General features: G+C 65.1%; 100 protein-coding genes and 3 tRNA genes (1 of these 103 only partly in view). 69 read left to right on the top strand and 34 right to left on the bottom strand.

Going from position 1 to position 115,343, the window contains the following annotated elements; translation table 11 throughout:
* Nucleotides 1-103: 103 nt before the first annotated feature.
* The 3 genes from CIHUM_RS04520 to CIHUM_RS04530 are packed head-to-tail and all read left to right on the top strand — an operon-like array spanning nt 104 to nt 2,759.
* Complete coding sequence (locus tag CIHUM_RS04520; protein WP_051106469.1) at nt 104-892, top strand: hypothetical protein; 789 nt, start codon at nt 104-106, stop codon at nt 890-892.
* Nucleotides 893-897: 5 nt separating this feature from the next.
* On the top strand, nt 898-1,596 hold the full coding sequence (locus tag CIHUM_RS04525) for an energy-coupling factor transporter transmembrane component T family protein (RefSeq protein WP_243427171.1): 699 nt from the start codon (nt 898-900) through the stop codon (nt 1,594-1,596).
* Nucleotides 1,587-2,759 carry an ATP-binding cassette domain-containing protein gene (locus tag CIHUM_RS04530; RefSeq protein ID WP_273680242.1) on the top strand — a complete coding sequence of 391 codons (1,173 nt, stop codon included), beginning with the start codon at nt 1,587-1,589 and terminating at the stop codon, nt 2,757-2,759. The genes CIHUM_RS04525 and CIHUM_RS04530 overlap by 10 nt, the downstream gene beginning before the upstream one ends.
* A 208-nt stretch (nt 2,760-2,967) precedes the next feature.
* Here CIHUM_RS04530 and CIHUM_RS04535 read toward each other — a convergent pair whose 3' ends face one another.
* The 6 genes from CIHUM_RS04535 to CIHUM_RS04560 form a co-directional block, all read right to left on the bottom strand.
* Nucleotides 2,968-5,985, bottom strand: a complete 3,018-nt coding sequence (locus CIHUM_RS04535; RefSeq protein WP_074432043.1) for a DEAD/DEAH box helicase — start codon at nt 5,983-5,985, stop codon at nt 2,968-2,970.
* Nucleotides 5,985-6,374, bottom strand: a complete 390-nt coding sequence (locus tag CIHUM_RS04540) for a (deoxy)nucleoside triphosphate pyrophosphohydrolase (RefSeq protein WP_074432044.1) — start codon at nt 6,372-6,374, stop codon at nt 5,985-5,987. Before CIHUM_RS04540 ends, CIHUM_RS04535 begins: the two co-directional genes overlap by 1 nt.
* A 53-nt stretch (nt 6,375-6,427) precedes the next feature.
* Complete coding sequence (locus CIHUM_RS04545) at nt 6,428-7,387, bottom strand: L-lactate dehydrogenase (RefSeq protein ID WP_034999759.1); 960 nt, start codon at nt 7,385-7,387, stop codon at nt 6,428-6,430.
* Between the two features lie 117 nt (nt 7,388-7,504).
* On the bottom strand, nt 7,505-8,917 hold the full coding sequence (locus tag CIHUM_RS04550; protein WP_034999761.1) for an amino acid permease: 1,413 nt from the start codon (nt 8,915-8,917) through the stop codon (nt 7,505-7,507).
* A gap of 415 nt (nt 8,918-9,332) precedes the next feature.
* The gene (locus CIHUM_RS04555) at nt 9,333-10,682 is read right to left on the bottom strand and encodes a CitMHS family transporter (RefSeq protein ID WP_034999763.1); all 1,350 of its coding nucleotides are present in this window, start codon (nt 10,680-10,682) and stop codon (nt 9,333-9,335) included.
* A 14-nt stretch (nt 10,683-10,696) separates the two neighbouring features.
* Nucleotides 10,697-11,632, bottom strand: coding sequence for a hypothetical protein (locus CIHUM_RS04560; RefSeq protein WP_034999765.1), 936 nt, complete (start codon nt 11,630-11,632; stop codon nt 10,697-10,699).
* 148 nt (nt 11,633-11,780) lie between these two features.
* On the opposite strand from CIHUM_RS04560, the gene CIHUM_RS04565 reads away from it, so the two are divergent.
* Nucleotides 11,781-13,925 carry a DEAD/DEAH box helicase gene (locus CIHUM_RS04565; protein WP_034999987.1) on the top strand — a complete coding sequence of 715 codons (2,145 nt, stop codon included), beginning with the start codon at nt 11,781-11,783 and terminating at the stop codon, nt 13,923-13,925.
* A gap of 43 nt (nt 13,926-13,968) precedes the next feature.
* A complete protein-coding gene (locus tag CIHUM_RS04570; protein ID WP_148363854.1) occupies nt 13,969-14,745 on the top strand; it encodes a chymotrypsin family serine protease in 777 nt (258 codons plus the stop codon).
* A gap of 126 nt (nt 14,746-14,871) precedes the next feature.
* On the opposite strand, the gene CIHUM_RS04575 is transcribed toward CIHUM_RS04570, so the two are convergent.
* Genes CIHUM_RS04575 through putP form a run of 3 tightly spaced genes read right to left on the bottom strand, consistent with a single transcriptional unit; the run spans nt 14,872 to nt 17,562 of the window.
* The gene (locus CIHUM_RS04575; RefSeq protein WP_034999767.1) at nt 14,872-15,354 is read right to left on the bottom strand and encodes a hypothetical protein; all 483 of its coding nucleotides are present in this window, start codon (nt 15,352-15,354) and stop codon (nt 14,872-14,874) included.
* A 33-nt stretch (nt 15,355-15,387) separates the two neighbouring features.
* Nucleotides 15,388-15,987 carry an HNH endonuclease family protein gene (locus CIHUM_RS04580; RefSeq protein ID WP_034999769.1) on the bottom strand — a complete coding sequence of 200 codons (600 nt, stop codon included), beginning with the start codon at nt 15,985-15,987 and terminating at the stop codon, nt 15,388-15,390.
* A 6-nt stretch (nt 15,988-15,993) separates the two neighbouring features.
* Nucleotides 15,994-17,562, bottom strand: a complete 1,569-nt coding sequence (gene putP / locus CIHUM_RS04585; RefSeq protein WP_034999771.1) for a sodium/proline symporter PutP — start codon at nt 17,560-17,562, stop codon at nt 15,994-15,996.
* 166 nt (nt 17,563-17,728) lie between these two features.
* Here putP and CIHUM_RS04590 point away from each other — a divergent pair, with 166 nt between their 5' ends.
* The 6 genes from CIHUM_RS04590 to CIHUM_RS04615 all read left to right on the top strand — a co-directional run bounded on the left by CIHUM_RS04590 (nt 17,729) and on the right by CIHUM_RS04615 (nt 26,310).
* Entirely contained in the window at nt 17,729-20,833 is a 3,105-nt protein-coding gene (locus tag CIHUM_RS04590) for a DEAD/DEAH box helicase (protein WP_034999773.1), read from the top strand.
* Nucleotides 20,826-21,644: an SWIM zinc finger family protein gene (locus CIHUM_RS04595; RefSeq protein ID WP_034999775.1), complete on the top strand. Its 819-nt coding sequence runs from the start codon at nt 20,826-20,828 to the stop codon at nt 21,642-21,644. The genes CIHUM_RS04590 and CIHUM_RS04595 overlap by 8 nt, the downstream gene beginning before the upstream one ends.
* Nucleotides 21,645-21,701: 57 nt before the next feature.
* Nucleotides 21,702-22,853, top strand: a complete 1,152-nt coding sequence (locus tag CIHUM_RS04600; RefSeq protein WP_034999777.1) for a metallophosphoesterase family protein — start codon at nt 21,702-21,704, stop codon at nt 22,851-22,853.
* A gap of 3 nt (nt 22,854-22,856) precedes the next feature.
* Complete coding sequence (locus CIHUM_RS04605; RefSeq protein WP_034999779.1) at nt 22,857-25,505, top strand: AAA family ATPase; 2,649 nt, start codon at nt 22,857-22,859, stop codon at nt 25,503-25,505.
* Between the two features lie 11 nt (nt 25,506-25,516).
* Nucleotides 25,517-25,990 carry a MarR family winged helix-turn-helix transcriptional regulator gene (locus tag CIHUM_RS04610; protein ID WP_034999781.1) on the top strand — a complete coding sequence of 158 codons (474 nt, stop codon included), beginning with the start codon at nt 25,517-25,519 and terminating at the stop codon, nt 25,988-25,990.
* Nucleotides 25,991-26,079: 89 nt separating this feature from the next.
* Nucleotides 26,080-26,310 carry a PspC domain-containing protein gene (locus CIHUM_RS04615; RefSeq protein ID WP_051106471.1) on the top strand — a complete coding sequence of 77 codons (231 nt, stop codon included), beginning with the start codon at nt 26,080-26,082 and terminating at the stop codon, nt 26,308-26,310.
* Here the strand turns inward: CIHUM_RS04615 and CIHUM_RS04620 are convergent.
* The 6 genes from CIHUM_RS04620 to CIHUM_RS04645 form a co-directional block, all read right to left on the bottom strand.
* Entirely contained in the window at nt 26,307-27,137 is an 831-nt protein-coding gene (locus CIHUM_RS04620) for a polysaccharide deacetylase family protein (protein ID WP_243427172.1), read from the bottom strand. The two genes, CIHUM_RS04615 and CIHUM_RS04620, sit on opposite strands and share 4 nt — an antisense overlap.
* An 87-nt stretch (nt 27,138-27,224) precedes the next feature.
* Nucleotides 27,225-27,301: transfer RNA gene (locus CIHUM_RS04625), tRNA-Arg, on the bottom strand.
* Between the two features lie 207 nt (nt 27,302-27,508).
* On the bottom strand, nt 27,509-28,183 hold the full coding sequence (locus tag CIHUM_RS04630) for a LutC/YkgG family protein (RefSeq protein ID WP_051106473.1): 675 nt from the start codon (nt 28,181-28,183) through the stop codon (nt 27,509-27,511).
* Nucleotides 28,184-29,737 carry a LutB/LldF family L-lactate oxidation iron-sulfur protein gene (locus tag CIHUM_RS04635; protein WP_051106474.1) on the bottom strand — a complete coding sequence of 518 codons (1,554 nt, stop codon included), beginning with the start codon at nt 29,735-29,737 and terminating at the stop codon, nt 28,184-28,186. It abuts the gene before it with no gap.
* The gene (locus CIHUM_RS04640; protein WP_034999785.1) at nt 29,734-30,519 is read right to left on the bottom strand and encodes a (Fe-S)-binding protein; all 786 of its coding nucleotides are present in this window, start codon (nt 30,517-30,519) and stop codon (nt 29,734-29,736) included. The genes CIHUM_RS04635 and CIHUM_RS04640 overlap by 4 nt, the downstream gene beginning before the upstream one ends.
* A gap of 91 nt (nt 30,520-30,610) precedes the next feature.
* Entirely contained in the window at nt 30,611-32,293 is a 1,683-nt protein-coding gene (locus CIHUM_RS04645) for an L-lactate permease (protein ID WP_034999787.1), read from the bottom strand.
* Between the two features lie 164 nt (nt 32,294-32,457).
* Between CIHUM_RS04645 and argS the strand changes: the two genes are divergently transcribed.
* The 4 genes from argS (at nt 32,458) to thrB (ending at nt 37,856) form a co-directional block, all read left to right on the top strand.
* On the top strand, nt 32,458-34,110 hold the full coding sequence (gene argS / locus CIHUM_RS04650) for an arginine--tRNA ligase (RefSeq protein ID WP_034999789.1): 1,653 nt from the start codon (nt 32,458-32,460) through the stop codon (nt 34,108-34,110).
* Nucleotides 34,111-35,475 (top strand): diaminopimelate decarboxylase, encoded by a 1,365-nt coding sequence (gene lysA, locus CIHUM_RS04655; RefSeq protein WP_051106475.1) that lies wholly within the window; start codon nt 34,111-34,113, stop codon nt 35,473-35,475.
* 86 nt (nt 35,476-35,561) lie between these two features.
* Nucleotides 35,562-36,914: a homoserine dehydrogenase gene (locus CIHUM_RS04660; protein ID WP_034999791.1), complete on the top strand. Its 1,353-nt coding sequence runs from the start codon at nt 35,562-35,564 to the stop codon at nt 36,912-36,914.
* Nucleotides 36,915-36,926: 12 nt separating this feature from the next.
* On the top strand, nt 36,927-37,856 hold the full coding sequence (gene thrB, locus CIHUM_RS04665) for a homoserine kinase (protein ID WP_034999793.1): 930 nt from the start codon (nt 36,927-36,929) through the stop codon (nt 37,854-37,856).
* Here thrB and CIHUM_RS04670 read toward each other — a convergent pair.
* Nucleotides 37,853-39,109, bottom strand: coding sequence for an HNH endonuclease signature motif containing protein (locus CIHUM_RS04670; protein WP_148363855.1), 1,257 nt, complete (start codon nt 39,107-39,109; stop codon nt 37,853-37,855). The two genes, thrB and CIHUM_RS04670, sit on opposite strands and share 4 nt — an antisense overlap.
* Before the next feature lie 431 nt (nt 39,110-39,540).
* On the opposite strand from CIHUM_RS04670, the gene CIHUM_RS04675 reads away from it, so the two are divergent.
* Nucleotides 39,541-41,544, top strand: coding sequence for a vWA domain-containing protein (locus CIHUM_RS04675; protein WP_074432045.1), 2,004 nt, complete (start codon nt 39,541-39,543; stop codon nt 41,542-41,544).
* Between the two features lie 12 nt (nt 41,545-41,556).
* Here the strand turns inward: CIHUM_RS04675 and CIHUM_RS04680 are convergent, their stop codons facing one another.
* Nucleotides 41,557-43,287 (bottom strand): long-chain fatty-acid--CoA ligase, encoded by a 1,731-nt coding sequence (locus CIHUM_RS04680; protein ID WP_034999993.1) that lies wholly within the window; start codon nt 43,285-43,287, stop codon nt 41,557-41,559.
* 240 nt (nt 43,288-43,527) lie between these two features.
* Between CIHUM_RS04680 and rho the strand changes: the two genes are divergently transcribed.
* The 19 genes from rho to CIHUM_RS04775 all read left to right on the top strand — a co-directional run bounded on the left by rho (nt 43,528) and on the right by CIHUM_RS04775 (nt 59,797).
* Complete coding sequence (rho, locus tag CIHUM_RS04685; protein ID WP_034999797.1) at nt 43,528-45,306, top strand: transcription termination factor Rho; 1,779 nt, start codon at nt 43,528-43,530, stop codon at nt 45,304-45,306.
* Nucleotides 45,306-46,385: a peptide chain release factor 1 gene (gene prfA, locus CIHUM_RS04690; protein WP_034999799.1), complete on the top strand. Its 1,080-nt coding sequence runs from the start codon at nt 45,306-45,308 to the stop codon at nt 46,383-46,385. The genes rho and prfA overlap by 1 nt, the downstream gene beginning before the upstream one ends.
* Nucleotides 46,372-47,217, top strand: a complete 846-nt coding sequence (gene prmC / locus CIHUM_RS04695; RefSeq protein ID WP_034999801.1) for a peptide chain release factor N(5)-glutamine methyltransferase — start codon at nt 46,372-46,374, stop codon at nt 47,215-47,217. Before prfA ends, prmC begins: the two co-directional genes overlap by 14 nt.
* Nucleotides 47,218-47,242: 25 nt before the next feature.
* Nucleotides 47,243-47,899, top strand: coding sequence for an L-threonylcarbamoyladenylate synthase (locus CIHUM_RS04700; RefSeq protein ID WP_034999803.1), 657 nt, complete (start codon nt 47,243-47,245; stop codon nt 47,897-47,899).
* Between the two features lie 6 nt (nt 47,900-47,905).
* Nucleotides 47,906-49,069 carry an MraY family glycosyltransferase gene (locus CIHUM_RS04705; protein ID WP_034999805.1) on the top strand — a complete coding sequence of 388 codons (1,164 nt, stop codon included), beginning with the start codon at nt 47,906-47,908 and terminating at the stop codon, nt 49,067-49,069.
* Nucleotides 49,070-49,088: 19 nt separating this feature from the next.
* A complete protein-coding gene (locus CIHUM_RS04710; protein ID WP_051106494.1) occupies nt 49,089-49,487 on the top strand; it encodes a Cg1360 family ATP-synthase-associated protein in 399 nt (132 codons plus the stop codon).
* 355 nt (nt 49,488-49,842) lie between these two features.
* Nucleotides 49,843-50,637: a F0F1 ATP synthase subunit A gene (gene atpB, locus CIHUM_RS04715; protein WP_034999809.1), complete on the top strand. Its 795-nt coding sequence runs from the start codon at nt 49,843-49,845 to the stop codon at nt 50,635-50,637.
* Nucleotides 50,638-50,734: 97 nt separating this feature from the next.
* On the top strand, nt 50,735-50,980 hold the full coding sequence (locus CIHUM_RS04720; protein WP_034999811.1) for an ATP synthase F0 subunit C: 246 nt from the start codon (nt 50,735-50,737) through the stop codon (nt 50,978-50,980).
* 47 nt (nt 50,981-51,027) lie between these two features.
* Nucleotides 51,028-51,600, top strand: coding sequence for a F0F1 ATP synthase subunit B (locus CIHUM_RS04725; RefSeq protein ID WP_034999813.1), 573 nt, complete (start codon nt 51,028-51,030; stop codon nt 51,598-51,600).
* Between the two features lie 5 nt (nt 51,601-51,605).
* Complete coding sequence (locus CIHUM_RS04730; RefSeq protein ID WP_034999815.1) at nt 51,606-52,439, top strand: F0F1 ATP synthase subunit delta; 834 nt, start codon at nt 51,606-51,608, stop codon at nt 52,437-52,439.
* 9 nt (nt 52,440-52,448) lie between these two features.
* Complete coding sequence (atpA, locus tag CIHUM_RS04735) at nt 52,449-54,113, top strand: F0F1 ATP synthase subunit alpha (RefSeq protein ID WP_034999817.1); 1,665 nt, start codon at nt 52,449-52,451, stop codon at nt 54,111-54,113.
* 51 nt (nt 54,114-54,164) lie between these two features.
* Nucleotides 54,165-55,133 carry a F0F1 ATP synthase subunit gamma gene (locus CIHUM_RS04740; RefSeq protein ID WP_034999819.1) on the top strand — a complete coding sequence of 323 codons (969 nt, stop codon included), beginning with the start codon at nt 54,165-54,167 and terminating at the stop codon, nt 55,131-55,133.
* 3 nt (nt 55,134-55,136) lie between these two features.
* The gene (gene atpD, locus CIHUM_RS04745) at nt 55,137-56,648 is read left to right on the top strand and encodes a F0F1 ATP synthase subunit beta (RefSeq protein WP_034999821.1); all 1,512 of its coding nucleotides are present in this window, start codon (nt 55,137-55,139) and stop codon (nt 56,646-56,648) included.
* 11 nt (nt 56,649-56,659) lie between these two features.
* The gene (locus CIHUM_RS04750; protein WP_034999823.1) at nt 56,660-57,028 is read left to right on the top strand and encodes a F0F1 ATP synthase subunit epsilon; all 369 of its coding nucleotides are present in this window, start codon (nt 56,660-56,662) and stop codon (nt 57,026-57,028) included.
* 134 nt (nt 57,029-57,162) lie between these two features.
* The gene (locus tag CIHUM_RS04755; protein ID WP_034999833.1) at nt 57,163-57,642 is read left to right on the top strand and encodes a DUF2550 domain-containing protein; all 480 of its coding nucleotides are present in this window, start codon (nt 57,163-57,165) and stop codon (nt 57,640-57,642) included.
* A 22-nt stretch (nt 57,643-57,664) separates the two neighbouring features.
* The gene (nucS, locus tag CIHUM_RS04760) at nt 57,665-58,357 is read left to right on the top strand and encodes an endonuclease NucS (RefSeq protein ID WP_034999834.1); all 693 of its coding nucleotides are present in this window, start codon (nt 57,665-57,667) and stop codon (nt 58,355-58,357) included.
* Complete coding sequence (locus tag CIHUM_RS04765; protein WP_034999835.1) at nt 58,357-58,644, top strand: hypothetical protein; 288 nt, start codon at nt 58,357-58,359, stop codon at nt 58,642-58,644. Before nucS ends, CIHUM_RS04765 begins: the two co-directional genes overlap by 1 nt.
* A 10-nt stretch (nt 58,645-58,654) precedes the next feature.
* Nucleotides 58,655-58,957: an MTH1187 family thiamine-binding protein gene (locus tag CIHUM_RS04770; protein ID WP_034999836.1), complete on the top strand. Its 303-nt coding sequence runs from the start codon at nt 58,655-58,657 to the stop codon at nt 58,955-58,957.
* 6 nt (nt 58,958-58,963) lie between these two features.
* Entirely contained in the window at nt 58,964-59,797 is an 834-nt protein-coding gene (locus tag CIHUM_RS04775) for a tetratricopeptide repeat protein (protein WP_273680243.1), read from the top strand.
* On the opposite strand, the gene glgB is transcribed toward CIHUM_RS04775, so the two are convergent.
* On the bottom strand, nt 59,794-61,983 hold the full coding sequence (glgB, locus tag CIHUM_RS04780) for a 1,4-alpha-glucan branching protein GlgB (RefSeq protein WP_187370394.1): 2,190 nt from the start codon (nt 61,981-61,983) through the stop codon (nt 59,794-59,796). The two genes, CIHUM_RS04775 and glgB, sit on opposite strands and share 4 nt — an antisense overlap.
* 8 nt (nt 61,984-61,991) lie before the next feature.
* Nucleotides 61,992-64,019: a maltotransferase domain-containing protein gene (locus tag CIHUM_RS04785; RefSeq protein WP_034999838.1), complete on the bottom strand. Its 2,028-nt coding sequence runs from the start codon at nt 64,017-64,019 to the stop codon at nt 61,992-61,994.
* Between the two features lie 141 nt (nt 64,020-64,160).
* On the opposite strand from CIHUM_RS04785, the gene CIHUM_RS04790 reads away from it, so the two are divergent.
* From CIHUM_RS04790 to CIHUM_RS04810, 5 genes are read left to right on the top strand one after another with little or no spacing between them, the layout of a single operon-like run.
* Nucleotides 64,161-64,955, top strand: coding sequence for an ABC transporter ATP-binding protein (locus CIHUM_RS04790; RefSeq protein WP_051106496.1), 795 nt, complete (start codon nt 64,161-64,163; stop codon nt 64,953-64,955).
* A 19-nt stretch (nt 64,956-64,974) separates the two neighbouring features.
* Nucleotides 64,975-65,850 carry an NUDIX hydrolase gene (locus tag CIHUM_RS04795; RefSeq protein ID WP_034999840.1) on the top strand — a complete coding sequence of 292 codons (876 nt, stop codon included), beginning with the start codon at nt 64,975-64,977 and terminating at the stop codon, nt 65,848-65,850.
* Entirely contained in the window at nt 65,840-66,979 is a 1,140-nt protein-coding gene (locus CIHUM_RS04800) for a THUMP-like domain-containing protein (protein WP_034999841.1), read from the top strand. The genes CIHUM_RS04795 and CIHUM_RS04800 overlap by 11 nt, the downstream gene beginning before the upstream one ends.
* Before the next feature lie 10 nt (nt 66,980-66,989).
* Nucleotides 66,990-68,099, top strand: coding sequence for a cysteine desulfurase family protein (locus tag CIHUM_RS04805; RefSeq protein ID WP_273680244.1), 1,110 nt, complete (start codon nt 66,990-66,992; stop codon nt 68,097-68,099).
* Between the two features lie 51 nt (nt 68,100-68,150).
* Nucleotides 68,151-69,206 (top strand): glycoside hydrolase family 25 protein, encoded by a 1,056-nt coding sequence (locus CIHUM_RS04810; protein WP_034999843.1) that lies wholly within the window; start codon nt 68,151-68,153, stop codon nt 69,204-69,206.
* Here CIHUM_RS04810 and CIHUM_RS04815 read toward each other — a convergent pair.
* Genes CIHUM_RS04815 through CIHUM_RS04825 form a run of 3 tightly spaced genes read right to left on the bottom strand, consistent with a single transcriptional unit; the run spans nt 69,203 to nt 72,473 of the window.
* Nucleotides 69,203-69,991, bottom strand: coding sequence for a spermidine synthase (locus CIHUM_RS04815; protein WP_034999844.1), 789 nt, complete (start codon nt 69,989-69,991; stop codon nt 69,203-69,205). The genes CIHUM_RS04810 and CIHUM_RS04815 overlap by 4 nt on opposite strands.
* A gap of 21 nt (nt 69,992-70,012) precedes the next feature.
* Entirely contained in the window at nt 70,013-70,300 is a 288-nt protein-coding gene (locus CIHUM_RS04820; RefSeq protein WP_034999845.1) for a metal-sensitive transcriptional regulator, read from the bottom strand.
* Nucleotides 70,301-70,331: 31 nt separating this feature from the next.
* The gene (locus CIHUM_RS04825) at nt 70,332-72,473 is read right to left on the bottom strand and encodes a heavy metal translocating P-type ATPase (protein WP_074432047.1); all 2,142 of its coding nucleotides are present in this window, start codon (nt 72,471-72,473) and stop codon (nt 70,332-70,334) included.
* 173 nt (nt 72,474-72,646) lie between these two features.
* Between CIHUM_RS04825 and mnmA the strand changes: the two genes are divergently transcribed.
* From mnmA to CIHUM_RS04840, 3 genes are read left to right on the top strand one after another with little or no spacing between them, the layout of a single operon-like run.
* Nucleotides 72,647-73,726: a tRNA 2-thiouridine(34) synthase MnmA gene (mnmA, locus tag CIHUM_RS04830; RefSeq protein WP_034999847.1), complete on the top strand. Its 1,080-nt coding sequence runs from the start codon at nt 72,647-72,649 to the stop codon at nt 73,724-73,726.
* Nucleotides 73,727-73,736: 10 nt separating this feature from the next.
* Entirely contained in the window at nt 73,737-74,594 is an 858-nt protein-coding gene (locus CIHUM_RS04835; RefSeq protein ID WP_034999848.1) for a uroporphyrinogen decarboxylase/cobalamine-independent methonine synthase family protein, read from the top strand.
* Nucleotides 74,591-74,974: a hypothetical protein gene (locus tag CIHUM_RS04840; RefSeq protein ID WP_034999849.1), complete on the top strand. Its 384-nt coding sequence runs from the start codon at nt 74,591-74,593 to the stop codon at nt 74,972-74,974. The genes CIHUM_RS04835 and CIHUM_RS04840 overlap by 4 nt, the downstream gene beginning before the upstream one ends.
* Before the next feature lie 7 nt (nt 74,975-74,981).
* Here CIHUM_RS04840 and CIHUM_RS04845 read toward each other — a convergent pair whose 3' ends face one another.
* Nucleotides 74,982-75,656 (bottom strand): 3'-5' exonuclease, encoded by a 675-nt coding sequence (locus CIHUM_RS04845; RefSeq protein ID WP_034999850.1) that lies wholly within the window; start codon nt 75,654-75,656, stop codon nt 74,982-74,984.
* Nucleotides 75,657-75,726: 70 nt separating this feature from the next.
* Between CIHUM_RS04845 and ligA the strand changes: the two genes are divergently transcribed.
* Entirely contained in the window at nt 75,727-77,754 is a 2,028-nt protein-coding gene (ligA, locus tag CIHUM_RS04850) for an NAD-dependent DNA ligase LigA (protein WP_034999851.1), read from the top strand.
* Nucleotides 77,755-77,973: 219 nt separating this feature from the next.
* Here ligA and CIHUM_RS04855 read toward each other — a convergent pair whose 3' ends face one another.
* From CIHUM_RS04855 to CIHUM_RS04865, 3 genes are read right to left on the bottom strand one after another with little or no spacing between them, the layout of a single operon-like run.
* Nucleotides 77,974-78,981, bottom strand: a complete 1,008-nt coding sequence (locus tag CIHUM_RS04855) for a serine hydrolase domain-containing protein (RefSeq protein WP_034999852.1) — start codon at nt 78,979-78,981, stop codon at nt 77,974-77,976.
* Nucleotides 78,981-79,439, bottom strand: coding sequence for an ArsR/SmtB family transcription factor (locus CIHUM_RS04860; protein ID WP_034999853.1), 459 nt, complete (start codon nt 79,437-79,439; stop codon nt 78,981-78,983). The genes CIHUM_RS04855 and CIHUM_RS04860 overlap by 1 nt, the downstream gene beginning before the upstream one ends.
* Before the next feature lie 48 nt (nt 79,440-79,487).
* The gene (locus tag CIHUM_RS04865) at nt 79,488-80,153 is read right to left on the bottom strand and encodes an ACT domain-containing protein (RefSeq protein ID WP_034999854.1); all 666 of its coding nucleotides are present in this window, start codon (nt 80,151-80,153) and stop codon (nt 79,488-79,490) included.
* An 82-nt stretch (nt 80,154-80,235) separates the two neighbouring features.
* Here CIHUM_RS04865 and CIHUM_RS04870 point away from each other — a divergent pair, with 82 nt between their 5' ends.
* The 6 genes from CIHUM_RS04870 to CIHUM_RS04895 all read left to right on the top strand — a co-directional run bounded on the left by CIHUM_RS04870 (nt 80,236) and on the right by CIHUM_RS04895 (nt 86,099).
* Nucleotides 80,236-81,375, top strand: a complete 1,140-nt coding sequence (locus CIHUM_RS04870; protein ID WP_034999855.1) for a cytochrome P450 — start codon at nt 80,236-80,238, stop codon at nt 81,373-81,375.
* A 68-nt stretch (nt 81,376-81,443) separates the two neighbouring features.
* Complete coding sequence (gene gatC, locus CIHUM_RS04875) at nt 81,444-81,743, top strand: Asp-tRNA(Asn)/Glu-tRNA(Gln) amidotransferase subunit GatC (RefSeq protein WP_034999856.1); 300 nt, start codon at nt 81,444-81,446, stop codon at nt 81,741-81,743.
* Between the two features lie 6 nt (nt 81,744-81,749).
* The gene (gene gatA / locus CIHUM_RS04880; RefSeq protein WP_034999857.1) at nt 81,750-83,231 is read left to right on the top strand and encodes an Asp-tRNA(Asn)/Glu-tRNA(Gln) amidotransferase subunit GatA; all 1,482 of its coding nucleotides are present in this window, start codon (nt 81,750-81,752) and stop codon (nt 83,229-83,231) included.
* On the top strand, nt 83,206-84,516 hold the full coding sequence (locus CIHUM_RS04885) for an MFS transporter (RefSeq protein WP_074432048.1): 1,311 nt from the start codon (nt 83,206-83,208) through the stop codon (nt 84,514-84,516). Before gatA ends, CIHUM_RS04885 begins: the two co-directional genes overlap by 26 nt.
* Before the next feature lie 10 nt (nt 84,517-84,526).
* Nucleotides 84,527-85,558, top strand: coding sequence for an ATP-dependent 6-phosphofructokinase (locus CIHUM_RS04890; protein WP_034999858.1), 1,032 nt, complete (start codon nt 84,527-84,529; stop codon nt 85,556-85,558).
* A gap of 16 nt (nt 85,559-85,574) precedes the next feature.
* A complete protein-coding gene (locus CIHUM_RS04895) occupies nt 85,575-86,099 on the top strand; it encodes a mismatch-specific DNA-glycosylase (protein WP_034999859.1) in 525 nt (174 codons plus the stop codon).
* On the opposite strand, the gene CIHUM_RS04900 is transcribed toward CIHUM_RS04895, so the two are convergent.
* Complete coding sequence (locus tag CIHUM_RS04900) at nt 86,057-86,860, bottom strand: PrsW family glutamic-type intramembrane protease (RefSeq protein WP_034999860.1); 804 nt, start codon at nt 86,858-86,860, stop codon at nt 86,057-86,059. The genes CIHUM_RS04895 and CIHUM_RS04900 overlap by 43 nt on opposite strands.
* Nucleotides 86,860-87,384, bottom strand: a complete 525-nt coding sequence (locus tag CIHUM_RS04905; protein WP_034999861.1) for a hypothetical protein — start codon at nt 87,382-87,384, stop codon at nt 86,860-86,862. Before CIHUM_RS04905 ends, CIHUM_RS04900 begins: the two co-directional genes overlap by 1 nt.
* Nucleotides 87,385-87,462: 78 nt before the next feature.
* On the opposite strand from CIHUM_RS04905, the gene CIHUM_RS04910 reads away from it, so the two are divergent.
* Together CIHUM_RS04910 and gatB are read left to right on the top strand one after the other, a co-directional pair.
* Nucleotides 87,463-87,930, top strand: a complete 468-nt coding sequence (locus tag CIHUM_RS04910) for a hypothetical protein (protein WP_034999862.1) — start codon at nt 87,463-87,465, stop codon at nt 87,928-87,930.
* A gap of 344 nt (nt 87,931-88,274) precedes the next feature.
* On the top strand, nt 88,275-89,777 hold the full coding sequence (gatB, locus tag CIHUM_RS04915) for an Asp-tRNA(Asn)/Glu-tRNA(Gln) amidotransferase subunit GatB (RefSeq protein ID WP_034999996.1): 1,503 nt from the start codon (nt 88,275-88,277) through the stop codon (nt 89,775-89,777).
* A gap of 555 nt (nt 89,778-90,332) precedes the next feature.
* Here gatB and CIHUM_RS04920 read toward each other — a convergent pair.
* Complete coding sequence (locus CIHUM_RS04920; protein ID WP_034999863.1) at nt 90,333-91,748, bottom strand: YkvI family membrane protein; 1,416 nt, start codon at nt 91,746-91,748, stop codon at nt 90,333-90,335.
* A gap of 183 nt (nt 91,749-91,931) precedes the next feature.
* On the opposite strand from CIHUM_RS04920, the gene CIHUM_RS04925 reads away from it, so the two are divergent.
* On the top strand, nt 91,932-92,756 hold the full coding sequence (locus CIHUM_RS04925; RefSeq protein ID WP_034999864.1) for a DoxX family protein: 825 nt from the start codon (nt 91,932-91,934) through the stop codon (nt 92,754-92,756).
* Here the strand turns inward: CIHUM_RS04925 and ilvD are convergent.
* The gene (ilvD, locus tag CIHUM_RS04930) at nt 92,753-94,591 is read right to left on the bottom strand and encodes a dihydroxy-acid dehydratase (protein ID WP_273680245.1); all 1,839 of its coding nucleotides are present in this window, start codon (nt 94,589-94,591) and stop codon (nt 92,753-92,755) included. The genes CIHUM_RS04925 and ilvD overlap by 4 nt on opposite strands.
* A gap of 5 nt (nt 94,592-94,596) precedes the next feature.
* Entirely contained in the window at nt 94,597-95,133 is a 537-nt protein-coding gene (locus tag CIHUM_RS04935) for a PH domain-containing protein (protein WP_034999865.1), read from the bottom strand.
* A 312-nt stretch (nt 95,134-95,445) separates the two neighbouring features.
* On the opposite strand from CIHUM_RS04935, the gene CIHUM_RS04940 reads away from it, so the two are divergent.
* The 3 genes from CIHUM_RS04940 (at nt 95,446) to ilvC (ending at nt 98,847) form a co-directional block, all read left to right on the top strand.
* On the top strand, nt 95,446-97,236 hold the full coding sequence (locus CIHUM_RS04940) for an acetolactate synthase large subunit (RefSeq protein ID WP_034999866.1): 1,791 nt from the start codon (nt 95,446-95,448) through the stop codon (nt 97,234-97,236).
* A 2-nt stretch (nt 97,237-97,238) separates the two neighbouring features.
* On the top strand, nt 97,239-97,757 hold the full coding sequence (ilvN, locus tag CIHUM_RS04945; protein WP_034999867.1) for an acetolactate synthase small subunit: 519 nt from the start codon (nt 97,239-97,241) through the stop codon (nt 97,755-97,757).
* A 73-nt stretch (nt 97,758-97,830) separates the two neighbouring features.
* Entirely contained in the window at nt 97,831-98,847 is a 1,017-nt protein-coding gene (gene ilvC, locus CIHUM_RS04950) for a ketol-acid reductoisomerase (RefSeq protein ID WP_034999868.1), read from the top strand.
* 68 nt (nt 98,848-98,915) lie between these two features.
* Here the strand turns inward: ilvC and CIHUM_RS04955 are convergent, their stop codons facing one another.
* Nucleotides 98,916-99,533 (bottom strand): hypothetical protein, encoded by a 618-nt coding sequence (locus tag CIHUM_RS04955; protein ID WP_034999869.1) that lies wholly within the window; start codon nt 99,531-99,533, stop codon nt 98,916-98,918.
* A 279-nt stretch (nt 99,534-99,812) separates the two neighbouring features.
* Between CIHUM_RS04955 and CIHUM_RS04960 the strand changes: the two genes are divergently transcribed.
* The 8 genes from CIHUM_RS04960 to CIHUM_RS04995 are packed head-to-tail and all read left to right on the top strand — an operon-like array spanning nt 99,813 to nt 109,221.
* Nucleotides 99,813-100,718, top strand: coding sequence for a cation diffusion facilitator family transporter (locus CIHUM_RS04960; RefSeq protein ID WP_034999870.1), 906 nt, complete (start codon nt 99,813-99,815; stop codon nt 100,716-100,718).
* Between the two features lie 22 nt (nt 100,719-100,740).
* Nucleotides 100,741-102,525 (top strand): DUF262 domain-containing protein, encoded by a 1,785-nt coding sequence (locus CIHUM_RS04965; RefSeq protein WP_034999871.1) that lies wholly within the window; start codon nt 100,741-100,743, stop codon nt 102,523-102,525.
* A gap of 27 nt (nt 102,526-102,552) precedes the next feature.
* Nucleotides 102,553-103,383, top strand: coding sequence for a hypothetical protein (locus CIHUM_RS04970; RefSeq protein ID WP_243427175.1), 831 nt, complete (start codon nt 102,553-102,555; stop codon nt 103,381-103,383).
* 60 nt (nt 103,384-103,443) lie between these two features.
* Complete coding sequence (locus tag CIHUM_RS04975) at nt 103,444-104,460, top strand: 3-isopropylmalate dehydrogenase (RefSeq protein ID WP_034999872.1); 1,017 nt, start codon at nt 103,444-103,446, stop codon at nt 104,458-104,460.
* 10 nt (nt 104,461-104,470) lie between these two features.
* Nucleotides 104,471-105,919 (top strand): hypothetical protein, encoded by a 1,449-nt coding sequence (locus CIHUM_RS04980; RefSeq protein WP_034999873.1) that lies wholly within the window; start codon nt 104,471-104,473, stop codon nt 105,917-105,919.
* 42 nt (nt 105,920-105,961) lie between these two features.
* Nucleotides 105,962-107,827: a DUF294 nucleotidyltransferase-like domain-containing protein gene (locus tag CIHUM_RS04985; protein ID WP_034999874.1), complete on the top strand. Its 1,866-nt coding sequence runs from the start codon at nt 105,962-105,964 to the stop codon at nt 107,825-107,827.
* A 1-nt stretch (nt 107,828) separates the two neighbouring features.
* Nucleotides 107,829-108,395 carry an exonuclease domain-containing protein gene (locus CIHUM_RS04990; RefSeq protein WP_034999875.1) on the top strand — a complete coding sequence of 189 codons (567 nt, stop codon included), beginning with the start codon at nt 107,829-107,831 and terminating at the stop codon, nt 108,393-108,395.
* Between the two features lie 34 nt (nt 108,396-108,429).
* Nucleotides 108,430-109,221: a fumarylacetoacetate hydrolase family protein gene (locus tag CIHUM_RS04995; RefSeq protein WP_074432049.1), complete on the top strand. Its 792-nt coding sequence runs from the start codon at nt 108,430-108,432 to the stop codon at nt 109,219-109,221.
* A gap of 5 nt (nt 109,222-109,226) precedes the next feature.
* On the opposite strand, the gene CIHUM_RS05000 is transcribed toward CIHUM_RS04995, so the two are convergent.
* Nucleotides 109,227-110,342, bottom strand: coding sequence for an isochorismate synthase (locus CIHUM_RS05000; protein WP_034999877.1), 1,116 nt, complete (start codon nt 110,340-110,342; stop codon nt 109,227-109,229).
* 85 nt (nt 110,343-110,427) lie between these two features.
* Between CIHUM_RS05000 and CIHUM_RS05005 the strand changes: the two genes are divergently transcribed.
* From CIHUM_RS05005 to CIHUM_RS05020, 4 genes are all read left to right on the top strand, one after another.
* Nucleotides 110,428-111,480 carry a CE1 family esterase gene (locus CIHUM_RS05005; RefSeq protein WP_158293377.1) on the top strand — a complete coding sequence of 351 codons (1,053 nt, stop codon included), beginning with the start codon at nt 110,428-110,430 and terminating at the stop codon, nt 111,478-111,480.
* A 235-nt stretch (nt 111,481-111,715) separates the two neighbouring features.
* The gene (gltX, locus tag CIHUM_RS05010) at nt 111,716-113,203 is read left to right on the top strand and encodes a glutamate--tRNA ligase (protein ID WP_074432050.1); all 1,488 of its coding nucleotides are present in this window, start codon (nt 111,716-111,718) and stop codon (nt 113,201-113,203) included.
* Nucleotides 113,204-113,361: 158 nt separating this feature from the next.
* Nucleotides 113,362-113,433, top strand: a tRNA-Gln gene (locus CIHUM_RS05015).
* Between the two features lie 29 nt (nt 113,434-113,462).
* Nucleotides 113,463-113,535: transfer RNA gene (locus CIHUM_RS05020), tRNA-Glu, on the top strand.
* An 88-nt stretch (nt 113,536-113,623) separates the two neighbouring features.
* On the opposite strand, the gene CIHUM_RS05025 is transcribed toward CIHUM_RS05020, so the two are convergent.
* A complete protein-coding gene (locus CIHUM_RS05025) occupies nt 113,624-114,802 on the bottom strand; it encodes an IS1249 family transposase (RefSeq protein ID WP_273680246.1) in 1,179 nt (392 codons plus the stop codon).
* 189 nt (nt 114,803-114,991) lie between these two features.
* Here CIHUM_RS05025 and CIHUM_RS05030 point away from each other — a divergent pair, with 189 nt between their 5' ends.
* A protein-coding gene (locus CIHUM_RS05030; protein ID WP_081634470.1) for an alpha/beta hydrolase crosses the window boundary here: on the top strand, nt 114,992-115,343 show its 5' portion. The gene runs 881 nt beyond the window's last position; only the first 352 of its 1,233 coding nucleotides appear in the window; the start codon lies at nt 114,992-114,994; the stop codon falls past the right edge of the window.

The raw sequence follows: 115,343 nt of genomic DNA on the forward strand, positions 1-115,343 counted from the left end.
GAAAACTCCCCCTGCTACACTCCCGAACCGATAGCCCAGCCGAGGTGACATAGGCGAAACAGGGCTGCACCTTCCCGTTTTCCGCGCACCACTCGGAGCACCCATGTCACACGCAACCACCCCGGCCGCGCAGGCCGCGCAGAAGGCCGAATGGACCCCCGCCCGCCGCGCCCTCGCCGTCGCAGGCGCGCTGTTTATCGCCGCCACCTGGCTGTACTTCGTCCTCGTCCACCCGGCGGATTGGGGCCAGGTCACCGGCTCCGGCCAGGGCATCGCGTTGCTGGCCGGCTACGGCATCGGCACTATCCTGCTGCTGGCCGCGGTGATCCCCTTGCTGCCAGCGCGCACGCTGGGTCTGATCCCGATCGCGATCATCATCAACTCCGTCGTCGGCGAGATTGTCGGCTCTATCGGCCTGCCGCTGTACCTGGACTCCGTGGGCACCGTGCTCGTCGCGGCCTTGGCCGGCCCGGTCGCGGGCATGGCCACCGGCGCGCTGAACAACGTCGTGTGGGGCCTGCTCAACCCGGCGGCGCTGCCGTTCGCGGCGGGTGCGGCGCTCGTCGGTTGGCTGGCCGGTGTGTTCATCCACCGCTTCAACGCGCTGCGCAACCTTGCCACCGTGATCGGTTTCGGCCTGGTGCTCGGCATCGTCGGCGGCATGGTCGCAGCCCCTGTGGCCGCATACGTCTACGGCGGCACCGCCGGTGTGGGCACCGGCGCGCTGGTCAGCCTGTTCCGCGAGATGGGTGGCTCGCTCATCGCATCCGTGACCACACAGGCGTTCATCTCGGACCCGGTGGACAAGGTCATTGTCATGCTGGTGGCGTACTTCACGGTCAAGGCGCTGCCGAAGCGCACCGTCGCCGCGTTCGCCCCGCAGAGCAAGTAGTTCGCGTGCCCCAAACCCAGTCCCGCCTGAACCCGCTGACCGCCTTAGCCGTCGGCGCGTCCGGCTGGATCCTTGCGCTGGGGCTGAACACTCCGCAGGCATCGCTCGCCATCATCGCCGCGGCCCTCGTTGCCGGCACGTGGCGCACCCGCAACCCATCCGTCGTGGCGGCCACCGCAATCCTCGCCGCGCCCGTCGCCGCGTCGATGGTGCTCATCCACGCCCCCTACGGAGAGCGCAAAATCGCCCCGCTGCTCACCTCCGACGGGCTCGCCGACGCCGTCCACCTCACCGCCCGCTTCACCGCGCTCGTCGCGTGCCTGCTCGCCGCCGTGGCGTGGACGCGCACGCCGGATCTGGCCAAGGCCCTGCAAAGCACAAAGGGCGGCAACCGCATCGGCTACATCGCCGGCACCACGCTGCAGCTCGGCCCCCAGGGCGCGCACCGCGCACGCATCACGCGCGACGCCAACCGCCTCAAGCAGCGACCGATCAAAGCCAAAACCGTCGTCCCGCACCTGATCATGCCCGTACTCACGGAGCTGCTCACCCAGGCCGGCGCTCGCGGCCAGGCGCTGGAGACCGCAGGCTACGACCTCACAGGCCCCCGCACCGTCCTGCGCCCCGTGCACGACAGCACTCTCCAGCGCGCCGCCCGCATCCTTGTCCCGCTTACCTGCGTGGCGGTGGTCCTATGGATCTAACGCCGCTGACCCAAGCGCTCGACCAGCACCGCACCGTCGAGGTCATCGGCAACTCCGGCGCGGGCCTGACCACCCTCGCGGCCCGGGCGCACAACGAGTGGGACGGCGCCGCCGTGGTCCAGCAGGACGCCACCGCGCACGTGTCCTATCTGCGCGACACGGTCATCGAGGAAGTCGCGCTCGGACTGGAGCAGCGCGGCACACCCATCCCGGAGATGCGGCGCCGCTGCGAGCGCGTCCTCAGCGCCGCGGGCCTGACCGAGCTCGCCGAGCACCACCCCGCACAACTCTCCGGCGGCCAAACACGCCGCCTGGCCATCGCGACGGTCGCGGTCCTCGAGCCGGAGCTTTTGCTTCTCGACGCCCCCTTCGCCGGCCTCGACCCCACCTCCGCCACCCACATCATCCGCCTACTCGAAGCCTTGCCGTCTCGCATCGTGGTGCTAGGCAACCGCCCCCGCCTCAATGCAGCAAAGCTCTCGCTTATCGACGGCATCCTGTCTCCCACATCTCTTCCCACCCACGAAACCAGCTTGCCCCCACGCGTGGAGCCCACCGGTGATCCGATCCACCTCGGCGAGATCACCGCCACCCGCGGCGGAGCACCCCGCAAGTGGTGGCAGTTCCGTGCCATCGAGCAGCCCACCTTCACCGCCGGCCCGATCCACCTGACCGTGCGCCCGGGCCAGGCGCTGTGGCTGCGCGGCGACAACGGCGCCGGCAAGACCACGCTGCTGCGCGCGATGGCCGGCCTCGACGGCAACCCCAGCCTCGAGCAGACCCACGGCCTCGGCGTCTCACTCGCGTTGCAGCGCGCCGCCGACCAGCTCGCCGAGTCCACGGTGGGGGAGTTCGTCGGCGATCCGGACGTCGTTGTCGCGCTCGGCCTCGACCCGGAGACCCACCCGCTCGACCTTCCGGCCGCCCACCTGCGCCTGGCCCAGCTCGCCCAGGTCTTCGCCCAACATCGCCCGCTCGTGCTCCTCGACGAGCCCGACGTCGGCCTCGACGCCCCCTCCCGCGACCGCGCCCACGCCCTCATCGCCCAAGGTCTGCGCCGCGGACAGGCCGTGATCTTCACCTGCCACGACGAGAGCTTCGCCGCGGAGGCGGGGGAGTACGCGGCGGCGGAGAACATTTTTCTTCCGAGGGCAGAGCAGTAACCGCAGTACCCTGCGTTTCGAGGTCGTTAGTGCCCGGCCAATGGGACCCAAAAACGGAGGCTGCTGACGGCGGAGATGCTGTGACATGGACCAGCACGCCGTCTCCTCAACCTTCCGGGCGACCCGCAATAACCCGAGGAACCTCAGCAGAAGAAAAGCCGCGAACCGGCCTGATTCTTCAAGGAGAATCTGGCTTTGAGGGGGAGACTTACTGCTCTAAATGACGTTTGCCTTCCGAATCTTCTCTGACCATGTGGCCAGGGTTTCGGTGGCGTTCCGCCTTCATGCCGTCATCAAACGGATCCTGGATGCTCGAGCGCTTGTTTGTGGTGAGTGCCTTGTACAGCGGGGCAGGGACAGGTTCGTCTAATCCCAACCTCATGACCACCACGGCGAGCAATTCATCTTTGTTTCCAGTCATGTGCCGCTCTTCGGCGCGCCTGACTTCAGCTTGCCCGAGGTAGTAAAACTCCAAGCCGTCTGCGTCTTCTCGCTTCACAAAGAGGTGGAGGTCGGCGGAGCCATCCAAGATTGGCTGGAGTTCGTTGCTCTTCAGCGTCCGATTGTTCTTGGAGAACCATTGCATTGTGGATTGGTCAATGAATGTGTCGTCGTATCGGTGGCTCGCCAGGACATCGGCGTCCTTGTGGTAGGTGACGAAGATCGGGCAAGTGTTGGTGTTTGAATCCACCGCGTACCCGTAGATCGTGGACTCCCTATTGTGATGCCAGTTGAGGAGTCTTGCTGCGTCTTTTCGGGTGTACGTTTTCCCTCGGACGAACATGTCGCTCTGGCGGTACTGGCGCCGGTTGACGAGGAGGCCAGTTTCGATGAGGTCATCAATGTGGGAGCGGAAACTGACTTCCGGGTTCGGGTGTTGCTCGTCGTAGGAGAAGTACAACTCTGAGAACCGCTCACCGAGCTGAAAACCGCTGCTTGTGCGGACAGCGAGTGGATTACCCCCATAGCGTTGGGCAGCAGCCTTCGTGAACCAGTCCAGGTTCAAAACGAGCTCTACCGACTGCATGAGGTTAGCCGAGGAATCAAGCTCCGGTGAGTACTGCTCAATTGCGGTCTTGAAGTCGTGTGCGGAAAGCGTCCCTTTAGGTCCGCGGCGCACAAGTTCGGAGAGAAGAAGAAGTTCCTGCGGTCGTTTTCCGTTGAGCAGCTCCGCGGCGATGAGGGAGAGGAAGCCGTCTTCTTCGCGGGAGGGCGCAGAGTTAACTTCCTTCAATTTGTACAAAAGCGACCAGTAGTTTCGGGTGTGTTGATCGGTTGCGCACAGCACAGACGGATCCATGGACTCGTGGTAAAGGAAATCGACGAGCCTCGGAATCCGGCCGAGCCGGTACTTTAACTCGGCGATGGCTTCGCGCTTCGCTTTAACTCCGGTGATACGGGCCTTTTGCAGAGACTCGATTACTCGAGCGGCGGAGACCTTGTCGAAGCTCACCGTGGAAGACCCGGCTTTTGGGCGGGGGTCGTTGACGTCGTCGAGAATCTTTGGCTTGCGGCCAGTCTTGTTTCCGGTGAGAGCAATAGCAATGAGGTAGTTGTTCGCGTAGTTACCAATAAAATCGATGACGCGCAGCGAGTGCTTGTCGGCGGACTTTCGCAACCCGCGTCCTAGTTGTTGCGTGAAAATAATTGAGGATTCAGTGCTTCGGAGCAGGACGATCACATTCACCGAGGGGATGTCGATTCCCTCGTTGAAAATGTCCACCGTGAAGATGTAATCGAGCTCGCCATTTTCCAGCTTCGAAACGACCGACTCTCGCTGTTCAATCGTGTCCGCTCCCGAGAGACTCCTCGTTCTCAACGGACGGCCGTGAGCGGTGCGCGAGGAGAGTGCTTCCGCGAGGATGCGGGATTCTTCGTTACTACTGCAGAACACTAGGCCTTTCGTACCTTCTGCGAACGAGTATTTCTGCAGTGCATCAACGATGTGCTCGACGCGACTTTCCGCAACCAGATCTTTGAGCTTTGACTTGTCTCCGATTGAACCCTGCGCCGATTCGTAGTCGGCAATGCCGTAGTAGTCGAAGGGGACGAGCATCCGGTTTTCAAGGGCGCCTTCAAGACGAATCTCGTACGGAACGTTGTATCCAAAGAGTTCGAAGACGTTAAACCCATCCGTACGCTCCGGGGTGGCGGTCAAACCTAGCGTGAAGTTGGGGCGGAAGTGGTTCAGGATCGACTGGTACGACTTGGCCCCGGAACGGTGAACTTCGTCGATGATGACCAGATCGAACTGGAGCGGCGAGATTGACGCCAGATTCTCTTTCCGTGAAAGAGACTGAACCGTTGCAAACACCAAATCTTTGTCTAACTCTCGCCGCGCTCCCACGAAGAAACCGATTTGTGAGTCGTCGACTTCCAACACCTTGGCAAACTCTTGAGCTGCCTTTTTCAAGATCTGCTCACGGTGCACGATGAAAAGCGTTTTTGAAGGCTTCATCTGGCGCGTAGCCAACGCTGCCAAAATGGTCTTTCCCGTGCCGGTTGCTGAGATGATCAATGCGCGTTTTTCGCCGGAGTCGACCACACTCTGCAGCTGCTCAAGCGCCTCCACCTGCATCAGGTTTGGAAGAATCTTCTCGCCTTCCGGAGAAACCTCCATCGGTTGAGTTTCCGTGAAAACGATTGTGCGGTTGGCCCTCTTCTGCTCGTACTCGCTGATCCATTCCTCGGTCAGTGGTACTGCCTTTTCGAGGTGCTTGTCGACCCCACTTTGAAGCTGTGACGCAATGTTGCCGTTTCGGTGCGAGGAAACTCGGATGTTCCACTCGTGGTTTTCCATCAGGGCGTAGCGCGTGAGGTTTGAGCTGCCGACGAGCGCGGTGACATGATCGCCGTGATTGAAGATGTAGCCCTTGGCATGGTGGGCGTATTCAGACATAACGTAGACATCGACGTTTTCCAGAGTTAGTAGCTCGCGCAATGCAGCTGGCTCGTTGAAGTCCTGGTACGAGGACGTGATGATCGTGCCCTTGCCTTGAAACTCAACGAGTTGCTGTTTGAGCGCGCCGATACCGCCGACCGTCACGAATGCAACGGAGAACACGTAACTATCAGCGAACTCAAGTTCGTTCTTGAGCGTCTCGTACATGGTGTTTGAGTCACCGTTGGTGATGAGCTCCGGGTTTTCTTGCTTGTTGGCAAGAACGGCTTCGTCGATGAAGCCGTACTCAAGGTCGCGTTGCAGCGAGGAAAGCAAAGGATCCATTATTGCTGCTGTACTCGTTCAACAGTCTCGATGTCGGCTGGTGCCCATTCAAGTTGGTGCAGCTCAGCTTTAGGCACCCAGCGGATTTCCTGGTGCTCGGAAAGCTTCGGGGTGCCGGAGCGAAGCGTGCAGTAGTACGTGGTGAGGTTGATGACTACAGAGTTGGTTTCGTGCCGGCTCGTCACGATCCGATCCAATACATCAACCTCAACACTGAGTTCCTCGAAAAGCTCACGCTGCAGGGCCTGTTCCGGAGTCTCGCCGGGTTCAATCTTTCCGCCGGGAAACTCCCACAATCCGCTCATCGATCGGCCCAATCCTCGCTGTGCAGCAAACACAAGTTCGCCGTCGAGGATCACTGCTCCAACCACATCGATGTTTTTGGCCATGGTGACATCCTAGACGTCAGCCGGGCGAAGCTGACGTCGATAAGCAAAGGCCCCTAGAACTCGGCGTGGTCGATGACCTCGCGCAAGGCTTTGGCGGAGTAGCGGAACTTCTCCAGCTCGTCGGAGTCGAGGCGCAGCTCGACGACGTTGCGTACGCCGCTGCGGTTGAGGACGGTGGGGGTGCCGATGTAGAGGTCCTCGAGCCCGTACTCGCCTTCGAGTAGCGCGGAGACGGGCAGGACCACGTCCTCGTTGCGCAAGATCGCACGCGTGATGCGGGCGAGCGCGTTGCCGATGCCGAAGGCGGTGTTGCCCTTGCGTTTGATGATGTCGTAGGCGGCGTCGCGGGTGCGGATGAACATCTCGTCCATCTGGGTGTAGATGTCCGGGTTGGTCTCCGCCTCGGTCTCCAGCATGGCGCGCAGCGGCACACCGCCGACGGAGCCGGAGGAGAACACGGGCAGTTCGGTGTCGCCGTGCTCGCCGATGATGTGGGTGTGCACGGCGGATGGGGCGATGTCGAAGTGCAGGCCGAGGTTGTGGCGCCAGCGGGCAGTGTCCAGCACGGTGCCGGAGCCGATGACCTGGTTGGACGGCAGGCCGGTCTGCTTCCAGGTGATGTAGGACAGCACATCCACGGGGTTGGTGGCCACGACGTAGATGCCGTTGAAGCCGTTGGCCATGACCTCGGAGTTGATGGACTGGAAAATCTTGGCGTTGCGGGCGATCAGGTCGATGCGGGTCTCGCCGTCGCGCTGCGCCACGCCCGCGCAGTTGACCACCATGGCGGCGTCGCGGCAGTCCTCGTAGGTGCCCACCGTGACGTCCATGTGGTGGCCCGAGAACGGGATGGCGTGGTTGAGGTCCTCAACCTGGGCCCAGACGAGGTCCTCGTTGAGGTCGATGATGGCCAGGTGGTCCGCCAGGCCCTGGTTGACAATTGCGTATGCGTAGGCGGTGCCGACAGCGCCGGCGCCGATAAGGACGATCTTGTTGCCATGAGTCACGGTCATACGACCAAGTGTGGCAGAGCCGCCGGGATCGCGCGCGGTGGGGGTTGGGCGCAAAAACACAGCCGCCGCAGCGAGCGGGCTGCGGCGGCTGTGCGGGGGAGGGGAGGTTGCGCGGGATTATGCCTTCGCGTACTCCTCCTGGGACTGTGCAACCACCTGTGGGCGTCCAGTGGCGAAGTACAGCACCGTCATGATCACCGTGAACGCCACGCCGATGCCGAGCGCGAGGCGGAAGTCCGGCAACCAGGCCATGATGCCGAAAGTGAACAGAATGAACGCGATGGCGAAGTACTGCCCGTACGGCCAAAACGGCACGGCGAACTTCAGGGCGCGCTGCTCCTCGACGGTCATCTGCTTGCGCATGGCCACCTGCGCGAACAGGATCATCAGCCAGACAAACACGGTGGCGAAGGTGGCCAGTGCCGCGATGGTCTCGAAGACGTTGGGGTAACGCGCATTGAGGAACACACCGATGACCAGCACGGCGAGCAGGGAGACAATCGTCATCACAGGCACACCGCGGTAGGTCTTTGCCATGCGGCGCGGCGCCAAGTTCTCCTTGGCCAGGCCGGTGAGCACCCGGCCAGTGCCGAACAGGTCGGCGTTGATGGCGGACAGCGCCGCGGTGATGACCACGAAGTTCAGCAGGCCGGCAGCCCAGTTCACACCGAGGGTGTTGAAGATCTGCACGAACGGCGACTCCTCGCCGGTGATTGTGCGCCACGGGTTGAGCACCAGGATGATCGAGATTGCCAGCACGTAGAAGAGCAGGATGCGCGCCGGGACGGTGTTCACGGCCTTCGGGATGGAGCGCTCCGGGTCATCTGCCTCCGCACCTGCCACACCGATGATCTCGGTGCCGCCGAACGCGAACAGCACGAGGATGAAGGAGGCGACCATGCCCGAGACACCGTTGGGGAAGAAGCCGCCATCGTTCCACAGGTTGCTAATCTGAGACACCTCCGGCTGCTGGCCCAGGTTGAACACAAGAATCGCCGCACCGCCGACAATCATGGCCACCACGGCCGTGACCTTGACGATGGTGAAGACGAACTCCAGCTCACCAAACCAGCGCACGGTGGCCAGGTTGGCCGCGCCGATGATCAGCAGCGTCACGGCGATCCACACCCACGCAGCTGTGTCCGGGAACCACAGCTTCATGTAAATGCCAATGGCGGTTAAGTCCGCGAGGCAGACGATCATCATCTCGAAGGCGAACATCCAGCCGGTGATGTAGCCACCCCAGCCACCCAGGTACTTGCGACAGTAGACCGCGAAGGAACCGGTGATCGGGTTGCGCACGCTCATCTCGCCAAGCGCGCGGAGCATGAAGTACACCACCGCGCCGCCGAGCAGGTACACCAGCAGCACGGACGGGCCCGCAGCCTGGATGGCGCCTGCGGAGCCGTAGAACAGGCCGGTGCCGATGGCGGAGCCGAGCGCGATGAAGTGGATGTGGCGTGCGTTCAGGCCGGGGCGTTTCGGTTTGGGCTTCGAGGCGGATTCTGATTGGGCAGTCATAACAGACATAACTGTGCTCTTTCGGGAAGCAATGCGCGAATCGGGGCGCGGGGAATGGGATTCAGGTGTGCCCGATGCTGGGCGGCGTCTTCCCGGTTTGGCCGTCGATAGGAGAGTGCAGCCGTGTGCCTCGCGGACGGGTCCGGGGGCGCGGCGCGAACGACATAAGCCTTTGAGTGTTGCCCGTGCTAACAAGAAACCCCTGCGCTTTGAGCAGCAGAGGCTGTTAGCGCAGGGGGCTGGAGTCGGCCGACACCGCGCTACAGATGATGATGCAGGCGGGTCGGCTGGGTATTCAGCATCGCAGAACGCTCGGCCGGTGCGGCCGAGGTTGCTAATGCGGTGCTGTTGATCATGCGGACGAATCTAACACGTTGTTTCATCGTTTGGGACGAAATGGCGATAAAGATTCGCTTTTTGGGGGTTAGGCGAAGATCCCGAACGTCCAGGATCCAAGAACCAGCAGGACCGAGAACGCCCAACACACCGGAAACGCGAGGCGGATGTATTTGCCCATTTCTCCTCGGGCAAGGCCAAGTGCCAGCCAGAGAGCTGGGGAGAATGGGCTGACAAACGTGCCGATGACGTTTCCGACGATCATCGCGGATGCTGCGCCCATGCCAGTGACACCGAAAGCCTCAGCGGTCTGTTGCACGATCGGCAGTACAGAGAAGTAGTAGGCATCGGTGGACGTCGCCAGGTCCAGCGGCACACCTAAAAGGCCGACGATGATGTGGATGTACGGGCCGACAGCCTCCGGCAGAACAGCGATGAGCGACAGCGCGATCTGCTCCAGCATGCCCGTGCCGTCAAGGATGCCTAGGAACATCGCAGCGGCGAGGATGACACCGGCCATGGACAACGCAGTGGGAGCATGACGGCGCAACACATCGCTCTGGTCCTCAAGCTCGGCAAAGTTGATGACAAGGAGTAGTGCAGTGCCCACAAGAAACGCCGGAGCCGGGGATGCAAGGCCTGATACGAGAACGCCGATAAGAGCGACGGTGATGAGCGCGTTCGCCCACGTCACCCATGAATTCTTTCGTTGGGTGAAATCCAACTTGGCGCGTTCCTCCTGCTGACGTCGAGCGAAGTCTTCGGCGACTGCATCGACGTCAACTGTCCCCTCAGTCTGGCCCGAAGTGGAAGCCCGGCGTCCCTCAACCAGGCCGAAGATCGCGGCGACTATGAAAACGAGCACGATGGCGACGCCCTGCACCGGGAGCAGGTGAGCCCAAATCTCGTTCGGCGAGGGACCGACGACAGAGCTGGCGCGGCCGACAGGTCCACCCCACGGCAGCATGTTCATCACGGAGGCGGAAAGCGCCACGATGGTCAGCAGTACGTACCGCGACATGCGCATTGCCTCATACAACGGGAGCAATGCAGGGATGGTGAGCAGAAAGGTCGTGGAGCCAGAACCGTCCAGGTGGGCGACAATCGCGATGGCCGCCGTGCCCAGCGTTACTAATAGCGGCGTGCCGCGCGTTGCCTTGATCAGTGCCTTGATCACAGGTTCAAACAGCCCCACGTCGGAGAGAATGCCGAAGTAGATGATGGCGAAGATAAACATCACCACAACGTTCATCACTCGATCCAGGCCGTCCGTATAGAAGTCCGAGATCTCGGCGACGCCGGCGCCAGTGAATACAGCACCAACAATGGGGATGAGCGTCATTGCGACGATCGGGTGGGTCTTGCCTTTAAGCAAAAGCCCGACCGTGACCGCGATGATGGCCAGGCCGAGCAGTGTCAACGCGAAGGGAGAAGCCATGAAAGAACTCTAAATCACATGCTTCTCACTGCTGTGGTTTGGGTCATGTCAATGGCTTCAGCGTCAATCCTTTCGCAACGAATGTGGAGCACGTGTCGGGCGCCTTGGGGGTGGGGGTACTTAACTCGGCATCGGGCCCTGACCAGGGTTGGCACCGCGGGGCGGCAGGTCAACCACAACGGCACGGCCCGAGCACTGGCGGTAGCAGTTCGGGTACGAGTCCGCTCCGAATTCCTGGTGGGGCATGGGGAAAACGAGATGTCGCAGCGCCAGCCGTCGGGGGAGTTCCGGGCCACGGGAGAGTGCTCGTCGCCAAGCGTTGCGCGGTCTTGCTGGAAGTACTGCGAGATGGCCGTAAGCGCAGCGTCGCAGTCGGTGTTGTTGGCCAGCGCCACTGGGACGGACACGCCGCCGTCGGCAAGCGGCTTGAACCCACATAGGAACCCTTCCGGCGCCGCGTCGTAGTCGTACCGGTCCGGGGTACGCCCGCCGATAATGGTGTTGGGGCGCTGTTCGCCGTAGCGCTGGAAGCTGACTATCGGACTGAAGTTGAACACGGCTCCGGCGACGATCGCTGCGGCGTGCGCTCCGCGCTCGATCACCGCGACATCGTGGTCCGGCCGGCCGACAGTGAAACCGCCGGCGGGGACTTTCTGCCCCGGTAGAAGCTCCGCGTAATTGTCGCCGAACCGCAGCATTCGTGTCGCGTTGGCCTTAAAACCGACAATCGGGTCGTACTCCAGGGTGAAGTGTTCACCATCGGAGTAGGCGGCGTCGATGCCGAATGGGAACGGTGCGTCAGCGGCTGCGGGGATTGCGCACCCGTTGCTTCCCGTGCCGGGTAGCGCGATCGCGAGTGTCTTCCCCTGGAGGAACGTCTCTGCGGGGACTGCTTGTAAGGAATCGATGTCGATGTCGTGGGCCTTGCGTGCTGCGGAGTTGGGGTCCATCGACGGGGCTCCTTCGAGGGGTGGGGCAGGGGTGACGTGGATAGGCAATATGACGTGAATTACACATCATAGATTGATGTAAAACAGATCGCAGAGTGGAAACGGTAAATCACTGCAACGGCGCACAATGGCGTACGCTGAGCCAACGATGAGCATTTCCGAAAACGCCACCGGCGGCGAGAATGGGCCGGACATGAATGAGTCGGAAAATCAGAACAACCCGCAGGATGTCGCGGCCGAAATCGTTGAGGCCGTAGTAGAGGACACCAGGGATGCGGGGGTTTCTGAGGAGACCGGCGCCACGGATGCCGTGGCCATTGAAAACGAAGACAATGTGCTGAAGCTTAACGACGAGCCTTCGGCCGAACCCGCCACAGAGTCGGCTGAGAACGCTGAGGCCGCTGAGGCCGCGGAGGCAGAAAAACCGGCCGAACCCGCCGCCGAGCCCAAAAAGCCCGAGAATGGCTTCAAAACCCTCGGCCTGCCCGAGAAGGTCATCGAGGCAGTCAAGCGCGTCGGCTTTGAGCAGCCGTCGCCGATCCAGGCGCAGACCATCCCGCTGCTCATGCAGGGCCGCGACGTGGTCGGCCTCGCGCAGACGGGCACGGGCAAGACCGCGGCGTTCGCGCTGCCGGTGCTGTCCCAGATCGATCCGGACAAGCGCTACCCGCAGGCGCTTGTGCTCGCGCCGACGCGTGAGCTGGCGCTGCAGGTGTCCGACTCTTTCCAGTCGTTCGCAGACCACATCGGCGGCGTGAGCATCCTGCCGATCTACGGTGGCCAGGCGTACGGCATCCAGCTGTCCGGGCTGCGCCGCGGTGCCCAGGTCATCGTGGGTACCCCGGGACGAGTGATCGACCACTTGGAGAAGGGCTCCCTGGACATTTCCAACCTGAGTTTCCTGGTGTTGGACGAGGCCGACGAGATGCTCAACATGGGCTTCCAGGAAGACGTTGAGCGCATCCTGGAAGACACCCCGGACTCCAAGCAGGTGGCGCTGTTCTCGGCGACGATGCCGAACGCGATCCGCCGCATCTCCCGCGACTACTTGAACGACCCGGAAGAGGTCACCGTCAAGTCGGAGACGCGCACCAACACCAACATCACGCAGCGCTACTTGTTCACGGCGCACCGCAACAAGCTCGACGCGATCACCCGCATCCTCGAGGTGACCGAGTTCGAGGCGATGATCGTGTTCGTGCGCACCAAGAATGAGACCGAGGAACTGGCTGAAAAGCTGCGCGCCCGCGGGTTCTCCGCCGCCGCCATCAACGGCGACATCGCCCAGCAGCAGCGCGAGCGCACCGTGGACCAGCTGCGCGACGGCCGCCTGGACATCCTCGTGGCCACCGACGTCGCCGCCCGCGGCCTGGACGTCGAGCGCATCTCGCACGTGCTCAACTACGACATCCCGAACGACACGGAGTCCTACGTCCACCGTATCGGCCGCACGGGTCGCGCGGGCCGTTCCGGCGAGGCCATCCTGTTTGTCACCCCGCGCGAGCGCCGTATGCTGCGCTCCATCGAGCGCGTAACCAACGCGACCATCGAGGAGATGGACCTGCCCACCGTGGACGAGGTCAACGAGTCGCGCAAGGCCAAGTTCATGGATTCCATCACCGAGTCGCTCGAGGCCACCGACCTGCAGATCTTCAAGACCATGGTGCGCGAGTACTCCGCGGCGAACAACGTGCCTATGGACGACATCGCCGCCGCCCTGGCCACCCAGGCCCTGGCCGGCGACGAATTCCTAATGAAGGAGCCGCCGCGCGACAAACGCGACAAACGCGACCGCCGCGACCGCGACCGTTTCGACCGCGACGACCGGCGCGGACGCGGACGCGACCGCTTTGACCGCGATGATCGCGGGGACCGGGGCCGTGGGCGCCGCTTCGACGACAGCGGCAACTTCGACACCTACCGCCTGGACGTGGGCAAGCGCCAGCACGTCCGCCCGGGCGCGATCGTCGGCGCCCTGGCCAATGAGGGCGGCCTGAACTCCAAGGACTTCGGCCGCATCACCATCGGCGGCGACTTCACCCTGGTGGAGCTGCCGAAGAACCTGGACCAGGCCGTGCTGGACCGCCTGGTAGACACCCGCATCTCCGGCCAGCTGATCAACATCCAACGCGACCACGGCGCACCACCGCGTGATCGCGGCGGGCGTGGCCGTGGACGCGGCGGCCGAGGAGGCTACCGCGGCGGACGCGGACGCGACGGCCGTGGCGACCGTGGCGGTTACCGCGGCGGACGCGGCCGGGGCCGCGACGACAAAGGCGGCCGCTGGGATTAACCCCCAGGGGGCGCCGCTAGGCGGTAGTGCTAGGTTATTGCGCATGTCCTCCCAGCGCACGCACCGTATCTCCCGAGCACTTCTGACAGCGGGCGTCGCGCTGGGGATGCAGGCCGCACCCGCCGACGCCCAGCAGCGTGTGGAACAAGGCTCGCCCGTGCGCGTCGACGGCACCGGCACCTGCACCATCGGCTTCAACGACCCCGCCCGCCACCGCAGCCTCGTCGCCGCGCATTGCGGAGCCGAAGGCGCCCGAGTCACAGCCGGCGGAGCCACCGGCACACTGTTTCGCTCCAAGGCATACGACGGCTACCTGAGCAACGACTGGGCCGCCATCCAATGGGACCCGGGCGTTATCGTCGGCGGCAACCGGTTTACCGGCGACGCGTGGGTCCACCCAGGTGACGTGCGCCTCGGCGAGACCGTCTGCTACTTCTCCCGCACCCGCGGTGCACAGACCTGCGGGCGCTTCTCCGGCTCCGCCGACGGCACGTTCTTCGCCGCAGCGCCACTGAGCCATCCCGGTGACTCTGGCGGGCCAATGTGGGTTTCCGGCCGCGGCTTCATTGGCGTGGTCTCTAGCATGTGGACCTCCAACCCGCTGCCGTTTCTGCGCGGCGGGGATTACGTCATCGGCATCGTGCCCCACGACGGGCCCGCCGTCCCCGAAGCCCGCCTCGTCGGCGTGTGGGGGCAAAACGCGCTGTTTACCGGTCTGACTGGGCCGGTGGCGGAGGTGCTGCGCAAGGCGGTGGACGGCATCTTCCGCGTCCTTGCCGGGCTGGGCCTCGGCGGCACCCCCGCGCTGCGGTACACGTAGGGCGCAGCTGGGGCCGGCGCCAGCTCAGACCTAGATCCAGCTAGTAAGGCCCAGCTATTCCCGATTTTTCGGCGAATAGCTGGGCCTTACTAGCTGGATCCAGCCGAACGAGCGCCGGAGCGCCCCTTACACCGGGGTGGGCAGGAACATCAGGATCAGGGTGAGCATCCACAGCAGGTTGAAGATGCCGGCGCCGGCGGTTGCCTTCGCCTTGGACTTTTCAAAGTTGTTGGTCACATCGGACGGGTCAGCGTCAGCGGCCGGCAGCGCGCCGATGGTGCCCATCATCTTGCGCTGCTGCGGGATGACCATGGCCAGCAGGATGGCCCAGGCGATCACGGAGAGCACGATGGCGGTGTGGAACCAGTAGTTGGACTTGTAGGCCTCCCAGTCGAAGGCGAGCACGGCGCCGCCGAGCAGCGGGACGAGCAGGGAGAGCATGCCGTAGGTCTTGGTGATGCGGTAGAGCACCGACGCGCGGCCGGTGGCCTCTTCGCCGCCGGCGCGGGATTCCACGGCCTGGCGCGGGAACATGGAGGTCGACACAACAACGGGGCCGAGCAGCAGGATGGCTGCGGCAACGTGCAGGAAGATGAGGAATGTAGTCATGTGGGAACACCTTACGGCATGGTGGGAAAATCCTCACAGCTCCCCGCGCGAGAGCAGCCCGGCGACGCCGGAGCATGCGCGCCGCACCGCCCGCAGGTCAGCTCGGGGTAGCGGCAGGGCATAGTGCTTTGCGACGTCCACCATCCGGCGCCCATACGCACAGCGCGAGCGTCTATCCGTGGGCATCCATTCGGACGGCAGTTTGTCCCCTTTGGCCTGGTTAGCCTTAGACGACACGGCGACGAGGTTGCGCGGGTCGTTGTAGTAGCGCTCCCGTGTAGCACTGTCCCAGCGGTGGGCGCCTAAGTCCCACGCGGCGGAGACAGGCAGGATGTGGTCGACTTCCACGTCGTGTGGCAGAAGAAAATCCCCGGTGTAGGGGTCTACAACTCGGGGATCATCCCACTGCTGCCAGGGCTGGGCGCAATCGGCGTCAAAGGCGGCGGCCATCACCGCGGCGCGGGTGTCGCAGCCGCGGGTGCCGGCGGCCCAGCCAGGGCCGAACTCGGCTCTGTCGTAGCCGAGGATGGTGGTGCGGTGGGGCACCGTTGGGACGTCGATAGGCAATTGCCCCGTGGGAAACGGCACCACCAGAGCAGTGAGAGCAGACAGGATAAGAAGGTATTGGCGCATACCTTCTTAGACCGCAGTGGAGCCCTCCCGGTTCCGCAGTGCTGCGGAGAAGTCCTCGTCCGGGTGGGCGAGGGCGTAGTCGGTGGCCGCTGCGGCGGACTCGAACTCTTCTGCCACACCCTCCTTCGGGCGGGTGGCCAGGGAGACGATGACCATGGCCAGGGTGGCCAGGATGACGCCCGGGACGATCTCGTAGATGATGCCGGACAGCGAGTCCACGGAACCCCAGACAAACGAGGTCACGGCGCCGACGATCATGCCGGCGATCGCGCCCTGCGAGGTGAGGCGCTTCCAGTACAGCGACGCCACCACCACGGGGCCGAACGCGGAGCCGAAGCCGGCCCACGCGAAGCCGACGAGGCCGAGGATGGTGTCGGACGGGTTCAGCGCCAGCAGCATGCCAATCAGGGCCACGCCGATGACCATGGCGCGGGAGAGCACGAGCAGGGTGGTGTTGTTCGGGTTCTTCTTGAAGATGCGGTAGATGTCCTCGATGAGCGCCGACGAGGTGACCAGCAGCTGGGAGGACATGGTGGACATGATCGCGGCGAGCACGGCGGTGAGCACGATGCCGGCGATCAGCGGGTGGAACATGATGCGCGCCAGATCCAGGAAGACGGTCTCGTAACCCGACTGGTCGGTCACGGACGCGGACTTCTGGGCGAAGTAGACCGTTGCCACTAGCGCGGTGAAGATGCCGCCGAGGTAGCAGATGGCCACCCAGATGGTGCCGGTGCGGCGGGCTGCCTTCGCCTCAGACGGGGAGCGCAGCGCCATAAAGCGGGTGATGATGTGGGGCTGGCCGAAATAGCCCAGGCCCCAGGCGATGTTGCCGATGATGGTGCCCGCGGACACGCCGGCGACGATGTTGAAGTAGTCCGGGTTGCCGTCTTCCCAAGGGCCGTAGGGGTTGGAGGTGGCCCAGGAGAAGATGTCGGACGGGTTGTCCAAGGACATCAGCGCCATGATGGGGATGATGATCAGGGCGAGGAACATCAGGCCGCCCTGCACCACGTCGGTGTAGCTCACGGCGAGGAAGCCGCCGATGAAGGTGTAGAGCACCGTGATGGAGCCGACGATGAGCACGCCGTGAATGTATTCGCCGCCGAAGGTGGATTCGTAGTAGCGGCCGCCGGAGACCATGCCGGAGGAGACGTAGAAGGTGAAGAAGAAGATGATGATCAAGGCGGCGGTGAAGCGCAGCACTCGCGAAGTGTCGTGCGTGCGGTTTTCGAAGAAGCTGGGCAGCGTGATCGAGTTCTTGGCCACTTCGGTGTAGCCGCGCAGCCTCGGCGCGATCCACTTCCAGTTGGCCCAGGTGCCGAGGAACAAGCCGATGATGATCCACAGCTCACTCATGCCGGCGACGAACAGTGCACCGGGCAGGCCCATGAGCAGCCAGCCGGACATGTCCGATGCGCCTGCGGAGATGCCGGCGACGAGTGGGCCGAGGCCGCGGTCGCCGAGGACGTAGTCGTCGTACTTTGTTGTCTTGCGCCACGAGTAGAACCCGATGGCGACCATCACCCCGAAATACAGGACGATGGCAAGCACTAGCCAGAAACTATCGGACATGTGCACTCCCTTGCATCTATGTAGGTATCGGTCACAGTTCCGCAACACTGTAACGCATCCTCTCGCGTTTCTGACTTAATCTGAAAAATTTCCTAAATCGGCGCTGAAGAAATGCGTTCGAATGCTCGGCGCGGGCGATGTCGGTGTCGGTGGTATAAGGGTGGGTATGCCTGAATACCTTCTCCATGGCCTGTGGCTCCCCGAGTCCGGGCTTTCGGTGTGGGTTGAGCGCGTACAGGGCCACCGGATTGTGACCATGGAAGACGTGCCGCCCGGCACGTTTCCGCCGATCGTGCATTCGCTTTTGGACGGCCAAAGGTTCCACCACTTCCATACCCTCATCCTGCAAACCCCGAAGGGCCGCCACGTCCGGTTGAAAGCGCCCTTGGCTCAGTTTGCACCCGAGGACGCGGTGCGCTTTTTGGACAGCCTTGCGCACCTGGACGAGGAGTCGCCGGCGGCCACACCTGCCCAGCGCGAGGCGGTGGCGCCGGACATGTACTGGATCCTGCGCATGTATCGGGGCCTGACACAGTTCGTGCGCGCGGGGCGTGTGAGCATCAACGTGCCATACCACGACGGGCTGTGGTACGCGCAGTGGCAGCTGGGCACCGGTTTAGAGGAGCGCAGCTGGCTGGCGGAGATGATCGCCGCCTCGCCGGGCGTGCTCACGGTGAACAATGCGAACTTGAGCGAGGATTGCGCGCAGACGTTCACGCACTGGATCGCGTCGGCGCGCCTGCAGGGCGCGGCGGCGAAGGCGCCGACCAGGCCGTACCCGTGGCACGATTTTGTGAAGTCGCTGCTCTACAGCATGCCGTTGCGCCGCGGCGGGGCGGTGCTGGCCCGGCAGATAGGGGATTGGAACGGCACGATCACGGCGGTGAACCTGCAGCTGGTGTTCATCGTGGAGTCGCCGAGCGAGGCGGAGGAGTCGGGCCCGGACACGCTGTGGCCGGTGCGCGTGCAGGTGCGCTCGAGCTCGGACTCGCCGCGGCCGGTGCGGCTGGGGGATTACGACTCAAAAACGGCGGACGTCCTGCGCGGTCAGCTCGACCACGCAATCGAGTTGACCTCGCTTGTGGACCCAGCGAAGCACGGCCGGTTCCGTTCCGCGGTGGACCACGGATTCGACCCGAACGCGGGCGACTGGGACCTGTATTTAAACGGCGACGAAATTGTGAAGTTCGTCCGCGAGAGCGCCTCGTACCTTCGGGCCCACGGCTTTGTGGTGCTCCTGCCTCGCGCGTGGACGACTGCGGAGACGGCCTCGAAGCTGAAGGTCAGCGAACACCAGGACCCGCACGATTCCTCCACCGTGACCATGATGGGCTTCGACACCCTGGTCAAGTACGACTGGCGGCTGTCCGTCGGCGGCGTGGAGCTTTCGGACGAAGAGATGGCGCAGCTGGTCAAATCCAAGTCCGGCCTGATTAAGCTCCGCGGCGAGTGGGTCCTGGCGGATAGCCGCGAGGTGGCCAAGACCGCGAAGTACCTGGAGAAGCTGCACGATACCTCCCTGGAAACCGCCATGCGTGAGGCGGAGGCTGCCATTAAGCGCGCCCGAATCGCCCAGGCTGCCGGTTCCGATGACGCCGAGGAGCTGCAGCGCATCGCCGATGAGGCGCAGGCGGAGTACGAGCGGCTCAAGGCCGCCGAGGGCGAGGGCGTGGTCTCCGCCGCGGAGCTGCGCCAGCTCGCGCTGGAGGCGGGCGCGGACAACCCGATCGAGTTCACCGGCTCGCGCTGGTTTACCTCGCTGGTCGGCGGCACGGACCGCCCGGCGCCGGAGCGGGTGGACATCCCCGACACCGTCAACGCCGAGCTGCGCGAGTACCAGCGCCGAGGCGTGGACTGGCTGTACTTTATGTCCCGAAACAACTTAGGGGCGGTGCTTGCGGACGACATGGGGCTGGGCAAGACCCTGCAAATGCTCACCCTGCTCGCGGTGGAACAGGCGGAGGGCACGAGGCGCGGCCCGTCGCTGATCGTCGCCCCGACGTCGGTGGTGAACAACTGGGCGCGCGAGGCGGCCCGCTTCGTGCCGGGCATGCGCGTGCGCGTCCACCACGGCGCGGGCAGGCTCAAGGGCGACGATCTGTTTGAGGCAGCTGACAACTCCGACATTGTCATCACGTCCTACGGCACCGCCGCGCGCGACGCCAAGGATCTGGCGGCGGTGCAGTGGGATCACGTGGTGTTGGATGAGGCGCAGGCGATCAAGAACGCGGGCACGCAGTCGTCGAAAAGTGTGCGCGCAATTCCCGCACGCCACCGCATCGCCTTAACCGGCACGCCGATTGAAAATAAGCTCTCTGAGCTGCGCAGCATCCTGGATTTTGTCAACCCGGGCATGCTGGGCTCGCAGAGTTTCTTCCGTAACCACTTCGCCAAAGCCATCGAGTCGCGCAGGGACCCGGAGATGGCGGACGAGATGGGGGAGCGGCTGCAGCGTCTCACCGCCCCGTTTATCTTGCGCCGCCTGAAAACGGACACGGCGATCATTTCGGACCTGCCGGACAAGGCCGAGCACGTCATCGCCGTGGACATGACCCCGGAGCAGGCCGCGCTGTACAAGGCGCTGGTGGATAGTACGCAGGCAGAGCTTCAGGAGCGCAAGGGCATGGCGCGCAAGGGGCTCGTGCTGGCCACGATCACCCGCATCAAGCAGGTGTGCAACCACCCGGCGCACTTTCTTGGCGACGGCTCCGCGGTCACCGACAAAGGCCACCACCGCTCCGGCAAGGTGGAAAAACTCATGCAGCTTTTAGAGGAAGCCGCCGCGTCCGAGCAGCGTGTGCTGATTTTCACGCAGTACAAGGCGTTCGGCGACATCTTGCAGCCCTATCTTTCGGAGCGCCTGGGCGAGGACGTGCCGTTCCTCCACGGCGGCGTGGGTAAATCCGCGCGCGACGCGATGGTGGAGCGCTTCCAGCAGCCGGACGGGCCCCGCGCGATGATCCTCAGCTTGAAAGCTGGCGGCACCGGTTTGAATCTGACCGCGGCATCCATGGTCATCCACCTGGATCGCTGGTGGAACCCGGCCGTGGAAAACCAGGCCACGGACCGCGCGTTCCGCATCGGGCAGGAGAAGAACGTCACGGTGTACAAGATCATCACCCGCGGCACGATGGAGGAGTCCATCCAGGACATTCTGGATGGCAAGACCGAGCTCGCGGGCGCCGTTGTGGGGCAGGGCGAGGGTTGGATCACCGAGCTGGGCACTGAGGAGCTTGCCCAATTGATCAGCTACAGGGGGCAAAATGACTGAGAAGAAGCGTCCGCGGGAAGACAACGTCATCTACGCCAACTTCGGCGCCCGCAAACGAGTCTCCAGCGCGGCCGAGACCGGGCGCGCGGACATCACCGCGTTCCGTCCACAGTCGCTCTCGCCTGCGGCAATGCTCATCTTCAACGCCGCGGTGCGCCAGACCGACGTGGGCCGGGCGAAGCGCGGCGCGGAGTATGCCGCCCGGGGCCACGTGGTGGAGCTGCACCCGGTGCCCTACGGCGTGCGCGCGGAGGTGGTGGGTAGCCAGAACGACCCGTTTCGCGTGGCCATGTACTTGCCGCAGCGCCAAACCGACGAGATCCGCCGCGCCACCGGCGCGATCGTGCGCGCGCCGGGCTCTATCGCCGCGGCGAAAGCCGGCACGTTGGACGAGGAAGTGCTTGAGATCCTGCTGTGCAAAACGCCGCAGGAGGTCACCTTCTACTGTGACTGCCCGGATAGCGCGGCCGTGTGCAAGCACGCCGTCGCCGTGGCGCAGCGCACCGCGGAGCTCATTGACAAAGACCCGAGCGTCATCTTCACCATGCGCGGGCTGCGTCTGGAGGAGCTGGAGAACCGCAAGCGCAATCAGGCGGAGGACTTGGCCCGGGAAAACGCCGAGCCCGGCTCCGAGTACTTCTGGTCCGGCCGTCAGCTGCCTGAGCTGCCGCGTCCGAAGGTGGCGCCGATGATCGAGGATTCGGACGTCGACCTGCTCCACCGCGCGATGCAGACTGTGTCGTTTACCAACATCGACCAGTTGCGCGCGGTGGCGGACATTGAAGATCTTTACGACGAGCTCACCCGTTAGCTCATGTGTTCGAATGTTCGTGCTGGGGTGTCGGACGCAGTGGTAGGTGTATAAGACATGACGCACACCACCTTCATCCACACCTCCGACCTGCAGTTAGGCATGCGCAGAAAATTCTTGTCGCCCGAGGCGCAGTCGCGTTTCGACGACGCACGGCTCCGCGCCGTCACCCGCCTGGGGGAAATAGCAACGGAGCACGACGCCGAGTTCATCGTGGTCGCCGGCGACGTCTTCGAGCACAACTCGCTCGAGCCCACCACACTTGGCCGCGCGCTCGAGGCGCTGCGCAAACTGCCCGTGCCGGTGTATTTGTTGCCCGGCAACCACGATCCGCTCGTGGCGGACAGTATCTTCCAGCGCACAGAGGGCATCGATGGTGTCACGGTGCTCGTCGATTCTGAGCCGGTGGTCGTGCGCGAGGGCGTCGAGGTGGTGGGCGCCCCGCTGCTGACTAAGCACGCCTCGGAGGACCTGTGCGCCAAGGCCGTGCGCGGCCTGGCACCGACGGAGGCGGTCCGCATCCTCGTCGGCCACGGCGCCGTGGAGGGCTTCGGAGATGAAGATGCGCATTCGCTTATCGACGTTGCTTCGCTCGACAACGCCATCGACCAGGGCACTATCGATTACGTCGCCCTGGGGGATACTCACTCCACCGCGGCGCTGACCGCTTCGGAGCGGATCTGGTACTCCGGCGCGCCGGAAACCACGGATTACTTCGACCGCACCCCTGGCGTAGCCGGCGGCGAGGTGGATTCCGGCAACGCGCTGGTAGTCACCGTGGACAAGGACGCCGGGCGCGCTGACGTCTCGGTGGAAAAGGTCGCTGTGGGCACGTGGACGTTCGAGGCCCGCTTCTGGGAGGTGGCCAGCAGTGAGGATGTGGCCGAGGTGATCGAGGAGCTGAAGGCATACCCGGAGAAGGACCGCACCGTGATCAAGTACGCGTTATCCGGCACTCTCGGCTTGGAGGACACGCGCACCCTCGAGCGCGAACTTGCCGAGTTAGAGCCGGTCTTCGCGGCGTTGTACCCGCGCGAGCGGCTGATGAGCCTGCACCTCGAGCCCAACGACGAAGAGATGGAAAACCTGCCATTGACCGGTTTCGCCGAAGGCGCCATGCGTGAGCTGATCGGCCAGGCGGCCGGGGACAACGCCACCGCCCGCGACGCTGTGAACCTACTTTTCCGCCTGTCCAAGGAGGTGGGCTAGACCATGCGCATCCACGACCTAGTCATAGACAACTTCCGCGCCGTCGAGCACCTGGAGTTGCGCGACCTGCCGGAGACCGGCGTGATTGTCATCCACGGCCCAAACGAGGCCGGCAAGTCCACCATCCTGGACGCCATCGGAACCGTGCTGCAGGAGCGCCATTCCGCCGGCGGCAAGAAGATCAAAATCTTCGCCCCAGTCGGCCGCGACGCCTCACCCGAGGTGACCATGACCGCGACGGTGGGGCAGACGACCTTTACAATCCACAAGCGCTGGTTGAAGGGCAAGCTCTCAGAGCTGGAGATCCTCTCGCCGATGCACAAGAACTTCACCGGGCGCCAGGCGGACGACGAGCTCGCGCGCATCATCGCCGAGCAGATGGACACCAGCCTGGCCAAGACTTTGTTCCTCCGCCAGGGAGAGCTGGATCCAGGCATCGCCGCGGCCGGCATCCCGTCCATCTCGCAGGCGCTCGACACAGAAGACGGCTCGGAGTGCTCGGGCGAGGAAGACACCGAGCTCATGGCCGCCATCGAGGCGGAGTACGCCCGCTACTGGACGGCCGCGACCCCGCCGAAGCCCAAAGCCTCCTTCACTGCGAAAACTGACGCGGTGGACGCCGCCCGCGAAACCCTGCGCGCCGCCGAGGCCGAGGTGCAGCAACTTGCCACATTTGTCGACGAGGTGGCCCGCCGCGAGGACGAAATCCGCGCGGTGGACACGGAGCTGCCGCAGGCCCACGACGAGCTCGCCGAGCGCGAGGCCGACTTCGCCCAGGCCAGCCAGCTCGCCTTGCAGGCCAAGACCGCGGCTGAGCAGTTCGAGCGCGCCACCGTCTCTAGGAAGCGCGCCGAGCAGGACCTCGCCGAGCGCACCGCGCTTATCAAGCGCGTCGCCGCGCTGCGCGAGGAGGAGAAGGAATTGCAGTCCGCGCTCGCCCCGGCCCAGGAGGCGCGCGACGCCGAGCGCGAGAAGGTCACGGAGCTAACCCAGCAGGTCGAGGATGCGAAAACCCGCCTCGCGGCCGCCCGCACCACCCTGCGCGGCGCGGAGAACGTCCGCGATCACGTGCGTGCTTGTCGACGCCTCACGGTCGTCACCGACCAACTTTCCCTCATCGGGGACGCTGAGAAGGCATACGCAACCTTGCTCAAGAACGCCCCCGCCCTGCAGGTCACGGATGCGGACGTGCGCAAGCTGGAAAAAGCAGAGAGCGAACTGACTCTGCAGCGCCGCCTGCGCGAGGCTGCCTCCGCGAAACTGGAGATCACCGCCGAGGGCAAAACTATCCAGGTCGACGGCGAGAGCGTGGACGTGGACGGCACCGAGTCCGTCGCCGTCTACGAGGGCACGCGCCTCACCCTCGACGACTTCGACGTTGTCTTCCGAGCTGCGCAAGGCGCAGAAGACCCCCGCCGTGCTGTGGAGAAGGCCGAGGACGGCCTTGCCAGCTTGCTGTCCAAGCTCGGCTGCGCAGATGTCGACGAGGCTCGGGCCGCCCGCGACGCGTGTAAGGCGCACGACGCGGAGGTGAAGTCTGCACGCCAGCGCCGCGACGACGCGCTTGCCGGCACCGGCGCCGACGAGCTCGCTGCGGAGCGCGACCGCCTGTCCACCCAGATCGAAGAGCTCACCGAGGCGGTCGACACCGCCGAGCTGCCCGACTCCGAGCAGGCCACAGAGCTGGCGGTGAAGGACGCCCAAAAGGCGCTGGACAAGGCAGAAAAAGATGTCGACGCCGCCGACGCCGCACTCAAACCTTACGCGGACCGCACCGCCGCCAGCGAGCTGACCGTCGTGCAGACCAAGCTCGAGGCGAAGCAGGCCGAGGCCAGCCACGCCGCCGACGAGCTGGAGCGGGCGGAGACCGCCGCACCGAAAACCGCGCTCGAGGACGCGCTTGAATCCGCCCGCGAGCAGGAAAGCGAGGCCAAGGAGGCGCACGACGTGCTCTCCGCTGAACTCGCGGCCGCCGACCCGGAGATCGCCCAGCAGATGCTCGAGGGTGCGAAGGCGCGCCTGCAGAACCTGGAAAAACGACAGGCGGAGGCCAACAACCGCATCACTGAGCTGACCGGCCGCATCGAGATCGCCGCCGGCGCCGCAGAGAAGGCCGACCGCGCGGCCGCGGAGCTCGACGCCGCAGAGACCGAACTGGCCCGCACCACCCGCCGCGCCGACGCAGTGCGATTACTACGCGAGACGCTGCACGCCCACCGCGACGCCGCCCGCGCCCGTTACACCGCGCCGTTCAACGACGCGATCCGTAACCGCGCCCGCGTGCTGTTCGGCCCGACCGTGGACTTCAACTTCGGCGAGGACCTCACCGTCACCGAGCGCACCGTCGACGGGGTGAGCGTGCCGCTTGACCAACTCTCCGGCGGCACGAAGGAGCAGCTGGCCATCCTCACCCGGTTCGCCATCGCGGACCTGGTCACCGCCTCCGGCGAGACAACCCCGGTGCCCGTGGTGGTCGACGACGCCCTCGGAGCCACCGACCCGGAACGTCTCGCCCGCATGAACTCGCTGTTTTCCCAGGTGGGCAAGACCTCGCAGGTGCTAGTACTGACCTGTTTCCCGCAGCGCTTCGACCGTGTCGCCGCGACGCGCACGTACTCCATGGACGAGCTGAAGACCGCGCCCATCGGCTAGGATCTGCCCGTATGAATGCACAACCGCGGTGGCTCGACGACGAAGAACAGCAACTGTGGCGGCTGATGCTCGCGGGGTTTACCAAGATCTCGCGCACGATTGACGATCGCCTCCAAGCAGGCGGGGACATCTCCTCGCCGGAGTTTTCCGTGCTCGTCGCGTTGTCGGAGGCGCAAGATCACACACTGCGCCTGCGCGAGTTGTGCGAAGAACTCGACTGGGACCGCTCGCGCGCCTCCCACCAGGTCACGCGCATGAAAAAGCGCGGCCTGCTCACCAAAAAGAAGTGCCCCGGCGACGCCCGCGGCGTGCTGGTGATCCTGACCGACCAAGGCATGTCCCACCTCGAGGAGGCGGTGCCGGACCACGTGGAGACCGTGCGGCGCCTCATCTTCGACCACTTGGACGCGGACCGCGCCGACAAAATCAGCGAGTTCTTCACCGACGTGCTCGCCGCCGAGGATTTACCCGCCAACCAGCTGTAACAGCTGCTTCCGGGACAGATGTCCTTGCGCACTAACACCGGCAAGGGTTGGATGGGTTGCACCGAATCCACGGACGAAAGGACCCCGCAATGTCCAGCCCCTACAACCCGCAGAACATCAACCCAGGCAACTCCCCGAAGCGCCTCGAGCGCTCCATGACCGACAAGTACATCGCCGGCGTCTGCGGCGGCATCGCCCAGTACCTTGGCGTCGACCCGACCGTCGTGCGCATCATCTTCATCGTGCTAGCACTTGCCGGCGTGTTCCCGGGCCTGCTGGCATACGGCGTGGCCTGGCTGATCATGCCGGCCGAGTTCTAGGGCCTGCTTCCGTCAAGGAACGTAAACCGCACAGCGTCGTCGCGTAGCTGTTCCAGCGCGCGTCGCACCCCCGGCCCTGTGCCCGAGGCGGGTTGGTTCATGTGCGCCAGCACGATCGCCCCGTCAGGGGCCTTCATGATTGCCGACGTCACATGGCCCGCCGTGGCCGTCGCTCCAACGTCAGCGTTGACGCTGAAGCCCGCGATTTTTACCCCGCGATCGCGCGCGATGTCCACGGCAACGTCGTCGTAGTGGGCCGTGCCTGAGCGGAACCACCTCGAGTCCATCCCGTACTCCGCCAGCAGCGTGCGGTTGCCGTCGATTTCCGCGATGGCCTCCGCCGGTGTCGCGGTGCCCGCGATGCCGTAGGCGGCCTGGCCATTGACGCTTAGCGGCAGGTGCCGAGTGCCGTGGTTTTCCAGGCGGAACAGGGGATCGGCCGCGAGCTTCCGCGTCGCCTCCGGGTTCACCTCGATCCAGGTGGCGCTCAAAAACAGCGTCGCGGGTACCGCGAACTCGCGCAGCGCGTCTATCAACCCTTGGTCTACGGCCGAGCCACTGGGCCCGCCGCAGGCATCGAACGTCAGCGCAATCGTGCGCTTGCCCGGCGTCACAGGCACCGTTTCCACAATGCCGCGCATAGAGGTCCCAAACGTTTGTGGCACCCGGCCCGCGTAGCGCTCTGCGCCGGGATACGCCGTCACCGTTTCGCGGACGGTGGAGGTGGCCGTCTCGGTCACCGTTGTGCCCTGCGGGCCGGCACACCCCACCAACGAAGAAAAGCCCGCCACTGCCGTGGCGGACATGAACGTTCTTCTGCTCAGCACAGGCTGAGAGTGTAGTAGCAGGGGGAGCGGAGTGTTCGTCGACCCCGCATGGGGCGGGTTAGTTTAGGGGTAAACCCCCTGCTTAAGTGGTGTCCCCGACAGGATTCGAACCTGCGACCTTCGGTACCGGAAACCGATGCTCTAATCCACTGAGCTACGGAGACAATGCCGTCTAGATTAGCACCCGGCATCACAGCCAACGAAATTGGAACGAACCCTAGGGTGACTCCCAGCTTCACCCCATGGTTTTGCAACACCCATACCGCATAATCATTGGTGCGCGCCGCGGGAACGGCGTGACACGGGAAACAATGACAGCGAAACGGCCGGCCCCGAAAGGGACCGGCCGTTTCGTTACGCCAGATCGGCGGCTACTTCACAACCATCACGATGAGGTCGCGCGGGCCGTGCACGCCCTCGACGCGCACGAGCTCGATATCGGAGGTCGCGGACGGACCAGAGATCATGGTCGCCGGGCGCTCCGGATTGATGCGGGAGATCATCTCCGGCACGCCGAAGACGACGGTCTCAGGACGCACGATGCAGATGTGGCGGTCCGGCACCAGGGACAGGGCGCGGCGGCCGCACACGTCGCCGGACTCCAGCACGATGGAGCCGGTCTGCGCGGAGGTGACTTGAGAGTCGGTGATCACGGCGTCGACGTCGGAAAGCTCGCGCGGATCGGTGTCGTTGGAATCCGGGCGGGCGGTGCCAGCGAAGCCGTCGAAAAGCGAGGCGTCGAGGCCGGGGGCGTAGACGACCTCGTTGCACTTGCGGTCCGCAAGCACCTTGACGATGTCCTCGGCGAGGGTCGCCTCAGTGGTCTCCACAACGTCCGCCTTGTAGTCCACGAGGCGGTCGATGAGGATCTCGCGCAGCTCGTCGGTGCCGAGGTCGGAAGAGGTGTTGTAGTTGCGAACCACTTCCACCTGCTCCGGCGTGTTGGACAGCTGCTGCGCGTCGCGGATGCGCTTGAGGATCTCGCGCTTCGCGTCCTCGTTGCGGGTGTCGCGCGGGGCAGAATTACCGGTTACTCGAGTAGTCATTTACTTGTCCTCTTCCTCGAAACGCTCACCGGTGACCTTCTGGCCATCCGGGATGCCCTGCTCGCGGGCCTCGGCCAGCAGGCGCTCGGCTTCCTCGGAGCCCCACCACTGGCGGAAGGACTTCTTCGGCGGCACCGCGACGTCGCGGTACTCGGTCCAGCCGGAAATCGGCGGCGGCATGAGGTCGATCTTGCCGTTGAAGCCGCCGAGCACGCGGCCCAGTGCCACCATGCGCACCAGCTTGTCCCACACGCCGCTGCGGCCCCAGACCTGGGCCAGGGAAGCGAACGCCGCGCGCTCGATGTGGCTCGGCTCGTTCTTCGCCTTCTGGTAGCGCAGCTCCAGCAGAATGTCCGTGATCGGAATCTTCACCGGGCAGACCTCGTTGCAGCGACCGCACAGGGAAGACGCGTACGGCAGGGAGCCGTTCGGGTCGTCCGAGGAGTCGATGCCGGTCAGCTGCGGGGTAATGATCGCGCCGATCGGGCCCGGGTAGGTGGAGCCGTAGGAGTGGCCGCCGGCACGCTCGTAGACCGGGCAGACGTTCAGGCAGGCGGAGCAGCGGATGCACTTCAGGGCCTCGCGGCCGATCTCGCTGGACAGGGCGGCGGTGCGGCCGTTGTCCAGGAGGACGATGTGGAAGTTCTGCGGACCGTCGCCCTCGGTCACGCCGGACCACAGGGAGGTGTACGGGTTCATGCGCTCGCCGGTGGAGGAGCGCGGCAGCAGCTGCAGGAACACGCCGAGGTCCTCGAAGTTCGGCAGCAGCTTCTCAATGCCCATGACGGTGATCAGGGTCTCCGGCATGGTCAGGCACATACGGCCGTTACCCTCGGACTCCACAATGGAGACGGTGCCGGTATCCGCGCAGCCGAAGTTGGCGCCGGAGATGGCCACCTTGGCCTCCATGAACTGCTGGCGCAGGTACTTGCGGGCAGCCTCAGCCAGCTCCGCCGGATCCTGGGTCAGGGTCTCGTCCGTGTTCGGCATCTTCGCGGCGAAGATGTCGCGGATCTCCGCGCGGTTGCGGTGGATCGCCGGGACGAGGATGTGGGAGGGGAAGTCCTCGCCGAGCTGCACGATGAGCTCTGCCAGGTCGGTCTCCTGCGCGAAGATGCCGGCCTTTTCCAGCTCTTCGTTCAGGGCGATTTCCTGGGTGGCCATGGACTTGATCTTGACCACCTTGTCCTCGCCCGTGGCGCGGACCAGGTCCTGGATGATCTCGTTGGCTTCCTTGGAGTCGCGCGCCCAGTGCACGTGTCCGCCGCGGGCGGTGACGTTCTGCTCGAACTGCTCCAGCAGCTCGGGCATGCGCGCAGCGACGTCGCGCTTGATGGTGGAGCCGGCCTCGCGCAGGTCCTGCCAATCGTCCACCTCGTCCACGACAGCCTGGCGCTTCACGCGGATGGTGGTGGTGGCGTACTGGTAGTTGCGACGCTTGGTTACGTCGTTGAGCTCGTGGTGCGCAGCCTTCTGGAACTTTTCCTTGCCGCGCAGGTGGGACGGGCCGCTGGCGTACGGCGGCATGGTGGGTTGACCGAGTGCGACCTTCACAGCATCTTCTCCTTCTTGTACGCCGCGGACGTCGGGGTCAGCGGGTGCTCCTTAGTGGAGGCGAGGATCTCCGCCATGTGCACAGCGCGGATGCCCTGGTGCTGGCGGGACATTGCGCCCGCGATGTTCATCAGGCAGGAGGAGTCACCGGCGGTGACGTACTCGGCCTGCGTGTCCTTGATGTGGCGGACCTTGTCCGAAACCATGGCGGAGGAGACCTCCGGCATCTTCACGGAGAAGGTGCCGCCGAAACCGCAGCATTCCTCGGAGTTGGGCAGGTCCACCAGTTCCAGGCCCTCGACGTGGCGCAGCAGCTCGGTCGGGCGGTCGCCGACCTTGAGGAAGCGCAGGGAGTGGCAGGAGGAGTGGTAGGTCACGCGGTGCGGGAAGAAAGCGCCCACGTCGTAGGTGCCTGCGACGTCGACGATGAACTCGGAGAGGTCGTAGGTCTTCTTCGAAGCGGTCTTCGCACCGTCCGCCAGTGCCTTGGAACCGAAACGCTCGGCCAGCTCGACGTGCTGCTCGCGCACAGCGCCTGCACAGGAGCCGGACGGGGCGACGACGTAGTCGATCGAGGGGTCCGAAAACGCGTCAACGTAAGTTTCGATGATCGGAATGGCTTGCTCTTTATAGCCGGTGTTTAGGTGCATCTGGCCACAGCAGGTCTGCTGTTCTGGAAAGACAACGTCGTAGCCCAAGCGGGAAAGCACAATGGCCGAAGCCTTGTGCGCGTCGGGGAAGAGGGCGTCGCCGATACAAGTAGAAAACAGCGCTACTCGCATGTTCGGACTCCTAAAAGATGAGATCACAGGGAAATAATGAAAGCCCCCGCAGGCTGTGATGACCTCGAGGGCTCCAATATTCGGTTGTCAGTTACGGAACGACCGGCGCAAGCACGCTCAGAACGTTCGACTGAAGGAAGACTATCACGCACACAGCAACCAGGAAGCCGAAGCTCCAGCCGACGACCTTCTTGAAGATCTCGGACTCCTTGCCCTCCATGTTTACCGCGGTCGCGGCAATGGCGAGGGATTGCGGCGAGATCATCTTGCCCACGACACCGCCTGTGGTGTTTGCGGCCAGCATGAGGTCCGGGTTGAGATCCAGGTTGTTCGCGGCGGTGACCTGCAGGTTGGCAAACAGGGCGTTGGCGGAGGTGTCGGAGCCGGTCACGGCCACGCCCACCCAGCCGAGGATCGGCGCGAAGAACGCGAACGCCGGGCCGAGGTTGGCGAAGAACTCGCCGATCGTCACGGTCTGGCCGGAGTAGTTCATCACGTAGGCCAGCGCCAGCACGAGCACGATGGTCAGCGCGGACCAGCGCATCTTCCAGGCGGTTTCCACGAACTCCTTGCCTACCTGGCCCCAGGTGAGCTTGTAGCGTCCGTTCTCGTTGAACACCATGTACAGCACGGTCACGATCAGCGCGGAGATGACCATCAGGCTGCCCGGGTTGTTGATGTAGGCAAACGAGTAGTCGCTGTTGACCAGATCGCCGGCTGAGTTGAGCAGATTGCCGTCGAGGCCCGGCCACGGGAAGGAGATCTTGAACTGCTTCAGCCAGGTCGGGATCGCGGTACCCAGGTTGGCCAGGCCGAATACGACCACAACCACGGCGTAGGGCAGAAGCGCCATGAACACACGGTTGGAGGGCAGTTCCACCTCATCGCCGTCGGTTGCGGCGCTGTGCTCGAGGCCGAGGCGCTCGCGCATGGCGTCAACGCCACGCGGCTGCCAGAAGTGCAGGAGCACGAAGGCAGCGCCAAGTGCGACGATACAGGCAATCACGTCGGTGAGCTGGTAGGCGAAGTGGTTGGACGTCCACCATTGGGCGATAGCGAAGGTCAGGCCGATCACGCCGGCTGCCGGAGCGGTTTCACGGACGCCGCGCCAGCCGTCGATAAGCAGCGCGATAATGAACGGAACGAAGAACGCGAGGAACGGGGTCTGGTGGCCCACGATGGCGGCGATGTTTTCGGTCTGCTCGAGGGTACGGCCGCCCACGTCGCCGGCGGTGGTGATCGGGATGGCCACGGCGCCGAACGCCACCGGAGCGGTGTTGGCCAGCAGCACCACGGTCGCGGCTTTCAGCGGCGGGATGCCCAAGGCCAGGATCATGGTCGCGGTAATCGCCACCGGCGCGCCGAAGCCGGCGAGCGCCTCAAGCAGGCCGCCGAAGCAGAACGCGATAAGCATCGCCTGGATGCGCACGTCGCCGTTGCCCATCTTGTCGAAGACGAGACGCAGATCTTCGAAGCGGCCGGATGCGACGGTGATCTGGTAGAACCAGATGGCCGTCAGGATCACGAAGACGATGGGGAAGAGGCCGAACAAACCGCCGCGGAAGGCGGAGGAGATGGCCATGGTGGTGGGCATGTTGAAGCCCAAGATGGCTACCAGCAGTGCAACTACGAGCGCGACGGCGCCGGAGGTGTGCGCGCGGGCTTTGAATCCGAGCAGCATGATGAAGAACGTGAGCAACGGCAGGGTAGACACCAGCGCCGAGAGGCCCACGCTGCCACCGATCGCGTCGGTGAACACTTGGAATTGATCCATGGGAGGCTCTTTCGAGTCAGTACGGGCAATGACTGCAAAACAATATGCCACCCTAACCCCATTAGTGACGAATGGAGGGGGTTCGCTTTGGTGTGACCTATTGCACCGAGCGGCCGGTGCCCATGCTGCGTGCGGTGTCGGCGGGTGCTTTAAACTTGTGCCCCATGACGCCAGCTGAACTCGCAACCACCGTGAAAGAGGCCGCGACGCGTGTGCTCGCCGCCCACGATCTCGACGCCTCAGTCGTCCCCGACACCGTGACCGTGGAGCGCCCCCGCAACCCCGAGCACGGCGATTACGCCACAAACGTCGCGCTCCAGGTGGCCAAGAAAGCTGGCACTAACCCACGCGATCTCGCCACTTGGCTTGTCGACGACCTGTCGGCCAACCCCGCAATCGCCGCCGTCGAGATCGCCGGTCCGGGCTTTATTAACCTGCGTCTCGCCGCCGGTGCCCAGGGCCAGCTCGTGGCAAAGGTGCTGGATGAGGCCGAGAAGTTTGGCCACTGCGATCTCTACGCAGACGAGAAGATCAACCTCGAGTTCGTCTCCGCCAACCCCACCGGCCCGATCCACCTCGGCGGCACCCGCTGGGCCGCGGTGGGCGACTCGCTCGGCCGCGTTCTCGAGGCTGCCGGCGCGGAGGTTACCCGCGAGTACTACTTCAACGACCACGGCGGGCAGATCGACCGCTTCTCCCGTTCGCTCGTTGCCGCGGCGAAGGGCGAGCCCACCCCGGAGGACGGTTACGGTGGCGATTACATTCACGAGATTGCCCGGGCGGTCGTCGATAAGCATCCTGGCGCTCTCGATGGCGCGGACGCCGAGGTGCAGGAGACCTTCCGCGCGGCCGGCGTGGAGATGATGTTCGCGCAGATCAAACAGTCCCTGCACGAGTTCGGCGTGGACTTTGGCGTGTACTTCCACGAGAATTCCCTGTTCGAATCGGGCGCCGTGGATAAGGCCGTGCAGACGCTGAAGGACAACGGCAACCTGTACGAAAACGATGGCGCGTGGTGGCTGCGTTCTTCCGACTTCGGCGACGACAAGGACCGCGTCGTACTCAAGTCCGACGGCGACGCCGCCTACATCGCCGGCGACATCGCGTACGTGGCCGACAAGTTCGACCGCGGCCACACCCTGGCTATTTACATGCTGGGTGCGGACCACCACGGCTACATTGCGCGTCTCAAGGCGGCGGCGCAGGCGCTGGGCTACAACGCGGATGCCGTTGAGGTGCTCATCGGCCAGATGGTCAACCTCGTGCGCGACGGCCAGGCCGTGAAGATGTCCAAGCGTGCAGGCACCGTGATCACGCTCGAAGACCTCGTGGACGCGATCGGCGTTGACGGCGCGCGCTACTCGCTGGTGCGCTCCTCGGTGGATTCCACCTTGGACATCGACCTGGACCTGTGGACGAAGCAGTCCTCCGACAACCCCGTCTACTACGTGCAGTACGCCCACGCCCGTTTGTGCTCCATCGGGCGCAAGGCGGACGAAGCCGGCGTGTCCCACACCGACCCGGACCTGGCGCTGCTCACCCACGACAAGGAGGGCGACCTCATCCGCACCCTCGGCGAGTACCCGGCCGTCGTGCGCGCCGCCGCGGAGCTGCGCGAGCCGCACCGCATCGCCCGCTACACCGAGGAACTGGCCAGCGCGTTCCACAAGTTCTACGACTCCTGCCAGATCCTGCCCAAGACCGGCGAGGAAGCGGAGCCGATCCACACCGCGCGCCTGGCCCTGGCGATGGCCTCGCGCCAGGTTGTCGCGAACGCCCTCGGTCTGATCGGCGTGAGCGCACCGGAGCGGATGTAAATGACCGTTTTCGTCTCCACTCCCTACGAGAAGGACAACGGCGACTTCAACGACCTGCCCGCCCACGTCTGGCCCCGCTGCGCCAAGCGCGAGGAGGACGGCGTGGTCACCATTGCCGGCGTGCCGCTTCCGGAGATCGCTGCGGAGTACGGCACCCCGGTTGTGGTCATCGACGAGGACGACTTCCGTTCGCGCTGCCGCGACATGGCCGCCGCGTTTTTAGCGCCCGAAAACGTGCACTACGCCTCGAAGGCGTTTCTCACCCGCCGCGTGGCCCGCTGGGTCGATGAGGAAGGCCTCGCGCTGGACGTGGCCAGCGAGAATGAGCTGCGCATAGCCCTGGCCGCGGACTTTCCGCCCGAGCGCATTACCGTGCACGGGAACAACAAGTCGGACGAGTTCCTGCGCTTGTGTGTGGAGTCAAAGGTCGGCCACGTAGTCATCGACTCGCATCAGGAATTGGCGCAGCTGGAGGCCGTGGCGAAGCAAGCGGGCGTGAAGCAGGACGTCTTCGTGCGCGTGAAACCCGGCGTGGACGCCCACACCCACGAGTTCATCGCCACCAGCCACGAGGATCAGAAGTTCGGCATCTCGCTCGCTACTGGCGACGCCTTATCGGCCGCCGCCGCAGCCATCACCTCCGACTGGTTGGAGCTGACCGGCCTGCACTGCCACGTCGGCTCCCAGGTTTTCGACGCCGAGGGCTTCAAGCTCGCCGCCGAGCGCGTGCTGGGCATGTACGCCGAGATCTGGAAGACCCAGGGTGTGGCGCTGGGCTACCTCGATCTCGGCGGCGGCTACGGCATCGCGTACATGCCGGGCGAGTCGCCTTTGGACGTCAACGCTGTGGCGCGCGACCTGCTCACCGCGGTGCAGGAGGTCGCCGACGAGCTAGGCATCGCCGCGCCCACCGTGGTGGTCGAGCCCGGCCGCGCGATCGCCGGCCCGTCCGCAGTGACCGTCTACACCGCCGGCGTGATCAAGGACGTGGACACCTCCTACACCACTTCGCGTCGCTACGTCGCCGTCGACGGCGGCATGAGCGACAACATCCGTCCCTCGCTCTACGGCGCGCTTTACGACGCCCGCGTGGTCAACCGTTTCGCCGATGGCGCCCCCACCGACACGCGCCTGGTGGGATCCCACTGCGAGTCCGGCGACGTCCTGGTGGAGGAGGCTTCCTGGCCCGACGACATCGCTCCGGGCGATCTCATCGCGCTCGCCGCCACCGGCGCCTACTGCTATTCCATGGCCTCGAACTACAACGCGTTCGGACGCCCCGCGGTGGTTTCCGTGCGCGGCGGAGAGGTGACGCCGATGGTGCGGCGGGAGACTGTCGAGGATCTGATTGCGCGCGAATATTAATTGACCGTCAGTGTCTTTTGCGCGATAGTAGACAAAGCGGTTCACCGCTGATCCCTGTCACGTACGATGAAGGAGCTACTCGCATCATGACTTCCGCCACCGCCGAGGGATATAACGGCAACTACCCGGGCAAGGGCATCGGCACCCCCGTGGGCATTGCCGTGTTGGGCAAGGGCACCGTCGGTACCGAGGTGCTGCGCCTGCTGTCCGAATTCTCCTCCAACCTGGAACACCGTATTGACGGCCCGATCGAGGTGAGGGGTGTTGCGGTGTCGGACGTCGAGAAGCACAAAGATGCCCCCGAGGTCCAGGGCTTGTACTTGACGGGGGACGCGCGCGAGCTGGTTACCCGCGACGACGTGGATATCGTGGTCGAGCTCATCGGCGGCATTGACTACCCGCGCGAGCTCGTCCTCGAGGCGCTCAAGGCTGGAAAGTCGGTGGTCACCGCCAACAAGGCCCTGGTGGCCGCCCACAGCGCCGAGCTTGCCGACGCCGCGAACGCCGCCGGCGTCGACCTCTACTACGAAGCCGCCGTCGCCGCCGCTATCCCCGTGGTGGGCATGCTGCGCCGCTCCCTTGCGGGCGACCAGGTGCAGCGCATCTCCGGCATTGTCAACGGCACCACCAATTTCATCCTCGACGCCATGGCTTCCACCGGCGCCGACTACGAGGAGGCGCTGGCGGAGGCCACCCGACTCGGCTACGCAGAGGCCGACCCGACCGCGGACGTGGAAGGCCACGACGCCGCTTCCAAGGCCGCCATCCTCGCCTCCATGGGCTTCCACACCCGCGTGACCTTCGACGATGTGCACTGCGAAGGCATTACCAAGATCACCGCCGACGACATCGATGCCGCGAAGAAGTCCGGCCACACCATCAAGTTGCTCGCTATTTGCGAGCGGCTTGTCGACGACGCCGGCAACACCACCGGCGTCAACGCCCGAGTCCACCCGACGCTGGTGCCCAACGAGCACCCGCTCGCATCCGTGGATGAGTCCTACAACGCCATTTTCGTCGAGGCAGAAGCAGCAGGTCGACTCATGTTCTACGGCAACGGCGCCGGCGGCGCCCCCACCGCATCGGCAGTACTCGGCGACCTCGTCGGCGCCGCACGCAACAAGGTCCACGGCGGCCGCGCCCCGGCCGAGAACCCGTACGCGGACTACCCGGTTGTCTCGTTCGAGGAGGTGACCACCCGCTACACGATCAACATGACCGTCAACGACCGCGTCGGCGTTCTCTCCGATCTCACCGCCCGCTTCGCCAAGGCCGGCATTTCGCTGTCCGCGGTGCGTCAGGAAGAGTCCGGCGACGAGGCCCACCTCATCGTGGTCACCCACGCCGCCCGCGAGCAGGACCTCAGCGCGATCGTGGAGCAGCTTTCGGGCCACGACGACGTGCTCGCCGTCAACTCCGTCATTCGACTCGATTCCTAAGGGGCCTTCGGAATGGCAATCGATCTGCAGCCCGGCCTGAAAGTCAAGGTCACCGTCCCCGGTTCATCGGCGAACCTGGGCCCCGGCTTCGACACCCTCGGAATCGCGTTGAGTATCTACGACACCGTGGAAGTGGAGGTCACCGACTCCGGCCTCGAGGTGGAGATCTTCGGCGAGGGTGCCGACGATCTGCCCCGCGACAGCTCTAACCTCGTGGTCAAGGCCATCCAGTCCGCGCTTGCCGCCGCGGACGTGTCCGCGCCCGGCCTGCGCGTGGTGTGCCACAACACCATCCCGCAGTCGCGCGGCCTCGGCTCCTCCGCCTCCGCCGCCGTCGCCGGCGTGGTTGCCGCCAACGCGCTGGCCGGCTCCCCGCTCGACGAGGACGCAATCGTGCAGCTGTCCTCCGAGTTCGAAGGCCACCCGGACAACGCCGGCGCATCCGCGTTCGGCGGGGCAGTGGTGTCGTGGACCGACATCCCCGTCGACGGCCAGTCCAAGCCGTCCTACCGCGCTGTGCGCATCCCGGTGGACGGCTCCATTTCGGCCGTCGCCCTTGTGCCTGATTTCCACGCTTCCACCAACGCGGTGCGCAAGGTGCTGCCGAGCCACGTCACCCACACCGATGCGCGTTTCAACGTTTCGCGCACCGCGGTGATGACAGCGGCGCTGCAGCACCACCCGCAACTGCTTTTCGAAGGCACCCGCGACCGCCTCCACCAGCCGTACCGCGCAGATGTCCTGCCGGTGACGGCGGAGTGGGTCAATCGCCTGCGCAACCGCGGTCACGCCGCCTACCTCTCCGGCGCCGGCCCGACCGCGCTGGTTCTCACCACCACTGAGGTGGAGCCTTCGCTTCTCGACGAAGCACGCTCCGCCGGCCTCCACGTCATCGAACTCGACGTCGCCGGTCCGGCCACCGCTGAGCTGGTTCGCGACTAAGCGCCTGCCTGACCCGTGTGCTGGCCTGCGCCCGGCTCGTCGAAGCTGTCGCCCGGCGTAACGGTGTCTCGTAGCGGACCCCGGTGGTTGTAGGTGCGCTTGGGCAGCGAGCGGTTCCTTGAGACGTACTGCGTGCCGTCCTTAAGACGGAAGTACAAGTCCGGACCGTGGGCCTGGATATGCGCCAGGCCGTGGCTGATCTTGGAGTGACAGCTCGAACACAGCGGAATTAGGTTGTCCATGTTGGTGGCGCCCCCGTCTTCCCATTCTTTGATGTGGTGGATCTCGATGAATCGCCGATGGCTGCATCCGGGCATCGCGCACTGGTGCCCCCAGGCCATCAATAGTGCGAGGACCTGTGCGTCTGTGGCGAAGCGCTGCGCGCGGCCGACGTTGATGGTCAACCCCTTCTTGTCCAGCAGGTGCAGGCGCAACGTAGCGTTCGCGATGTAGCTTCGCACTTCCTGGGATCTCGCCGAGGTGTTCTCCGGCATCCACGCACCGCCGTCCTCTGTGAGCACGATGTTGACGTGGGCGCCGGGAGAACGAAGCGGGCTAGTGGGGCTGTCGCGCACCATGTCCATCATGGCGATGAAGGCGGGGTAGAGGTCCTTCTTCTCCGGCGGGCCGAAGCGTGAGGGCGGGCGCAGAATCGACTCCAGATCGAGTTTGGACTTCCGCGGTTTAGGGCCGTCCGCGGTGAAATCAGGTGGGCAAGACTCTGCTTCTGCTTCGGCCGCCGCGATGAACTCGTCTAGCTTTTCCGGGTCCGCGAGCTCCTCTGAGTTTGGTAGCTCGGCGCAGTAACTGGCGAGCTGAGCGACCTTCAACGCGGTGAGCAGTGCTTGTCCGCGCACCGCGGGAAGGAGCGCACGGAAATCCATCATTCCGTCGGCGCGGAAATCGGCCTTCACAAACGGTTCTTCGGGTTCGTTCTCATCGGCGGTGTCGGTGCCGGCGAGGATGCGTTCGAGCTCGGAAAAAGCATGGATGAGCGCGAGGTCAATCAGCTCTTCCTCGTTTTCCTCATCCATGAATTTCAGCAGGAAACGCATCGTGTTGTACGGCATCACGCCGGAACGGAACGTCTCATACAGCAGGCGGAACCGGCGTAGGCCCCGGGCGACGCGGAGATACTCGTACGCGGTGGATGGCGGCAGATTGAGCTCGCGTTTGAGCCATGTGGCAGTGGAGAACTCGCCACGTTGTTCGGCAATGTCCTCTTCGTCGAGCTGGCCAAGCGCGTCGAGCATGTCTGCACGGTGGGTGTGGGATTCGCAGTGGTGGAACTTTAGATCGTCTATAAGCTGCAGTGTTTTGCTGGTGGCTGTGGTCACGGGAAGCCCCCTGGGCGATGGCTGGATGGTCGCTGTGGGGTCGAGGATAAGCGAAGGTGTGTGCGATGTAAAGGGGTTCTTCAAAAATGTTTGCGAAGTTTGGGAAATGATTCTGCGGCCGCAGAACACCCTCAACCTCGGGTTGAGGGTTGGGCGGTCGGAGGTCAAGCGATTCTGCGGCCGCAGAACACCCTCAAGTATTAGATGAGACTTTCGAAGAGCGTGGATTCTGCGGTCACAGAATCTGAGTCGGGGTCTTTACAAAGTGATAACGAGGCGTGCAGGTGTAATGAAGATCTTTTATTGTCCAAAGTGATTCTGCACACAGCACAGAAGGGCACGGATGAATGAGTTGGACGGTTTCGCAGAAAGGCGCGAGGGTTCTTCTCGCGCTGATGATTGCGGTGTGTTGTTGTCTGGCATGGGCGCCGGTGGCGTGGGGGCAATCGTCGACGGCGGTGTCGACGGTGACGGAGACCTCGTCGTCATCGACGACGTCGACAAAGACATCGTCCACGGCCTCCGCAGGCTCGGAAGACAGCAAGGCGATGCTGATTTTGGACGCATCCTCGTCGATGGTTGAGGCAGACGCCGAGGGCACACGCATGGAATCGGCGAAGAAGGCGGCGAATGAGCTGGTGGAGTCGCTGCCGGAGACCGCGAACATGGGGCTGACGGTGTACGGCGCGAATGAGTCGGATGCGCCGGATAACCGGGAACGGGGGTGTAAGGATATTGACACTCTCGTCCCGGTCGGCAGGGTGGATAAGGCGAAGTTCACCTCGGCTATTAATGGGTTGGAGCCGAAGGGCTACACACCAATGGGCAATTCCCTGCGCAAGGCCGCAGAAGAGCTTGGCGACGAGGGGGAGCGCTCAATCATCCTGGTGTCCGACGGTATCGACTCCTGTGCGCCGCCGCCGGTGTGTGAGGTGGCCAAGGAGCTGGCCGAAGATGGTGTTGATCTGGCGATCCACACGGTGGGCTTCCAGGTTGATGACGCGGCTCGGAAGGAGCTGCAGTGCATCGCGGAGGCCGGCAACGGTCAGTTCCTCGAGGCCAAAGATGCGAGCAGCCTGGCGACGTCGCTGAAGTTCCTGGCCCAGCGCGACATTGGCAAGTACAAGGTTGAGGGCACGCCGTTTGAGTTTGCGGATTCGCCGGAGGACGCCAAGTGGCTTGGCCAGGGCCAGTACAAGACGAAGGTGACCCCGGATTCGAACGCGAAGACCGACCGCTACTTCCGCGTCTCCGTGCCGGAGGGGCACAAGGCGCTGATCACTATGACCCCGATCTGGCAGCCCGACGGCCACTTCCAAGATGCTCAGGTAGAACTCGAGTCCTCCGCACAAACCAACGAGAATGACCAGAACTGCGGCAAGGCACGAACGAAACTATCCCCCAGCAGCATCGCGGGCAGCGCACAGTTCGCCATGGAACCCTACTGGGTCTCGTTGATGCGGGAGGAGCAAGCCGATGACTGCGACATGAGCAACTGGCTGATAGCCACGCAGATCTACAAAGGTGGCGCGGAGCTTGTCGACGACGTCAACGTCGAAGTCAACGTGTTCTACGAGCCGATCCCTGAAGAAGAGCAAGCCAAGGAATGGTCGGACAAGGTTATCTCCTCCGGGAAGTACGACGGCGAGGTCCCGTTCGGCACCGCGGAGGAAATCGCTGGTGGCACAGGCTTCAACGACGCGACGGAAATCAGCGAGGGCACCTACTCCGACAAGATCGTCCCCGGCGAGTACCGCTTTTACAAGATCCCGGTGACTTGGGGCCAGCGTCCGGTGCTGAATATGAAGGTCAAAGAGTCAGTCACCAACGACGCAGACTCGGTGAAGATCAAGATCTTCGACCCGACACGCCTTCAAATTGGAACAAGAGACTTCGGCTTCTACGACGAGGAAGACGAAAGCGGCCCGGTCTCGCCGGCGCAGCACACGATGTACGGCGGGGATTATCCGCACCAGGGCTACTACTTCCTACACGTGGGTATGGGTGCGAAGGGCGAAGGAAAGATTACCGGCGTGGAGCAGCCGTACGAGTTCGCGGTGATGCTCGACGGCGAGCCGGTAGACGGCGGCCCGGACTGGACCCCGACCTACGAGAACGGCCCCGAGCCGTCGGATGAGCCGATCAAGTTCGACGGCGCCAGCAGCCCGGGCGAGGAGCGGACGGTGGAGGAGACCACCGAAAACACCGAAGAAGCCGAGAGCACTGAGGCCGCCGAAGTCGCGGAAAACAAGTCGGACGGGTTGTCCCTGCCGTTGCTGGGCGGTCTCGGCGTGCTGCTGCTGGCCGTGATCGGTGCGGTGGTCTTCCTGCTCAACCGCAACCGGGCTTAGGAGCAGATTGCTTTACGACGTCGCCTTCGGCCGGCTGCCGGGGCCGGGCAAGGCGATGATGTCGAACTCGTCCCGGGCGAGGTGTTTGCGCAGGTCCTTCTTGTCGAACTTGCCCACGGACGTCTGGTCGATGGAGTCCACGAACGTCCAGTACTCGGGCGCCATCCACTTGGGCAGCACATCGGCGAGCCCTGCGCGCAGGCGGGCGGCGGTCTCCGCGGTGGGGGCGACCTCGGCGGTCAGCTTGGTCACGGCGAGAGGGCGCTCGCCCCACTTGTCGTCGGGGATGCCGATGACGGCGCACTCGATGACTTCCTCGGACTCCATGATCAGGTTTTCCACCTGGGCGGAGTAGATCCATTCGCCGCCGGAGCGGATGACGTCGCGGGCGCGGTCGTAGAGGGTGAGGAAGCCGGCATTGGTCACGGTGCCCACGTCGCCGGTGCGCAGCCAGCCGTCGGCAGTGAAGTGGTCGCGCACGTCGTCGACATCTTCGCCGCGGAAGCGTGAGGCGATCTCGCCGGGCTCCTGGGTGGGCGAGTGGTAGTAGCTGGCGGCGACCATGTTGCCGCGCACCTGGATCTCGCCTTGGGTGAGGTCGGTGGGGGCCATGACCTGGCCGTCGTTAACCACGCGGTGTTGCAGGGTGGGGGCGAAGCGGCCCTGGGAGATGCGGTAGGCCCAGCGGGCCTCACCGGAGGCGCCCGACGGCGGCCTGGCGACGGTACCCACGGTGGAAGTCTCCGTCATGCCCCACACGTGCACCACGTCCACGCCGTAGCGCTCCTCCCACACCTTGATCAGGGCGGGCGGGGCTGGCGAGCCGCCGACGAAAATCTCCTGCAGGCTCATGCGCTCGGGCGGGTTGTGCAGGTAGTGCACCATTAGCTGGATCCACAGGGTAGGCACCCCGTGGGCGACGCGCGGGTGGGTGCCCGCGATGAGCTTGGCCAAGGTGGGGGCGGACATGTCCGAATCCGGCAGCACCAGCGGCGTGCCAGCCAAAAACGCGGCGAGCGGCACGCCCCAGCTGAGCACGTGGTAGATGGGGATGCAGCACAAAAACGTCTCACCGTGGGTCACTGCCAACGAGTCGGTGGCGCGCAGGCCCGTCGCCTCGAGCCACAGGGAGCGGTGCGAATAGGCCACGCCCTTCGGTGCGCCGGTGGTGGCGGTGGAGTACACCAGCGCCGCTGCGGTGTTTTCGGGCAGTTCGGGCCATGGGTAGGACGTGGGCCGGCCGTCGAGAAGCTGCTCGTAGCTGTATACCTTGACTGAGTCGGGGAGGTGCGAAGCTGCGTCGTCAAGCGGTTCGACGCCCGTAAACGCCACCGCGCGCACGGTCGGGCAGTCCTGCAAAATTGTGCCCAGCTTCTTTGCCAACCGCGGGTCCGCGACCACGACTTCAGACTCGGAGTGGTTGACAACGTACGCGATCTGATCCGTCATGAGCTGCACGTTTAGCGGATTGAATACCGCGCCCTTCGCGGCGACGGCGAACATCACCTCGATGTGCTCCGCGCAGTTGTACAGCAGCGTGGACACGCGCTGGTCGCCATCGATGCCCAGGTCGTTGTGCAGAGCATGCGCAAAGGCCGCGGCGCGCGCGCCGATCTCGGCGAACGTGGTTTCCTCCGCGCCGGATGCGCGCCACGTCGTGCACTTCGTGTTGGCGTGGGCGGTGATGCCGAACTCCAAAATCCTGGCGACGGAGAACGGCACCTCCTGCATCGTTGAAAGCATGCAGGCCATGTTAGCGCGGGCCTGATTAGCGCAGGGCCTTCTATGCGCTACACTTCTGCGTGGATCGTGCGAATTGCACCCGTCCCGGAACTTCTCCGGTTGAGGGTGCTGGCGGCGCTACCGGGAGGAACGTTTCCCCGGGCCCGCGAGATCCGTAAGACCGCACACGACCGCTACCGGTGCATGCAAACGCGAATATCTGCGCGATTAAGCAGCTGGCTTAGCGACGAAAGGACACACGTGACCGAAACCGGCACCGCGGCCGACCTCGCCGCAATGAAGATTCCGGAGCTGCGAAAGCTCGCCGCCGAAAAGGGACTTAAGGGGATCTCCGGGCTCCGCAAGGGGGAACTCATCCAGGCCATCGTCACCGGGCAGGTGCCACGCAAGGCCGCCGCCGAGAAGGCAGCGCCGGCGGAAAAGGCAGCGCCGGAGCAGGCCGAGAAGCCGAGCCAGGCAGAGAAGCAGCAGCTTAGCGACGACGACGAGTCCCGCGGGGCATCGCGCTCCGCCGCACGTCGCGCCCGCCGCAACCGTGCACGCTCGCAGCACGACGAGCAGCAGGGCGGCGACAACCGTGACAACCGTGACAACCGTGACAACCGTGGTAACAACGCCGAGGGCGATCACGAGCAGAACCACGACAACAACGACCGTGGCAACGACCGGGGCGGCCGCAACAACCACGGCAACCACGGCAACCATGGCGGCAACAACGACGACCACCACCACGGTGGGGGCCGCCGCGGCCGTCGCGGTCGTCGCAACCGTAACCGCAACCGGGACCACAACCACGGCGGCGGAAACAACGGCAACAACGACAACCAGAACTTCAACCCGGAGGACCTGCAGGAGGTCGCCGGTATCGTGGACGTGCAGGACAACGGTTCGGCGTTCATCCGCACTACCGGCTACCGCCAGTCCAACGCGGACGTCTATGTGCCGCATAAGCTCGTGCGCCAGTCGGGCCTGCGCTCCGGCGACGCGGTGACGGGTCAGGTCCGCGCGAACGGGCAGTCCCACTCGCAGGGCAACGGCCGTAACCGTCGCAGCTACAACCAGGTAGTGCGGGTCGATTCCATCAACGGCCAGACCACGGAGGCGGCGAAGGGCCGCAAGGAGTTTCACAAACTCACTCCGCTGTACCCGAACCGCCGTCTGCGCCTGGAAACTGAGCCGAAGATCCTCACCACCCGCGTGATCGACCTGGTCATGCCGATTGGTAAGGGCCAGCGCGCGCTGATCGTCTCCCCGCCGAAGGCCGGTAAGACGACGATTCTGCAGAACATCGCCAACGCGATCGCCACCAACAACCCGGAGTGCTACCTCATGGTGGTGCTGGTGGACGAGCGTCCGGAGGAGGTCACGGACATGCAGCGAAGCGTCAACGGCGAGGTCATTGCCTCCACGTTCGACCGTCCGCCGTCAGAGCACACCGCCGTGGCCGAGCTTGCCATCGAGCGCGCGAAGCGCCTGGTGGAGATGGGTCAGGACGTGGTGGTCCTGCTGGATTCCATCACCCGCCTGGGCCGTGCCTACAACAACTCCTCGCCGGCGTCCGGCCGCATCCTTTCCGGTGGTGTGGATTCCAACGCGCTGTACCCGCCGAAGCGCTTCCTGGGCGCAGCTCGCAACATCGAGGAGGGCGGTTCGCTGACGATTATCGCCACCGCGATGGTGGAGACCGGCTCGGCTGGCGACACCGTGATCTTCGAGGAGTTCAAGGGCACCGGCAACGCGGAGCTGAAGCTGGACCGCAAGATCGCGGAGCGTCGCGTGTTCCCGGCTGTGGACGTCAACCCCTCCGGCACCCGCAAGGACGAGCTGCTGATGAGCCCGGAGGAGGCGCGCGTGATGCACAAGCTGCGCCGCATCCTCTCCGCGCTGGACCCGCAGCAATCCATTGACATGCTGATTAAGCAGTTGAAGAAGACGAAGACCAACGGCGAGTTCCTGATCGGCGTGGCCAACTCTGCACCGATGGCGCAGACGGAAAACGACGAGGAGGACTACTCCTAATGGCAGAGAAATCGCAGGTTTCGCTTGTCGACGACTACGTGGCCGAATACCAGGGCATCCAGGCCCAGATGGGCGACCCGGAGGTCGCGGGCGACCAGGACCAGTTCCGCAAGCTGTCCAAGCGCTACGCGGAGCTGCAGCCGATCATCAACGCCTACAACGACCTGACCCAGGCGCAGGAGGACCACGAGGCCGCGGCCGAGATGGCCAACGAGGACAAGGAGTTCGCCGAGGAGGCCAAGCGCCTCGAGGGCGAGATTGTCCGCCTGGAGGAGGAGCTGGCCGACCTGCTCGCCCCGCGCGACGAGCACGACGGCGACGACATCATCATGGAGCTCAAGGCCGGCGCCGGCGGCGAGGAGGCCGCGCTGTTCGCTGGCGACCTTGCGCGCATGTACCAGAAGTACTGCGAGAAGCATGCCCTGACCTGGGAGGTGCTTGACGTCGCCGAGTCCGACCTGGGCGGCGTGAAGGACATGACCGTTGCGGTGAAGTCCAAGAACCCCTCGCGCGACGGCGCCTGGTCCAAGCTGAAATTCGAGGGCGGGGTGCACCGTGTGCAGCGCGTGCCCGTCACGGAGTCCCAGGGCCGCATCCAGACTTCGGCCGCAGGTGTCTACGTCTTCCCGGAGGCCGACGAGATTGAGAGCGTCAAAATCGACGACAAGGACATCCGAGTCGACGTGTACCGCTCCTCCGGCAAGGGCGGCCAGGGCGTGAACACGACCGACTCGGCCGTGCGCATCACCCACCAGCCCACCGGCATTGTGGTGACCTGCCAGAACGAGCGCTCCCAGATCCAGAACCGCGCCCGCGCCATGCAGGTGCTGCAGGCCCGCCTGGAGCAGCTGGAGCGCGAGAAGCTCGAGGCCGAGGAGGCCGAGGGCCGCGCATCCCAGGTGCGCACCATGGACCGCTCCGAGCGTATCCGCACCTACAACTGGCCGGAGAACCGCATTTCGGACCACCGCATCAACTACAAGTCCAACAACCTGGACTCGGTGCTCGACGGCAACATGGACGACCTGATCACGGCGCTGCAGACGCACGAGCGCCAGGAGCGACTTGAAGCCGAGTAGCCTCCGTTCGTTCCTCTCGGAAGCGGTGAATGCCCTCCGGGATGCGGGCGTCGACTCTCCGGAGGTGGACGCGCGCCTGCTCGCCGCGCACGTGCTCGGCGTCGCGCCGATGCAGCTGATGTTCGCCGATGCGCCGGCGGATTTCGGGCAGCGCTACTCCGAACTCGTCGCGCGCCGCACCAAGCGCGAGCCGCTGCAGCACATCATCGGCACCGCGCCGTTTTACGGCGTCGACCTCGCCGTCGGCCCCGGCGTGTTCATCCCCAGGCCCGAAACCGAGGTCCTCGCCGAGTGGGCAGTGCACAAGCTTATCGACGCACCTTCGGCCCCCACCGTCGTCGACCTCGGCTCCGGCACCGGAGCGTTGGCCATTGCGATCACCCGGGCCAGGCCGGATGCGACGGTGTACGCGGTGGAGCGGTCGGAGGCCGCGCGTGCCTACCTGCAGCGCAACGTCGATACGTTCGCGCCCCAGGTCAACGTGGTGGCGGGAGACATGACCGACCCGCAGCTGCTCGCCGGGATCCGAGCGGACGTGGTGGTGTCTAACCCGCCATATGTCCCGGGAACGCCGGAGCTGCAGCAGGAGGTTTACGCTGACCCGCACGAGGCAGTGTTTTCGGGCGCTGATGGGATGGCGGCGATTCGCGGGATCGTGCCCGTCGTCAAGCAAATGCTCAAAGATGGCGGAGCTGTGGGCATCGAACACGACGATACGACCTCCGAGGCTGTGCAGGATGAGCTGTGCGCCAGCGGTTTTGCGGACGTGCGCGCGCTGGAGGACATGACCGGACGGGCCCGGTTTGTCACGGCGAGTAAGCTAGCCCGGTAACTGCCCGACGGCCAAGGAGCGAACATTGAGGGAAACGTACAACTGCCTCGACCCGCAAAAGCGCATCGAAGGTGTACGCGCGGCCGCCGACGCCGTCCGGGCCGGCCGCTGCGTGGTGCTGCCGACGGACACCGTCTACGGCATCGGCTGCGACGCCTTCAACAACGACGCCGTGGACACGCTTTTGGCCACCAAACGCCGCGGTCCGGATATGCCAGTGCCGGTGCTCGTGGGCTCCTGGGTGACCATCCAGGGGCTAGTGCGCGAGTTCACAGAGACCGCGAAGACGCTGGTGGAGGCATTTTGGCCGGGTGGGCTGTCCATCGTCGTGCCCGAGGCGCCCAGCCTGCCGTGGAATCTCGGCGACACGCGCGGCACCGTGCTGTTGCGCATGCCGAACCAGCCGCTGGCGCTCGAGCTTCTGCAAGAGACCGGGCCGATGGCGGTGTCCTCCGCGAACATCTCTGGCAACCCGCCGGCGACCACCGCCACCGAGGCGCGCCAGCAATTCGGCGACGCGGTGCCGATTTACCTCGACGGGGGTACCGCGGAGATCGGGGAGCCCTCCACGATCATTGATCTTTCTGGCCCCGCGCCACGGATTCTGCGCGAGGGGGCGATTTCCGCCGAACGCATTGGTCAGGTCTTAGGACTTGACCCAGAGAGCCTGCGGAGGAAGTAGCCGCCGATGAACGCCTCCGGTGTTCCGCTGCGTGAGCTGGGACTTGTCCTGCTCGTGGCGGCCGCAGTCACGTACCTGGCCACCGGGCCGGTGCGATCCATGCTCGTGCGCACGGGCAGGGTGGCTGAGATCCGCCAGCGCGACGTGCACACGCAGCCGACGCCGTCGTTAGGCGGGCTGGCCATGTTAACCGGGTTCTTGGCGGCCTATGCGCTCGCGCAGCAACTGCCCGCGCTGACCCGAGGGTTCGCGCCCGTGACGCCGGAGATGACCGCGGTGCTGGTGGGCGGGCTCGCCATCGTGCTCGTCGGGGTGGTGGACGACCTGTATGAGCTGCGCGCGCTGACCAAGTTGATCGGACAGTTTGCGGCCGCGGTGATCATGACGGCTCTGGGCATCGTCTTTACCGTTTTTTATGTGCCGTTCGGGGAGGGCACCACGCTCATCCTGGATCAAGTCCAGGGTATGGTCTTGAGCGCGCTGTTTACGGTGCTGCTGATCAACGCCGTGAACTTTGTCGACGGCATCGACGGGCTCGCCGCGGGCCTGGGCATGATCGCGGGGTCCGCGATTCTGATCTACTCGCTGGCGGTGCTGCACGACCAGGGTGGGGCAGTCTCCGCATACCCGCCGGCGATCATCTGCGCGATCCTGGTGGGCATCTGCGCCGGGTTTTTGCCTCACAACTTCGAGCCGGCGCGCATCTTCATGGGCGACTCTGGGGCGATGCTGATCGGGCTGTTGCTCGCCGCTGCGTCCATTTCCGCTTCGGGCAAGATCAACATGTCCCTCTACGGCGCGGCCGACCTGGTCGCGCTGGTCAGCCCGATCATCGTGGTGCTGGCGGCGATCGCCCTGCCGGTGCTGGACTTGGTGTGGGCTGTGATCCGTCGCACCGCGAGGGGGCAAAGCCCGTTCGCCGCGGACGCCGGGCACATCCACCACCGCCTGCTGCGGCTGGGGCACACCCACCGGCGCACCGTGCTGGTGCTCTACATGTGGGTTTCCGCGGTGGCCTTCGGCGCGGTGAGCTTCTCCGTGGTGCCGTTTAAGGTCGCGGCGTCGCTGAGCGTGGCTGCGCTTTTGGTTGCGTTCTTGCTCACGCTGGTGCCCTTGGCCAAGGGGAAAATTGGCCCGGCAGGTAGGATGACCCACCGTGAAACCGCTTGAAGTCAACGACGCTAATGCCATGTCCGACCACCGCAAGCCCCTTGTGCGCGCCCTGAAGGTGGCGAGCTGGGCGCTCGTGGTGCTGACCGTGGTTGCCCTCATGGGGTGGGGCGCAGCGCGCGACCTGCCCGGCATTTGGGCCGCGTTGATGGGTGTGGCCGTCGGCGGGAGCTTCGTGCTGCTGACTGCGGTCACTGTGCTCGCAACCTCGAACTCCTCTCCGAACGCGACCATGGCAATCGTGCTCGGCGGCTGGCTGCTCAAGATGGGCGTGCTTGTGCTGTTTTTCCTGTGGATCCGCGGCTACGACTTCTACGACCACCAGGCGTTCGGCATCACCACCATGGCCGCTCTAGTTGTGGCTTTGGGTGCCGAAACATGGGGTTTGATCACCACCCGCACTACCTACCTGGATTAGGGGTAAGTGCGGGCTGTGACAGACCTAACAGCACTGCGAAAACACGTCGTAGCAGCGCAGTTGCGGGTTTTGGGGGTTTGGGGTGGTGCGTCGGGGGGACAATTGCACAGGTAAAACCTACTTTGCGCGGATCGCCTGTTAGGATTACCGCTGGGTTTGTTCCGAGTCGATATTAACCCTCGTAAGCAGGGGAAACCGGCAGAAGAACGACATCCCCTGCCCCCGCGGAAGCAGATGTGCGACGGAGTCCGCCGCGGAGGCAGTCTTTGTTGAAGACGTCCATCGCACCGCGCGCCGAGCGCATCGGAGCGCGGCCCGAGAACGGGAGAGAACGCTGAGCGTTACAACTTTGGCCATGAAGGGTGAATTCCACGCACCTTCGCTTGGTCCAGAATTTTTCCCGGGGCAGACGTACGGCCAGCTCATTGGCGAAGACTTCGCTAATGGGTGGTTCGCACTCGATCGCATCATGCTCGTCCGCCTCTTCATGGCGGCGATTTTGGTGCTCCTCTTTGTTATTGCCTTCCGGAACCCGAAGCTGGTTCCTAAGGGGCTGCAGAATGTCGCCGAGATCGGTGTCGATTTCGTCCGCGTCAACATCGCGGAGGACACGCTGGGGAAGAAGGACGGCAAGCGGTTCCTGCCGCTGCTGTGCACCATCTTCTTCACCACGCTGTTCATGAACGTCGCAACGATCATCCCGGGCCTGAACATCTCGCCTAACGCACGTATCGGCATGCCGATCGTCATGGCGGTTGCGGCCTACATCGCGATGATCTACGCCGGCGTGAAGCGCTACGGCATCGCTTTCTTCAAGCACTCGACCGTGATTCCCGGCCTTCCGCCGCTGCTCCACCTTCTGGTGGTGCCGATCGAGTTCTTCTCGACGTTTATTCTGCGTCCGGTCACCCTGGCTCTTCGTCTTATGGCGAACTTCCTGGCTGGCCACATCATTCTCGTCCTGCTGTACTCCGCCACGAACTTCTTCTTCTGGCAGCTGAACGCATGGACGGCAGTGAGTGGCCTGACCCTCATCGCAGCACTGCTGTTCACCGCATACGAGTTGATCATCATCTTCCTGCAGGCGTACATCTTTGCCCTGCTGACTGCGGTGTACATCGAGCTGTCGCTGCACGCGGATGCGCATTAACAAAGCGCGACCACACGGCCAACTGAATAACCCCACAATCTGTCACTCGCTCACCCGCAACCCGCGGGAGAGCACTTAGAAAGGGAACGACTTTCACATGAACGACATCATTCTTGCTCAGGCAGCGGAGACCGTGAACCGCTACGAGGGTCTCGGCACCATCGGCTACGGCCTTGCAACCATCGGCCCGGGCATCGGCATCGGCATGCTCGTCGGCAAGACCGTCGAGGGCATGGCTCGCCAGCCGGAGATGGCTGGCCAGCTGCGCACCACCATGTTCCTGGGTATCGCCTTCGTCGAGGCGCTTGCCCTGATCGGCCTCGTCGCCGGCTTCCTGTTCTAAAAAACACGAACCAGTAACCCGTACATTTTTTAGATCAGGAGCAACCAATGACTAACGTCACTGCATTCCTCGCTGCTGCAGAGGCCAGCGAGAAGCTGCCGGGGGAGAATGAACCTTCCATTCTTCTGCCGGCCGGCTACGACGTGGTTTGGTCTCTTGTCGTTTTCATCATCGTCGGCCTACTTTTTGCGAAGTACGTCATTCCGAAGTTCCAGGAAGTGCTGGCGGAGCGCGAAGACCGAATCAAGGGTGGCATCGAGCGTGCTGAGGTCGCCCAAAAGGAAGCCAAGGCTGCCCTGGAGAAGAACAACGCCGAGCTTGCGGAGGCGCGCCACGAGGCCGCTGAAATCCGTGAAGCCGCCCGCACCCGCGGCAAGGAAATCGAGGCTGAGTCTCGTGCCCGCGCCGAGGAAGAGGCCCGCCGCATCATCGCCTCCGGCGAGAAGCAGCTGCAGGCCTCCCGCGAGGAGGTTGTCGCTGAGCTGCGCAACGAGATGGGCCAGAACTCCATCTCGCTGGCTGAGCGTCTGCTGGGCACCGAGCTGTCGGATTCGACCCGCCGCTCGAACACGATCGACGAGTTCTTAAGCGAGCTCGACCACGTGTCGACGAGGAAGTAGGCGAGATGAAGGCAGCTAGTCGCGAAGCACAGTCGCACGTTACGGGCAAGCTCGAAGAGCTGATCCGGAACGCCGACAATTCCGTCGCCGTGGCTGCGCAGATCGGTACCGAGCTGTTCCTCACCGTGGACCAGCTCGACACCGAGCGCGCACTGCGTATCGCCGTGGCCGACACGTCGCTGGATTCCTCGCAGCGCGAGGGCATCATCCGCGACGTCTTCGGCAACAAGGTTGCGGAGCCCACCTTGAACATCCTCACCGCTGCGGCGCAACAGGAGTGGTCGACCCCGCGCGAGTTACGCGCTGGTCTGGTCAACCTCGGCCGTCGCGCGCTGGAGCTGGGTGCCAAGGAACAGGGCCAGCTGGAGCAGGTGGAAAACGAGCTGTACCAGCTCTCCACGCTGCTCGAAGGGGAGAAGGAGCTGACCCAGCTGCTCTCCGACCGCACCGCGACCCCGGCGCAGAAGCGCGGACTGTTGGCTAGCGTGATTTACGGCAAGGTGACGATGTTCACCGAGGCACTGGCATTGCAGGCTATCGGCCGCCCCCACCACAACCCCGTCGACGACTTGGCCGAGCTGGCCGCGGGCGTCGCGGAGCTGCGTGGCAAGGCTGTCGCACGTGTGAAGGCCGCTGAGACACTCAGCGACACCCAGCGCGATGCACTGGCCCGCAAGCTGGAGCAGATTTACGGTCGCGAGATGGCCATCCACTCTGAGGTTGACCCCAGCCTCCTCGGCGGAATGGTCGTCCGTGTGGGCGATGAGGTCATCGACGGTTCGACGCGCGGGAAAGTTAACCGCCTTCGCACCGACATGGCGGCCCAGGCGACCAAATAGAAAAACAACATGCTGGAAGAAACTACCGAGAGCAGGAAGAACATGGCGGAGCTGACGATCTCCTCCGATGAGATCCGTAGCGCGATAGCGAACTACACCTCGAGCTACTCCGCGGAGGCCTCCCGTGAGGAGGTCGGCGTGGTGACTTCGGCTGCAGATGGTATTGCCCAGGTTTCCGGGCTGCCAGGTTGCATGACGAATGAGCTGCTCGAGTTCCCGAACGGCGTCATTGGCGTCGCACAGAACCTCGAGACCGACACCATCGGTGTCGTGGTGCTGGGTAATTTTGAGACCCTTTCCGAGGGCGACGAAGTCAAGCGAACGGGCGAGGTTCTCTCGATCCCGGTCGGCGAGAACTTCCTCGGCCGCGTGATTAACCCCCTGGGCCAGCCGATCGACGGCCTGGGCCCCATCGAGTCCAACGAAGAGCGCGCACTGGAGCTCCAGGCCGCAGGCGTTCTCGACCGCCAGCCGGTCGAGGAACCGCTGCAGACCGGCATGAAGGCGATCGACGCCATGACCCCGATCGGCCGCGGCCAGCGCCAGCTCATCATTGGCGACCGCAAGACCGGCAAGACCGCAGTCTGCATCGACACCATCCTCAACCAGAAGGAGTTCTGGGAGACCGGTGACCCGTCGAAGCAGGTGCGCTGCATCTACGTCGCCGTCGGCCAGAAGGGCTCCACCATTGCTGGTGTGCGCCAGACTCTGGAGGAGGCCGGTGCTCTGGAGTACACCACTATCGTGGCTGCTCCGGCTTCCGACTCCGCTGGCTTCAAGTGGCTGGCGCCGTTCTCCGGTGCGGCCCTGGGCCAGCACTGGATGTACCAGGGCAAGCACGTCCTGGTGATCTACGATGACCTGACCAAGCAGGCTGAGGCCTACCGTGCGATCTCCCTGCTGCTGCGCCGCCCGCCGGGCCGCGAGGCATACCCGGGCGACGTGTTCTACCTGCACTCCCGCCTGCTGGAGCGTGCCGCCAAGCTCAACGACGAGCTCGGCGCAGGTTCTTTGACCGCACTGCCGATCATCGAGACGAAGGCGAACGACGTGGGCGCTTTCATTCCGACCAACGTCATCTCGATTACTGACGGCCAGGTCTTCCTGCAGTCCGACCTCTTCAACCAGGGCGTGCGCCCGGCTATCGACGTGGGCATTTCCGTGTCCCGTGTCGGTGGTGCCGCACAGACCAAGGGCATGAAGAAGGTCGCCGGTAACCTCCGTCTGGACCTCGCCGCATACCGCGATCTGGAGGCGTTCGCCGCCTTCGCGTCCGATCTCGACTCCGCTTCTAAGAAGCAGCTCGAGCGCGGCCAGCGTCTGGTGGAGCTGCTGAAGCAGTCCGAGCACGCGCCGCAGGCCGTCGAGTACCAGATCATCTCGATCTGGTCCGCAAACGAGGGCGTTTTCGACGTCGTTCCCGTCGAGGACGTCCGCCGCTACGAGGAAGAGCTGCACGAGGCCATCCGCGCCAACGCTCCGCAGGTCTACGACCAGATTGCGGGCGGCAAGCAGCTTGACGACGACTCGAAGGCCGCGATCCTGCGCCTCAACGAGGACCTGGTACGCAACTTCCAGGCTTCCTCCGGCGAGCGCATCGTCCGCGAGGCCGAGGCAGAGCCGCTCGACTCCAAGCAGGTGGCCAAGAACCAGCTCAACGTCAGCCGCTCCTAGACCGCGTGAATCGCGACTAGGACAACTACTTAAAGGAAGGGAGGAAACACCATGGCAACGCTTCGCGAATTGCGCGACCGCATCAGGTCCGTCAACTCAACGAAGAAAATCACGAAGGCCCAGGAACTGATTGCCACCGCGCAGATCACCAAGGCCCAGCAGCGCGTCGAGGCGGCTAAGCCGTACGCCGACGAGCTGAAAGACGTCATGGAACGCCTCGCGTCCGCGAGCTCCCTGGCCCACCCCATGCTCCATGAGCGTGAGAACGGCCGGGTCGCGGCAATCCTCGTGGTCACCTCTGACCGCGGTATGGCCGGCGGTTACAACCACAACGTCCTGAAAAAGGCGACGCAGCTGGAGCGCATGCTCACCGATGCCGGGTACGAGGTAGTCCGCTACGTCACCGGCAACAAGGGCGTCACGCACTTCAAGTTCCGCGACATGGACGTTCAGGGTTCTTGGACCGGGTTCTCGCAGCAGCCGTCGTGGGATGACACCCACGGCGTGCGCCACCAGATCATCGACGGCTACATGGCAGGCTCCGAGTCCTCGGTGCCGCTGCGTGTCGACGGTGCCGAAGGTGGCACCGTGCGCGGCTTCGACGTCGTGCACGTTGTCTACACCGAGTTCGTCTCCATGCTGTCGCAGGAGGCTCGAGTCGCCCAGCTCCTGCCGATTGAGCCGGTGCTGGAGGAGTTCAAGTACGAGCAGCAGGACATGCTGACTACTTCCGGCGACGTGCGCCCGGACATGAACTTCGAGCCCGACGCTGACACGCTGATGGAAGAGCTGCTTCCGGTGTACGTCTCTAGGTTGCTCTACTCGATCTTCCTGGAGTCCGCTGCAGCGGAGTCGGCATCGCGCCGTACGGCTATGAAGAACGCGACGGACAACGCTACGGAGCTGGCTAACGACCTGTCCCGTGAAGCTAACCAAGCCCGTCAGGCAAAGATCACCCAGGAAATCACCGAGATTATCGGCGGCGCTGGCGCGCTGTCCGGTAGTGGAGAAAGTGACTAAATCATGACTACTGCTCACTCTTTTGATGAGCGCAACGACGAGCTGGCGGGTGCGGCTTCTGAGACCGACACCGCCCCGGCTCAGGTCGAGAACACTCAGAACCCGCGCGGTTCTGAGAACGGCCGTGTCGTGCGCGTCATTGGCGCAGTCGTCGACGTGGAGTTCCCGCGTGGCGAGCTGCCCGCTCTGTACAACGCGCTCGAGGTCGACATCGACCTCGGCGAAATGTCCCGCACGATCGTGCTCGAGGTCGCCCAGTTCCTGGGTGACAACCTCATGCGCACCATTGCCATGGCGCCGACCGACGGACTTGTCCGCGGCGCCAAGGTGGCGGACTCCGGCAACCCGATCTCCGTGCCGGTCGGCGACCAGGTGAAGGGCCACGTGTTCAACGCGCTCGGCCAGTGCCTGGACGACCCGTCGGTAGGCGAGAACGGCGAGCGCTGGGGCATCCACCGCGAACCGCCAGCATTCAAGGACCTCGAGGGTAAGACCGAGATCCTGGAGACCGGTATTAAGGTCATCGACCTGCTCACCCCGTACGTCAAGGGCGGCAAGATCGGCCTGTTCGGCGGCGCTGGCGTGGGCAAGACCGTGCTGATCCAGGAGATGATTACGCGTATTGCACGCGAGTTCTCCGGTACCTCGGTCTTCGCCGGCGTGGGCGAGCGCACCCGTGAGGGCACCGACCTGTTCCTCGAGATGGAAGACATGGGCGTGCTGCAGGACACCGCGCTTGTCTTCGGCCAGATGGATGAGCCGCCGGGGGTCCGTATGCGCGTGGCCCTGTCCGGCCTGACCATGGCGGAGTACTTCCGCGATGTGCAGAACCAGGACGTGCTGCTGTTCATCGACAACATCTTCCGCTTCACCCAGGCGGGCTCCGAGGTGTCGACCCTGCTGGGCCGCATGCCTTCCGCTGTGGGTTACCAGCCGACCCTGGCCGACGAGATGGGTGTGCTCCAGGAGCGCATTACCTCGACCAAGGGCCGTTCGATTACGTCGCTGCAGGCCGTGTACGTGCCGGCGGACGACTACACCGACCCGGCTCCGGCCACCACCTTCGCCCACCTCGATGCGACCACCGAGCTTTCCCGTTCGATCGCGTCGAAGGGCATCTACCCGGCCGTGGATCCGCTGACCTCCACGTCCCGTATTCTCGAGCCGGGCATTGTCGGCGAGCGCCACTACGCGGTCGCTCAGCGGGTGATCGGTATCCTGCAGAAGAACAAGGAGCTGCAGGACATCATCGCCATTCTCGGTATGGACGAGCTGTCCGAGGAAGACAAGATCACCGTGCAGCGCGCACGTAAGCTCCAGCGCTTCCTGGGACAGAACTTCTTCGTGGCGAAGAAGTTCACCGGCGACGAGGGCTCCTACGTCCCGCTCGAGGAGACGATCGACGCGTTCGAGCGTATCTGCGAGGGCGAGTTCGACCACTACCCGGAGCAGGCCTTCAACGGTCTCGGCGGTCTGGACGACGTCGAGGCTGCGTACAAGAAGCTGCAGGCGTAGGAGGGTAGAACATGGCTGAACTTACCGCTCAACTGGTCGCGGTTGACCGCATGCTCTGGAAAGGCCAGGCAAGCATTGTCACCGCCCAGACCACGGAGGGTGAGATCGGCATCCTTCCTGGCCACGAGCCGATCCTTGGCCAGCTCAAGGACAACGGTGTGGTGACCATCCGCCCGACCGACGGCGAGCGCATCGTCGCCGCCGTCCAGGGTGGCTTCCTGTCCGTTGTGGGCGAGAAGGTGACCATCCTGGCCGACTACGCCGTTTTCGCCTCCGAGGTCGACTCCGCCGACGCGGAGTCGCACCTCCACGACGAAGATCGCGTTGTCAAGGCTCGCTCCGAGGCGGAGCTCGCCGCGGTTCGCCGCTTGAACCAGTAACTGGTCTGGAAGGCATAAACGCCGACCGCCACGAACGCACCCCTTCCCGGGAAACCGGGAGGGGGTGTTTCGCATTTGTGCGATATGATCACAGGCAAATGTCTATCCAGCGGAGTCGAGGAGGTTGGGCCGGGATGATCGTCTTCGCAGCAATTGCAGCGATTGTCCTGGTCGTCCTCGCTGCGGCGGCCGCGTGGCGCTTCGCAATGGTGCGCAACTCCGGCGCACGCGCCATGATGCGTGAGCTTCCGGCGCAGGGCATCCACGGCTGGCGCCACGGGGTGCTGCGCTACGACGGGGAGCGGCTGCTGTTTTTCAAGCTCCGATCTCTGACGTTCCACCACGACGTGGAGCTGGATCGCCGCGGGGTGGAGTTCGAGGGCTTCAGGGACGTGACCGAGGGTGAACGGGAGTTCATGCCCGAGATCGGTCACGTCCTTCGCTTTTCCGGCCCGCAGGGTGACTTCGAGTTCGCGGCAGACCGCCACACGGAGATGGGGCTGGTGTCGTGGGTGGAGGCAGCCCCGGATGTGCGTAAGGAGCGTATCGACGTGCATTCGTTGGCCCAACGCGCGCAGCGCGAGTCGGCGCAGCGCGATGCAAACGAGCGCTAGGCCCGGCTGTACCCTGACAGGCATGCGTCTTGTCATAGCCCGTTGCTCTGTGGATTACGTCGGCCGCTTGGATGCGCACCTGCCGGAGGCGAAGCGCCTGATCTTGGTCAAGGCGGACGGTTCGGTGTCCATCCACGCAGATGACCGCGCCTACAAGCCGTTGAACTGGATGACGCCGCCGTGCACCACCCGTGTGGAGCAGGTGGTGGACGTCGACGGCGAGGACACCGGCGAAGAGCTGTGGATCGTGGAGAACCCGAAGGGCGAGCAGCTGCGCATCACAATTTCTGAGGTGCTGTTGGACGAGACGAAGGAGCTTGGGCAGGATCCTGGCCTGGTCAAGGACGGCGTGGAGTCGCACCTGCAGGAGCTTCTAGCGGAGCACATCACCACGCTCGGAGACGGCGTCACCCTGGTGCGCCGCGAGTACCCGACTGCGATCGGCCCGGTGGACATCCTGGCGCGTGACCCGCAAGGAGGCACGCTTGCGGTGGAGGTGAAGCGCCGCGGCGGCATCGACGGCGTGGAGCAGCTCAGCCGCTACGTGGAGCTGCTCAACCGCGACGAGCTGCTGCGCCCGGTGCGCGGCGTGTTCGCGGCGCAGGAGATCAAGCCGCAGGCGCGCACACTCGCGGGCGACCGCGGCTTCGAGTGCGTGACCCTGGACTACGACGAGCTGCGCGGCATCGAGTCCGCGGAGCTGCGCCTGTTCTGATGCCGCGCAGGAACCGTCGCCGGAACCAGGCGCCGCGCTACGTGCTGCCCAAAGACGGATCCACGTTCATCGGCACGCAAGAGATGGAGGGGCCGAGCTGGACCAACGGGGAGATCTTCAAGGTCCGCCAGATCGGCTCGGGGGCCGCGACGAAGTACTACATCTGCCCCGGCTGCAACCAGAACATCCCGCCCGGGGTGGCGCATGTGGTGGCGTGGCCGAGCGATACCGGACGCGGCGCGGACGACCGGCGGCACTGGCACAAGCACTGCTGGCAGCGGCGCTAGTATTGGCCGCATGATTGCAGCGTTTTCTGTGGCACCGACCATGACCGAAAATTCCAACGCGGAGATGTCCGATGTTGTCGCCAGAGCGGTGAAGGTGGTCCGCGAATCGGGCCTGCCGCACGAGACCACGGCGATGTTCACCACCATCGAGGGGGAGTGGGACGAGGTCATGGACGTGATCAAGCGGGCGACGCAGGCGGTGGAGGAGGTCTCCCCGCGCGTGTCGCTGGTGGTCAAGGCGGATATCCGCCCCGGCTACGAGAACATGCTGCAGCAGAAAGTCGAATCTTTAAACAAGCACTTGGAGGCGTAAGAGCACATGACCAACCCGCAGTTCACCGGCGGCGCGATCGACTTAGGAGCGCTCGCGGAGCGCAACGACGAGGCGCAGGCCGGCTTCGAGCCGTTCATCACGGTCACTGAGGCCAACGTTGAAAAGGGCGTGTTCGAGCGCTCCATGCAGATTCCCGTGGTGCTGCTCATCGGCACGCCGCGCAGCCCAGACTCGGAGAGCCTGAAGAAGCAGTTTGAGAAGCTCTCGGCAGGCCAGCGCGCGTTCATGGTCGGCTACGTGGACGCGGATTCCACCCCGCAGGTCGCGCAGGCCATGGGCGTGCGCGTGCTGCCCACCGTGGTCGCGCTCGCGGGCGGGCGCCCGGTGGCCAACTTTGAGGGCAACCAGCCGGCCGACGAGCTCGAGCAGTGGGTGGGCGCCCTGGTCAGCCAGGTGGGCCCGCAGCTTAAGGGGCTTGTCGACGACAACGCGCCCGAGCAGGAAGACGTCGACCCCCGCCTGGACCGCGCGACCGAGGCGCTCAACGCGGGCGACTTCGACGCCGCCACGGCGGTGTACGACGAGATCCTCGCTGACGACCCCACCAACGCCGATATCAAACAGGCCAAGGCGACCGTGGCTGTGCTGAAAAGGGTGCAGGGGAAGGGGGAACCGGAGGATGACGTCGATAAGCTGCTGTGGCTCGCGGACAAGGAGTTTGTCGCAGGCGACCCGGAGGCGGCCTTCGACCGTCTGCTAGAGCACGTCAAGGCCGAGCCGCGCGCCAAGGAGCGCCTGCTGGAGCTGTTGACGCTGCTCGAGCCGGGCGACCCGCGCGTGATCGCGGCGCGCACCCGGCTCGCAAGCGCCCTGTTCTAGCGGCGCAGGATGTAGTACTGCGCGCTCATCGCCGGCACGTGCAGCTCGGTGGACTGCTCGAAGCGGTCCCACTCGGTCGGCTCGGTGGTGAGCACCTGCGGCAGGTCGTTGCCGGCGCCGCCGTAGACGGCGTCGTCGGTGTTGACTAAAAGCTCCCACTCGCCGGCCTCGGGAAGCCCCAGGCGGTAGTTGGGCTGGGAAACCCCAGAGAGGTTCACCACCGCGAGCACCGGGGTGGCGTCCACGCCCCAGCGGATGTAGGCGAGGATGTTGTTCGCGGCGTCGTCGCCCTTGACCCACTGGAAGCCCATCGGGGTGTTGTCCTGCGAGTACAGCGCCGGGGTGTCGCGGTAGACGCGGTTGAGATCGCGCACGAGGCGCTGCACGCCGCGGTGGTAGCCGTGGCCCCAGCTATCGGAGATGTTGTCCCAGTTGACGGAGTGGGCCTCGTCCCACTCGGTGGTCTGGCCCCACTCGCAGCCCATGAACAGCAGCTGCTTGCCGGGGTGCGAGAACATGTAGCCGTAGAGGGCGCGAAGGCCGGCGGCCTTGTTCCAGTCGTCGCCGGGCATGCGCGTCCACAGCGAACCCTTGCCGTGGACGACCTCGTCGTGGCTAAACGGCAGGACGTAGCGCTCGGAGAACGCGTAGACCAGCGAGAAAGTGATCTCGTTGTGGTGGTAGGAGCGGTGGATGGGGTCCAGGGAGAAGTACTCCAAGGTGTCGTTCATCCAGCCCATGTTCCACTTCAGGGAGAAACCCAGCCCGTCAGCGTCGGTCTGCGCGGTCACGCCCGGCCAGGCGGTGGATTCCTCGGCGATGGTGAGCACGCCGGGGTGCTCGCGGTGCACGGTGGCGTTCATCTCCTGCAAAAACTGCACGGCCTCCCAGTGCTCGCGTCCGCCGTATTGGTTGGGCAGCCACTCGCCGGGCTCGCGGGAGTAATCCAGGTAGAGCATGGAGGCCACCGCGTCTACGCGCAGGCCGTCCAGGTGGAACTCATCGCACCAGTACAGCGCGTTTGCCACCAGGAAGTTGCGCACTTCGCGGCGGCCGAAGTCGAAGACGTAGGTGCCCCAGTCTTTCTGCTCGCCGCGGCGCCAGTCGGGGTGCTCGTAGAGGGCGGTGCCGTCGAAACGCGCGAGCGCGAAGTCGTCTTTGGGGAAGTGGGCGGGCACCCAGTCCACCAGCACGCCGATGCCGTTGGTGTGCAGCGTGTCCACGAGTTTGCGGAACTCGTCCGGGGTGCCCCAGCGCGCGGTCGGGGCGTAGTAGCCGGTGACTTGGTAGCCCCAGGAGCCTCCGAAGGGGTGCTCGGCCACGGGCAGAAACTCCACGTGGGTGAAGCCGTTTTCCACCAGGTAGGGCACGAGCTCCTCGGTCAGGGTGGCGTAGTTGGAGCCCTGCTTCCAGGAGCCGATGTGGCACTCGTAGACGCTCATGGCGGAGTTAGTGGGGTCGATGCCGGCGCGCGCGTTCATCCACTCGCTGTCGGTCCACTCGAACTCGCTCGGCGCGGCCACCACGGAGACGGTCTCCGGCGGGGTCAGCGTGCGCTTGGCCAGCGGGTCGGCCTTGTCCACGCGGGTGCCGTCGGCGGTCTGGATCGCGTACTTGTAGGTCGCGCCGTCGCCGATACCGGGGATGAAAATCTCCCACACGCCGGAGGCACCCAAGGAGCGCATGGGGTACTGGTTGGGGTTCCACCCGCAGAAATCGCCGATGACGGCCACACCCTGGGCGTTCGGCGCCCACACGGCAAAAGAGGTGCCGCGGACCTCGCCCAGGGAGGTCTCGTAGGAGCGCACGTTCGCGCCGAGAACCTCCCAGAGGCGCTCGTGGCGGCCCTCGTTGATCAGGTGGAGATCCAGCGAGCCCAGGGTGGGCAGGAAGTGGTACGCGTCCGCCACGATGCGCGGTTCGGCGCCGGGGTAGGTGACGCGGAAGCGGTAGTCGGGCGCGTGCTCGTCGTCAAGCGAGATTGCCCAGATGTCGTCGCCGGTGGGTTCCATGGCGCGCGCGCCGTTGTGGATGAGCAGCTCCACGCGCTCCGCGCCGAGGAAGCGGGTGCGCACGACGGATCCTGCGCCCACGCGGTGCCAGCCGTAGAAATCGTGGGGCGCGTGGTGCTTGCACTCGATGAGGCGCTGGCGGTCGCCTTCGGGGATGAGCAGGTCGGTGTTCATTGGCTTCCTTAGGGACGGTAGTCGTGGTCTGAAATCTGACGGTACGCAAGTGCTTCTCGACGAGCCGAAGGCACCTCCGGCAACCGGAAAATGTGCGCGACGTTCTTCTCGGGCGCGAGACGGATGAAGTTGCCGGTCTCGGCGGTAGTCCAGGTGTAGCGCTCGCCGGTGATCTGGTCGTGCACCTTGAAAGTTTCTCCGTCGTTGAGTCCCACCGCGGAGGCGTCGACACGCAGCATGCCCTCCTGGGTGGAGGAAGGGTCCAGGTTGATCACCACAAGCACCGCGTTGCCGGTCTCGGCGTCCACCTTGGAGTAGGCGATGATCTGGTCGTTGGCGATGTCGTGGAAGCGGATCTGGCGCAGCTGCTGCAGCGCCGGGTTATCGCGGCGGATCTGGTTGAGCAGGGTCAGGTACGGCTCGAGCGACGCGCCCCTTTCCAGGGCGGCGGCGAAGTCTCGGTGGCGCAGCTGGTACTTCTCGCTGTCGTGGTACTCCTCGCTGCCTTCGGCCACGGGGCGGTCCTCGTAGAGTTCGTAGCCGGAATAAACGCCCCACAGCGGGCTCATGGTGGCAGCCAGCGTGGCGCGCAGCGCAAAGGCCGCCGGTCCGCCCTGTTGCAGCGTGGCGTGCAGGATGTCGGGGGTGTTGACGAAGAGGTTGGGGCGGGAGACGTCGGCGACGTCCACGAGCAGCTGGGCGAAATCGGTCAGCTCCGCCTTGGTGGTCTTCCACGTGAAGTGGGTGTAGGACTGCGAGAACCCGGCCTTGGACAGCCCGTACATGCGCGGCGGGCGGGTAAACGCTTCCGCCAGAAAGACCACGTCCGGGTCGGTCTCGTGCACCTTGGAAATCAGCCAGTGCCAAAAATCCACCGGCTTGGTGTGGGGGTTGTCCACGCGGAAGGTGGTCACGCCCAGGTCCACCCAGTACATGAGCACGCGGTAGATCTCCGCGTAGAGCTTCTCCGGGGCGTTGTCGAAGTTGAGCGGGTAGATGTCCTGGTACTTCTTCGGCGGGTTCTCCGCGTACGCGATGGTGCCGTCTGCGAGCACGGTGAAAAACTCAGGGTGCTCTTTGGCCCACGGGTGGTCGGGGGCGGCTTGCAGCGCGAAGTCGAGGGCGATTTCCAGGCCCAGCTCGTTGGCGTGGTCCATCATGTCAAGGAATTCGTCCTCGCCGCCCAGGTTCGGGTCGAAGGCGTCGTGGCCGCCGTGCTTGGAACCGATCGCCCACGGCGAGCCGACGTCACCATCCTCCGGGGTGAGCGTGTTGTTCCGGCCCTTGCGGTTGACCTCGCCGATGGGGTGGATCGGCGGGAAGTACACGGTGTCGAAGCCCATGTCTGCCACGCGCTTCAGCTGCGCCGCGGTGGTTTCCCATGTGCCGTGGACCGGGTTGCCCTTAGCGTCCACGCCGCCGGTGGAGCGGGGGAACAACTCGTACCAGGAGTTCACCAGCGCCTCGCGGCGCTCCACCAGGATGTCAGCCACCGGCCCGCGGGTGACCAGCTCACGCAGCGGGTACTCGGTCAGCACGTCGCGCACCTCGGTGGAGACGCACGGCGCGATGCGGTCGGCGAGCGGGAGCGTGTCGTCGAGAAGCGTGGCGCGGGCGTTTTCCAGCACCTGCGGCGCGGGGGTCTGGGCAATCGCCGCGGCGAACAGGTCCGCGCCGTGGGCGATGTCGCTGGCCAGCTCTTTTTCGGTCTGGCCCGCGGCGAGCTTCTTCTCCACCGCATTGCGCCACGTGGCCATCACGTCGCTCCACGCGTCCACCCGGTAGCGCCACAGCCCCTTTTCGCGGGGGATGAACACGGCGTGGACGTAATCCGGGCGGTAGACCTCCTGATGCATCGGCACCGTAAACTGCTCGCCGGTAGGCGACACCAGCACCAGTGTCGCAGCGATCGCGTCGTGGCCTTCGCGCCACACCAGCGCCGAAACGGGCACGACCTCGCCGACCACCGCCTTCGCGGGCAGCGTGCGCCCGGAAACCTGGGGGCGCACATCGTCGATGCCAAAGCGAGCAACCATTTTTTACTGACCCTCTCAACCTGCCTGCATTCCATCAGCCAGGGTAGCGCGGGCCTCCCACACACGCGGGCCGAAATAGGTAAAGATGGATGCGTGAATGCGAGTGAGGAATTGGTGACAGACCCGGACCTGCTGGTGGACATGCGCGACGTGGAGTTCATCCGCGGCGGCAACACCCTAGTGGGCCCCGTGACATGGCAGGTTGAACTGGACGAGCGGTGGGTGGTCATCGGCCCCAACGGCGCCGGCAAGACCACCTTGATCCGCATGGCCTCGGCCCAGGAGTTCCCGTCCAAGGGCACCGTGTTCATCATCGGCGAGCGCGTCGGCGCCACCGACATGCGCGACTTGCGTGCGGCGATCGGCGTGACATCGTCGGCGGTGGCGCAGCGCGTGCCGGAGGGCGAAAAGGTGGGCGACCTGGTCGTCTCCGCCGGCTACGCCATCTTGGGGCGCTGGCGCGAAGACTACGACGAAATGGACTACGAGCAAGCCCTCGAGGTGCTCGAGCAGGTCGGCGCGATCCACCTGATCGACCGCACCTGGGGCACGCTGTCCGACGGCGAGAAGAAGCGCGTGCTGGTTGCGCGTGCGGTGATGACCAACCCGGAGCTTTTGATCCTGGACGAGCCGGCCGCCGGCATGGACCTGGGCGGGCGCGAGGACCTGCTGGCCTACCTGGGCGATCTGGCCATGGACCCGGACGCCCCGGCGATTGTCATGATCACCCACCACTTGGAGGAGATCCCGGCGGGCTTTACCCACGCCATGCTGCTGGACGAGGGCGAGGTGGTCGCCCAGGGCCTCATCAACGACGTCCTGACCTCCGAAAACGTTTCGCGCGCCTACCACCAGCCCATCGAGGTCACAGTGGACGAGGGCCGCTACACCGCCCGCCGAGCTCGCGCCAAGCGCGGTGGTGCGCACCGGGCGTAGGCCTGAGGGGATTTCGGCAATGCCCACGAGAAGGAATCGCACCCAGGGCGTGCTGACGCACGACGTCGGCGACACCATCGACGTCCACGAGCGCAGCGGGTTTCAAGGTGCCCGGCTGTCCGCGACGGTGATGCTGCTGCGCGACGGTGCGGACGGTCTCGAGGTGTGGATGCAGGAACGCGTGCTTTCCATGCCGAACTACCCAGGCATCACAGTCTTTCCCGGCGGTGGGGTGGATTCGCGCGATTTCCCGCCGCGCGCGTGGGACGACGGCGAGCTGTGGCTCGGCCGCTCCGCAATTTCCCTGGCGCGCCAGCTGGGCGTGACCAAGTACAAGGCGCACGCGTTGCTGTTTGCGGCGGTGCGCGAACTGTTCGAGGAAACCGGCACGCTGCTCGCCGTGGACGACGACGGGGTGCTGCTCGATGACGCGCGCCCCTTCCACGAGCACCGCCTGAAGTTGGCGTCGCATGAGCTTTCGCTTACCGACGTGCTCCGCGAGTCCAACCTCAACGTCTGCGCCGACCTGGTCAAACCGCTCGCGAGGTGGGTGGGTAAGTCTGAAAGCGGCAACTGGTTCGACACCTTCACATTCGTCGCCGCCAACCCGGAGGGCCAGGAACCGGATTCCAACACCGAGGAGGCGGACGACGCCAACTGGTTTCCACCAAAGCTGATCTTGGAGGGCTGGCGCCACGGCCTGGTTCGCCTGGCACCCTCGACGTGGGCGCAGCTGAACGAGGTAGCGCGCTTCAGCGACACGGAAGAGGCGCTGGCCGCCGCTTGGCGCGCAGACCTGTCCCCGGTGGTGGGCGACCCGGTGGACGACCTGCGCTACCGTGACTTTTTCTCTTTCACGCCCATAGACAGGATTGGACGCCGCGGTGGGATTTAGCGTTGCAGAAGCCCGCTTTTTGGCGGCACACGCCGGGGAGATCGCGGAGGTTTCAAAGCAGGTGGCACTGACCAAGCAATCCGTGTTCGCGGACCGCGCGGTCCTCGATGCCCGCTTCGGCGAGTACGCCCGCGCGGTCAGCGTGCTCATCTCCTCCCAGCGCGCGGCAGCAAGGAAGTTCCCGGAGCACTGGCTCACCGACGCCGACGCAGTGCAGCAGGCCACCCCGGCGCGCGTGGCGCAGGTGAGAGCCACGCGCATCGCCGCAGCCGGGGTGGAGTTCGTCCACGACGTGACCTGTTCGGTGGGCTCGGAGGCCCCGGCCTTTCTTGATGCCGGCGTTGCCTGGCTCGGCTCGGACCTGGACGCCGCGCGCTTGGTCATGGCGCGGCACAACCTCGGCGCAGACGCCTGGCTGACTCGCGCCGACGCACTTTCGCCGGTGAGCACGGGCGGCGCAGTGGTGGCCGACCCGGCGCGCCGGGCCGGCGGCAAACGGATCACCGACCCGGCGAAGCTCCTACCGCCGCTGCCGGACCTGCTTTCTGCGCATTCGGGCCGCGAGATGGCGGTCAAGTGCGCGCCGGGCATCGACTACTCCGGGTGGGATGGCCTGGTCAGCGTGGTCTCGGTGGACGGGGGCGTAAAAGAGGCGTGCCTGTACACGCCGGGGTTGGCGGGCGGAGCTCGTCGAGAAGCAGTGGTGCTGCGCGACTTCGAGGAACGCGTCACCGACGACGAGCCGGACGAGGTGGAGGTCACCGCGCCGCGCAAGTGGATCATCGAACCGGACGGAGCGGTTGTCCGTGCGGGGCTGGTGCGGCAGTGGGCCGCGCGCCACGGGCTGAGCATGCTGGACGAGCACATCGCCTACACCACCGGCGACGCTGTGCCAGCGGGCTATAGCGGCTTCGAGTTCATCGAGGCGGTGCCGCTGCGAGCGCTAAAGAAGACGCTCGCCAGCCACGGGGCTGGGGCCGCGGAGATCCTCGTACGCGGGGTGGACGTGGACCCGGACCAACTGCGCAAAAAGCTCAAGCTGCGCGGGGACAAGCAGATGGGCGTGGTGATCGCGCGCATCGGCGACGACGCGGTGGCGCATGTGTGCCACGCGCGCGTGCACGCCTAACCTGTGGGGCATGGTCTACCTCGATCACGCAGCCACCACTCCCATGCGCCAGTGCGCCATCGACGCGTGGGTAGAGCACGCAGGTGTCCTGAACGCCGGCAGTCAGCACGCCGCCGGGCGCCAGGCGAACGCGGTGCTCGCCGACGCCCGCGAGCGCATCGCGTCCGCGTTGGGCGCGGACCCGGTGGAGGTGGTGTTCACCGGCTCCGGCACCGAGGCGAACAACATCGGGGTGCGCGGGCTTTGGAGCGCCTCCGGCGGCGGGCGCGTGGTGTCTACCCCGATCGAGCACCCGGCGGTGCTCGAGGTGGTCAAGTCTCTGGGGCAGACTGAGTGGCTGCCGGTGGGGCGCGACGGCGTGGTGTCGGACCTTTCGGCGCTGGATACCCCGGCCGCGGTCGCGGCGGTGATGTGGGCGAACAACGAAACCGGCGCGATCCAGCCGGTGCGCGAGGCTGTCTCCCGCGCAGGCGCGGCGGGCACCCCGGTGCACGTGGACGCGGTGCAGGCGGTCGGGCACATTCCGGTTCACTTCCACGAGCTCGGCGCGGCCACGCTAGCGGCCAGCGCGCACAAGTTCGGCGGGCCGCGCGGGACCGGCATCTTGTTGGCCCGGCGCTCGCCGGCGCCGCAGCCGGTGATCTTGGGCGGCGGGCAGGAGCGCGGGATCCGTTCCGGCACGGTGGACGTGGCCTCGGTGGCGGCGACGGCGGCGGCGCTGGAGGAGGCGGTCGCCGAGATGGGGCAGGAGCAACAGCGGGTCGCGGGCCTGCGCGATGCGGTGATCGCTGGGGTGAAAGAGGCGGTGCCGGAGGTGATCGTCGCAAAGCATGAGCCCTGTCTTCCGGGGCACGCGCACTTCATGTTCCCGGGGGCGAACGCGGACGCGCTGATCATGCTTTTGGACGCCCAGGGCATCCAGGTTTCGGCCGGTTCGGCGTGCGCCAGCGGTGTGCTGCGGATGAGCCACGTGCTGGAGGCGATGGGGTACTCCGAGCGCGAAGCGATGGGTGCGCTGCGCGTGACGGTGGGGCGGACGAACACGAGCGAGGACGTGGAGAAGTTTTTGGCGGCGATCCCGGAGGTGGTGGAGCGGGCGCGGGCGGCCGGCGCGCTGTAACTTGCGTGTCGCGTGTGGTGTGTGTGACTTGAGTGGTTTAGTGTGTTGGGCATGCAGATCACTCGCCGCATACGTACCGCAGCCGCCGCCGTGACCGCGCTCGCCCTAGGCCTGAGCGTGGTCAACCCGGTGACCGGGCCCGCAGACGCCCAGTCCATCCCGGGCGTTGTTTCCGGCGTGGACGTGGCGGGCCACCAGCGCCCGGGCGGCGCCGCGATCGACTGGCGCTCCGTGCACACCATCGGCGGGCAAGACTTCGCCTACGTGAAGGCCTCCGAGGGTGACGGCTGGAAAAACGACTTCTACGACGAGGACGCCAAGGCCGCAGCCGACGCCGGCCTGAAGGTGGGCGCCTACCACTACGCGCGCCCCGCCGAGGATCCGGTGGCGCAGGCGCGCTACTTCGCCTCTGTGGTCAACGACGGCCCGGCCACCCAGCTGCCGCCAGTACTGGACCTGGAGGTCGACGAGGGCTTAGGTCCGGTGCAGCTGGCGGGCTGGACACAGGCGTTCCTCTCCGAGCTGGAGGCGCGCACCGGCAAGCGCCCGATGATCTACACCTACCGCTACTTCTGGTACGAGCGCATGAACGACACCAGCGCGTTTACCTCGTACCCGCTGTGGCTGGCGGCCTACCAGAACCGCCCGCCGGCCCCGGTCGGCGGCTGGGAGAAGCTGAGCTTCTGGCAGCGCAGCGAGTCCGGCCGCGTGGTGGGCATCAACACGCCGGTGGACATGAACATCTACAACGGCAACGGCGCGCAGTTGAACCAGTTCGCCGCGGGCGACCTGCGGGCCGGCGGCGGGGTGCTGGAGGCGTTCCAGGCGCCGGACTCCGGGGAGCTGAAGGTGCTCGAGCAGGACAGCACCAAGCTCGTCGTCGCTATCCTCGCGCTCGCCGCGGGCGGCCTGGGTGCGCAGCAGCTTATCGACGCCGCCCGCCTCGCCGGCTTCGACCCGACCGACGCGGATAACATCGCGGGCCTCGTCCGCGCATTGGCGGGCCAAGGCGAGCTGCCGATCGAGGACCTGCAGAAGATGATGACCGGCGACTACCAGATCGGCGACCTGCTCATCCTGCTGGACAACGCCGCGAAGGCCGCCTAGTCGTGCCGCGGTGTCGTCGCTAAGCGGCGGCACCATTTTTCGTCTTTGAACTGCGCCGGCACCCCGCCTTTGAGCAGGTTGCGGGTAAGCGTGTCGCTCGCCTCAAGCGCGTGGCCAGCGCCGATGAGGACGATGTTGCCGTAGCGGCGGCCTTTGAGCATCGGCGGATCCGCGATCGCCGCGACGTGCGGGAACACCTCGCACATCCCCGCGAGCTCCTCTTTCGCCTCCTTCAGGTCTGCATGCGAGCCGCAGTTGGCCACGTAAAAGCCGCCGTCGCTTAACGACGTCCACGCCGCCGTGTAAAACTCAACCGTCGTCAGGTTGCGCGGGGTGGTGGCGGAGGTAAACACGTCGCGGATGATCACGTCGCGGGTCGCCGGTTTGAACGCGTCGGTGACCTCGCGGGCGTCGCCGACGCGGATTTTCACGGTGGGGGACCGGGGGACGTCGAAAAGCTCGCGCGCAAGCACCGCGAGCTCCGAATCGATCTCGACGACCGTGCTGCGCGAGCCGGGCCACGCGGCGGCGAAGTAGCGGGCGAGGGTGCACGCGCCGCCGCCGAGGTGCGTCAGGCGCGACTTCGCCCGGTGTGGTTCCGGATAGGCGTCGTTGAGGAAATCGGCCATCCAGCGCATGTACTCGAAATCCAGCCGGGTCGGCTCGCCCGGCACGATGTGGGAGCTGGGCACGCCGTTGACAAGCAGCACCATGGAGCCGTCGGGTTCGTGCAGGACTTCGGCGACCCCGGTGTCGATCTCGTAATACTCGCTTTTTGCGACCATGGCTGGTGAGGGTACTCGGGTCTAGGACTTCACCAGCCGCGCGATAGCTGCGGACGCTTCTTCGATCTTTACGTCGGCCTCCTGCCCGTCGCTGATCGCATCGGCAACACAGTGCTTCAAGTGGTCGTCCAGCAAACCCAGTGCTACGCCCTTCAGCGCCGCGTTGACCGCACTGATCTGGGTGAGGATGTCAATGCAGTAGGCGTTTTCGTCGATCATGCGGTGAATACCGCGGGTCTGCCCCTCGATACGTTTGAGCCGAGCGAGGTAACGGTCTTTCACGCTGATGTAGCCGTGGTCGTTCATCATGGGCCTCCTGAGTGGTGTGAGCGGTGTCGGGTCACTTGGATCGGTTGAGCATACGGTCGGCGCTGCTCTGCGGAGTGAGGTCGAGACGGCGGAGCAGCTGCGCATTGAGGGCGACGACGACGGTCGAGGCCGACATCAGGATTGCGCCGACGCTCATCGGCATCACGAACCCGATTGGGGCGAGGATACCGGCAGCCAGCGGAACGGACAGCAGGTTGTAGCCGGCCGCCCACCACAGGTTCTGCTTCATCTTCCGGTAGGTCGCACGGGAGAGCTCGATGACCGAAAGCACTGATCGCGGATCGGAGCTTGCCAGGACCACGCCCGCCGAGCCGATCGCCACGTCTGTGCCGGCACCGATCGCGATGCCGACATCGGCCTGGGCCAGCGCGGGGGCGTCGTTGACGCCATCGCCCACCATGGCGACCTTTTGGCCCTCGCCTTGCAGTTCCTTGACTTTCGCGGCCTTGTGCTCGGGACGCACACCCGCGAAGACCCGGTCAATGCCCAGGTCCTTGGCGACGGTGTCCGCGACGGCCTGCGCATCGCCGGTGATCATGACGACCTGGGCGCCGGCAGAGTGCAGTGCGTCGACGGCGTCGCGGGACTCGGGGCGGATCTCGTCGGCAAGCCGGAGTGCTCCGATCACTTCGCCGTCGGCGAGGACGTGGAGAATGATCGCGCCCTCCTTTCGCCACTCGTCGGCGACCGGGAGCTCCCCGGCGGAATGCTTCTCAAGCAGGTAGGGGCCACCGACCTCGATTACCTCACCGTCAACAGTTGCCTTCACGCCCACTGCTGGGGACGAAGAAAAGTCGATTGCCTGCGGGACGGCTACGCTACGGGCCTGAGCAGCCCCGGTGATGGCGCGTGCGAGCGGGTGCTCGCTGTCTGCCTCGGCGGCCGCCGCAAGGGCAAGCACGTCTTCTTTATCACGCCCGCCGGCGGTGTCGATCGCGGTGACGGTGGGTTCGCCCTTGGTGAGAGTGCCGGTCTTGTCGAACAGTACTGCGTCGACGGTGCGCATGGATTCGAGTGCGAGCCGATCCTTGATCAGCACCCCGCCGCGGGCGGCGCGCTCAGTCGCAATCGAGACGACCAGCGGGATTGCGAGGCCTAGGGCGTGAGGGCAGGCGATGACGAGCACCGTGATGGTGCGCACCACGGCGTCGTTTGGCATGCCGATAACGGTCCAGACCACGGCGGTCAGAATGGCGGCGCCGAGGGTGAACCAGAACAACCACGCGGCGGCCTTGTCTGCGAGGCGCTGCGCCCGCGATGACGATTCTTGCGCATCGGTGACGAGCTTTTGAATGCCGGCCAACGCGGTGTCGCCACCTGTGGCCGTGACCTCAATGCGCAGACCCGAGTCTGTCGCGATGGTGCCAGCGACCACGTGCTCGCCTTCACCGCGGCGCACCGTTTTCGACTCACCGGTGACCATCGACTCGTCCATGCTGGCGCTGCCGTCGACGATTGTGCCGTCGGCAGGCACGGACGCGCCGGGCCGCACGATCACGACATCGCCGACCTCAAGATCCGACGGGGTGACCTTCACCACTTCGTCGCCGTCGATCTTTTCGGCCTCGTCGGGCAGAAGTGCGGCGAGGGAGTCCAGGGCCGAGGTGGTCTGAGCGAGGGAGCGCATCTCGATCCAGTGCCCCAGCAGCATGATGACCACCAGCAGCGCCAGTTCCCACCAGAAATTCAGCCCGCGGTCCAGCAAGTTCAGGCTCGCACCCCAAGAGGAGACGAAGGCGACCGTGATCGCGAGCGCGATCAGCAGCATCATGCCGGGTTGGCGGGAGCGGATCTCGGAGACAGCACCCGTCAAGAACGGGCGACCTCCCCAGAAGTAAATGACCGTACCCAAAAGCGGCGAGATCCACCGGACCCATTCCGCGTCAGGCAGCTGGTAGCCGATGAGATGGGCGAAGGTTTCGTTAAATCCGACGACCGGGAACGCGAGAACCAACATGATCCAGAAGAGCCTGCGGAACTGGGCAACGTGGTCTCCGTGGCCTGCGTGGCCTGCGTGGCCCTGGCCTCCATGTTCTCCGTGGCCCGCGTGCTCTGTGTGGTGGCGGCCGGCATGGCCTTCGTGGTTGCTGTGTTCGTGATGGCTGGCGTGCCCACCGGGTCGGGTGCCGGAGTGGGCGTGTCTGTCGTTCATGGTGCTGTCCTCTCGTTGCAGTTCATCGTTGTGGTCGGTTCGGCCGTGCCGGGGCTTAGCACGACGGCTGTCTCCCACGTTAATACCCCATGGGGGTATATGTCTAGTGGGTGTTTCCATGCATTCAGGCGGACGTTTCACCTTTCGCATTCACGGGACTACACTGCGCCGACATGCGAGTATTGGCGGCCATGAGTGGGGGAGTCGACTCCTCTGTCGCTGCTGCGCGCCTAGTGGAGGCGGGCCACGATGTCGTCGGCGTGCACCTTGCGCTGAGCAAGGACGCCCAGCAGACGCGCGAGTCCGCCCGCGGGTGCTGTTCGCTGGAAGACTCCGCCGACGCGCGCCGCGTGTGCGACCACCTGGGTATCCCGTTTTACGTGTGGGACTTCTCCGACCGCTTCAAGGCAGAAGTCATCGACAACTTCGTGTGGTCCTACGAACACGGCGAGACCCCCAACCCGTGCCTGCGCTGCAACGAGAAGATCAAGTTCGCGGCGTTGCTGGACCGTGCGGTGACCTTGGGCTTCGATGCTATCGCCACCGGGCATTACGCAATTATCGACGACCAAGGCAACCTCCGCCGATCCACCGACCCCAAGAAAGACCAGTCCTACGTCCTCGGCGTGCTCACGCGCGACGAGTTGGATCGCTGTCTCTTCCCGGTCGGCGACACCGAAAAGCCCCAGATCCGCGAGGAGGCGGCCCGCCACGGTTTCGCCACCGCGTCCAAGCCGGATTCCTACGACATCTGCTTCATCCCGGACGGCAACACCCAGGCGTTTCTGGGCCGCTCGATCGGCATGCGCCCCGGCATGATTAAGGACACCGAGGGCCGCGAGCTGAAGGAACACGACGGCGCGTTCCAGTACACGATCGGCCAGCGCAAGGGACTGAACATTCGCGTGCCCGCCGCCGACGGCAAACCGCGCTACGTCACGGACGTGGACACCGCCACCGGCACGGTCACCGTCGGCCCGCGCGAGGCGCTGAAGGTCCACGAGATCACCGCCGACCGCCTGAAAGTGCTGCACCCGGCGACGGAAGGCGAGTTCGAGGCCAACGTGCAGATCCGCGCCCACGGCGGGGTCGTGCCCTGCACCGCACGCGTTGAGGGCGATCAGATGACGCTTGCCCTCCACGAGCCGCTCGAAGGCGTAGCCCGCGGCCAGGCGGCGGTGCTCTACCTGCCGGACCCGGACGGTTTGGGCGACATCGTGCTCGGCTCCGGCACCATCTGCGCCACTGGGTAACATCAGCGCCGTGACAACACTTCCTCCCACCGCGTTCGGCCTTGGGCCGCTGCCCGGCACCGACCTCGCGCAAGCCGCGGACGTGGTGCTCTCCGAATCGCCCCTGCCACACATCCCGCAGCTGCCGGACCGCGGCGTCGGCTCGGACCTGATCGGCCGCACCGCCGCCATGCTGGAAATCCCCGTCGCGCGCGGGCCCCGCGGCTGGCGCGTGGCGGCCCGGAAGCGCGCGGATGCCGACCGCATGAAGCGCGACCTCGACCACCTCGAGGAGCTCTGGCACGGCAAGGTGGACACCGTGAAGGTGCAGATGGCGGGCCCGTTCACGCTCGCCACCGAGATCGAGATGGCCAACGGCCACCGCATGATCACCGACGCCGGCGCGCTTCGCGACCTTACAGACGCGCTGTTGGAGGTGTGCGTGGGGCACCGGAGGGACGTCGAGAAGCGATTTGGCAAAAGTGTGCTGCAGCTGGACGAGCCGCGCCTGCCCGAGGTCGTCGCCGGCACGCTGCAGGGCGCCACCGACTTCGAGACCATCCGCGCGATCCCCGAGCCGGAGGAAACGCTCGCGCGCTTCGGCGAGCACCTGCTGCATACGCCGAAGCTTTTCGACGTCCCGTGGCTGACCTGCGACCCGCACCGCGCCGACAAAGACGCGCTGGCCCGGCTGCTGGACGCCGGCACACGCATCGCGATTCCGGTGATGGTCCCGCGCGAGCTGTACGACCTGTTCGACGAGCTGCAGATCGACCCGGCCGAAACGACAGTGGACGTCTACGCCGAGCCAGCCGCCACTCTGGTGGGCACGGCAGCGAACTACCGGGCGGCCAGGGAGATGGCCGAGGCACTTACAGTGGAGGTATGACTACACCGCTGCACTGGGACAAGAAAAAGGCTGACTTCTCGATGGGAATTGTCTTTGGCGTGATGTTCTTTGTCGTGTTCGGCCTGGTGATGGATGACATGCTGTTAGGCGCCGGGATCGGCATTGCGTTCTTCGTCGCGTTTGGGCTTTTGTCGGGTAAACGCGAGGCCGATTTTGACGGGCAGACGCTGCGCCTCGTGGACAAGAACGAAACCACAGAGCTCGACGCCGCCAGCATTGCCGATGTGGTCATCAGCGAGTCGGGCGCGATGGTGGTGAAGACCAAGTCGGGGGAGAGGTACTCGGTCGAATCTGAAGGCGACAACCGGGGGTTGCACAACTTCGCGGAGAAGCTGCGCGCGGAGCTGGCGCTCAACTAGCCGATCACTAGCCCAGCATGGGCCAGCCGGGCAGCACGTTCGAGGCGTCGCGGCCCTGGGACTCGAAGTAACGCTTCCGGTCCTCCTGCAGCGTGAAGTACTGCACCGCCTGGTACTCCATGAGCTCGCCGGTGTCCATCTGGGCAAGATCCGGGTAGAGCTTGCGCACCTGCATCCACGCCACGCGGGCCGCAGCGAACGCGTCTGCGGTGGCCTCGTGCGCGTTGTCCAGCCGCACCCCGTAGTGCTCGCACATGGAGGTAAGGTTGCGCGGGCCTTTGCGGTAGCGGTCCTTGGCGCGGTCGACGAGCAGGGGGTCGAACACCGGGCCGGTGACCGTGAAGTCGCCGGTGAGCTGGCGCAGCACCGTCAGGTCGTAGGGGGCGTTGAACACCACCAGGGTCAGGCCGTCCTCCCAGCCCTTCTTGATCGCCTCGACGGTCTCGCGCACCACCTCGTCGTGGTCGCGTCCCTCCGCGCGGGCCTTCTCCGTGGTGATGCCGTGCACCTTCGCGGCCTCCTCCGGGATCTCCACCCCGGGGTCCGCGAGGGTTTCGTTGGCGTCGACCTCGGAGCCGTCGATACGCACGAGCGCAGAGGTGACCACACGGGCCTCGCGCGGGTTGGCGGAGGTGGTCTCCAGGTCGAAGGAGAGCATGCGGGAGGCGTCGAAAGTGGCCATGAGCGACATTGTAATGAGCGCGCCGACGCGGGCAGAGCGGACGTGAGTGACGGCGCTAGACTCGTCACCCGTGAGTGAAATTTCCGCTGATCTGCACCGTGAATGGGACGAGCTGGCCGCGAAGGTGCGCAAGCACCGGGACCTGTATTACAACGGCCAGCCGGTGATCACCGATGGCGAGTTCGACGAGCTGTTCCGTCGCCTTCAGAAGCTGGAGGAGGAGCACCCGGAGCTGGCCGTGCCGGACTCGCCCACCAAGGAGGTCGGCGCGCCCGCCACCGACACCGCGTTCGCGGACGTCACCCATCCAGAGCGCATGATGAGCCTGGACAACGTCTTCAACGAAGACGAGATGCGCGAGTGGCTCGCCAAAGCCCCCGGACCGTACCTCACGGAGCTGAAGATCGACGGGCTGTCCATCGACCTCGTCTACGAAAACGGCGAAATGACCCGCGCCGCCACCCGCGGCGACGGCACCACCGGCGAGGACATCACCGCCAACGCGCGGGTGATCGAGGACATCCCGCAGAAGCTCACCGGCGACGCCCCGGCGTTCCTCGAGGTCCGCGGCGAGGTGTTCATCCGCCCCGAGGACTTCCCTGAGCTCAACGAGCTACGCCAGAAGGAAGGCGGCAAGCCGTTTGCCAACCCGCGCAACACGGCGGCCGGGGGGCTGAGGCAGAAGAACCCGGAGGACGTGAAGAAACGCAAGCTCCGCATGATCTGCCACGGCATCGGCGCGCGCGAGGGCTTCACCCCGAAGAGCCAACACGAGGCCTACGAGAAGCTCGCCGAGTGGGGCTTGCCGGTCAGCGAGTACACGCGCCGAGCCGAGACGGCCGACGAGGTCATCGAGGCCGTCAATTACTGGGGCGAGCACCGCAACGACGCCATCTACGAGATGGACGGCCTGGTGGTCAAGGTCGACTCGGTTGCCGAGCAGCGCGCCCTGGGTGCAACCTCGCGCGCCCCGCGCTGGGCCATCGCGTACAAGTACCCGCCGCAGGAGGTGACCACGAAACTCAACGACATCGAGGTCTCCGTGGGCCGCACCGGCCGCGCCACCCCGTTCGCGGTGCTCGAGCCGGTGTTCGTCTCCGGCTCGACGGTGTCCATGGCCACGCTGCATAACCAGCACGAGGTCAAACGCAAGGGTGTGATGATCGGCGACACCGTCGTGGTGCGCAAGGCCGGCGAGATCATCCCGGAGGTGTTGGGCCCTGTCGCAGATCTTCGCGACGGCACCGAGCGCGAGTTCGTCTACCCCGAAAACTGCCCCGTCTGCGGCACGAAGCTCGCCCCCGCCAAGGACGGCGACGCGGACTGGCGCTGCCCGAACACCCGCTCCTGCCCGGCGCAGCTTGCCACCCGCCTGGAGTACATCGCCTCGCGCGGCGCGTTCGACATTGAGACACTCGGGGAGAAAGGCGCGCAGGACCTCATCGCCTCCGGCGTACTCGAGGACGAGGCGAAACTATTCGACCTCACCGAAGACGACCTGAAAAAGTCCAGCGTGTACACGCGCAAGGACGGCGAGGTCAACGCCTCCGGCAAGAAGCTTCTGGCCAATCTGGAAACCGCCAAAAACGCCGACCTGTGGCGCGTCATCGTCGCGCTGTCCATCCGCCACGTCGGCCCCACCGCGGCGCGCGCGCTCGCATCGCGCTTCCACTCGATACGTTCGCTTATCGACGCACCAACGGCCGACCTCGCCGAAACCGACGGCGTCGGCGACGTGATCGCCGAGAGCTTCAAAGAGTGGTTCACCGTGGACTGGCACCAGAACATCGTGGACACCTGGGCCGCGGCCGGCGTGACCATGGAATCCGACGAGGAGAACCGCGCCCCACAGACGCTGGAGGGGCTGACCATCGTCGCCACCGGCACGCTGGAGGGCTTCACCCGCGACGAGATCAAAGAGGCGATCCTGTCGCGCGGAGGCAAGGCGGCCGGCTCGGTGTCGAAGAAGACCGATTATGTGGTCGTCGGTGAAAACGCCGGCTCCAAGGCCGCGAAGGCGGAGGAGCTGGGCCGGCCGATCCTTAACGAGGAGCAGTTTGTGCAGCTGCTCGAGGGCGGCCCAGACGCGCTTGCGTAAGCCGAGCGGCGCTCAGCCCCACTAGGGCCGCCGCCCACACGGCGATGGCCCACCACAGCCAGATAGGGAACTGGCCGTTCCAGTTCACGCCAAATGAGAGCATCCACACCACAGCTGAGGAGATCACCGCGTTGACGAGGGCGTAAATTGGGCCTTTGGTCTTCCGCACGGCGCTGAAGGTCGGAGACACGAGCAACAGCAGAATCATGGTGAGGGCAATCATCGGGTCTCCTTCAGCAGATCGATGCCGAGCGCGTCCACCCAAGCTTCGGTATCGCCCGCGACGAACGCTGCGCGGTGGTTATTGTCGGGGTCCCAGACCAACATGGTGCGGAAGCCACCCGTGCCGCCGTTGTGGAACGTGAACTCCTCGCCGCTATCTTCGAGGCTGGCCCAGCCGTATCCGGGCACACCGTGCGAGGACACCCACTCCACGTACTTCGCCATGTCAGCCGCCGTGGAGCGGATTGCGCCCGCTGGCGCCCAGCCGTTCATGTCCCACGGCCCGGCGTGGTGCCCGTTGGCCGACAACCCGGTAGGGGCACCGTCGATGGTGCCCGGAAGCGCCACATACGTCGAGGTCATGCCGGCGGGCTCGAAGATGCGGGTGCGCAGCAGTTCGTCGTACGGAACGCCAGCGTGTGTGGCCAGTAGTTGGCCGAGCAGCGCGTGACCGTAGTTTGAGTACTGCTTCTCGCCGCGGTCCTTCAGTTCGGCGGCGCCGGCGGCGTCAATAATGTCCTGCGGTGTATCGCGGCGGTACGGGTTGCCGCCGTCACGGAGATTGGCCATGAACAATTCTTTAAAGCTGAGGCTTTCGGTGGTGGCCAGACCGGAAGTGTGGTTGAGCAGCTCTTCCAAGGTCACGTCGGAGATGGGGGCGGAGGGGACGTCGATAAGCTCCTGCACCTGGGTGTCCAGGCTGAGCTCTCCTTCCTCAATGAACTGCCGGACCAGTTCCGCGTTGAAGGTTTTGGTGATCGAGCCGATTTCGAACTCGGTGTGCTCGTCCGCGCCGAGGCCGCCGAAGCGTGTCTCGCCGCCGTCGTAGGAGAACGCGGCGAGGTTGTGGTGGCCGTTCTCCGCGAGATGCTCGAGGGCGGAGGAAATTTCGGGATCGCCTGTGTGCTCGGTGGCCACCGAAATGTCCCGGGGGCCGGTTGAGAGTAATGCCGCGGCGGTGACAGCGGCGGCGATGACCCCAACAGCAATGTCTCTGGCGCGCATTAGTGATCCTCCCCGGCAATGACCATAGCCATGAGGGGGATAACGCGGGCGGGGGGAATCTTGAAAACCCCGTCCTGTTTGTGCACCCAGCCGGCGGCTTGCAGCTCCTTCAGGTGGTGGTAGGCCGTGCCAGTGGAAGAAACCAAGTCCGACTCCACAAGTTCCGTCACCGACGCGGGCGCCGCCAGCAGGTGGCGCAAGATCGCACCGCGTACCGGGTGTGCGAGCGCGGCGATGCGGCCAATCGCGTCATCCCACGGCTGGTCCGTAATCCAGGCTGTCGGGCGGGCCCACGCGTATGTGTACGTGCCAGTCGGCACCGCGATGTTGCCAGCGAAGGACACCGTCCCGTCGTGGTCGCCGTCGGCGTGAAACTCGGGTGATTGCGGAAGTGATGCTTGTTCGAGCGCGTCAATGCGCGCTTCTATGGCGGTTAAGCGTGCTTCAAGCGGTTGCATAGTTTCTAGTATTTCAAAATTCTAGAAATTATGCATGGCGTTCGCGCGCTAGCGCAGCATCGCGCCGGTGATGCAGCCGAGGTCGCCGATCTCGCGCACCTCGGACGCCAGGAACTCCGGACCGCCCACGCGGCCGACCACCAGCACCATGTCGGTGCCGTGCAGGGGAGTAATCGTCAGCGAGGTGCCGAGCTGGAACCAGGACTCCGGGGCCCAGTCGTCGAAGTCAGGCTGGAGGATGCGCGCGGTCTCGACGGGCGGCATCTGCGGGGTTGATCCGTCGTCTTCCGGCGCGGCGGGGGAGGCGGCGGCGCGGGTGAGACCCTCGTCGGAGGTGTGCAGTACCACGGCCCAGGAGGAGGTCACGGCACTCGGCATGACGTCCACCAGCTCGCTGAGCCGATCCTCGACGCTGCCGGATTTCGCCGCAACCTGGGCGAGCATCTGGATCTGCCCGCGGCGGTCCACACGGCCGGTGAACGGGCGGATCGAATCCACCTCGGCGCCGTCGACGGATGCCACGGCGGTGATCAGGGTGTCCACCATCACGCCGGTGGGCAGGGTGACCACAATGTCGTCGGTCACCGTGCCGTCGGTGGAGGATTCCACGATGTCCACGGAGTTGATGTCGGCATCCACCATGCCGAAGACCTCGGCAAGCTGGCCGAGGCTGCCCGGGACGTCGGGGAGAGATACGCGGATGAGGTACGACATGGCCTTATTTATAGCAATTCGGCACATCGCGAGCGGGTGTACATTCGAAAACCGGACAATTTTCGAATGGAGGAGAACCAGAATGGATCGCACCGAAATTCCGCAGACCACGCTCGCCGGGGCCGAACCGCGTGCTGTCGGGGACGCGTTGCTTCGCGACGGCGCGAGGTTGGCTCGTGACGGCGAGGAGGTCGTCGTAACGGGCAACGCTCTCGCCCGCGAAGTGGCGGAGAACCCGGAACAGTTCTCGTCGGGCGTGTCGCGTTTCCTGCAGTTGCCCAACGGCCTCGACGGCGAAAAGCACACTGAGATGCGTGCGTTGATCGACCGTTACCTCACTGCAGAGGAGGTCGGGCAGCTCGATCCGATGTTCCGTGAAATCGCGCGGGAATTGGCTGAGAAGGCGGTGTCGGCCGGTGAGGTCGACGCCGTCGGCGACTTGGGCGCCCAGTACGCGGTTCGGGCGATGACCGCGTGGCTCGGATGGCCAAGCGAGCTCAACGACACCCTTGTGGAATGGGTGGCGGACAACAACGCAGCCACCCGGTCCGGCGAGCTCGAGCGCACCGCAGCCGTCGCGGAGCGTTTCGACGACATCATCCGCTCTGTGGTCGAACCGCTGCAAGACAACCCGGGCGATTCGGTCACCTCGCGGCTCGTCCACGACGACAGCCTCGGACGCCGTCTGGAGTTCGAAGAAATTGTGTCCGTGCTGCGCAACTGGACCGCGGGCGATCTGAGCTCAATGGCGTACTGCATCGGCGTGGTGCTTGACGCTCTCATCCGTCACCCGGAGCTGCAAGACCGCCTCGCTGGCGGTGTTTCGCAGAAGGAGTTCACCGCGATTGCCGACGAGATTCTCCGCGCCGATTCGCCGTTTGTGAGCAACCGGCGCGTGACCACGTGCCCCGTCTCGCTCGGCGGGCACGATCTGCCGGAAGGACAGCGTGTGCGCATTCACTGGACCGCAGCGAACCGGGATCCGGTTGTGTTCGCAGACGCGGATGGATTTGAGCCGGATGCTCACGCGGACGACAACCTGGTCTGGGGCGCAGGCCCTCACGCGTGCCCCGGCAAGGCGCTGTCGATCGTCGAGTTGCAGGCGTTCTTCGAGGAGTTGCTTGCGGCCGCGGAGGTCACCAGCGCTGGCGAGGGGGAGCGTGAGGTTCACCCGGTCGGTGGCTGGGCGTCGTTGCCGGTGCGTCTTACCGCCCGCGGGTAAGCGAATTGCCGTGACGTAAGATAAGGCGCGTTAATCGCAACCCATGTGATGGACGAAGGGATGGGACTGTGGCTGAGATTTCACGCGACGAGGTGTCGCGCATCGCACGCCTGGCGCGAATCGCGCTGAAAGACGAGGAGCTGGACGACATTGCCCAGCAGCTGGACACGATCGTGGACGCGGTCTCGAAGGTGCAGAGTGTGGACACTGAGGGTGTCACGCCGATGAGCCACCCGCACTCCATCGACGCGGGTATGCGCGCCGACGTGGAAAAGAAGACGCTGACGCAGGCAGAGGCGCTGGACCAGGCTCCGGCCGTGGAGGACGACCGCTTCGTGGTGCCGCAGATTCTCGGAGAGGGAGACTAGAGACTAATGACGCAGTACACGATTCCGGCCGAAGGTCTCGTCGCAAAGCCAGCGCACGAGCTCGCCGCAATGATCCAGTCCGGCGAAGTCACCTCCCGCGAGGTCACGCAAGCATTCCTCGACCGCATCGCTGAGGTCGACGGCGAGCTGGGCGCCTTCCTGCACGTCGGCGCCGATGAGGCGCTTGCGGCGGCGGAAAAGGTGGACGAGCAGGTCAAAAACGGCGATGAGCCGGCCTCCGCGCTCGCGGGCGTGCCGCTGGCACTCAAAGACCTGCTGGTGACCACCGACGCGCCGACCACCGCCGCGTCCAAGATGCTCGAGGGCTACATGAGCCCGTACGACGCCACCGTGGTGGCCAAGCTGCGCGCTGCCGGCATCCCCATTCTGGGCAAGACCAACCTGGACGAGTTCGCCATGGGCTCGTCCACGGAGAACTCCGCCTACAAGCAGACGAAGAACCCGCACGACCTCGAGCGCGTCCCGGGCGGCTCCGGCGGCGGCACCGCGGCGGCGCTCGCGTCCGGTGAGGCACCGCTGGGCATCGGCACCGACACCGGCGGATCCATCCGCCAGCCGGCATCCCTGACCGGCACCGTGGGCGTGAAGCCGACCTACGGCGGCGTGTCGCGCTACGGCGTGATCGCCTGTGCGTCATCGCTCGACCAGGTGGGCCCGTGCGCGAACAATGTGCTGGATACCGCGCTTTTGCATGAGATCATCGGCGGCCACGACGAGTTCGACGCCACCTCCGTGGACCGCGAGGTGCCGGCGTGCGCCGACGCCGCACGCGAGGGTGCGAAGGGCGACCTCAAGGGTGTGAAGATCGGCCGCGTGAAGCAGTTCGAGCGCCCCGGCACGCAGGACGGTGTGAAGGAGTCCATCGATAAGGCCTACGCTCAGCTGGAGGCACAGGGCGCGGAGATCGTCGAGGTGGACTGCCCGAGCTTCGAAGACGTCATGGGCGCGTACTACCTGATCCAGACCTCCGAGGTCAGCTCCAACCTCGCGCGCTTCGACGGCATGCGCTACGGCCAGCGCGTGGGCGACGACGGCTCCCGCTCCGCCGAGGAAGTCATGGCTGCCACCCGCGGCGAGGGCTTCGGCGCCGAGGTCAAGCGCCGCATCATCCTGGGCACCTACGCGCTGTCCGTGGGCTACTACGACGCCTACTACCTGCAGGCGCAGCGCGTGCGCACCCTTGTGGCGCAGGACTTTGCCAAAGCATTCGAGCTTTGCGACGTCATCGCCGCTCCGGCCGCTCCCACCACCGCGTTCAAGCTGGGCGACAAGGTGGACGACCCGTTGGCGATGTACAACTTCGACCTGTTCACCCTGCCGCTGAACCTGGCCGGCCTGCCCGGCATGTCGGTGCCGGCGGGCGAGGCCTCCGACACCAACCTGCCGGTGGGCCTGCAGCTGATCGCCCCGGCCTTTGAGGACGCGCGCTTGTACCGCGTGGGTGCCGCTTTTGAAGCCGGCCGTTAATCCCTGGAATACCCTCGCAGCCCTGGCTGCGGGGTATTTTCTTGTCCTGATCGATCAGGGCTTCATGCCCGTGATCACCCCGCTTTTGCCTTTCGACGTCGGCTCCGCCGTGTGGCTGACCAGCATCTACCTGCTGTGCACAGTGGCGCCGATGCCGGCGACGGGCAAGCTCGGCGACGCCTTCGGCCAACGCCGCGTCTTCCTCATCGGCTTGGCGGTGTATGTGGCGGCGCTGGTGTTCGCGGGCGCGTCCTGGTCCTTCGGCTCGCTGGTAGTGGCACGCGGACTACAGGGCGTGGGTGCCGCGGTGTTTTTGCCGCAGGCGTTCGGGCTGATCCCGCGCGTGTTTGCAGAAGACAAGCAGGGACGCGCGTTTGCCGCGTGGGGCGTGATCGGCTCGGTGGCGTCGCTGATCGGCCCGGTGGTCGGTGGGGCGGTGGCAGACGGCTTTGGCTGGCGTGCCGCGTTTTTGGCGCAAGCCGCCCTCGGTGCGCTGGCGCTGGTCGCCGGGCTGATCGCGCTGCCGCGGTTGCCGCGCAGCAGCGAGCGGGTGACGCTGTTGCCTGTGGTGCTTTCCTTCGGCGGGTTGGGGCTGCTTGTCTACGGCATCCAGTTTGGCCAGTGGCCCTCGATCCTCTTGGGCGCGCTGCTGATCGGCGTGCTGGTGCTCTCGGCCCGCAACGGCACCGACGACGGGTTCCTGCCGGTGGAGCTGATGCTCAACCGCTCGTTTGCGCTCGGCGCGCTGGGGGTGGCCGCGATGGGCTTTACTGTGGCGTCGATGTTCATTCCGCTGATGTACTGGCTGCAAACCGTCGCTGACGCCTCGCCGACGGCATCCGGCGCCGTCACCGCGCCCATGTCCGTGTTCGCGCTCGTGCTCACCCCGGTTGCCGGGTACCTGACGGACCGCCGCGACCCGGGCAAGCTGTGCGCGGCGGGCTTTAGCGTCTCTGCGGCGGGGCTGGCGCTTGCTATCGCTCTGATTCACACCGGGGCGGGCGTGTGGTGGTTTACCGCCGCGACCTCGCTGTTGGGCATCGGCGGGGCGTTCGTGTGGGCGCCCAATGCAGCCGTGACCATGCGCGGTGTCCCCGAGCACGAAACCGGCGCGGCTTCCGGGCTGTACAACACCGCCCGCCAGGTCGGATCCGTCCTTGGCGTGGCGCTGGTGGGCATGGTCCTGGCTTCCGGCTCCGTCGAATCCACCGCCGGTTGGGCGCTTGCGCTGCCGTGCGTAGCGATGCTGATCGGTGCGGTATCGTCGCTTCGGCTTCGCGGGTAGCCTGGCAGGTATGCGACTTGCCACTTTGACCTCCGGCGGCGATTGCCCTGGCCTCAACGCCGTCATCCGCGGCATCGTCCGCACCGCCAACACGGAGTACGGCTCCACCGTCGTGGGGTACCGCGACGGCTGGGTGGGGCTGATGGAGGATCGCCGCGTCGATCTTTACGACGACGCGTACATGGACTCCCTCCTGCTTCGCGGCGGCACCGTGCTGGGCACCGGCCGCCTGCACCCGGACAAGTTCAAGGCGGGACTGGACCAGATCAAGGCCAACATCGACGACGCTGGGGTGGATGCTTTGATCGCCATCGGCGGCGAGGGCACGCTCAAGGGCGCGAAGTGGCTCTCCGACAACGGCATCCCGGTCGTCGGCGTGCCCAAGACCATCGACAACGACGTCGCCGCCACCGACTACACCTTCGGCTTCGACACTGCCGTTTCCGTGGCCACCGACGCCATCGACAGGCTGCACACCACCGCCGAGTCCCACAACCGCATCCTCATCGTGGAGGTCATGGGCCGCCACGTCGGCTGGATCGCCCTGCACGCCGGCATGGCTGGCGGCGCGCACTACACCGTGATCCCGGAGGAGCCGTTCGACATCGCGGAGATCTGCAAGGCCATGGAGCGCCGGTTCCAGATGGGAGAGAAGTACGGCATCATCGTCGTCGCCGAGGGCGCGACGCCGAAAGAAGGCACCATGGACGCAGGTCTTGGTGAGGAAGACGAGTTCGGCCACAAAACCTTCAACGGCATGGGCCAGATCATCGGCGACGAGGTGAAAAAGCGCCTGGGCTACGACGTGCGCACCACCGTGCTCGGCCACACCCAGCGCGGTGGCACGCCCACCGCCTACGACCGCGTGCTGGCCACCCGCTACGGCGTCCACGCCGCCCGCGCAGCCCACGACGGCAACTTCGGCCAGTGCGTGGCCCTGCACGGCGAGGACATCGAGCTGGTCGCGCTCGAAGACGCCGTGGCACAGCTCAAAACCGTGCCCGAGCGCCGCTACGCCACCGCGAAGGCGATGTTCACATAGCGCCCGCGCGCACGCTATGAGAAACCGCATCCCTGACCCCTGCCGTCTCCTCATCGTCGGCATCAACCCTGGCCGCCTCACCGAGGAGGTGGACGCGCCCTTTGCCTACCCGGGCAACCGCTTCTGGCCGGCGCTGGAGGCCGCAGGCATCACCCCGTACCGCGTCCACGCCAATGAGGGGTTATCGGAAGAAGACGCGGCCATGCTCGCCGAGCGCGGCATCGGGTTTACTAACTTGGCGGGGCGCATGACGCCGAAAGCGTCGGACCTCTCCAAGGCGGAGCTCGTTGAGGGAGGGGAGGTGGTGCGGAGTGTCGTCGAAAAGCATCGGCCCAGAGCCGTGATGTTCGCAGGCATCGGGGCGTACCGCGATGCCTATCGACGACCTAAGGCCACCCGCGGCCTCCAACCCGAAACCCTCGCCGGAGTGCCGGTGTGGGTGGTGGGCAACCCCAGCGGGCTCAACGCCCACGAGACGGTGGCCACGCTCGCCGAGAGCTACCGAGAGGTCTGGGAGGCGACAGCGCGGGAGCGGCGGTAGAGCCAGATCAGCAGCACCCACAGCAAGATCGTGACCGCGATCGAGCCGACGAGACCCGCGACACCGGGGAGCTCTTTGGAGGCGTTGAACGCTCCGTGGAGCGCGGCGGCGAGGAGGAACCAGCCGGTAATCCGGGAGAGGCGCCAGCCCAGAGGCTGATCGGTGCGGCACAGGAACTGCCCGAGGCCCCACGCCGCCAGCCCGGTGTACACGGCGTGCGCGAACGGCCCCAAGACAACCAGCACGACCATGGACGCGGCACCGTCGAAGTACTCGGACTGCAGATCTAGCGCCGCTGCGATCGCTGAATTGTTCACGGTCTCGGCGACCGTGTAGCCGACGCCGACTGCCATGCCGACCACCGCCGACTCGACGGGTCGGCGCACCGGCGCGAAAGCGGCGATGACAAGGAACGCAGCCAGTAGTTTGGCAGTCTCCTCCGGAATCGAGGAAAACAGGTATGTAACAGCGTCGGGCAGCTCCTGCGCCGCGGCGAGGTACGCGGAGTTGACCGGCGGAACGACGCCGCACAAGCCCGCCCCGGCAATCACGCCGACTGGCAGCCACCACGGATTCCCAGGCCGCCCGGGGTGGCGGCGCAAAAGTAGCCACGCCGCCGCGACAGAAATGAGGACGAATGCCGCCGCTGCAGCGCCGAACGCGGGCGTCCACGGCACCTGGGTGAGTGCGTAGACGAACCGTCCCACGCCCGCGAGGATTGCCAGGCCGCCGATGCCTTGGAGAATGAAGCTCTTTTGCATTAGCGGGCCTCCTCTGCGACGAAGCGGTCGACGATCTCTTCGCCGGCGGCATAAGTCGCCGCGACGTACACCGTGAGGTCGCCGCGCTCTACGGCGGCGACGGAAATGTCGTTGCGGTGCACCGCGTACACCCCGGGTGCGGGCTGATCGAGTTCGTCCGTGTTGACCCGGTCGCCTCCGCTTACGAGCCAGTACGTGCGCGCGACTGCGTTCACCCGCGCGTCCTCGTCAGTCGCGTCGGTCGCGTCGGTGCGCATTTGAATCTTGGTGTCGCCGCAGTCCCACTTCCAGGTGCCGGTGCCGTCTTCGGAACCATCCGAGGCGGACGTTTGGGTGCACTTCAGGGGAGCCCCGTTGGCGTCGAGAAGCGTGGCGCCCGCGGCGGAGACCTCTGTGACCTCGGGCTCGCTGTCAGACGTTGCCGCCTGGGCGACAAACGGGGCGGCGAGGATCAGTGCTCCGACGGCGACGATGCCGAGCGTGCCGGTGCGGGTATTTCTGTCAGAAAAATCGGGGTATTTCACTCGGAGCCACTATAGGGAACTGTTCTCTCATCCGCAGTGTGCATTTATATGTACTGCTCCTGCAGTAGCGTTTCCCGCATGACGCTGCTTGACCAGATGGCCAGCGCCTACGAGGCGTGGATGCCACTTCAGCTTCGCGAGTGGTACACCGCAGACCAGTGGCGTGAGCTCGCCATGCAGGAGATGCGCCCGCAGGCCGAGCACACAGCAGACGCGGAGTTCGGTGCCGGCTTCCGCGACCATCTGCAACCTCTCGGCGGCCCGGACGTGCCTGACCCACTGGCGTGGGCGAACCGGCGCGTGGAGTTTGCGGACGGTAACTGGTGCATCGCCGGGATCCGCTTCCTAGGGCTGGACAGGCGCAAGCCGTTCGTGCACGTTGTCGCGACCTCCGCGCCGCCGCAGCACGACCGCCTAGGCACGTACGCCAAACAACTGCACAGCGAGTTCGCGGACTTCGGCCCGCGGCAACGTCGCAAGGCAACGGCCCGAAGTACGTACCTGGACGGAGGCCGCGACCCTGGAGCAGCTGCAGAGCTGCGCTGAGACCGGTGCGCTGTGCGCGATCGAGGTAGACGGGCAGCGCGCGGGCATCATCGCGGCAGCCCGCGACGACGCAAACGGCATGCGCGGCTTTCAGGTCTACGAGTTTCTCCTCGACGACAATGCCCGCGGTCGCGGCCTCGCACCCGTAGCTATGCAGTTGCTTTGCGACGTCCTGCCGGCCCAAACCGGCGACACCCTGTGGGGGGACGGTGCACGTGGGCAATGGGCCGTCGATAGGCAATGCGCTCGCTGTCGGCCGCGAGAAGACGGCGGCATTTGTGTGGGTGCAGAGACGGGGCGAGCTGTAGCGCGGGGGCGCGGGGCGGGGCAGTAGACTGATGCGCATGACTGCGTACGACCTGATGGATTACGACGAAGTACTCGAAAAGTACGACCCCGTGATGGGCCTTGAGGTGCACGTCGAGCTCGCCACCGAGACGAAGATGTTCTCCACCTCATCCGCCCACTTCGGCGCCGAGCCGAATACGAACATCGACCCGGTCTCGCTCGGGCTTCCCGGTGCGCTGCCAGTGGTCAACGCCAAGGGCGTGGAGTGGGCCATCAAGATCGGCCTGGCGCTGAACTGCAAGATCGCCGAGTCCTCGCGGTTCGCGCGCAAGAACTACTTCTACCCGGATCAGCCGAAGAACTACCAGATCTCCCAGTACGACGAGCCGATCGCCTACGACGGCTACCTGGACGTCGTGCTCGAGGACGGTACCGAGTGGCGCGTGGAGATCGAGCGCGCGCACATGGAGGAAGACACCGGCAAGCTCACCCACCTAGGCTCCGCCTCCGGCCGCATCACCGGCGCCACCGCGTCGCTGGTGGACTGCAACCGCGCGGGCATCCCGCTGATCGAGATCGTGACCAAGCCGATCATCGGCGCCGGCGAGCGCGCGCCCGAGGTGGCCAAGGCATACGTCGGTGCGTTGCGCGAGCTGGTCAAGGCACTCGGCGTCTCCGATGCGCGCATGGACCAGGGCAGCATGCGTTGCGACGCCAACGTGTCCCTGCGCCCGGTTGGCCAGGAAGAATTCGGCACCCGCACCGAGACCAAGAACATCAACTCCCTGAAGTCCGTCGAGCAGGCCGTGCGCTATGAGATGCAGCGCCAGGCCGCCGTGCTGCAGGACGGCGGGGAAGTGGTCCAGGAGACCCGCCACTACCAGGAGAAGGACGGCTCCACCTCCAAGGGCCGCCCGAAGGAAGAGGCGAGCGACTACCGCTACTTCAACGACCCCGACCTGCCGCCGGTGATTGCCAAGCCGGAGTGGGTCGAAGAGATCCGTGCGACCCTGCCAGAGCTGCCGTGGGTGCGCCGCGCCCGCATCCAGGAGGAGTGGCAGCTGCCGGAGAAGGAGTTCCGCGACCTGGTCAACGCAGGCGCGCTCGACCTGATCGTGGACACCGTCGAGGCCGGCGCCACGCCCGATGAGGCCCGCGCATGGTGGGTCTCCTACATCAACGGCAAGGCCAACGAGGCCGGCAAGGACCTCGACGCCCTCGGCGTTACCCCGGCCGACGTCGCCCGCGTGGTGGAGCTGGTCAAGGAAGGCAAGCTGACCACTAAGCTCGGCCGCCAGGCCATCGACGGCGTCATCGCCGGCGAAGGTTCTGTCGACGATGTCGTCGCCGCCCGCGGCCTGGAGGTCGTGCGCGATGACGGCGCGATTGAGAAGGCTGTCGACGAGGCGCTGGCCGCCAACCCGGACATCGTGGAGAAGTACCGCGCCGGCAACAAGAAGGTCACCGGCGCCATCGTCGGTGCTGTGATGAAGGCAACCCAGGGCAAGGCTGACCCGGGGCAGGTCAACCAGCTCATCGCGAAGAAGCTCGCGGAGTAGAGTTACTCGGCTGCATCGGCCGCTCCGGCCGCAAATGGTGAAAGGCAAGTGGTGAAAGTCCTCGGATAGGCGGGGATTCACCACTTGCCTTTCACCATTTGTAACGCAAGGGGTTGTCCCCATTGCCGCCCACCCCTACCGTGTAGGTACGTACCTAAATGGAGGTTCGCATGGCAGCTACTTCAGCAAGAGAATCTAACCGGGACGTCAGTGCAGTCGTGAACACTGATCGTGGCGAGCCTTCGTACGTGCAGCTCTCCTCTGAAGCTGGCTCCGAATGGGTGGCGTCGTTTCAGATGCAGGGTGATGACAACGATTTTGATCCGCCGCGAGTTGAGTTCACGCCTCGGAACGTGGATCTGTGAAGTAACTGGCCCTGCGCCCCTCGTACCGACAGACCCCTAGTAAGCGATCCAGATTATGGCCCAAAACAGGGCTTTCTCTGGCTCCCTTACTAGGGGTCTGCGGTGGGTTAGTCCAAGGAAAACCCAGTAGCGCAAAATCCCGGCCAACACACGTTGGCCGGGGCGGAGCGGGACGTCGAAAAGCGAGTGCTTACTTGCCCTGGGGCTTGTCCTCGGGCTTGACGGCGGGGAACTCGCCGGTCTTGTACATCTCCTCGTACGCCTCCCACTGGATCTTCTCGTCCTGGGAATCCGGGGCGCCAGCGTAGGAGTCGGACTCGGGGTCGAGCGCCGGGACGGATTTGATGTCGAAGTCGCTGGAGGAATCGGCGTGCATGTCCGCCGCAACCTCTTCCTGCACCGACTGCCACAGTTCCTTGCCGCCAACATTGGAGTCGGAGGTCAGCGAGTCGACCTCGCTGCGCTCCGCGCCGGTGAGGTCCGAGCGCTCGGGATCAAGCTGGGTGCCTGCGAGCTCTGCGAGGCGCTCGCGGCGGCCGGTCTCGTCCTGGATGTTCTTGCGGTCGCGGAACCAGGCCACACCCATGACGACGCCCAGCACCAGGCCGAGGTAGCCCAGAAGCGGGTAGACCCAGCCGACCAGGTCGGCGAAGCCAATGAAGGACAGGGCGAAGCCGACCAGGACCGCGGCGGTGTAGTACGCGCGGAACTTCCCGGGCTTGTCGTGGCTCAGGCGGCGACCGTTGGCATAGAACATGCCGACGGCGGTGTTGTAGATCATCAGGTAGATGACAATGGAAACGAACACGCCGACGGCCGGGTGCATGGAGTCGAAGACCATCAGCAGCGGCATATCGGCATCCATGACGTTTTCCATGTTGCAGAACAGGATGAAGGTCAGGATCAGCAGCAGCACGGCGAATATGATGCCGCCGAGCAGGCCACCCTTGCCCGCCTGTGCCGGGTTCATGTGGGAGCCGGCGAAGACGAGCATCATGGAGACATCCATGATCATCACCAATGTGGCGTAGTTCAGCGCGGTGATCAACCAGTTGCCGAATGTGCCCGACGCGCTCTGGTTGGTCTGTGCCAGTTCGTTGATGTGCCCGAAGTCGGACGGCATGTTCATCAGCGTGATCACGAAGGCGACGAGCAAGCACGCGATCAGCAGCGGGGTGATGTAGGAGAAAACGCTGGTGAGTTTGTCAATGTCCAACAGGCCGGAGAGAAGCAGAAGCACGGTCATGATTGTGGAGCCAACCCAGGTGGGGAAACCGAATTGCTGCTCTAGGTTGGCGCCTGCGCCGGCGACCATGACGAAGCCGATACAAAACAGGGTGAACATCGTAGTGATGTCCATGTACCTCGCAAGCCACGGACGCGAGACACTCTTGAACACGGCGCTGTGGTCGTCGGCCATGTAGTAGGAGCCGAGCTGGTAGACCCAGCCACTGAAGATGGCGATTGCGGCGCCAGCGACAGCCGCACCGAGGATGCCCCAGTACCCGAAAGCGAGGAAGTACTGGATCACCTCCTGGCCGGAAGCGAAGCCCGCGCCGACGGTGAGGCCCACCAGCGCGAGGGCTACTTTGAAGGTTTTACCCATGATGATCCTTAATGAAAGTTAATTAAGAAAGAGCGGAGCCGAGGGTAACACCATTGGGGGTGCCGTTGCTAACCGACGTCCAAAGGCTTCCACTGTCAACAGTGCAGCGCACAGGGGCGGTTTTGGTGTTTTTAACGGCGCGTTGCCAAGGATCAGGCAGTGGTTTCGCATACATTTGTTGGCATGGCTAACAACCCACGCGATCTCACCCCGAATGAGCAAAACGATCTGACAAACCTGGATTCCCCTGATGTGCCGGATTACACCGGCGACGGGCTTTACACCCGCACGGGCAAGGCTGCCCCGACGGAAATTTTCCCGCGCGGCGAGCAGAACAACGGCCCGTTGATTCCGCAGACACCGGAGACCACAGGGGTTGAACGCAATACTGAGACGGTGGACATGGACCGCGAGCCAGCGTATGTCGCCACTGAGCCGGCCTACACCGAGACCGCCGAGACCACCGAGCCGGCCGTGGTGGAGGAGGAGACCCGCCGCGGCACCACGGACCTGGGCCTTCTCCTGCAGCGTCTCGCACTCGGCGCGATGCTCATCATCCACTCGGTGGGGACATTCTTCCGCCTCGGCGGCAACGAAGGCATTTCCGGCCTGGAAGCGGCGTACGCCGACTACCCGTACGGCAACGGGCTCGCTGTGGTCGTTCCTACCCTCGAGCTGGCCGCGGGCGTTTTCCTGGTGCTGGGCCTGCTCACCCCGGTGGCAGCGCTGGTTGCCATCGCAGTGACCGGGTTTATGGCGCTGCACGCCTTCCACACTCAGACGGAAGGCTTCGACGTCTTCGCCTGGACCCCGGAGACGTGGGCGCCGGTGATACTGCTCGCCGCGTCGCTGGTCGTGCAGTTTGCGGGCCCGGGCCGTTACGGCATCGACGCCTCGCGCGGCTGGGCCAAGCGCCCGCTGGTCTCCAGCTGGATTTGCGCGCTGCTCGGCCTGGCGGCTGCCGGGCTGATGTGGTGGTTCGGCACCGGGATCAACCCGGTCGCTTAGTCCACCTGGCGCACGGCGCCCTTGTCGGCGCTGGTGGCCATCTTCGCGTACGCTCGCAAAGCCTTCGACACCTCCCGGACGCGGTTCGGCGTCCACGGGGTGTCGGAGGCTTCTATCGTTTTCCGGCGTTTGTCCAGCTCCGCCTGGTCCACGTCGAGCTTCAGCTCGCGGTTGGATACGGAAATGGAGATGGTGTCGCCGTTTTCGATCAGGCCGATCAGGCCGCCATCGGCGGCTTCGGGGGAGATGTGGCCGATGGACAGCCCGGAGGTGCCACCGGAGAAACGCCCGTCCGTGATCAGCGCGCACTTTTTGCCTAGGCCGGCGCCCTTCAAAAACGACGTCGGGTGCAGCATCTCCTGCATGCCCGGCCCGCCGGCGGGGCCTTCGTAGCGGATCACCACGACCTCACCTTCGAGCACCTCGCGGTTGAGGATCATGGAAACGGCTTGCTCCTGCGAGTCCACCACGCGCGCTGGACCCGTGAATTCCCAAAGGCCCTCTTCCACGCCGGCGGTCTTCAAAATCGCGCCGTCGGGTGCGAGGTTGCCGCGCAGTACCACCAGGCCGCCGTCGGACGTAAACGGGTGCTCGGCGTCGTGGATCACGCCGTTTGCCGCGTCGGTGTCGAGCTCCGCCCACCGCGCGCTCTGGGAAAACGCCTTCGTGGTGCGCTCGCCGCCGGGGGCGGCGTGGTACAGCTCCAGCGCCTCATCTGTCGCGGACCCGCCGCGGATGTCCCAGTCTGCGAGCCATTTGCTTAGCGACGGATACGCGATCGAGTGCACATCCGCATGCAGCAGTCCCGCGCGGTTGAGCTCGCCCAAAATCGCCGGGATGCCGCCTGCGCGGTGGACGTCCTCGACGTGGGCTTCGCCGTTCGGGGCGACCTTGGACAGGCAGGGGATCTGGTGGGACAGCTCGTCGATGTCGTGGAGGTCGAAGTCGATACCGCCCTCCTGCGCGGCGGCGAGGATGTGCAGGATGGTGTTGGTGGATCCACCCATGGCCATGTCCAGTGCCATGGCGTTGCGGAAGGCGTTCACGCCTGCCACGTTGCGTGGCAGGACGGATTCGTCGCCCTGGCCGTAGTAGCGCTCGCACAGCTCCATGACGGTCCGGCCGGCCTTTTCAAACAGTTCGCGGCGCGCGGTGTGGGTGGCGAGCGTGGTGCCGTTTCCCGGCAGGGACAGGCCGAGCGCCTCGGTGAGGCAGTTCATGGAGTTGGCGGTGAACATGCCGGAGCAGGAGCCGCAGGTGGGGCAGGCGTTGTTGGCGATGTTGTCGAGCTCCGAGTCGGAGACGTCGTCGTTGGCGGACAGCGCGATCGCATCGATGAGGTCGGACTTCGGCTTGGTCACCCCTCCGACCGAGAATGCCTTGCCAGCCTCCATGGGGCCGCCGGAGACGAACACGGCCGGGATATTCAGGCGCATCGCGGCGTTGAGCATGCCCGGCGTGATCTTGTCGCAGTTGGAGATACAGACCATGGCGTCCACCGTGTGGGCGTTGACCATGTACTCCACCGAGTCGGTGATGATCTCGCGCGACGGCAGGGAGTACAGCATGCCGGAGTGTCCCATGGCGATACCGTCGTCGACGGCGATGGTGTTGAACTCCTTGGGCACTCCGCCGGCGGCGCGCACGGCGTCTGCGACGATGTCGCCGACTTCTTTGAGGTGGACGTGGCCTGGCACGAACTGGGTGTAGGAGTTCACAATGGCCACGATCGGCTTGCCAAACTCGTTCTCACCGGTGCCGGTGGCGCGCCACAGTGCGCGGGCGCCTGCGGCCTGGCGGCCGATGGTGGTGACGCGTGAGCGAAGTGGGATCACGGTGATTACTCCTTCGCGTCGGGCGCCGACGGGCGCGGGCCCGGCAGGTCCGGGTGCTCGGCAACGTAGGCGTCGTACTCTTCGCGGGAGAGCAAAACCTTGTGGCCGCCCTTGTCGATGATTTCGTACTTGCCGTCGGTGGCCTCCTGGGCTGCGGTGATCACGTCGGTGATGCGGCCGTTGGATGCCTCGGCAAGTTCGGGAAGCGAGTTAAAGGTCACGCCGGGTAGCGGGTGCTCCGCGCCGTCGACAGTAACGGCATGAACAGCAGAGCCCTTGAACGCGAGGCCCTTGAGGTCGCGCCACGGCAGGGTGACGTTCTTGCGCACCAGGTACTTGGCGGTGATGCCGCGCTCGTCCACTGTGGTGGAAGAGGCAAGCACCCAAGCCAGCCAGACGGCGGGGAAGATTAGCAGCCAGGCCAGGTACTTCGGCGCCCAGAGGATGCCCATTAGGGCGATGCCGGTGGCGAGCACGATGGCGAGGATGTGCTCGCGCGTGGGCTTGAATACGTGCTGGGTGTGCTCCGGCGTGTCAGTCATAGTTGGGGATGGTAGTCACCTTTGGAACGTCGATAGGCAATAGCCCGCAATTTAAATACTTGAATAAAAACCCTCGAGATGTTGCCTGGGACACTACAGTTCTAAATCGTGATCAACGAGCGACTTGTAATTATTCTCTCCCGACGGCGCTTGCCGTAGCGGGTGCGTTTTACACGCCGCTCACACACCAAGCGCCCTCGAGAGCACATCGCTCGTCGGGGGCTTTTGTTGTATGGGATCGCGATACCAAGCAGAGTCGAGCAAGCAAGGAGCCTTCACGTGGCAGCTGCAGAGAAAAGAAAGCCCGAACGTATGACGGGTGCGGACGCAGTCGTGCGCAGCCTCGAGGAACTGGGCACCGAGATCGTATTCGGTCTGCCCGGTGGTGCAGTGCTCCCGCTTTACGACGCACTGTTTCGTGCCGAGAAACTGCGCCACGTCCTCGTGCGCCATGAGCAAGGCGCAGGCCACGCCGCGGAAGGCTACGCGGTGGCCTCCGGAAACGTGGGCGTGTGCATCGCCACCTCCGGCCCGGGCGCGACCAACCTGGTCACCCCGATCGCCGACGCTTACCTGGACTCGGTGCCGCTGGTGGCGATCACCGGCCAGGTTGGCTCGCCGCTGCTGGGCACCGACGCGTTCCAGGAGGCGGACATCCGCGGTGTGACCATGCCGATTACCAAGCACAACCTCATGGTGTCCAAGGCGGACGATATTCCAAGCGCGATCGCGGCGGCGTTCCACATCGCCTCCACCGGCCGCCCCGGCCCGGTGCTGGTGGACATCCCGAAGGACGTGCAAAACGCCGAGATCGAGTTCACGTGGCCGCCGAAGGTGGACCTACCGGGGTACAAGCCGAACACGAAGCCGCACAACCGCCAGATCGCGCAGGCGGCGAAGATGATTGCCAAGGCGAAACGCCCCGTGCTCTACATCGGCGGCGGCGTGGTTAAAGCGAACGCGCACAAGCAGCTGGCCAAGTTTGTGAAGGCAACCGGCATCCCGGTGGTGACCACCCTGATGGCGCTCGGGACGTTCCCGCGCGACCACCCGCTCTACCTGGGCATGCCTGGCATGCACGGCACCGTGCCGGCGGTGGGCGCGTTCCAGGAGTCCGACCTGCTCATCGCGATCGGCGCGCGTTTCGACGACCGCGTCACCGGCGACACCGAGACCTTCGCCCCGCACGCGAAGGTCATCCACGCAGACATCGACCCGGCCGAGGTGGGCAAGATCCGCCCGGTGGACGTGCCGATCGTCGGCGACGCCAAGCGGGTACTGTCCGAGCTCACCGACTACTTCGAAGAAAAAGGCAAGGTCAAGGCTCCCAGCATCAAGCCGTGGATCGACCGCTTGATGGACCTCAAAGAGCGCTTCCCGCGCGGCTACGAGGAGCACACCGACGGCACGCTGGCACCGCAGTACGTGCTGGAGACGCTGTCCAAGACCGCAGGCTCCGACGCAATCTATGTCTCGGGCGTGGGCCAGCACCAGATGTGGGCCGCCCAGTTCATCGACTACGACAAGCCGCGCCACTGGATCAACTCCGGCGGCGCAGGAACGATGGGCTTTTCCATCCCGGCCGCGATGGGTGCTAAAGCGGCGATGCCGGAGAAAGAGGTCTGGGCGATCGACGGCGACGGTTGTTTCCAGATGACCAACCAGGAGATCACCACCGCCGCCCTCGAGGGCTTCCCCATCAAGGTGGCCTTGATCAACAACGGCAACCTGGGCATGGTGCGCCAGTGGCAGACCCTGTTCTACGACGGGCACTACTCGCACACCAAGCTCGGCGGCGAGGTCTACGTCCCGGACTTTGTGAAGCTGTCCGAGGCGCTCGGCGCGGTGTCGTTCCGCGTCACTTCCGCCGACGAGGTGGAAGAGGCGATCCAGCGCGCCCGCGAGATCAACGACCGCCCGGTGGTGGTCGAGTTTGTCGTGGGCGAGGACGCGCAGGTGTGGCCGATGATTGCGGCCGGCACCTCTAACTCCGACATCGAGTACGCGCGCGGAATGCGTCCGTTCTTCGGCGAGGAGTCTGCGGCGGAGACGCCGGAGGCCATCAACGACACCATCGAAGCGCTCGAGCAGGAGGGAAACTAACCATGGCGCAGCCCGAACAAATCACCCGCCACACGCTGTCGGTACTCGTCGATGACGTCGACGGCATCATCACCCGCGTCACCGCGCTGTTTACCCGCCGCGGCTACAACCTGGTCTCCCTCGTCTCCGCGAAGACAGCGAAGGAGGGCATCAACCGACTCACGGTCGTCGTCGACGCCACGCCCCACGCGGTCGAGCAGATCACCAAACAGCTGTACAAGCTCATCCAGGTGCACAAGGTGCTCGAGCTTGACGACGCCACGTCGGTCGGCCGCCAACTGCTCCTGGTGAAGATCAACGCGGACAACCTGACCCGTCCGCAGGTGGTGGACGCAGCCAACCTGTTCCGCGCCCGCGTGATCGACGTGGCGGTGGACTCCGTGATCATCGAGGCCACGGGCAACTCCGCCAAGCTCAAGGCGTTTCTTGAGGTGATGGACTCCTTCGGGATCCGCGAGTTGGCGCGCTCCGGTTCGGTGGCGCTGTCGCGTGGTTCGAAGACAATGGCAAAGTCCGAGTAAATCTTAAAATCCCGAGACGGTTGTGTCATAATGTGAAATGACCGTCTCACAGAATGAAGGAAGTGACGTACACATGGCAATCGACGTGCTCTACGACAACGATGCAGACCTGTCCCTGATCCAGGGCAAGAAGGTCGCCATCATCGGCTACGGCTCCCAAGGCCACGCACACGCGCAGAACCTGCGCGAATCCGGCGTTGAGGTGGTCGTCGGCCTGCGCGAGGGCTCCAAGTCCGCAGACAAGGCTCGCGAGGCTGGCTTCGAGGTCAAGACTAACGCGGAAGCCGCCGAGTGGGCCGACGTGATCATGCTGCTGGCCCCGGACACCTCCCAGGCGCAGATCTTCACCGAGGATATCGAGCCGAACCTCAAAGACGGCGACGCACTGTTCTTCGGCCACGGCCTGAACATCCACTTCGGCCTGATCAAGCCGGCGGACAACATCACCGTCGCCATGGTCGCCCCGAAGGGCCCGGGCCACCTGGTCCGCCGCACCTTCGCCGACGGCAAGGGCGTGCCGGCGCTGATCGCTGTGGAGCAGGACCCGCAGGGCAACGGCAAGGAGCTCGCCCTGTCCTACGCCGCGGCAATCGGCGGCGCCCGCGCGGGCGTCATCCCGACCACCTTCGAGGCAGAGACCGTCACCGACCTGTTCGGTGAGCAGGCCGTGCTCTGCGGCGGCCTGGAGGACCTGATCATGTCCGGCTTCGAGGTGCTCACCGAGGCCGGCTACGAGCCGGAGATGGCATATTTCGAGTGCCTGCACGAGATGAAACTGATCGTGGACCTGATCTACGAGGGCGGCCTGGCCAACATGAACTACTCCATCTCGGACACTGCGGAGTTCGGCGGCTACCTCTCCGGTCCGCGCATCATCGACGCCGGCGCGAAGGACCGCATGCGCGAGGTGCTCAAGGACATTCAGGACGGCACCTTCACCAAGCGCCTCGTCGCCAACGTTGAGGGCGGCAACAAGGAGCTGGAGGACCTGCGCGCGAAGGTCTCCGAGCACCCGATTGAAAAGACCGGTGCAGAACTGCGCGACATGATGAGCTGGGTGAAGAACCCGCTCACCGACACCGCACGATAGCCCGCAGGCAGCAAAAACCCCGCGCTCCCGATTGGGAGACGCGGGGTGAAGCTTTTTCTAGCTAACGACTAGTTGGTCGGCTCAGCCTCAGCGCCCTCCGGTGCGAGGGTCTCGGTGATCTCGTCGACGATGTTGGTCTCGGTGACCGTCTCGTCAGCCGGCTCCGCTGCGGACTCCTCAGCGCCCTCGGCTGCGGACTCCTCAGCGCCCTCGGCTGCGGACTCCTCAGCGCCACCCTCGACGGTGGTGGTCTCGGAGACAACCTCGGTTGCGGCGGTAGTGGTGGAGGTGACGGTCTCACCCTCGCCGTTGTCGCCAGAGAACAGGGACCACAGCAGCCACAGCAGCAGCAGTGCGACCAGCAGGCCGAGCAGCCACTTCCACCAGCCGCCGCCACCGTTGGACTCCTCGGTCACCGCGGTGGAGCCAGCGGTGGAACGAGCCGGGGTGGTAGCGGTGCGCTCGGTGGTGGTGCGCTCAACGCGGACATCCTTGTTCGGGGCGACGTCGGTGCGGTCGACGTTGACGTCCTTAACACGGTCGACACCCTCGCCGCCGCGGCCGCGCAGGTCGTCCAGCTTGTCCTTGCCGAGATCCTTCGCGTCGCCGAGCTTGTCCTGGCCAAAGTCCTTAGCGTCCTTGGCGTAGTCCTTCGGGTTGCGCTTCGGATCGATGGGGTTGTTCATTGTAAATTCCTTTCGTGCTAACACAAGTGCTGGCATAACGTCTCCGTTGGACGCAGGGCTGTGCCAGCATCCTCGGTGAACGACCGCCCACTGTAACAAAACTTCCGCAACCGCCGTCGCGGGGCCTGTGCTGCGTATCTCATTGTCTCCGGAGTTTTCCCTGCGCTCGTGGGTAGCTGGCTTCAGGCGGAACCATTTTCAATAAGTTGTCATTAAGCGAAACGGCGCATACCGTAGGTCATCGATAGGCAATGTGAAAGATACGAAGGGGACCCGCAGATGCACGACCACGCCCAGCACGACCACGCCCACCACGACCACGCCCACGGCGCACCGCGGCGCGCGCTCGCGGTCGCGCTTGCCATCACCGGCACGGTTTTCGTCGCGGAAGTTGTCGGCGGATGGCTTTCTGGGTCGATGGCTCTACTCGCGGACGCGATGCACATGCTTTCCGACGCCGCGGGGCTGATCATCTCCCTTATCGCCAGCATCGTCGGACAAAAGGCCGCTTCCGCAACCGCGACGTACGGCTACCGGCGCGTGGAAGTGCTCGCTGCACTGATCAACGCTGCCACTGTGCTGGCAATTTCCATCTGGATCGTGGTCGAGGCGGTGCGCAGGTTGCGCGACCCGCAACCGGTGGAAACAGGACCGATGATGGTCATCGCGATGATTGGCCTGATCGCGAACGCTGCTTCGGCATGGGTGCTCTCGCGCCACCGGGAGGGCTCGATCAACGTGCAGGGCGCGTACTTACACGTGCTGGTGGATATGTTCGGCTCCGTCGCAGTGCTGGTGGCTGGCGCGGTGATTGCGTGGACCGGGTTTACCGGTGCTGACGTGGTTGCCTCCCTGGTTATTGCGGCACTGGTGCTGCCGCGGGCTTGGCAGTTGATGGTGCGTTCGGCCCGGGTGATGCTCGAACACGTCCCGGCGGGGTTCGATGCGGACGAAGTGGAGCGCGCACTACGGCAGGTCGAAGGGGCGACGGATACGCACGACCTGCACCTGTGGTCGCTGGACGGGGTGAGCGTGTTAGCCACGGTGCACGTGGTGGCGGGCCCCGGGGTGGACCGGGACAAGCTGCTGGACCGCGTGCAGGAGGCCCTGGCGCAGCTCGGGGTGGAGCATGCGACGGTGCAGATTGAGCCGCCGGAGCACATCGGTCACGAGAAGGTGTGCTGAAACTGCACTACGCTGTGGTGCCATGGGTTTCACCACGCCGAGCTACTCACTTAAGGACTTGTTTTCCCGCGCGGGGCGGGGAGAGCTGCAGTTGCCCGATTTTCAGCGCGATTATCTGTGGGGCGTCGACAGAGTCCGCACGCTGGTGACATCGGTGCTGCGTGGCTACCCGGTGGGCTCGTTCCTCGCCCTGGACACGCGCAACATGGAGCAGCGCTTCAAGCCGCGCCCGCTCGAGGGCGTGGAGGTCGAGGGCGTGGAGGTCGACGGCGTGGCCCCCGGGCTGTTGCTTTTAGACGGCCAGCAGCGCCTGACCTCGCTCTACCAGGCGTTCAAGAACGACGGCGAGGTCCACACCGTGGACTACCTGGGCCGGCCGATCCGCCGGCGCTTCATGGTGGACGTGCGCGTAGCGGTGTCCGCAGACCCGATGCCAGTGGAGGCGCTATTCGCGGTGGATGAGCAGGGCCAGGTGCGCTCCCACTTCGGGCCGGACGTCGACGGTGCGTTGAATTCGCGCGAGGCCTATATAAATAACGGTGTCATTCCGGTAAGCATGCTGCTGTGGACCGAGGGCAACGACTTGCTTGTGGACATGGCCGCGGGCACCGAAGACGAGCAGCTGCGCGACGCGGTCAAGCACTTTGTCAACCAAGTGATGCGTGGGCTTCCTGCGTACGACGTGCCGGTGATCCGCGTGGACCGCGAAACCACGCAGGCGGGCGTTGGTCAGATCTTCGCGTTCGCCAACTCTGCTGGCGTGCAGATGGACGTCTTCGAGCTGCTCACGGCGGTGTTCGCCTCCGGGGACCCGTCGTTTGCGCTGGCGGAGAACTGGCGGGATACGGAGCACAAGCTGCGCGAGCACCCCGTGCTGGACAGCGTGGGGCGAGTGGAGTTTCTGCGCGCGCTGTCGCTGCTGCTGACCAGCAGGAGGGGCTCCGCGCGGGGCCACCGCGGCGACATCCTGGACATTTCGCTGGAGCAGTACCGGGCGCACGCAGGCGAAATGCTGGACGGTTTCCTCGCCGCGGCGAGGTTTTTGGAGGAGCGCCGCGTCGTTTACGCGGACCAGGTGCCGTATCCAGCCCAGCTGATCCCGCTCGCGGTGATCCTGGCGCGCCTGGCTGAGGATTCGGGCGCACTCGAGCGCGAAGGTGCGGCCGACCGGCTCAACCGCTGGTTCTGGTGCGGTGTGTTCGGCGAGCTGTACGGTGCTCACGCGCCCACCATCCGCATTGGCTTGGACGTGACTGAGGTGACGCCGTGGGTGCGTGGAGATACAGACCAGTTGCCCCGCACGGTGGCCGAGGCGCGATTTTTTGAGTCCCGCCTGCGCACAGCCGGCCCGGACAGCGGCATCTACCGCGGCCTGTACTCGCTGCTCATGGCCCGCGGCGCACGTGATTGGCGCACCGCGGAACTGTTTACCGCGGAGACGGTGGAGCAGCTGCAGCCCCGCTTCCGCCAGGTGTTCCCGGCGGAATACCTGGCGGTGACCGGTGCGCTGGAGAAGGATCCGCAGCTGGTTGATTCGGTACTGAACCGCACGCCGATGGGCCGGCGCACTGACGTGGTCATTGAGCGCAACGAGCCGAAGCGCTACCTGCCCCGGCTGCAGTCGAAGTCCCTGCTGGAAGACGACGAGTTCGACGCCATGCTTGACGGCCACGAGATGGATCCAGAACTACTTCTAGCCTCTGATTGGGAGGGCTTCGTGGCTGACAGGCGCGAGCGTTTCGTGGGCATAATCGAGTACGCCATGGACCGTGCCGCCGAGCGCGACTGGGAGCCGGGCGAGGCGTAAGTGGCAAAAGCGACAATAATCACGGGGGTGGCAACTGTCGTCGTTGCCTCCGCGATGCTGACGTCCTGTGCTCCCGAGGCGCAGTTGAGTCCGCTCGAGCGCGCCCGCGGCGTGAACCAATCCAAGCACGTGGGGAAGCTGTTCGCGGGCGAGCCGGAGGTCGTCGATGACGTCCTCGGCATCAAAACCACCAAGCTGTTCTTCCCGACGTCTGAGACGCTTGTGCTCAGCGACACCTCCGTCGAAGCGCAGCTGCGCGCGGCGTCCATCGCGGTGACCACGAACGCGCCGATGATGGTGTACGACCCCACCCGTCACGCCGAGTACGTGCAGATGATTGCGGATATGCGCACTGTGAACGTGCTCACTGTGGGAGACGTGGCCATTGCGCCGTCGAAAGGTGCGGTGAGCGTGCAGCGCGACCCTGGCGGGCTGCGGGCGTTAGAACAGATGACTGCGCTGCGCTACCGGGAGCGCACCGTCGCCACGCCGCAGGAGGCGGTGCGTGAGGTTTCCAGCCTGCACCAGCGCGAGCCGATGTGGCTGCGCGCTCAATGGGCGGACCCGTCGGTGTTGCCCGCGGCGAATCCGGAACCCTTCCCCATTCAGTCCCGCCGCGATGCCAACATGGCACCGCGGGTGGTTGCCACCTGGGAGTCGTCCATCCCGTCGGTGGCAAACGCGCGTAGCTACGGAGCGGATGTGACCGTTGTGCCGTTGGCGGATCCGCGCAAGAGCGAGCAGACCCTGTTCGCCATGGCTGGGCTGGCTGAGCGCCCATTGGTCGCGCTGGGGAGCCAATTCGGCACCTCCGCTCAGTTGATCGACCGGATCCGGGAGGCGGAAGCGGCCTACTAGCGTGGCGCGAGGTGATAGTCTGAGGCTGTTTTCTACTATGTGAGAAGAGGGTTTCAGAATATGAAAATTGCAGTGCTCGCAGGCGATGGCATCGGACCAGAAGTCATGGCGGAGGGCCTCAAAGTTCTCCACACCGTGCGCGACGACATGGAGACCACCGATTTCGACCTCGGCGCCCGCCGCTACCTGCGAAACGGCGAGCTGCTCACGGACGCCGACCTGGACGCGCTGAAAGCGCACGACGCGATCCTGCTCGGCGCCATCGGCGACCCGGAGCGCGTGCCAGCCGGCGTGCTCGAGCGCAGCCTGCTGTTGCCGCTGCGCTTCAAGCTGGACCACTACGTCAACCTGCGCCCGTCGCGGCTGTACCCGTCGTCGGTGAGCCCGCTGGCAAACCCGGGCGACATCGACTTCGTGGTGGTGCGCGAGGGCACCGAGGGGCTCTACGCCGGAAACGGCGGCACCCTGCGCCAGGGCACCGAGCACGAGGTGGCGTCAGAGGTCTCCCAGAACACCTACCACGGTGTTTCCCGCGTGGTGCGCTACGCGTTCGAGCTGGCAATGACGCGCCGCAAGAAACTCACCTTGGTGCACAAGACCAACGTGCTGGTTAACGCCGGTGGGTTGTGGCAGCGCGTCGTCGATGAGATCGCGCGCGAGTTCCCGGAGGTCGAGGTGGACTACAACCACATCGACGCCGCGACCATCTACATGGTCCAGGACCCGCAGCGTTACGACGTCATCGTCACCGACAACCTTTTCGGCGACATCCTCACCGACCTTGCAGGCGCCGTCGCAGGGGGCGTGGGGCTCGCCAGCTCCGGCAACATCAACGCCGCCAAGGAGTATCCCTCCATGTTTGAGCCGGTGCATGGCTCCGCCCCGGACATCGCGGGGCAGGGCATTGCGGACCCCACCGCGATGATCCTGTCGGTGGCAATGATGCTGCGCTTCCTCGGCGACGAGGACAACGCCGCGCGCATCGAGGAGGCCGTGGAGGGCGATGTGGCTTCCCGCGGCGACGCACAGCTGCGCACCGCCGAAGTGGGTGACCGGATCGCCGCCGCCCTGAAGTAGGGTTGTCCGCATGCATGTGACCCGCACGATTCCTGCCGTCCTGACCGCAACCGCACTGGTGCTCACCAGCTGCAGCAGCACAGAAGGCGGGATCGGACAGCCGGGAGCCCTTGAAACCAATGGTGACGAGGTCATCCAGGACACAGACGGCACCGGTGTGGAGGTCTCCCAGCGCCTCTTCGATTCCTCGGAGACCGTTGTGGTCTCCGCGAAAGAGCGCGACCAGCAGCTCAAGGCAGCGGCCATCGCCGTCAAGCTTGGGGCGCCGATGCTTGTGCGTCTCGACGGCACCGATTCCGCCGTCGACGCCGAGGTTGAGCGCCTGGGCGCCACGCGCGTGATCAACGTGCCGGGCGATGAAGAAGAGGCCGAGGCGGTCGCCTCCTCCGAGCCGGCCGAGGACGCCGCTGCGATCGCGGCGTTGGATGCGCAGAACCCGAGCAAGCTGACCATGCCGCCGGTGTTCGCCACCGCGCTGTCCTCGCGCGCCTCCGTCGCCACCGCGCGTGCGGCTGGCGCCGAGGTGCAGGTGCTGGCAGTGCCGGATCCGCGCGCCACGGCGGACAGCATGCGCACCGTCACCGACCAGGACACCCTTGCGCTGGGCCGCCAGTGGGGCGACACCGAAAACTTCCAGGCGCGTGCGGCACTCGCGGACAACGGCGAACTGCCGGGCGGCGGCGGTCTGGCGTTCCCGGGCCGCCGCATGGTGGCGCTGTACGGACACCCCTACGGCTCGGACCTGGGCGTGATGGGGGAGCAGGATCCGGCGGCGGCGGTGGAGCTGGCGAAGAAGTACGCCGAGGACTACCAGCCGTTTAGCGAGGTCCCTGTCATCCCCGCGTTCGAGGTCATCGCCACCGTTGCCTCCGGCGGCCCGGGCGACGACGGTAACTTCTCCAACGAGACGCCGATGGAAGACCTCGTGCCCTACGTCGACGCGATCGTGGACGCCGGCGGCTACGCCGTGATCGACCTGCAGCCCGGCCAGGGCAGCTTCCTCGAGCAGGCCAAGCTGTATGAAGAGCTGCTCAAGCGCCCGAACGTCGGCCTGGCGCTGGACGCCGAGTGGAAGCTCAACCCGGGCGAGCAGCCCCTGTCGCGCATCGGCAGCGCCACCTCGGGCGAGATCAACGAAGTGGCTGACTGGCTCGCGCAGCTCGTCCGCGACAACAACCTGCCGCAAAAGGTGATGATTCTGCACCAGTTCAACGTGGCCATGTACCCGGACCGCGAAAACATTGTCACCGGCCAGCCAGAGCTCGCCTGGGTCCTGCACGCCGACGGCCACGGCGGCCCGGAGCAGAAGTTCGATACCTGGAACGTGCTGCGCGAAGGCTTGGACCCGAACTACTTCATGGCGTGGAAGAACTTCTTCGACGAGGATTTCCCGACGTTTACCCCGGAGCAGACCTACCGCGACGTCAACCCGCGTCCGTGGTTTGTCAGCTACCAGTAAAAACTACCGGTATCGGGCGCAGCTGCACGATACTCTTGCTCCATGAGTGTGGAGCTTGATGAGGTCTACGGTTTCCTCGCCCAGCACGAGCCCTTCTCGACGCTACCCGAGGACACTCTGCGCGCACTTCCGGCGCAGATGGGCATAACCTATGTCCGCCGCGGCCAGGCCGTGGTGGAGGTGGGCCAACCTAACGACACGCTCTACGTCATCCGCTCCGGCGCGGTGGACATCGTCAGCGCGGACAACCTGCTGCTGGACCGGCGTGAGGCCGGCCTGAACTTCGGCTACTCCACGCTGGTGGGTGAGCGTGAGTCCGCCTACCTCATGCAGGCGGTGGAAGACAGCATCCTGCTCTTGCTCCCGCGCGAGGCGTTCCTCGAGCTGCTTGCGCAATTCCCCGACATGGGCCGTTTCTTCCAAACCGCCTCGCGCCGCGTGCGTGCCGCCGCCGAGGAGGTGCGCGATGTTGGCGCCACCGACGTGCTGCGCACCCCGCTGCGCGAGATTTTCGCCGGCCGCGGGCCGGTCACCCGGGACATGCACGTAAGCATCGCCGAGGCCGCCCGCACGATGGGCGAGGAGGGCATCAGCAGCCTGATCATCACCGACGGGCAGGAGGTCGCCGGCATCATCACCGACGCCGACATGCGTTCGCGCGTGGTCGCGGCAGGGGTGGACACGTCCAGGCCCGTGGCAGATGTGATGACCAGCCCGGTGCGTACCATCGCCCCCAACGCGCTCGTGTTCGAGGCGATGCTGACCATGAGCGGGCTGGGCATTCACCACCTGCCGGTCGCCGGCCAAGGTCAGATAGTGGGCGTGGTCACCGCCACGGACATCATGCGCCTTTTGCAGGCGGACCCGATCTACCTAGCGGCGGACGTGGCGCAGGCCTCGCTGGAGGAGTTGGAGGGCGCGTACCGAAAGGCGGCGCGTGTTGCGGTGCGGTTTTTCGAGCGCGGAGCCTCGGCGGCGGAGACGCAGCGGCTGCTCACTTCGATCGCGGATGCGGTGGCGAAAAGGTTGGGCACTTTAGCCGTCGAGAAGCTTGGGCCTCCGCCTGTCCCCTTCGCGTTCGTTGCGGTGGGCTCGCAAGCGCGCGGGGAGATGGGGCCAGCCAGCGACCAGGACAACGCGCTCGTGCTTGCCGATTCCTACAACGCCGAGCGACACGGTGAGTACTTCGCCCGGCTCAGCGCATTCGTCTGCGAGGGGCTCGCCCGCGCCGGCCAGGCGTTGTGCCCGGGCGACATGATGGCGTCCTCCCCACAGTGGCGGATGACGGAAAGCGAATGGGGGCGCACGTTTCACGGCTGGGTCACCGCGCCGAAGCCGGACGCGCTGCTGCACGCGCAGGTGTTCTTCGATTTCCGCGCCGTCTTCGGTTTCGGCGAAGGCTGGGAGGACATGGCCGCGCGGGTGCGCTCTGGCGCGTTGGCGTCCGCACACGGCTCGCGCCGCCTCCACACGCACCTGGCGGCTCTGGCGACGTTCCGCGAGCCGCCGGTGGGTTTCTTCCGCGGGTTTGTGCTCGAGCGCAGCGGTGATTACGCCCACACGCTGGACATCAAACGCGGCGGCACTGCGGCGGTGGTGCAGATGGCGCGCCTGTACGCCATTGCGGCCGGGTTGGACGAGGTGGACACCATCGCGCGGCTGCGAGGCGCCGCCGGTGGGCCGGTCTCTGAGAAGGGCGCGGCGGATCTCTTGGACGCCTACGAGTATTTGGCCAACCTGGCCATGCGCCACCAAGCCAAGCAGGTGCGTGCGGGTGATGCGCCGAACTACCGCATCGACCCGAAGCAATTGCCCGAGCGCGACCGTGCTGCACTTCGCGACGCGTTCGGGGTGATCAAGTCGCTGCAAAACGCGCTTTCCACCGTGTACCCGACCAGGGCGGTGTGACATGCTGTTCGGTCCGAAGAAGCGGCAGCTTATCAGCGACTCCCTGCTCGCCGTGGACGTCGAAACCACGGGGCTGAAGCCCGAGCGCTCGCAGCTGGTGTCCGTGGGGTGGGTGCCTGTCAACGGCCAGGTGATCGACCTCGCCGGCGCCGAATACTTTGTTCTGCGCGGGGCGGACGTGGGGGAGTCCGCCACGTTGCACGGGGTGACCGACGACGAGGTGACGTCGCTGGGCCGCGAGCCTGCAGAGGTGCTGGAGGCGTTTCTGGCTGCGCTCGACGGGCGGAAGCTGCTCGCGCATTTCGCGCAGATGGAAACCGGGTTTTTAGGCAAACTGCACCAGGATGTGCGCGGGTCCAAGTGGCGGCTGCACGACAGTGAGGTGGTTGACACCTTCGCCATGGAGCGGCGCCACATGGAACGCATGGGCACCTACCCGCGCGGCGAAGACCTGCGTTTGCCCAGGGTGCGGCAGCGTTATAACCTGCCGACGTACGCGAACCACAACGCGTTGACCGACGCGGTAGCGTGCGCCGAGCTCTATCTCGCGTTGACCGCATCCGGGTAACGCCACTTTTGTAATTGGTTGTATGCTCTGTCACATGCGTTTTGGACGAATTGCAACACCTGAAGGGATGACGTTCGCCGTCATCGACGACGAGGGCACAACTGCGAAGGCAATCGCTGGCACCCCGTTCACTGACCCCGAATACACCGGCAAAGAGTACGCGCTTGAGGACGTCCGCCTGCTTGCCCCGACCCTGCCGTCGAAGGTGGTGGCGGTGGGCCGCAATTACGCCGACCACGTGGCGGAGGTGTTCAAGCAGTCCTCAGAGCACCTGCCGCCGACGATCTTTATCAAGCCGTCCACCGCTGTGGTGGGTCCCGGCGCCGCCATTAAGATCCCGGAGTACGCCACCGGAGTGGAGTTTGAGGGCGAGCTCGCACTCGTCGTCGGCGTGCCGTGCAAGAATGTCAAGGCTGCAGACTGGAAGTCTGTCATCCGCGGCGTGACCATCATCAACGACGTGTCGTCCCGCGACCTGCAGTTCGCAGACGGCCAGTGGGCCCGCGCGAAAGGCATCGACACCTTCGGCCCCATCGGCCCATGGATTGAAACGGACCTGGAGAAGTTCGACTTTGCCAACCTGCCCATCAAGGCGCACCATACCCACAACGGCGTCACCGAGACCAAGCAGGACTCCAACTCCAACCAGATGATCAAATCCGTCGGCGAGATGGTGGAGTGGGTCTCCGAATCCTTCACGCTGCTGCCTGGCGACGTCATCGCCACCGGCTCGCCCGCCGGCACCGCGGAGATGGTGCCGGGCGACCATATCGAGGTGGAGATCCCCGGAATCGGCAAGCTGGGCAACCCGGTCGAGCGGGCGTAGGACGCTTACAGGCCGAGCGCGCGCATGATGGTGCGCAGCTTGGCCGAGGTCTCGTCGAGCTCCGCCTGCGGGTCCGAGTAGGCGGTCAGGCCCCCGCCCGCCCAGGCGCGTGCCCGGGTTCCGTCGCCGTTGACCTCGGCGCAGCGGATAGCCACCATGTATTCGCCGTCGCCGGCGGCATCTGTGTATCCCACCGCGCCGGCGTAGAACCCGCGGTCCGACTCTGCGGTGGTGATCAACGCCTCCGCTGCCGCTTGCGGGGTGCCGCAGACCGCTGGGGTGGGGTACAGGCTCAAGGCTAGGTCGAGCGCGCTCGGCGCGGGGTCTTTCAGTACGCCCTCGATCGGTGTGGCCAGGTGCCACATCTCGCTGGTTTTTTCCAGACGAGGTCGAGCGGGGACGATTAGTTCGCTGCACAGCGGTGCCAGGATGCGCCGGATGTGGTCGACCACGAAGCGGTGCTCGTCGAGATCTTTCGCAGAATCGCGCAGTGACTTGGCCGCCGCCTGATCTGCTTCTTGGTCGCCGGGAACGCGGGCGGCGGAACCTGCCAGGGGAAACGACCAGACGCGCCTGCCGCGCCGGCGCACCAGCACCTCTGGCGAGGACCCTACGAGGAAATGCCCCGTGCGCCCCGACGGGGTGAGGTCCGCGATGAACCCGTCGTGCGTGTACGACAGGTCGATCAGCCGCGCCGCCACCAAGCGGGGATCCACCGGCGGGTCAAAGGTGATGTCTACCGCACGCGCCAGCACTACTTTGTCCAGGGCGGAGCTTTGGATTGTCGAGATGGCGGCTTCGACTCGGCGCAGGTGCTCGGCCGGGGACGGGTCAACGTCGATAAGCTTTGCGTTGAGCTTGGAACCCTCGCCAACGCGGTAGTATGGGTGCGGCTCGAGCGCACCCGGCTCGCGGATGATGCGCTCGGGGACCGTGAGTGCCGCGGGGCAGTCGTGGTCGAAGGGGAGGGCACCGACAACCATTTCTTCCTCGCCGCGCGCCATCGCGTCCGCGGCCTCCCATGCGTCGTCGAAGGTGCGGAGTGCACCCTGGGTGCGCACGGAGCCGTCGCCACGCGAGAGCAGAAAGTCTGGGGCGCTATCGGGTCTGGAAGTCGGCATGTGTCGATACTTTAACGAACCTCAGTTTGTGCACGCACGTCTGTATTGCTTGCCGCTACATAAAAGTGGGTTTAATGTGACCAGTGTGAAAATTGTGAAACGGCTTGCAGGAGTTCTCGCCGCCTTGCTAATCGCAGGTAGTGCGATCGCTCCGGTGCAGGCCGGGGCCCAAGATATGTCGTCCCAAATCAACGGACAGGTCAACCGCGCGATCAGCGACGCTAACCGCGCCGCCACCGACGCTATGAACCAGGCCAACGCCGAGTGGAACAAGTTCGTCAAAATGGCCAACGACACCGTCCCCGGCAGCTCGGCTCTTCCGCGCAATCCGTTGCCCGCGCCTGCGCCGGTGCCTGCGCCCTGGGCGCCACAAGCACCCGCACCAGTGGCTAACGGCACCAACGGCGAAATCCACGCCGCCGGACGCAGCTACCTCATCTGGGTGCCGCGAGGCTACAACCCGGCGACCCCGACGCCGGTGATGGTCGGCTACTCCGCCTACCAAGATTCCACCGAAAACTTCCGCAACTACTCCCGACTGCGCGAGTCCTCCGTCGGGCGCGACGCCATCATCGTCTACCCGCGCGCCATTGGTACATCCTGGGAAGGCTCGCCGACCGCGGTCACCCGGCCCGGGCAGGACATCGCCTACGTGCGCGCCATCATCGACGATGTGCAGCGCTACTACAACATTGACCGCCGACGCATCTACGCCACCGGCATGTCCACCGGCGGCGGCATGGCAGCAGTCTCCGCCTGCCACATGGCGGACCTTTTCGCCGGTGTCGCAGGCGTATCCGGCGCGTACTACGCGCCAGTGAACCGGGGTTGCCAGAACCTGCCCATCGCATTCATGGCACTGCACGGCATGAACGACACGCTCACCCCGTACTATGGCACCACCCGCCGTGGCCAGCGCGTACTGCCGGTTCCGGAACTATTCGGTTCCTACGCCCTCCGCAATGGCTGCGGCCCCGGCCTCAACCGCGCCCCGCTGCATAACGCCACCCGCGTCTCCGCACGCGGCTGCCGTAAAGGCGTGGAGGTGATACAGGTGCACGGCTCCAACCACTACTGGTGGTACTCGCCGTCCGCCGCCGACGAAATGTGGGCGTTCCTCTCCCGCCACTCCAAGTAGCGCACCACCTAAGCGCCTCCCGGGGCGCGACCCGGGGCGCCTGTCAAGGCGCGGTTTTGTAAAACTCGGCCACAGTGGGGTGAGGGGGGAGCTGGGGTATTGGGTTTTAGGTTTTGTTTTAGGCCGAGTTTTACAAAACCATGTTGTGCCGGTTCTGCGGCCGCATAATGGGGGACAGCGGTGGGGACCGGAGGACGTCGATAAGCGAGGGGCTCTGCGCGCTACGATTGCGCACATGACTGACTCTTCAATGCGCGTACGTTTTTGCCCGTCACCTACCGGAACCCCGCACGTGGGTATGGTGCGCACGGCACTGTTCAACTGGGCGCAGGCGCGCCACTCCGGCGGCACGTTGGTGTTCCGCATCGAGGACACGGATGCCGCGCGTGACTCGGAGGAGAGCTACCAGGCGATCATCGAATCGCTGGAATGGCTGGGCCTGACCTGGGATGAAGGCATCAATGTGGGCGGCCCACACGAGCCGTACCGCCAGTCCCAGCGCTCCGAGATCTACACGGACGTTTTGAACAAGCTCATCGAGGCTGACGAGGTGTACCCGGCGTACTCCACCAACGAAGAGGTTCAGGAGCGCCACAAGGCCGCCGGCCGCGACCCGCAGCTGGGCTACGACAACTTCGACCGCGACCTGACGCAAGAGCAGATCGACGCGTTCGAGGCGGAAGGCCGCAAGCCGGTGTGGCGTCTGCGCATGCCGGACCAGGACTGGACCTGGAACGACCTCGTGCGTGGCGAGGTGACGTTCAAGTCCGAAACCCAGCCGGACTTCGTGGTCGCCCGCTCCAACGGCGCGCCGCTGTACACCCTGGTCAACCCTGTCGACGACGCGCTGATGGGCATCACTCACGTCCTGCGCGGCGAGGATCTGCTGTCGTCCACCCCGCGCCAGATGGCGCTGTACGAGGCGCTCAAACGCGTCGGCGTCGCAGAGTTCACCCCCGAGTTCGGCCACCTGCCGTTCGTGATGGGTCAGGGCAACAAGAAGCTGTCCAAGCGTGACCCGGAATCCAACCTGTTCAACCACCGCGACAACGGCATCATCCCGGAAGGCATGATCAACTACCTGGCGCTTCTGGGTTGGTCGCTGTCCGCGGACCAGGACATCTTCAGCGTCGACGAGTTTGTCAAGGCCTTCGACGTCAACGACGTGCTGGGCAACCCGGCTCGCTTCGACCAGAAGAAGCTGGAGGCGATTAACGCCGACCACATCCGACTGCTGGCCCCGGAGGACTTCCGTGACCGCCTCCGCGCGTACCTGACTGAGCACACGGATTTCCCGGAGGATTACCCGGCGGATAAGTTCGCCGTCGCAGCGGACCTGGTGCAGACCCGCATCAAGGTGCTGTCCGAGGGCTACAACCTGCTGAAGTTCCTCGTCACCGCCGACGAGGACCTGGAGCTGGACGAGAAGAGCGCGAAGAAGAACCTCAAGGACACCGCCATCGAGCCGCTGGACGCGGGCATCGCCGCGTTGGAAGCGGTAGAGGAGTGGACCACGCCGAACATTGAGGCGGCGTTGAACAAGGCGCTTATCGACGACCTCGGGTTGAAGCCCCGTGTCGCGTTCGGTGCCCTGCGTGTTGGCGCGACCGGCGCTGCAGTGTCTCCGCCGCTGTTCGAGTCCATGGAGCTGCTGGGCCGCGAGTCCACGCTGAAGCGCCTCCGTGCCGCTCGAGAGGTGACTCCCTACCAGGCGGCGGAGTAGTTACAACGCTGTTGTTATAGCGCAATAACGGCCACCGCGATTTGGGCGGTGGCCTGCGGATTTGGTTGCTGTAGCGATTCATGGTTATAGTAATCCACGTTGTTCAGCAAGACAGGCGCAAAACCGCAAGGGAAAGCGCAGGTCAGACTGGAAAACGATGGCCTATGGTGTAATTGGCAACACAACGGTTTCTGGTACCGTCATTCTAGGTTCGAGTCCTGGTAGGCCAGCTGCAGAGCTTTTAAGTTCTGTGTCCTATGCCCCGTTCGTCTAGCGGCCTAGGACGCCGCCCTCTCACGGCGGTAACACGGGTTCAAATCCCGTACGGGGTACAACGCGAAACCTCCGGTCCAGCTTTTGGGCCGGAGGTTTTTCGGGTTAAGGGTCAAAAAGTGTGTCTGGCCCGGCGTGTCGTGGGGGTTAGATTTGGCCTTTTTGGATGCCGATTGAGTGGGTGTAGTCGGTGTCGATAGCGTTGTCGTAGAGGGCTGGTCGTCCGGTTTCTTGGTCGGCTTGGTTCTCGTTTCGGGTGAGGGTGGATACTTTGGCGAGTTGGCCCTGGCCCCAGTCGGACTGCCTGGCGATTCGTACTGGATCGTCAGGCAGCTCCGTTTTGAGGTAGAGCCACCAATCCAGCATGCGGCGTTGTCGTTCACCGGACCTGCTGCGGTGGGTTCTGGCGAGCAGTTTGATCTGGGCGTTGATCCCGCCTTCCAGGCTGTTGGTGGTGGATTTGATCCGCTCGGGCGCAAGGACTGCTGCTGGTGGGGTGAGATAGACAAACAGCAGCTCGGACCGGAATAGGTGGTTGAGGCTGTTGTAGGCCTTGCGCACGTTGTGATGCGTCCACACCCGTGTCCATGCACCGGTTTTGGGGTCTTTGACCATGGTTTTCTCGTCCATCCATGACCGGTAGATCGTGGAGAACTCGTGCAGTTGCGCACCCCATGCGGCGGCTTCATCCAGCGTGGTGATCCGGGTCAGCTTCAGCGCAAGTCGGTAGATGGTGCGCCCGGCATCGGTGCGTGGGTTGCTGGTGGTGTAGCGGCGTACCACGCGTTGGGCGTGGACGAGGCAGCGTTGGATTTTCGTGGTCGGCCAGCATTTTTTGATTGCGCTGTATGYKCCTTGGCCGCCGTCGATGACGGCGATGGGTGGGGCTTCGATGCGTTCAAGCAGCAGTTGGTAGTCGCGGGTGGTTTCGTGTTTGCACCAGTGCCAGGCAATTACGTGGTCGATGGTCGCCGCGACGATCAAGCAGCCGCCAGCGGTGTAGGTGCCGTCAAGGAAGATCTGGTCGTAGACCCGCTTGTCGTGGCCGGCGGTGGGGTCAGGCACATCAACGAACCAGCACCACTTGAAGCGCCGCTTCATGGTGGCGCGGCTAACACCGTTTCGTTTGGCTAGGTCGTCGAGTGATGTCGCGGTGGTGCAATGCTCGATGAACTGGGTGAACACTGCCGCGTTGGTGATGTCGCTTCGGTGTTTCACGCTGGAGGCGCCGCATTGTTTGCAGCGCCATCTGGTGGTGCCTTTGCTGGTAGTGCCGTTGCGTTTCATTTCACCGCCGCAGTAGCAGCGAGGTTGGTTCTTTGACATTGCGACACCACACCACGCCGCACATAGCACACCACCGCTGCCACACCGAGGATTTCCCGTCGGGGGCTAGATATATGCTTCCGGAGCATATACTTTCCGGAAACCTACAGGTCAATCCGTGAAAATCCGCGATTCCGGACACACATTTTGACCCTTAACCCGGTTTTTCGCTTCCGGTACTGTGAGCGCATGGTGTGGAAGTTGTCGTCACTGTTCAGCGGTGAAATTCGTCAAAGCGGCTCCAGTCTCATCGACGCGTTCAGTGTGCCAGCAGCTGCGTCGAGTTTGTCGTCGTCGATTCCACTGCTCGCGGTGCCGGCGCTGTTTCTCGCAACGCTGGGTGGGGGTGTCTTCGGTGCGCCGCTTTACGAGGGTTGGGCGACAAGCGGGTCGTCGATAGGCAATGGCTCCAGCAACGTCGCCGAGACGTTCCCGGAACCGGACGCGAAGCCCGCGACCCTGAAATCGGTGACGCACATTGAAAACGACGTCTACGAGGTCGTCGTGTACTCGCCATCGATGGATAGGGAGGTCAAAAACG

The organism is Corynebacterium ihumii (assembly GCF_028609825.1).
GTDB classification, from domain to species: Bacteria; Actinomycetota; Actinomycetes; order Mycobacteriales; family Mycobacteriaceae; genus Corynebacterium; species Corynebacterium afermentans.

Coding starts and splice junctions, on each gene's coding strand:
- CIHUM_RS04520 (WP_051106469.1), top strand. CDS start 104: ATGTCACACGCAACCACCCCGGCCGCGCAGGCCGCGCAGAAGGCCGAA.
- CIHUM_RS04530 (WP_273680242.1), top strand. CDS start 1,587: ATGGATCTAACGCCGCTGACCCAAGCGCTCGACCAGCACCGCACCGTC.
- CIHUM_RS04535 (WP_074432043.1), bottom strand. CDS start 5,985: ATGGATCCTTTGCTTTCCTCGCTGCAACGCGACCTTGAGTACGGCTTC.
- CIHUM_RS04540 (WP_074432044.1), bottom strand. CDS start 6,374: ATGGCCAAAAACATCGATGTGGTTGGAGCAGTGATCCTCGACGGCGAA.
- CIHUM_RS04545 (WP_034999759.1), bottom strand. CDS start 7,387: ATGACCGTGACTCATGGCAACAAGATCGTCCTTATCGGCGCCGGCGCT.
- CIHUM_RS04550 (WP_034999761.1), bottom strand. CDS start 8,917: ATGTCTGTTATGACTGCCCAATCAGAATCCGCCTCGAAGCCCAAACCG.
- CIHUM_RS04555 (WP_034999763.1), bottom strand. CDS start 10,682: ATGGCTTCTCCCTTCGCGTTGACACTGCTCGGCCTGGCCATCATCGCG.
- CIHUM_RS04560 (WP_034999765.1), bottom strand. CDS start 11,632: ATGGACCCCAACTCCGCAGCACGCAAGGCCCACGACATCGACATCGAT.
- CIHUM_RS04565 (WP_034999987.1), top strand. CDS start 11,781: ATGAGCATTTCCGAAAACGCCACCGGCGGCGAGAATGGGCCGGACATG.
- CIHUM_RS04570 (WP_148363854.1), top strand. CDS start 13,969: ATGTCCTCCCAGCGCACGCACCGTATCTCCCGAGCACTTCTGACAGCG.
- CIHUM_RS04575 (WP_034999767.1), bottom strand. CDS start 15,354: ATGACTACATTCCTCATCTTCCTGCACGTTGCCGCAGCCATCCTGCTG.
- CIHUM_RS04580 (WP_034999769.1), bottom strand. CDS start 15,987: ATGCGCCAATACCTTCTTATCCTGTCTGCTCTCACTGCTCTGGTGGTG.
- putP (WP_034999771.1), bottom strand. CDS start 17,562: ATGTCCGATAGTTTCTGGCTAGTGCTTGCCATCGTCCTGTATTTCGGG.
- CIHUM_RS04590 (WP_034999773.1), top strand. CDS start 17,729: ATGCCTGAATACCTTCTCCATGGCCTGTGGCTCCCCGAGTCCGGGCTT.
- CIHUM_RS04595 (WP_034999775.1), top strand. CDS start 20,826: ATGACTGAGAAGAAGCGTCCGCGGGAAGACAACGTCATCTACGCCAAC.
- CIHUM_RS04600 (WP_034999777.1), top strand. CDS start 21,702: ATGACGCACACCACCTTCATCCACACCTCCGACCTGCAGTTAGGCATG.
- CIHUM_RS04605 (WP_034999779.1), top strand. CDS start 22,857: ATGCGCATCCACGACCTAGTCATAGACAACTTCCGCGCCGTCGAGCAC.
- CIHUM_RS04610 (WP_034999781.1), top strand. CDS start 25,517: ATGAATGCACAACCGCGGTGGCTCGACGACGAAGAACAGCAACTGTGG.
- CIHUM_RS04615 (WP_051106471.1), top strand. CDS start 26,080: ATGTCCAGCCCCTACAACCCGCAGAACATCAACCCAGGCAACTCCCCG.
- CIHUM_RS04630 (WP_051106473.1), bottom strand. CDS start 28,183: ATGACTACTCGAGTAACCGGTAATTCTGCCCCGCGCGACACCCGCAAC.
- CIHUM_RS04640 (WP_034999785.1), bottom strand. CDS start 30,519: ATGCGAGTAGCGCTGTTTTCTACTTGTATCGGCGACGCCCTCTTCCCC.
- CIHUM_RS04645 (WP_034999787.1), bottom strand. CDS start 32,293: ATGGATCAATTCCAAGTGTTCACCGACGCGATCGGTGGCAGCGTGGGC.
- argS (WP_034999789.1), top strand. CDS start 32,458: ATGACGCCAGCTGAACTCGCAACCACCGTGAAAGAGGCCGCGACGCGT.
- lysA (WP_051106475.1), top strand. CDS start 34,111: ATGACCGTTTTCGTCTCCACTCCCTACGAGAAGGACAACGGCGACTTC.
- CIHUM_RS04660 (WP_034999791.1), top strand. CDS start 35,562: ATGACTTCCGCCACCGCCGAGGGATATAACGGCAACTACCCGGGCAAG.
- thrB (WP_034999793.1), top strand. CDS start 36,927: ATGGCAATCGATCTGCAGCCCGGCCTGAAAGTCAAGGTCACCGTCCCC.
- CIHUM_RS04670 (WP_148363855.1), bottom strand. CDS start 39,109: ATGCTCGACGCGCTTGGCCAGCTCGACGAAGAGGACATTGCCGAACAA.
- CIHUM_RS04675 (WP_074432045.1), top strand. CDS start 39,541: ATGAGTTGGACGGTTTCGCAGAAAGGCGCGAGGGTTCTTCTCGCGCTG.
- CIHUM_RS04680 (WP_034999993.1), bottom strand. CDS start 43,287: ATGCTTTCAACGATGCAGGAGGTGCCGTTCTCCGTCGCCAGGATTTTG.
- prfA (WP_034999799.1), top strand. CDS start 45,306: ATGGCAGAGAAATCGCAGGTTTCGCTTGTCGACGACTACGTGGCCGAA.
- CIHUM_RS04705 (WP_034999805.1), top strand. CDS start 47,906: ATGAACGCCTCCGGTGTTCCGCTGCGTGAGCTGGGACTTGTCCTGCTC.
- CIHUM_RS04710 (WP_051106494.1), top strand. CDS start 49,089: ATGTCCGACCACCGCAAGCCCCTTGTGCGCGCCCTGAAGGTGGCGAGC.
- atpB (WP_034999809.1), top strand. CDS start 49,843: ATGAAGGGTGAATTCCACGCACCTTCGCTTGGTCCAGAATTTTTCCCG.
- CIHUM_RS04720 (WP_034999811.1), top strand. CDS start 50,735: ATGAACGACATCATTCTTGCTCAGGCAGCGGAGACCGTGAACCGCTAC.
- CIHUM_RS04725 (WP_034999813.1), top strand. CDS start 51,028: ATGACTAACGTCACTGCATTCCTCGCTGCTGCAGAGGCCAGCGAGAAG.
- CIHUM_RS04730 (WP_034999815.1), top strand. CDS start 51,606: ATGAAGGCAGCTAGTCGCGAAGCACAGTCGCACGTTACGGGCAAGCTC.
- atpA (WP_034999817.1), top strand. CDS start 52,449: ATGCTGGAAGAAACTACCGAGAGCAGGAAGAACATGGCGGAGCTGACG.
- CIHUM_RS04740 (WP_034999819.1), top strand. CDS start 54,165: ATGGCAACGCTTCGCGAATTGCGCGACCGCATCAGGTCCGTCAACTCA.
- atpD (WP_034999821.1), top strand. CDS start 55,137: ATGACTACTGCTCACTCTTTTGATGAGCGCAACGACGAGCTGGCGGGT.
- CIHUM_RS04750 (WP_034999823.1), top strand. CDS start 56,660: ATGGCTGAACTTACCGCTCAACTGGTCGCGGTTGACCGCATGCTCTGG.
- CIHUM_RS04755 (WP_034999833.1), top strand. CDS start 57,163: ATGATCGTCTTCGCAGCAATTGCAGCGATTGTCCTGGTCGTCCTCGCT.
- nucS (WP_034999834.1), top strand. CDS start 57,665: ATGCGTCTTGTCATAGCCCGTTGCTCTGTGGATTACGTCGGCCGCTTG.
- CIHUM_RS04765 (WP_034999835.1), top strand. CDS start 58,357: ATGCCGCGCAGGAACCGTCGCCGGAACCAGGCGCCGCGCTACGTGCTG.
- CIHUM_RS04770 (WP_034999836.1), top strand. CDS start 58,655: ATGATTGCAGCGTTTTCTGTGGCACCGACCATGACCGAAAATTCCAAC.
- CIHUM_RS04775 (WP_273680243.1), top strand. CDS start 58,964: ATGACCAACCCGCAGTTCACCGGCGGCGCGATCGACTTAGGAGCGCTC.
- glgB (WP_187370394.1), bottom strand. CDS start 61,983: ATGAACACCGACCTGCTCATCCCCGAAGGCGACCGCCAGCGCCTCATC.
- CIHUM_RS04785 (WP_034999838.1), bottom strand. CDS start 64,019: ATGGTTGCTCGCTTTGGCATCGACGATGTGCGCCCCCAGGTTTCCGGG.
- CIHUM_RS04790 (WP_051106496.1), top strand. CDS start 64,161: ATGCGCGACGTGGAGTTCATCCGCGGCGGCAACACCCTAGTGGGCCCC.
- CIHUM_RS04795 (WP_034999840.1), top strand. CDS start 64,975: ATGCCCACGAGAAGGAATCGCACCCAGGGCGTGCTGACGCACGACGTC.
- CIHUM_RS04805 (WP_273680244.1), top strand. CDS start 66,990: ATGGTCTACCTCGATCACGCAGCCACCACTCCCATGCGCCAGTGCGCC.
- CIHUM_RS04810 (WP_034999843.1), top strand. CDS start 68,151: ATGCAGATCACTCGCCGCATACGTACCGCAGCCGCCGCCGTGACCGCG.
- CIHUM_RS04815 (WP_034999844.1), bottom strand. CDS start 69,991: ATGGTCGCAAAAAGCGAGTATTACGAGATCGACACCGGGGTCGCCGAA.
- CIHUM_RS04820 (WP_034999845.1), bottom strand. CDS start 70,300: ATGATGAACGACCACGGCTACATCAGCGTGAAAGACCGTTACCTCGCT.
- CIHUM_RS04825 (WP_074432047.1), bottom strand. CDS start 72,473: ATGAACGACAGACACGCCCACTCCGGCACCCGACCCGGTGGGCACGCC.
- mnmA (WP_034999847.1), top strand. CDS start 72,647: ATGCGAGTATTGGCGGCCATGAGTGGGGGAGTCGACTCCTCTGTCGCT.
- CIHUM_RS04840 (WP_034999849.1), top strand. CDS start 74,591: ATGACTACACCGCTGCACTGGGACAAGAAAAAGGCTGACTTCTCGATG.
- CIHUM_RS04845 (WP_034999850.1), bottom strand. CDS start 75,656: ATGGCCACTTTCGACGCCTCCCGCATGCTCTCCTTCGACCTGGAGACC.
- CIHUM_RS04855 (WP_034999852.1), bottom strand. CDS start 78,981: ATGCGCGCCAGAGACATTGCTGTTGGGGTCATCGCCGCCGCTGTCACC.
- CIHUM_RS04860 (WP_034999853.1), bottom strand. CDS start 79,439: ATGCAACCGCTTGAAGCACGCTTAACCGCCATAGAAGCGCGCATTGAC.
- CIHUM_RS04865 (WP_034999854.1), bottom strand. CDS start 80,153: ATGTCGTACCTCATCCGCGTATCTCTCCCCGACGTCCCGGGCAGCCTC.
- CIHUM_RS04870 (WP_034999855.1), top strand. CDS start 80,236: ATGGATCGCACCGAAATTCCGCAGACCACGCTCGCCGGGGCCGAACCG.
- gatA (WP_034999857.1), top strand. CDS start 81,750: ATGACGCAGTACACGATTCCGGCCGAAGGTCTCGTCGCAAAGCCAGCG.
- CIHUM_RS04890 (WP_034999858.1), top strand. CDS start 84,527: ATGCGACTTGCCACTTTGACCTCCGGCGGCGATTGCCCTGGCCTCAAC.
- CIHUM_RS04895 (WP_034999859.1), top strand. CDS start 85,575: ATGAGAAACCGCATCCCTGACCCCTGCCGTCTCCTCATCGTCGGCATC.
- CIHUM_RS04900 (WP_034999860.1), bottom strand. CDS start 86,860: ATGCAAAAGAGCTTCATTCTCCAAGGCATCGGCGGCCTGGCAATCCTC.
- CIHUM_RS04910 (WP_034999862.1), top strand. CDS start 87,463: ATGACGCTGCTTGACCAGATGGCCAGCGCCTACGAGGCGTGGATGCCA.
- gatB (WP_034999996.1), top strand. CDS start 88,275: ATGACTGCGTACGACCTGATGGATTACGACGAAGTACTCGAAAAGTAC.
- CIHUM_RS04920 (WP_034999863.1), bottom strand. CDS start 91,748: ATGGGTAAAACCTTCAAAGTAGCCCTCGCGCTGGTGGGCCTCACCGTC.
- CIHUM_RS04925 (WP_034999864.1), top strand. CDS start 91,932: ATGGCTAACAACCCACGCGATCTCACCCCGAATGAGCAAAACGATCTG.
- CIHUM_RS04935 (WP_034999865.1), bottom strand. CDS start 95,133: ATGACTGACACGCCGGAGCACACCCAGCACGTATTCAAGCCCACGCGC.
- CIHUM_RS04940 (WP_034999866.1), top strand. CDS start 95,446: ATGACGGGTGCGGACGCAGTCGTGCGCAGCCTCGAGGAACTGGGCACC.
- ilvN (WP_034999867.1), top strand. CDS start 97,239: ATGGCGCAGCCCGAACAAATCACCCGCCACACGCTGTCGGTACTCGTC.
- ilvC (WP_034999868.1), top strand. CDS start 97,831: ATGGCAATCGACGTGCTCTACGACAACGATGCAGACCTGTCCCTGATC.
- CIHUM_RS04955 (WP_034999869.1), bottom strand. CDS start 99,533: ATGAACAACCCCATCGATCCGAAGCGCAACCCGAAGGACTACGCCAAG.
- CIHUM_RS04960 (WP_034999870.1), top strand. CDS start 99,813: ATGCACGACCACGCCCAGCACGACCACGCCCACCACGACCACGCCCAC.
- CIHUM_RS04965 (WP_034999871.1), top strand. CDS start 100,741: ATGGGTTTCACCACGCCGAGCTACTCACTTAAGGACTTGTTTTCCCGC.
- CIHUM_RS04975 (WP_034999872.1), top strand. CDS start 103,444: ATGAAAATTGCAGTGCTCGCAGGCGATGGCATCGGACCAGAAGTCATG.
- CIHUM_RS04980 (WP_034999873.1), top strand. CDS start 104,471: ATGCATGTGACCCGCACGATTCCTGCCGTCCTGACCGCAACCGCACTG.
- CIHUM_RS04985 (WP_034999874.1), top strand. CDS start 105,962: ATGAGTGTGGAGCTTGATGAGGTCTACGGTTTCCTCGCCCAGCACGAG.
- CIHUM_RS04990 (WP_034999875.1), top strand. CDS start 107,829: ATGCTGTTCGGTCCGAAGAAGCGGCAGCTTATCAGCGACTCCCTGCTC.
- CIHUM_RS04995 (WP_074432049.1), top strand. CDS start 108,430: ATGCGTTTTGGACGAATTGCAACACCTGAAGGGATGACGTTCGCCGTC.
- CIHUM_RS05000 (WP_034999877.1), bottom strand. CDS start 110,342: ATGCCGACTTCCAGACCCGATAGCGCCCCAGACTTTCTGCTCTCGCGT.
- gltX (WP_074432050.1), top strand. CDS start 111,716: ATGACTGACTCTTCAATGCGCGTACGTTTTTGCCCGTCACCTACCGGA.